Source organism: Cognatundibacterium jejuense (assembly GCF_014284255.1).
Lineage (GTDB): Bacteria > Pseudomonadota > Gammaproteobacteria > Burkholderiales > Burkholderiaceae_D > Undibacterium > Undibacterium jejuense.
In genome coordinates this window covers 1-110,630 of the sequence record NZ_JACOFV010000018.1, presented here as the reverse complement: position 1 = coordinate 110,630, position 110,630 = coordinate 1, and the positions used below count along the sequence as shown (strand labels likewise).

General features: G+C 46.1%; 93 protein-coding genes. 41 read left to right on the top strand and 52 right to left on the bottom strand.

The features are described from left to right. Positions 1 to 149: ExbD/TolR family protein (locus H8K32_RS20475; RefSeq protein ID WP_425507617.1), on the top strand; the 149-nt coding region annotated here is incomplete at its 5' end. Positions 150 to 226: 77 nt separating this feature from the next. Here the strand turns inward: H8K32_RS20475 and H8K32_RS17435 are convergent. The 6 genes from H8K32_RS17435 to H8K32_RS17410 form a co-directional block, all read right to left on the bottom strand. Then, positions 227 to 1,069, bottom strand: coding sequence for a DUF6348 family protein (locus H8K32_RS17435; protein ID WP_186913836.1), 843 nt, complete (start codon positions 1,067 to 1,069; stop codon positions 227 to 229). 298 nt (positions 1,070 to 1,367) lie between these two features. Next, a complete protein-coding gene (locus H8K32_RS17430; RefSeq protein ID WP_186913835.1) occupies positions 1,368 to 3,260 on the bottom strand; it encodes a glucokinase in 1,893 nt (630 codons plus the stop codon). 310 nt (positions 3,261 to 3,570) lie between these two features. Then, positions 3,571 to 5,997, bottom strand: a complete 2,427-nt coding sequence (locus tag H8K32_RS17425; RefSeq protein WP_246447449.1) for a glycoside hydrolase family 31 protein — start codon at positions 5,995 to 5,997, stop codon at positions 3,571 to 3,573. Between the two features lie 2 nt (positions 5,998 to 5,999). Then, on the bottom strand, positions 6,000 to 7,700 hold the full coding sequence (locus tag H8K32_RS17420) for an alpha-amylase family glycosyl hydrolase (protein WP_186913834.1): 1,701 nt from the start codon (positions 7,698 to 7,700) through the stop codon (positions 6,000 to 6,002). A gap of 94 nt (positions 7,701 to 7,794) precedes the next feature. Continuing rightward, positions 7,795 to 9,069 (bottom strand): MFS transporter, encoded by a 1,275-nt coding sequence (locus H8K32_RS17415; RefSeq protein WP_246447447.1) that lies wholly within the window; start codon positions 9,067 to 9,069, stop codon positions 7,795 to 7,797. A gap of 222 nt (positions 9,070 to 9,291) precedes the next feature. After that, complete coding sequence (locus H8K32_RS17410) at positions 9,292 to 12,006, bottom strand: TonB-dependent receptor (protein WP_246447445.1); 2,715 nt, start codon at positions 12,004 to 12,006, stop codon at positions 9,292 to 9,294. Positions 12,007 to 12,691: 685 nt separating this feature from the next. Between H8K32_RS17410 and H8K32_RS17405 the strand changes: the two genes are divergently transcribed. Beyond that, positions 12,692 to 13,063, top strand: a complete 372-nt coding sequence (locus H8K32_RS17405; protein ID WP_186913832.1) for a hypothetical protein — start codon at positions 12,692 to 12,694, stop codon at positions 13,061 to 13,063. Positions 13,064 to 13,207: 144 nt separating this feature from the next. Here the strand turns inward: H8K32_RS17405 and lnt are convergent, their stop codons facing one another. From lnt to H8K32_RS17370, 7 genes are all read right to left on the bottom strand, one after another. Then, positions 13,208 to 14,800 carry an apolipoprotein N-acyltransferase gene (gene lnt, locus H8K32_RS17400; protein WP_246447444.1) on the bottom strand — a complete coding sequence of 531 codons (1,593 nt, stop codon included), beginning with the start codon at positions 14,798 to 14,800 and terminating at the stop codon, positions 13,208 to 13,210. Further along, entirely contained in the window at positions 14,787 to 15,671 is an 885-nt protein-coding gene (locus tag H8K32_RS17395) for an HlyC/CorC family transporter (RefSeq protein ID WP_186913831.1), read from the bottom strand. The genes lnt and H8K32_RS17395 overlap by 14 nt, the downstream gene beginning before the upstream one ends. Before the next feature lie 132 nt (positions 15,672 to 15,803). Continuing rightward, positions 15,804 to 16,703 (bottom strand): ion channel, encoded by a 900-nt coding sequence (locus H8K32_RS17390; RefSeq protein ID WP_186913830.1) that lies wholly within the window; start codon positions 16,701 to 16,703, stop codon positions 15,804 to 15,806. A gap of 22 nt (positions 16,704 to 16,725) precedes the next feature. Beyond that, on the bottom strand, positions 16,726 to 17,190 hold the full coding sequence (gene ybeY / locus H8K32_RS17385) for an rRNA maturation RNase YbeY (protein WP_186913829.1): 465 nt from the start codon (positions 17,188 to 17,190) through the stop codon (positions 16,726 to 16,728). Continuing rightward, a complete protein-coding gene (locus H8K32_RS17380; RefSeq protein ID WP_186913828.1) occupies positions 17,174 to 18,289 on the bottom strand; it encodes a PhoH family protein in 1,116 nt (371 codons plus the stop codon). The genes ybeY and H8K32_RS17380 overlap by 17 nt, the downstream gene beginning before the upstream one ends. Next, positions 18,286 to 19,626, bottom strand: coding sequence for a tRNA (N6-isopentenyl adenosine(37)-C2)-methylthiotransferase MiaB (miaB, locus tag H8K32_RS17375; RefSeq protein ID WP_186913827.1), 1,341 nt, complete (start codon positions 19,624 to 19,626; stop codon positions 18,286 to 18,288). The genes H8K32_RS17380 and miaB overlap by 4 nt, the downstream gene beginning before the upstream one ends. A gap of 65 nt (positions 19,627 to 19,691) precedes the next feature. Beyond that, complete coding sequence (locus H8K32_RS17370) at positions 19,692 to 20,063, bottom strand: hypothetical protein (protein ID WP_186913826.1); 372 nt, start codon at positions 20,061 to 20,063, stop codon at positions 19,692 to 19,694. 181 nt (positions 20,064 to 20,244) lie between these two features. Here H8K32_RS17370 and H8K32_RS17365 point away from each other — a divergent pair, with 181 nt between their 5' ends. After that, on the top strand, positions 20,245 to 20,754 hold the full coding sequence (locus tag H8K32_RS17365) for a flavin reductase family protein (RefSeq protein ID WP_186913840.1): 510 nt from the start codon (positions 20,245 to 20,247) through the stop codon (positions 20,752 to 20,754). Between the two features lie 5 nt (positions 20,755 to 20,759). Next, on the top strand, positions 20,760 to 21,014 hold the full coding sequence (locus H8K32_RS17360) for a SemiSWEET transporter (RefSeq protein WP_186913825.1): 255 nt from the start codon (positions 20,760 to 20,762) through the stop codon (positions 21,012 to 21,014). Positions 21,015 to 21,063: 49 nt separating this feature from the next. Here the strand turns inward: H8K32_RS17360 and H8K32_RS17355 are convergent, their stop codons facing one another. The 9 genes from H8K32_RS17355 to H8K32_RS17315 all read right to left on the bottom strand — a co-directional run bounded on the left by H8K32_RS17355 (position 21,064) and on the right by H8K32_RS17315 (position 30,645). Continuing rightward, positions 21,064 to 22,110, bottom strand: a complete 1,047-nt coding sequence (locus H8K32_RS17355) for an L-threonylcarbamoyladenylate synthase (protein ID WP_186913824.1) — start codon at positions 22,108 to 22,110, stop codon at positions 21,064 to 21,066. Next, the gene (locus H8K32_RS17350) at positions 22,107 to 23,327 is read right to left on the bottom strand and encodes a 5-(carboxyamino)imidazole ribonucleotide synthase (protein WP_186913823.1); all 1,221 of its coding nucleotides are present in this window, start codon (positions 23,325 to 23,327) and stop codon (positions 22,107 to 22,109) included. Before H8K32_RS17350 ends, H8K32_RS17355 begins: the two co-directional genes overlap by 4 nt. Before the next feature lie 274 nt (positions 23,328 to 23,601). Next, the gene (gene purE / locus H8K32_RS17345) at positions 23,602 to 24,099 is read right to left on the bottom strand and encodes a 5-(carboxyamino)imidazole ribonucleotide mutase (protein ID WP_186913822.1); all 498 of its coding nucleotides are present in this window, start codon (positions 24,097 to 24,099) and stop codon (positions 23,602 to 23,604) included. A gap of 2 nt (positions 24,100 to 24,101) precedes the next feature. Beyond that, a complete protein-coding gene (locus H8K32_RS17340; protein WP_186913821.1) occupies positions 24,102 to 24,998 on the bottom strand; it encodes a phosphoribosylaminoimidazolesuccinocarboxamide synthase in 897 nt (298 codons plus the stop codon). A 109-nt stretch (positions 24,999 to 25,107) separates the two neighbouring features. Then, entirely contained in the window at positions 25,108 to 26,172 is a 1,065-nt protein-coding gene (fba, locus tag H8K32_RS17335) for a class II fructose-bisphosphate aldolase (protein ID WP_186913820.1), read from the bottom strand. A gap of 116 nt (positions 26,173 to 26,288) precedes the next feature. Continuing rightward, positions 26,289 to 27,728: a pyruvate kinase gene (gene pyk, locus H8K32_RS17330; protein ID WP_186913819.1), complete on the bottom strand. Its 1,440-nt coding sequence runs from the start codon at positions 27,726 to 27,728 to the stop codon at positions 26,289 to 26,291. A gap of 95 nt (positions 27,729 to 27,823) precedes the next feature. After that, positions 27,824 to 29,017 carry a phosphoglycerate kinase gene (locus tag H8K32_RS17325; protein WP_186913818.1) on the bottom strand — a complete coding sequence of 398 codons (1,194 nt, stop codon included), beginning with the start codon at positions 29,015 to 29,017 and terminating at the stop codon, positions 27,824 to 27,826. A gap of 348 nt (positions 29,018 to 29,365) precedes the next feature. Further along, complete coding sequence (locus H8K32_RS17320) at positions 29,366 to 29,695, bottom strand: AzlD domain-containing protein (RefSeq protein ID WP_186913817.1); 330 nt, start codon at positions 29,693 to 29,695, stop codon at positions 29,366 to 29,368. After that, the gene (locus H8K32_RS17315) at positions 29,692 to 30,645 is read right to left on the bottom strand and encodes an AzlC family ABC transporter permease (RefSeq protein WP_343068056.1); all 954 of its coding nucleotides are present in this window, start codon (positions 30,643 to 30,645) and stop codon (positions 29,692 to 29,694) included. The genes H8K32_RS17320 and H8K32_RS17315 overlap by 4 nt, the downstream gene beginning before the upstream one ends. A gap of 43 nt (positions 30,646 to 30,688) precedes the next feature. On the opposite strand from H8K32_RS17315, the gene H8K32_RS17310 reads away from it, so the two are divergent. From H8K32_RS17310 to H8K32_RS17295, 4 genes are all read left to right on the top strand, one after another. Further along, positions 30,689 to 30,898, top strand: a complete 210-nt coding sequence (locus H8K32_RS17310; protein WP_186913816.1) for a zinc-finger domain-containing protein — start codon at positions 30,689 to 30,691, stop codon at positions 30,896 to 30,898. Between the two features lie 65 nt (positions 30,899 to 30,963). Beyond that, positions 30,964 to 31,395: a YybH family protein gene (locus H8K32_RS17305; protein WP_186913815.1), complete on the top strand. Its 432-nt coding sequence runs from the start codon at positions 30,964 to 30,966 to the stop codon at positions 31,393 to 31,395. Between the two features lie 106 nt (positions 31,396 to 31,501). Further along, the gene (locus H8K32_RS17300) at positions 31,502 to 32,458 is read left to right on the top strand and encodes a YheT family hydrolase (protein ID WP_186913814.1); all 957 of its coding nucleotides are present in this window, start codon (positions 31,502 to 31,504) and stop codon (positions 32,456 to 32,458) included. Further along, entirely contained in the window at positions 32,458 to 33,072 is a 615-nt protein-coding gene (locus H8K32_RS17295; RefSeq protein WP_186913813.1) for a DUF2946 family protein, read from the top strand. The genes H8K32_RS17300 and H8K32_RS17295 overlap by 1 nt, the downstream gene beginning before the upstream one ends. Before the next feature lie 60 nt (positions 33,073 to 33,132). Here H8K32_RS17295 and H8K32_RS17290 read toward each other — a convergent pair whose 3' ends face one another. After that, positions 33,133 to 34,764, bottom strand: coding sequence for a beta-barrel assembly-enhancing protease (locus tag H8K32_RS17290; RefSeq protein WP_186913812.1), 1,632 nt, complete (start codon positions 34,762 to 34,764; stop codon positions 33,133 to 33,135). Here H8K32_RS17290 and moaC point away from each other — a divergent pair. Then, entirely contained in the window at positions 34,763 to 35,287 is a 525-nt protein-coding gene (moaC, locus tag H8K32_RS17285) for a cyclic pyranopterin monophosphate synthase MoaC (RefSeq protein WP_186913811.1), read from the top strand. The genes H8K32_RS17290 and moaC overlap by 2 nt on opposite strands. Positions 35,288 to 35,320: 33 nt before the next feature. Here the strand turns inward: moaC and H8K32_RS17280 are convergent, their stop codons facing one another. The 4 genes from H8K32_RS17280 to H8K32_RS20615 all read right to left on the bottom strand — a co-directional run bounded on the left by H8K32_RS17280 (position 35,321) and on the right by H8K32_RS20615 (position 40,523). Beyond that, a complete protein-coding gene (locus tag H8K32_RS17280; protein ID WP_186913810.1) occupies positions 35,321 to 37,069 on the bottom strand; it encodes a PglL family O-oligosaccharyltransferase in 1,749 nt (582 codons plus the stop codon). A gap of 195 nt (positions 37,070 to 37,264) precedes the next feature. Next, the gene (locus H8K32_RS17275) at positions 37,265 to 38,890 is read right to left on the bottom strand and encodes a tetratricopeptide repeat protein (RefSeq protein ID WP_222613173.1); all 1,626 of its coding nucleotides are present in this window, start codon (positions 38,888 to 38,890) and stop codon (positions 37,265 to 37,267) included. Between the two features lie 223 nt (positions 38,891 to 39,113). Further along, positions 39,114 to 39,890 carry a hypothetical protein gene (locus tag H8K32_RS17270; protein ID WP_186913808.1) on the bottom strand — a complete coding sequence of 259 codons (777 nt, stop codon included), beginning with the start codon at positions 39,888 to 39,890 and terminating at the stop codon, positions 39,114 to 39,116. Between the two features lie 174 nt (positions 39,891 to 40,064). Beyond that, positions 40,065 to 40,523: a pilin gene (locus tag H8K32_RS20615; protein ID WP_186913807.1), complete on the bottom strand. Its 459-nt coding sequence runs from the start codon at positions 40,521 to 40,523 to the stop codon at positions 40,065 to 40,067. A gap of 485 nt (positions 40,524 to 41,008) precedes the next feature. On the opposite strand from H8K32_RS20615, the gene H8K32_RS17260 reads away from it, so the two are divergent. Together H8K32_RS17260 and H8K32_RS17255 are read left to right on the top strand one after the other, a co-directional pair. Continuing rightward, the gene (locus tag H8K32_RS17260; RefSeq protein ID WP_186913806.1) at positions 41,009 to 41,407 is read left to right on the top strand and encodes a tetratricopeptide repeat protein; all 399 of its coding nucleotides are present in this window, start codon (positions 41,009 to 41,011) and stop codon (positions 41,405 to 41,407) included. Positions 41,408 to 41,643: 236 nt separating this feature from the next. After that, entirely contained in the window at positions 41,644 to 45,369 is a 3,726-nt protein-coding gene (locus H8K32_RS17255; protein WP_186913805.1) for a fused MFS/spermidine synthase, read from the top strand. Between the two features lie 164 nt (positions 45,370 to 45,533). Here H8K32_RS17255 and H8K32_RS17250 read toward each other — a convergent pair whose 3' ends face one another. The 7 genes from H8K32_RS17250 to recA form a co-directional block, all read right to left on the bottom strand. Continuing rightward, a complete protein-coding gene (locus H8K32_RS17250; protein ID WP_186913804.1) occupies positions 45,534 to 46,130 on the bottom strand; it encodes an FHA domain-containing protein in 597 nt (198 codons plus the stop codon). Between the two features lie 31 nt (positions 46,131 to 46,161). Further along, positions 46,162 to 46,968: a Stp1/IreP family PP2C-type Ser/Thr phosphatase gene (locus H8K32_RS17245; protein WP_186913803.1), complete on the bottom strand. Its 807-nt coding sequence runs from the start codon at positions 46,966 to 46,968 to the stop codon at positions 46,162 to 46,164. Positions 46,969 to 47,299: 331 nt separating this feature from the next. Next, positions 47,300 to 48,181: a succinate--CoA ligase subunit alpha gene (gene sucD, locus H8K32_RS17240; protein ID WP_186913802.1), complete on the bottom strand. Its 882-nt coding sequence runs from the start codon at positions 48,179 to 48,181 to the stop codon at positions 47,300 to 47,302. An 18-nt stretch (positions 48,182 to 48,199) separates the two neighbouring features. Then, positions 48,200 to 49,384: an ADP-forming succinate--CoA ligase subunit beta gene (gene sucC / locus H8K32_RS17235; RefSeq protein WP_281388600.1), complete on the bottom strand. Its 1,185-nt coding sequence runs from the start codon at positions 49,382 to 49,384 to the stop codon at positions 48,200 to 48,202. Positions 49,385 to 49,415: 31 nt separating this feature from the next. Then, positions 49,416 to 50,009, bottom strand: a complete 594-nt coding sequence (locus H8K32_RS17230; RefSeq protein ID WP_186913800.1) for a DUF2889 domain-containing protein — start codon at positions 50,007 to 50,009, stop codon at positions 49,416 to 49,418. A gap of 455 nt (positions 50,010 to 50,464) precedes the next feature. Continuing rightward, positions 50,465 to 50,923 carry a recombination regulator RecX gene (recX, locus tag H8K32_RS17225; RefSeq protein WP_186913799.1) on the bottom strand — a complete coding sequence of 153 codons (459 nt, stop codon included), beginning with the start codon at positions 50,921 to 50,923 and terminating at the stop codon, positions 50,465 to 50,467. A 128-nt stretch (positions 50,924 to 51,051) separates the two neighbouring features. After that, the gene (gene recA, locus H8K32_RS17220) at positions 51,052 to 52,101 is read right to left on the bottom strand and encodes a recombinase RecA (protein ID WP_186913798.1); all 1,050 of its coding nucleotides are present in this window, start codon (positions 52,099 to 52,101) and stop codon (positions 51,052 to 51,054) included. A gap of 251 nt (positions 52,102 to 52,352) precedes the next feature. Here recA and H8K32_RS17215 point away from each other — a divergent pair, with 251 nt between their 5' ends. The 5 genes from H8K32_RS17215 to H8K32_RS17200 all read left to right on the top strand — a co-directional run bounded on the left by H8K32_RS17215 (position 52,353) and on the right by H8K32_RS17200 (position 56,611). Beyond that, positions 52,353 to 52,742 carry a DUF2946 domain-containing protein gene (locus H8K32_RS17215; RefSeq protein WP_186913797.1) on the top strand — a complete coding sequence of 130 codons (390 nt, stop codon included), beginning with the start codon at positions 52,353 to 52,355 and terminating at the stop codon, positions 52,740 to 52,742. A gap of 246 nt (positions 52,743 to 52,988) precedes the next feature. Further along, positions 52,989 to 53,399 (top strand): DUF2946 family protein, encoded by a 411-nt coding sequence (locus tag H8K32_RS20770; protein WP_390312799.1) that lies wholly within the window; start codon positions 52,989 to 52,991, stop codon positions 53,397 to 53,399. A 135-nt stretch (positions 53,400 to 53,534) separates the two neighbouring features. Further along, complete coding sequence (locus H8K32_RS17210; RefSeq protein WP_222613172.1) at positions 53,535 to 54,476, top strand: hypothetical protein; 942 nt, start codon at positions 53,535 to 53,537, stop codon at positions 54,474 to 54,476. Between the two features lie 21 nt (positions 54,477 to 54,497). Beyond that, positions 54,498 to 55,439, top strand: coding sequence for an MbnP family copper-binding protein (locus H8K32_RS17205; RefSeq protein WP_186913795.1), 942 nt, complete (start codon positions 54,498 to 54,500; stop codon positions 55,437 to 55,439). Beyond that, a complete protein-coding gene (locus H8K32_RS17200) occupies positions 55,436 to 56,611 on the top strand; it encodes a methanobactin export MATE transporter MbnM (RefSeq protein WP_222613171.1) in 1,176 nt (391 codons plus the stop codon). Before H8K32_RS17205 ends, H8K32_RS17200 begins: the two co-directional genes overlap by 4 nt. A 187-nt stretch (positions 56,612 to 56,798) precedes the next feature. On the opposite strand, the gene H8K32_RS17195 is transcribed toward H8K32_RS17200, so the two are convergent. Both H8K32_RS17195 and H8K32_RS17190 read right to left on the bottom strand, forming a co-directional pair. After that, positions 56,799 to 57,143 (bottom strand): CPBP family glutamic-type intramembrane protease, encoded by a 345-nt coding sequence (locus tag H8K32_RS17195; protein WP_186913794.1) that lies wholly within the window; start codon positions 57,141 to 57,143, stop codon positions 56,799 to 56,801. Next, complete coding sequence (locus H8K32_RS17190) at positions 57,140 to 57,640, bottom strand: hypothetical protein (RefSeq protein ID WP_186913793.1); 501 nt, start codon at positions 57,638 to 57,640, stop codon at positions 57,140 to 57,142. Before H8K32_RS17190 ends, H8K32_RS17195 begins: the two co-directional genes overlap by 4 nt. Before the next feature lie 574 nt (positions 57,641 to 58,214). Here H8K32_RS17190 and H8K32_RS17185 point away from each other — a divergent pair. After that, positions 58,215 to 61,031 carry an ATP-binding protein gene (locus H8K32_RS17185; RefSeq protein WP_186913792.1) on the top strand — a complete coding sequence of 939 codons (2,817 nt, stop codon included), beginning with the start codon at positions 58,215 to 58,217 and terminating at the stop codon, positions 61,029 to 61,031. A 30-nt stretch (positions 61,032 to 61,061) separates the two neighbouring features. On the opposite strand, the gene H8K32_RS17180 is transcribed toward H8K32_RS17185, so the two are convergent. Genes H8K32_RS17180 through H8K32_RS17170 form a run of 3 tightly spaced genes read right to left on the bottom strand, consistent with a single transcriptional unit; the run spans position 61,062 to position 65,716 of the window. Further along, complete coding sequence (locus H8K32_RS17180) at positions 61,062 to 61,586, bottom strand: GNAT family N-acetyltransferase (protein WP_186913791.1); 525 nt, start codon at positions 61,584 to 61,586, stop codon at positions 61,062 to 61,064. A 15-nt stretch (positions 61,587 to 61,601) separates the two neighbouring features. Next, positions 61,602 to 62,342, bottom strand: a complete 741-nt coding sequence (locus H8K32_RS17175; protein ID WP_186913790.1) for a hypothetical protein — start codon at positions 62,340 to 62,342, stop codon at positions 61,602 to 61,604. Between the two features lie 8 nt (positions 62,343 to 62,350). Then, positions 62,351 to 65,716 (bottom strand): TIM-barrel domain-containing protein, encoded by a 3,366-nt coding sequence (locus H8K32_RS17170; RefSeq protein ID WP_186913789.1) that lies wholly within the window; start codon positions 65,714 to 65,716, stop codon positions 62,351 to 62,353. Between the two features lie 495 nt (positions 65,717 to 66,211). Here H8K32_RS17170 and H8K32_RS17165 point away from each other — a divergent pair, with 495 nt between their 5' ends. From H8K32_RS17165 to H8K32_RS17130, 8 genes are all read left to right on the top strand, one after another. Continuing rightward, the gene (locus tag H8K32_RS17165) at positions 66,212 to 66,940 is read left to right on the top strand and encodes a response regulator transcription factor (protein ID WP_186913788.1); all 729 of its coding nucleotides are present in this window, start codon (positions 66,212 to 66,214) and stop codon (positions 66,938 to 66,940) included. Further along, complete coding sequence (locus H8K32_RS17160; protein WP_390312794.1) at positions 66,937 to 68,499, top strand: sensor histidine kinase; 1,563 nt, start codon at positions 66,937 to 66,939, stop codon at positions 68,497 to 68,499. The genes H8K32_RS17165 and H8K32_RS17160 overlap by 4 nt, the downstream gene beginning before the upstream one ends. Positions 68,500 to 68,510: 11 nt before the next feature. Next, a complete protein-coding gene (locus tag H8K32_RS17155) occupies positions 68,511 to 68,774 on the top strand; it encodes a DUF4212 domain-containing protein (RefSeq protein WP_186913787.1) in 264 nt (87 codons plus the stop codon). Further along, on the top strand, positions 68,774 to 70,810 hold the full coding sequence (locus H8K32_RS17150) for a sodium:solute symporter family protein (RefSeq protein ID WP_186913786.1): 2,037 nt from the start codon (positions 68,774 to 68,776) through the stop codon (positions 70,808 to 70,810). The genes H8K32_RS17155 and H8K32_RS17150 overlap by 1 nt, the downstream gene beginning before the upstream one ends. Before the next feature lie 77 nt (positions 70,811 to 70,887). After that, positions 70,888 to 72,321 (top strand): circularly permuted type 2 ATP-grasp protein, encoded by a 1,434-nt coding sequence (locus H8K32_RS17145; protein ID WP_186913785.1) that lies wholly within the window; start codon positions 70,888 to 70,890, stop codon positions 72,319 to 72,321. A gap of 53 nt (positions 72,322 to 72,374) precedes the next feature. After that, a complete protein-coding gene (locus H8K32_RS17140; protein WP_186913784.1) occupies positions 72,375 to 73,325 on the top strand; it encodes an alpha-E domain-containing protein in 951 nt (316 codons plus the stop codon). A gap of 6 nt (positions 73,326 to 73,331) precedes the next feature. After that, positions 73,332 to 74,138 carry a transglutaminase family protein gene (locus H8K32_RS17135; protein ID WP_186913783.1) on the top strand — a complete coding sequence of 269 codons (807 nt, stop codon included), beginning with the start codon at positions 73,332 to 73,334 and terminating at the stop codon, positions 74,136 to 74,138. 73 nt (positions 74,139 to 74,211) lie between these two features. Beyond that, positions 74,212 to 75,117, top strand: a complete 906-nt coding sequence (locus H8K32_RS17130; protein WP_186913782.1) for a proteasome-type protease — start codon at positions 74,212 to 74,214, stop codon at positions 75,115 to 75,117. A 29-nt stretch (positions 75,118 to 75,146) separates the two neighbouring features. Here H8K32_RS17130 and H8K32_RS17125 read toward each other — a convergent pair whose 3' ends face one another. Further along, complete coding sequence (locus H8K32_RS17125; RefSeq protein ID WP_186913781.1) at positions 75,147 to 75,701, bottom strand: DNA-3-methyladenine glycosylase I; 555 nt, start codon at positions 75,699 to 75,701, stop codon at positions 75,147 to 75,149. Between the two features lie 359 nt (positions 75,702 to 76,060). On the opposite strand from H8K32_RS17125, the gene H8K32_RS17120 reads away from it, so the two are divergent. Both H8K32_RS17120 and H8K32_RS17115 read left to right on the top strand, forming a co-directional pair. Continuing rightward, complete coding sequence (locus H8K32_RS17120) at positions 76,061 to 77,680, top strand: ShlB/FhaC/HecB family hemolysin secretion/activation protein (protein WP_186913780.1); 1,620 nt, start codon at positions 76,061 to 76,063, stop codon at positions 77,678 to 77,680. Positions 77,681 to 77,765: 85 nt separating this feature from the next. Further along, on the top strand, positions 77,766 to 82,205 hold the full coding sequence (locus tag H8K32_RS17115) for a two-partner secretion domain-containing protein (protein ID WP_186913779.1): 4,440 nt from the start codon (positions 77,766 to 77,768) through the stop codon (positions 82,203 to 82,205). A gap of 75 nt (positions 82,206 to 82,280) precedes the next feature. Here the strand turns inward: H8K32_RS17115 and H8K32_RS17110 are convergent, their stop codons facing one another. The 4 genes from H8K32_RS17110 to purM form a co-directional block, all read right to left on the bottom strand. Then, complete coding sequence (locus tag H8K32_RS17110; RefSeq protein WP_186913778.1) at positions 82,281 to 83,318, bottom strand: helix-turn-helix domain-containing protein; 1,038 nt, start codon at positions 83,316 to 83,318, stop codon at positions 82,281 to 82,283. Between the two features lie 240 nt (positions 83,319 to 83,558). Further along, positions 83,559 to 83,939: a lipid-binding SYLF domain-containing protein gene (locus H8K32_RS17105; protein ID WP_186913777.1), complete on the bottom strand. Its 381-nt coding sequence runs from the start codon at positions 83,937 to 83,939 to the stop codon at positions 83,559 to 83,561. Then, a complete protein-coding gene (locus tag H8K32_RS17100; protein WP_186913776.1) occupies positions 83,936 to 85,366 on the bottom strand; it encodes a S41 family peptidase in 1,431 nt (476 codons plus the stop codon). The genes H8K32_RS17105 and H8K32_RS17100 overlap by 4 nt, the downstream gene beginning before the upstream one ends. A gap of 363 nt (positions 85,367 to 85,729) precedes the next feature. After that, the gene (purM, locus tag H8K32_RS17095; protein WP_186913775.1) at positions 85,730 to 86,773 is read right to left on the bottom strand and encodes a phosphoribosylformylglycinamidine cyclo-ligase; all 1,044 of its coding nucleotides are present in this window, start codon (positions 86,771 to 86,773) and stop codon (positions 85,730 to 85,732) included. A gap of 159 nt (positions 86,774 to 86,932) precedes the next feature. Between purM and H8K32_RS17090 the strand changes: the two genes are divergently transcribed. The 7 genes from H8K32_RS17090 to H8K32_RS17060 all read left to right on the top strand — a co-directional run bounded on the left by H8K32_RS17090 (position 86,933) and on the right by H8K32_RS17060 (position 93,291). Continuing rightward, the gene (locus tag H8K32_RS17090; RefSeq protein ID WP_186913774.1) at positions 86,933 to 88,018 is read left to right on the top strand and encodes an AI-2E family transporter; all 1,086 of its coding nucleotides are present in this window, start codon (positions 86,933 to 86,935) and stop codon (positions 88,016 to 88,018) included. Next, positions 88,015 to 88,686, top strand: a complete 672-nt coding sequence (gene hda, locus H8K32_RS17085) for a DnaA regulatory inactivator Hda (protein WP_186913773.1) — start codon at positions 88,015 to 88,017, stop codon at positions 88,684 to 88,686. The genes H8K32_RS17090 and hda overlap by 4 nt, the downstream gene beginning before the upstream one ends. A gap of 30 nt (positions 88,687 to 88,716) precedes the next feature. Continuing rightward, positions 88,717 to 89,394 carry a histidinol-phosphatase gene (locus H8K32_RS17080; RefSeq protein ID WP_186913772.1) on the top strand — a complete coding sequence of 226 codons (678 nt, stop codon included), beginning with the start codon at positions 88,717 to 88,719 and terminating at the stop codon, positions 89,392 to 89,394. Positions 89,395 to 89,404: 10 nt separating this feature from the next. After that, positions 89,405 to 90,760, top strand: coding sequence for a polynucleotide adenylyltransferase PcnB (gene pcnB, locus H8K32_RS17075; protein WP_186913771.1), 1,356 nt, complete (start codon positions 89,405 to 89,407; stop codon positions 90,758 to 90,760). Then, complete coding sequence (gene folK / locus H8K32_RS17070) at positions 90,757 to 91,251, top strand: 2-amino-4-hydroxy-6-hydroxymethyldihydropteridine diphosphokinase (protein ID WP_186913770.1); 495 nt, start codon at positions 90,757 to 90,759, stop codon at positions 91,249 to 91,251. The genes pcnB and folK overlap by 4 nt, the downstream gene beginning before the upstream one ends. Positions 91,252 to 91,407: 156 nt before the next feature. Continuing rightward, positions 91,408 to 92,220 (top strand): 3-methyl-2-oxobutanoate hydroxymethyltransferase, encoded by an 813-nt coding sequence (gene panB / locus H8K32_RS17065; protein WP_186913769.1) that lies wholly within the window; start codon positions 91,408 to 91,410, stop codon positions 92,218 to 92,220. A 300-nt stretch (positions 92,221 to 92,520) separates the two neighbouring features. Continuing rightward, the gene (locus tag H8K32_RS17060; RefSeq protein ID WP_186913768.1) at positions 92,521 to 93,291 is read left to right on the top strand and encodes a TorF family putative porin; all 771 of its coding nucleotides are present in this window, start codon (positions 92,521 to 92,523) and stop codon (positions 93,289 to 93,291) included. A gap of 366 nt (positions 93,292 to 93,657) precedes the next feature. Here the strand turns inward: H8K32_RS17060 and H8K32_RS17055 are convergent, their stop codons facing one another. Further along, on the bottom strand, positions 93,658 to 94,029 hold the full coding sequence (locus H8K32_RS17055; protein ID WP_222613170.1) for a hypothetical protein: 372 nt from the start codon (positions 94,027 to 94,029) through the stop codon (positions 93,658 to 93,660). 735 nt (positions 94,030 to 94,764) lie between these two features. Between H8K32_RS17055 and kdpF the strand changes: the two genes are divergently transcribed. The 6 genes from kdpF to kdpE all read left to right on the top strand — a co-directional run bounded on the left by kdpF (position 94,765) and on the right by kdpE (position 102,863). Continuing rightward, positions 94,765 to 94,854, top strand: coding sequence for a K(+)-transporting ATPase subunit F (kdpF, locus tag H8K32_RS17050; RefSeq protein WP_186913766.1), 90 nt, complete (start codon positions 94,765 to 94,767; stop codon positions 94,852 to 94,854). After that, positions 94,854 to 96,671 carry a potassium-transporting ATPase subunit KdpA gene (kdpA, locus tag H8K32_RS17045; RefSeq protein ID WP_186913765.1) on the top strand — a complete coding sequence of 606 codons (1,818 nt, stop codon included), beginning with the start codon at positions 94,854 to 94,856 and terminating at the stop codon, positions 96,669 to 96,671. The genes kdpF and kdpA overlap by 1 nt, the downstream gene beginning before the upstream one ends. A 13-nt stretch (positions 96,672 to 96,684) precedes the next feature. Continuing rightward, positions 96,685 to 98,766: a potassium-transporting ATPase subunit KdpB gene (gene kdpB / locus H8K32_RS17040; RefSeq protein ID WP_186913764.1), complete on the top strand. Its 2,082-nt coding sequence runs from the start codon at positions 96,685 to 96,687 to the stop codon at positions 98,764 to 98,766. Between the two features lie 24 nt (positions 98,767 to 98,790). Continuing rightward, positions 98,791 to 99,360 carry a potassium-transporting ATPase subunit KdpC gene (kdpC, locus tag H8K32_RS17035; protein ID WP_186913763.1) on the top strand — a complete coding sequence of 190 codons (570 nt, stop codon included), beginning with the start codon at positions 98,791 to 98,793 and terminating at the stop codon, positions 99,358 to 99,360. A gap of 99 nt (positions 99,361 to 99,459) precedes the next feature. After that, positions 99,460 to 102,174 (top strand): DUF4118 domain-containing protein, encoded by a 2,715-nt coding sequence (locus H8K32_RS17030; protein WP_186913762.1) that lies wholly within the window; start codon positions 99,460 to 99,462, stop codon positions 102,172 to 102,174. Further along, positions 102,171 to 102,863 carry a two-component system response regulator KdpE gene (gene kdpE, locus H8K32_RS17025; protein ID WP_186913761.1) on the top strand — a complete coding sequence of 231 codons (693 nt, stop codon included), beginning with the start codon at positions 102,171 to 102,173 and terminating at the stop codon, positions 102,861 to 102,863. Before H8K32_RS17030 ends, kdpE begins: the two co-directional genes overlap by 4 nt. 23 nt (positions 102,864 to 102,886) lie before the next feature. On the opposite strand, the gene H8K32_RS17020 is transcribed toward kdpE, so the two are convergent. The 7 genes from H8K32_RS17020 to grpE form a co-directional block, all read right to left on the bottom strand. Next, positions 102,887 to 103,588, bottom strand: a complete 702-nt coding sequence (locus H8K32_RS17020; RefSeq protein WP_186913760.1) for an SDR family NAD(P)-dependent oxidoreductase — start codon at positions 103,586 to 103,588, stop codon at positions 102,887 to 102,889. Further along, positions 103,585 to 103,806, bottom strand: a complete 222-nt coding sequence (locus H8K32_RS17015) for a TIGR02450 family Trp-rich protein (protein ID WP_186913759.1) — start codon at positions 103,804 to 103,806, stop codon at positions 103,585 to 103,587. Before H8K32_RS17015 ends, H8K32_RS17020 begins: the two co-directional genes overlap by 4 nt. A gap of 132 nt (positions 103,807 to 103,938) precedes the next feature. Next, positions 103,939 to 104,613, bottom strand: coding sequence for a carbonate dehydratase (gene can / locus H8K32_RS17010; RefSeq protein ID WP_186913758.1), 675 nt, complete (start codon positions 104,611 to 104,613; stop codon positions 103,939 to 103,941). 329 nt (positions 104,614 to 104,942) lie between these two features. Then, the gene (locus H8K32_RS17005; protein ID WP_186913757.1) at positions 104,943 to 105,551 is read right to left on the bottom strand and encodes a chalcone isomerase family protein; all 609 of its coding nucleotides are present in this window, start codon (positions 105,549 to 105,551) and stop codon (positions 104,943 to 104,945) included. A gap of 262 nt (positions 105,552 to 105,813) precedes the next feature. Next, a complete protein-coding gene (gene dnaJ, locus H8K32_RS17000) occupies positions 105,814 to 106,938 on the bottom strand; it encodes a molecular chaperone DnaJ (protein WP_186913756.1) in 1,125 nt (374 codons plus the stop codon). 173 nt (positions 106,939 to 107,111) lie between these two features. Further along, the gene (gene dnaK, locus H8K32_RS16995; RefSeq protein ID WP_186913755.1) at positions 107,112 to 109,052 is read right to left on the bottom strand and encodes a molecular chaperone DnaK; all 1,941 of its coding nucleotides are present in this window, start codon (positions 109,050 to 109,052) and stop codon (positions 107,112 to 107,114) included. Between the two features lie 188 nt (positions 109,053 to 109,240). Beyond that, positions 109,241 to 109,834 (bottom strand): nucleotide exchange factor GrpE, encoded by a 594-nt coding sequence (gene grpE / locus H8K32_RS16990; RefSeq protein ID WP_186913754.1) that lies wholly within the window; start codon positions 109,832 to 109,834, stop codon positions 109,241 to 109,243. 616 nt (positions 109,835 to 110,450) lie between these two features. Between grpE and H8K32_RS16985 the strand changes: the two genes are divergently transcribed. Continuing rightward, on the top strand, positions 110,451 to 110,630 hold a 180-nt coding region (locus H8K32_RS16985), incomplete at its 3' end, for a GDP-mannose 4,6-dehydratase (RefSeq protein WP_186913753.1).

Genomic DNA, 110,630 nt, shown 5'->3' with positions numbered 1-110,630 from the left:
AAGTGGCAAGCAATCCAAATCAGCCAGAAGTTCACCTGCGTCCGAACGCAGTCGTACCGTACAAATCGGTCGCTGCTGTAATGGCTGCAGCTCAACGTCTGGGTGTGACCAAAATCGGTATGGTCGGTAACGAGCAGTTCTTGAAATAACTCTGGAACTTAGCTCAAACAAAAATGGCAGGGTTTTCCCTGCCATTTTTTCGTTCAAAATCATTATCAATCAACATTTATTCTGGTAGCGGCATTGCCATCTTGCTCGCCGTGTCCAAACTACGGCTGACGCTACGGATCACGATATATTGCTTACGGAACTCCAGCCCACGCTGCGGCCAGCTTTCTGCATAATGCACCAAAGGCGTAACTGCCGCCTGAAAATCCTCGCCATTTACCCGGCAATCTGCTGCCAACACCCCGTGGTTATCGCGCGATGCAAATAAACGCACTCCAATAAACTGATCACTCTGCAGTAGATCGTGAAATGCCGTCATGCTTTCAGTAAACAAGCAGCAAGGGCAAAATGGATGATCTTCTTTTTTCTTAGGTGCAGGCTGGCTTGCTAAATGTGCTACCGGTCCTAAGATTACCTGACGATAATGTGCTGTCGCGTTTACTTCATCCGCCGCCGTATTCATCTCTATCACAGTGCAGTTGACCGGTACATCGCGGGTCGCATCCAACAAGACCTGCAAATCGATGTTCATCCATTGCGTAAAACCATCAATGAATGCCGCCTCTTCTGTTGCTGCTAACGCATGTTGAAACTCAAAAATACCTTGCGGAAAATAAGTCGGATGCCAGGCATAAATTTTAGTACACGTCCGTACCCGTCCCTCCCCTAGCACTACACTTTCAACTTGTTGTACGGCAAACACCAGACCTTCTGGCGTCAACAGCTGCGATTCAGTCTGTTCAACCGTCAGCGATGTCTGCTTCAGCGTATTGCTCAGCAATGCCAATAACATAGGATCACTCACGAGCAATGCCGGTGTTGTAGTAACGACCGGGTTTTCTGACGCTGTAGCGTTTTTGAATTTGCCAGCGAGCGCTTTAAAAGCTTGAATCAGAGACATAAAAAACCAATAAAAATGAGAGTGTGCCGATCACAACATATGTACAACTTATAGAAACATACTGCGAACTGGCAATAAACCAGCATTGTACGTTTTTACGGCATGCTGTGGCGTTTCTGTGAGGGATTTTGCGGCTCACCGAATCGCCACATGACATCCTTCAAATTCGCCTCGCAGGCGGGTTGCACCCAGATTGGCTCTGAAGCGAGCGATCGTTTTACATATTAAATTAGGATAGCCTTGGATAACAGTATCTACACGTTGATCCCCGTTTAAAAGTTTAAACAGAGAAATCAGATCAACTATCCAAATGCGAAATCAATAAATGACTAAAATGCGATAACTCTTTTTGTTTGCTGCCTTCGTCGTGCGTTGCATCTACCGACAGTCCAACGGTTAAAATATCGATCAGTAATAATTGCAATATGCGTGAAATCATCGATAAGAACGTCGCATTGTCCTCGGTATGATTGACCGCCAGACAGACGGTCGCTTTTTTCGCCAGCGGCGACTGGTGTGGTGCGATTGCAATGACATCAGCGCCCGCATGCAAAGCAGAATCCACGGCTTTTAAAAGTTCGGGCAACTTACCAGAATTGCTGACAACAATCACCACGTCACCGGGATTAAGCAATTCTGCTGCCATTGAAAACAAATGCGCATCGCCATAAATGGCGGTCGGGATGCGGAAGCGGAAGAATTTATGTTGACCATCCAAAGCCACGGCGCGTGAATTACCCATTGCATAAAACTCGACTTTATTCGCTTTACGCAGCAAGGCAATCGCCTGATCAATCGCATGTACTTCCATCTGATCGCGGAAACTCAAAATCGCCGACACGGTATTATCGATGACCTTAGCACTTAAATCATGGGTACTATCGCTTCTTCTCACCTGACTATGACGGACCGGAATCGTACCGGTCAGGCTGCTGGCAAATTTAAGTTTAAAATCGGCCAGACCTGTAAATCCCATCGAGCGGCAAAAACGGATGACCGTTGGTTGACTGACATCAGCGAGGCGGGCGATTTCCACGATTGCCTCATTGAGCACAGTGCGAGGATTTTCCAACACCAAGGTCGCGACACGGCGCTCCGCCGGTGTCAGCTCGGCTTGTATAGCCTGTATCCTGTCCATCAGTGAACTATCGCCACTGCGGCCCCGCAAGTGTTCCGAAAGGATCGCAGAAACGCCGTAAAACGCCGGATTGGGCGTCGTGATCACATAAGTGGGGATTTGTGCAAGATAACTACTAAAACGCCCCTTGGCCTCAAAACGGCTACGGAAAGCGGATTGATGAAAACGCTCGCCCATCAACGGCACAATTCCGCCACCGATATAAATGCCGCCAAAAGCCCCCAGAGTCACAGCAAGATTGGCGCTGAAGCTCCCCAGCATACCGCAAAAGCAATCAATACTTTCCAGACACAAAGGATCTGCTTCCTGCAATGCGCCGTGCATAATTTCTTGTGCGGCCAGCGGTTTAACGGTTTGCTTATTTCTATCGGCTAAAGCGCGATAAATCAATTCCAGTCCGGGTCCGGAAATAAGCCGTTCGGTCGAAACGTGCGGCCATTCTTTCCATGCAAATTGCAAAATCGCATATTCGCGCTCATCACAAGGTGCAAAGTTAACATGACCGCCCTCAGAACCAAGGGTCACAAAACCATCAGAGGTCGGAATCAGACCGGAAACACCAAGTCCAGTGCCAGGCCCCAGAACACCAATGACAGACTTAGCAACTGACTTTCCGCCACCCACTTGCATTAAATCATCTGGCTGCAATCCCGGTAAAGACATCGCCAGAGCAGTGAAGTCATTGACGATCAGCAGCGTATATAAGCCAAATTCACGCCGTACGTCTTCGATAGAAAATTCCCAGGCACGATTGGTCATGCGGACATAATCGCCATCGATAGGATTGGCCAGGGCAAATGCAGCATGATGTATGCGTTTTGCTTGATGTTGATCCAGGTAGGCCTTCAACAAATCAATGATACCGGCATACTCGTCACATTTAAATACTTTCACCGCTTCAAAAACACCATGCGAGGTTTCAAGGGTGAAGCGCGCATGCGTAGCGCCGATGTCGGCAAGTAATCTGGGGCCGCCGGAAAACCCGGCGCCATTATTCTGCTGAGAATATGTCTGCTCAGTGTAAGCGTGCTCTTTCAATCCGTTTTCAGTCATGGTTCTCGGTTTCAATGTAATACGGCATACGCAAATTTTTTGCCAATAGAGAATTCTTCCACCAGATGAACGCGCTGGCAAAGACCGCAAGCGTCAATCTAATGTACGAGCGCGATTTTTCGTCTCGTTTTCCAAATCTATTTTAGTACTTACGCAAAATTGTTCCAGCAATGCATGGCGATGACAGTACACGGGTACGGCTAGGAGCTATAACCCCGCTGGGGCGGTTTTGCGTAAGTCCTATATTTTTTCGCATTATAAAAACATCAGCAATTTACCACAGCCAAATTGATCGAGCTCATTTTAACAACTATGACATAATAATTTTCACAACATTTAAATGGTCAGATTTTTTGTGCCACCGCAATGCCAACATCAGGTTTTGGTTTTGCTGATCCCATTTAAAGTCAACCTGCTTGCCACCAATCAAAACCTGCTTCGGGCTTGCATTGATATTGTGAACTACCAAGTCTAGCAATCGGTCTGCCTGTGCGTAATGCGCGCCTGCTTCAGTACGCAATTTCAGCGTCAATGTCTTATTTTGATAGTTGCTATTGAAGTGTAATAACGCAAATGCCGCTTTTTCAAATGCCTGCGCGGTCACACCATCGTCGTCATACAAGTAGCCATGCGACTGAGTTACGCTTTGATCGTGATAATAATGTAGCTCCAATTCTGTGGTCGAATATTGCGTCGTATTTTGAATTTGGCGCTTCGCAGGAACCAATGGAATAAACGCGCCCGCTCTGACAAACAGCGGAATATGATCGGTACTGACATTCACGGCTTGCGTACTGCCTGCGGGATATTCTTGATTGGTATAAAAATCGAACCATTTGCTCTGTGCCGGGAAATAAACGCTGGCTTGCTTCAGGCCTGCCTGCAAAATAGGATGCACCAACAAATCATTCCCCCACAAGTAGCTATCCGCATTGGCATATAGACGCGGATTGTCGGGTTCAGCATAGAACAGTGGGCGCATCAAAGGTAATCCGCGCTGGTTATTTTCAAATGCTAACGTGTAGTTATACGGCAGCATGCGATAACGCAATTGGATTGCCGACTTCGCCAGGGACTTTGCCTCAGGCGAGCGTAAAACCGGTTCGGAAGCGACTTCTTCTTGGGCATGCGGACGGAAGACAGGCTGAAAAACGCCATATTGCAACCAGCGTGTGTACAACTCATCATCCAAATTCGCGCCAGCAAAACCACCGAGATCAGAATGCATATACGCCATTCCTTGCATTCCCATTTGCAAGGCGATCTCTGGTTGTGAACGTAATCCCCCCCAGGTGCGGTTGACATCTCCAGACCATGGAATCATGCCAAATCGTTGCGATCCGGAATATCCGGCGCGCATCAAAATAAATGGCCGTTCATCTGGAAAGTCTTTTTGGTAACCGTCTGCAATCAGTTTAGCCCATTCATGACCGTAGATATTATGAACTTCATCAGCAGTGCCGGTTTTATGTAGTAAACCAGAAGGATGGACCTCTGGTTCTCCAAGATCCCCCCACCAACCAGCGACACCATACGCTTTTAAATTTTTGTAAATATTCCAGAACCAGCTTTGCGCGTGGGGATCAAAAATATCAATGAGACCGGTATTTCCAAAGTAAAAATCATATTTGTACGGCAATCCATTTTTATCCGTCGCCAGTACATGCTGATCCACGGCTTCTTGCCACTTCCTAGAACTCGTCAACACAAAAGGCTCTGTGATCAAAATCGTCTTGACGCCTTGCGCAGAAAAATCTGCGATCATTTTCTGGGGTTGCGGGAAATTATCGGCATCAAAAGCCAGGTTACCCATGGTTCCTTTGATTTCTTTTCCGAACCAATACAAATCAAAAATAATCGCGTCGACCGGAATCTGATCTGCTTTGTATTTTTCTAAAATCTGACGCGCTTCGGCTTCGGTATGGTAACCAAAGCGGCTGGCAAAATTACCGAACGCCCAACGTGGCGGCAACGGTTGTCTGCCCGTCAGGCTGGTGTAATTCGCAATCACATCCGTCCACGAATCGCCGGCGATGATTTGATAGGTTTTTCTGCCGCTGATGGTCTCGTAAGCCAGTGTATTATTTTTCTTGCTGTCCAGATCCAACGTGCCAATTGCCGCGTTGTCAAAATGAATGCCATAGCGTTTGGAGGAAAAGAACAAAGGCATGGAAAAATTCATTTGTTCAGAATGATCTTCATAACCGTAATGCGCCTTGTTGTATAACGGCAAGCGATACCCGCGACGATTCATTCCCAGTGCACGCGCCCCTGCCCCATATAAGGCTTCATTATCATCGAGATTAAAGTCGAGTGACTCATTACCATCTTTTTTCTGATAACCATTTTTCTCAGAAATCAGCGGATTATTTTTATACGAATAGCTGATCTGAAATGGCGTTTTTTGTATGTGTACTCGCAAGTCTGCGGCGACATAATCAATCGCCGTTGCTGAGCTCGTTAATTGGGTATGAATATGTTCAGGGGTCAGCACGACCGCGTGCGATAGCAAAGTCTGTGCTTCACCTGCGGGGAGGAAGGTCGTCTCTAAAATGCTAGAGGAATAGGGCTTGAAAACGTAAGTCCCGTCGTTCGTCTTTACTTCGAGCGAGTCGGATTTTTTCTCCACATGCGTAATCATACGTTGCGCATTTTGTGCAGCAACAGGCAGGCTCATCAATAACCCCGATAAACCAAGCATATGAATGATGCTGACGTTCAGTGTATTGTTCTTCATTATTATTGTTCCAGCGCGATTAATGCCATTGCAGATTTGCTGTGAAAATTAACTTTTCCACCGATGACAGTGGCGACATTACCGGAATAATAGTCACGCAATTTCTGACCATTTTTAAATACACCTTGTACCGAAATAGTATTAAATTGCGACGTTGGCATATCCATCGCCACCACGACTTTGTCTGTCAGCCCGTGTCCCTGGTAAGTTCGCTTGAAAGTATAAGGATGATCACTTAATTTCTGATGCACACCCGCGCCTACCGCCACATGATCGTGCCGGAACATTCCCAACTTTCGCCAATGCGCCAGCACCTCAGTGATAACTATACCGCCGCGATGTGTATGATTTTCCAGTTCATCCCAATTCATCATGGAGCGTAATTTCGCGTCGCCTTCTGCGATGCTGACATTGATATCTCTGGCGGTCTCGTCACCATAATAAATTTGCGCGGCACCGGGGCTGAGTAAGAGTTTGGTTCCAGCTTCCAATGCTTTTTGTCGTTCCAGATCAAACGGCTGCAAATCATCGTGGGAACTCACATAATTAAGTATTGAATGGTTACGTAAAATACCATTGAGCTGATCCGAGTAATGGCTGAACAAACTCTCCGGATCTTTTTTGGCGTCATTTTTAAAACTAAAGTTAATCAGACTATCGAAACCATGATCGTAAAAATTGATTTTGCTGCCGCCATCCATGACAAAATCCAAGCCTTGATCCAAGCTATAACCGTACACTTCAGCTGTCATATAAAACGGCTCGTCGCCCAGCTTCTGGGTTGTATGTTCGCGCTTCCAATCTTCAAAAGCGGCGCTGGCAACTTGCTTAAATTCTTTCCAGACTTCGGGCTCAACATGCTTGACCGTGTCTGCACGGAAGCCGTCCAAACCATATTTCCTGACCCAATCAGCATGCCATTTCATCAGGTAATATCGCGGTGCGCGTGGATAACCGGTACGTTTAAAGAAAGCATCCAGTTCTTGCATTTCTTTTTCGTAGCGCCCTTCCGCCTTCCATTTGACGGCTAAAGATGGCGGTAGATCAACGTCTTCATTGCTCTCAGTACGAATGTCCGGCAAACCCTTGACCAAAGCGCAACTCACGGTCGACGGAATATCTTTGTAGGTACATACCGGTTCAGTTCTTACCCAGGTGTCTGGCCATAAGGCATCAATGTGCGTTTGGCGACCGACATGATTCATCACCACATCCAACAATACCCGAATGCCATGCGCGTGTGCAGTGTCGACCAGTTCACGCATGTCCGCAGCACTACCCAAATTGGCGTCGACCTGTGTAAAATCGGCCGCCCAATAGCCGTGAAATCCGTAGGAATTCCCCGCGCCTTCATTGGTCACACCATGTATTTGTTCAACTGGTGGCGTGATCCAAATCGCATTAACGCCAAGTTTGTTGAAATAACCTTGTTTGATTTTAGCGGTAATGCCCGCCAGATTACCGCCCATAAAACCACGCAATGGCGCAGCATCTTGCTGTCTGTCATAGGCCAGATGCGAAATCGAGTCAGCGTTATAAAAACGATCGGTCAGCAAAAAATAGACGGTGGCGTTTTCCCAAATAAATGGGGCTTTTGCTTTGATCTGAGGCTTTGCCTGAACATTTTCAGCAGCGACGGCAATCGGTGAAATTGCCGTGGCGAACAGAAGTACAAGCGCGAGTGATAACCTGGTCAACTTCATTCAGTAGGTCCAATCAAATACAAGCATTCAAATTTTGAAGATCAAAGCGCCGTTCCGGTATGTTGATCTTCAAGGACTAGTGATGCAACACAAGTTAGTTGTTGACTATCGCGTCATCTTTGACCATCAGCGTAAATAGGCCACCAACGACCATACATACACCACCTAACATCAAGACTTTGACGGATTGATTATCGAAAAAATGCTTCAACATCGCGCCCAGCACGATGCCAGCGATGATCTGGGGAATCACGACAAAGAAGTTGAACAAACCCATGTAATAACCCATACGATTTGCTGGCAATGCGCCAGCCAGAATTGCGTACGGCATTGTCAACACACTCGCCCAGGCAATACCAACGCCGACCATCGGTAACAGCAACATTTCTTTACTGCTGATCGCAAAGATACTGATCAGACTGACGCCGCCGATGACGAGGCACAACATGTGTACAAATTTCCGGCTGGTCATTTTTGCGAGGATAGGCAAAACAAACGCTGCAAGCGCAGATACTCCGCCATACACACCAAACATGATGCCTACCCAGTTGCCACCTTCCTGATAGGCAGCAGATTGCGCGTCCGTGCTATGGAATACGGTTTCGGCAATAGATGGTGTGGTATAGACCCACATCGCGAACAGTGCTACCCAGGAAAAAAACTGTACGACGGCAAGTTGCACCATGGTTTTTGGCATTTTGGCAAAGCCACCAAAAATTTCTTTGATTGCCTTGATCAAACCAAGGTTGTGCTTCTTTTCTTGATGGAATTGTTGTAAATCTTCAGGTGGAATTTCTTTGGTCGTAAATACCGTCCACAGTACCGATAAGGCAAAAACGGTACCACCGAAATAAAATGAATACCGTACGGTGTCAGGAATTGCACCATTCACCGGCACATTACTAACGCCCAGATAGTTTGTAAATAAGCTCGGCAACAAAGAGGCAATTACGCCACCACAACCAATCAGGAAAGTCTGCATTGCAAAGCCAGCCGTTTGCTGCGAAGGATTGAGCTTATCACCGACGAAAGCACGAAACGGTTCCATCGAAATATTGATCGCGCTATCCATCATCCACAACACTAAGATCGCCATCCAGATCAACGTAGAATTTGGCATCAGAAACATAGCAATCGACGCGAGCATCGCACCGATAAAGAAAAATGGCCGACGACGCCCCCACACCGGATGCCAGGTGTTGTCACTGAGGTAGCCGATGATTGGCTGTACCAGCATGCCGGTAATGGGTGCAGCCAGCCAGAATAAAGCGAAGTCATCAGGATTCGCACCAAGCGTGGCAAAAATGCGGCTGGTATTGGTATTTTGTAAGGCAAAGCCGAATTGAATACCAAAAAACCCGAAGCTCATATTCCACAACTGCCAAAACGAAAGCTGTGGTTTGTTGGTTGAAGTGTGCATCCTGATACGTCCCCAATTTTTAAATTTTATTTGTTATTACTTTATTTACGCCGGAACCAAACTGTATTGCCTAAGCCTTAAACAAAAACAGGCCTCATGCAAGAGACCTGTGAACATACCGCAGAAATTCCCGATAAGCAAAAGCCTTCGGGAATTTTTTCATAGATCAGCTTAGAACTTATAGTTCACACCGGCCAATACGGTACGACCATATTTTGCGTACTCCAAAGGTTGATTTGGTGTGCCTTGATATGTTTTATAGGCTGCATCTGTCAAATTACCGACCTGGAAGAACAGACCAAGGTCTTTATACGGACCAGACTGGAAAGTGTATTCCAACTGCGCATCAACGATGGTTTCAGGAGCAATAAAGCGTAAGTTACGATTGCCTGCAAAGTTTTCGATATCGCCAACAAACTCAGAACGATAGCGAGCACCGATACGTGCAGAGAAACCACCCATTTCATAGTAAGCGGTCAGACTTGCTACTGTCTTAGACATACCTGGCAATGGAATTGCTGCACCAACGTCGAAAGAGTTAGACTTCACAACAATAGCACTGTCATTGAAGCTGGCGCTGGCTTGTACGCCAAAGCCTTTCAAAGATGGCACTAACATATCCAATGGCAAAGATCCTGCTAATTCCAGACCTTTGATCGTGCCACCCTGACCGTTATATTGCGAAGAGTACAAACCGCTCGTTGTAATCGCCGTTGTACCAGGTGTCCATTGAGAAAAGTCATAGACATTGCTCTGGTCGTAGATGTAGCTGGTCAGCTTTTTGTAATACAGCGCTGCTGAAACATAAGCTTTTTTCGCAAAATACTTTTCATAAGACAGATCAATTGCGTTTGCACGCCATGGATCAAGCTTAGGATTACCGCCACTACCGCTTGGCAAACCAGTTGCGGTACTGACGTTGAAGTTGAAACCAGCATTCAGATTTTCAAGGCGAGGACGCGCAACTTGCTTTGCAGCTGCAAAACGCACAACCTGATCGTTTGGTAATTCAAATACCAGATTCAACTGTGGCAGCACGTCAGTATAAGTTTTACCAATAGTGATTGGTGTCACAGCGCCATTGAAGCCAACAACACCTGTTGACGACTGATCTGTATTTTGCACCTGGACACCAAAATTACCGCGCAATGTAACAGATGACGACAACTGATGATCCAAATTAGCTTTGACAAATGTTGTCGTTACTTTTTCAGTGACTCCCCATTGTGCAGCAACGTTTGAAGGATCAGCTGGGTTTGGCGCAAATGGCTTAAAGTACTTCGCCATAATGCCAGGTACATTAAAAGATGGAATCATCCCAGTACCAGAGAAACCAAGATCAACTGGCGAGTACAACAAATCAGGTGAAATAACCGTACCGTTAGCGGCGATCAAAGTCTGAGGACCTTGCAGATTGCTATGGTTTTTGCTGTGATCAGAATAATCTACGCCTACATTGAAATCTGACACCCAGTCACTGATCGACTTTGGCGCATCGACTGTTGCGACCAACTTGCCACCCTTCATAGTGTCATCGGTGTGCGGTGCGTGTCCCCATCCTTGGCCGTAGATCGTGTTATTGAGCAATAAGGTATTTGGATTGCTGTAATTTTGCGATCCTGTCATGGTTGGGAAACTACCTGTCGCCCAATTCAATTGAGTCGTATCAAATACTGCGCCGCCCGTACCGGAGACCAGTTGGGTATTCATTTCGTGATAATTTTCGTCACGTACTGCTTTGGAATAATTCACGTCCGCCAGCAATTTCCAGCCGTCGAATTTGAATGAGTTACCCCAGCCCAAAGATTTGATCGAGTCTGTTCGGTCATTATATTGACCACGCACCAATGGATAGGCACCAGTCAATGTACCGCCGTTCAATACACCACCAGATACATTGGCTGAACTAAATACAGGTGATGGATTACCTGGTCCGCCCCAACCTAGGTTTTCTTCCCATTGATTATTGGTTGTCTCTTCATGGAATTTTGAATAAAACAAGTCAATTTTGCTGGTGAAATCTTTATTAGGCTTCCATTCCAAAGTACTGACTAACCCATCGCGCTTGGTGGTGCCACTGACTGCCAGTGATTTGATTCCATTCATTTCAGATACACCTGCTGGCGTACCTGGCAACTGACTCACACCCCATGGCTCATATAAGCCCGTCTCATGATCATTGCGTGGGGATTGCAGATGCGCAATTCCGAATTGAAAACCAATTGTGCGATTGGCAAATTGATCGATGTAGTTAAAACTAAAACGGTTACCCTTGTCAGAAGCATTCGCCACCGAACCCAGGGAGTTTTTCTCACCGCGTACGTTCATGGAAATTGTACGACCTGGGAAAGCCAGAGGGTCGAACGTTTGCATATCAATCGTTCCGGACAAGCCTTGATCAATCAGAGCTGCATCAGGGGTCTTATAGACGACAACTGCGCCAAACAATTCTGCTGGATATTGGTCAAATTCAGCAGCACGGTTATCACCAGTACTTGCTTGTGAACGGCCATTTAATGTCGTGGATGCAAAATCAGGAGACAAACCGCGAATACTAATCGCCTGCGCACGACCAGCGACGCGTTGAGCGGCCAGACCAGGTAAGCGAGCGATTGATTCCGCAATGCTTTGATCAGGCAGTTGACCGATATCTTCAGCAGAAATGGCTTCTACCAATGAAGTCGAATCACGTTTCAGAGAAATAGCATTCTCAATACCACTACGAATACCAGTCACGACGACCGTATTGGCCTGTGTTTCTTCCGCTTGCGCAAAATCAGCTAAACCAAAAACCAACACCGCGCAACCAGCCGCAACTGGACTCAATTTAAAACTACGACGTTTTTGAGTCTGACTCTGAACGCCCTTCTGCATAGATTGTTTCATTAATGTCCCCTCACCCTTTTTTATTTAAGCTTCACCCTTGGAGCAATACCACTTCTTCTTAAATCTTTTCTTTAAATTTTAAGGCCCCGATAAATATTTTGTACTAAAACTAGATTACGTGTCAAACAAAGACTACATAGAACTACATAAATAAATGCACTACATAGGGGACAAATTAAGCTTATTGCACTTTAACGTTGCGTTTCGCCCACAAATGGACATAACTATTATGTAGTTAGACTACTTTTTGTAGCTGAACTACTTTTTTGTAAATTTGTTTTTGAGTGAATATTTGTCTTACTTTTGAATCCCAGGGCAACTTCCCCCAAATCACAGTAATGATAGAAAATGCGTCTTACCGCAACTTCAGCAGGCAAAATGAAGGAAAGTGGGCAGGGCTATGATATATTCAGGGCAAAAATAGGTTCAAAAACGCGCTCTGCAATCAAACATTGGCGCATTCAGCTTCGCAAGCACTGTCAGCACAATCAACAGCGATGAGTTACACAGATAAAATAAGTGACATGCCTGTTTTTTTGAGGCGCTGACTCACTCACCTGCAAACGCTGATGTTTTTTCCTATATTTACATCGGCATCAGGTAAATCGGCATATCCGCCGTTTTGGTACAGAATTTTATCAAGAAGCGACATAGTCAAATTCGCACATCCTCAATGAAAGTAACAATGAACCACAAATTAAGTATCGATGAATATGACGCACTAGAGCAGATCAGTAAGCTGCCAAAAAACGTCAAGCCAAACGCCTGCATAGGTCGCAATACAAAACGCTTGTCCGGGATTAAATTGGTGACCTACCGCAAAGACGGCAGTCTGGAATTAACTGAAATGGGACGCCAGGTTCTATTTATTAAACAGTGCATTGATGGTTTGCGCGCGATCTCCAAGGATTCTGACGCGCCATTATCTGGACCAGTGGCAACGTTTTTAGGCAAAAAAGGTCACATCGAAGTTAATTCTGAAACTGGAAAAACAGAAATCAGCGTTCGCGGACGTGAGTGCCTGGCAGATATTGATGCGAATACCAAGAGTAACTAAGTACTTTAGCAATATTGGAAGATAGCTAGATGAGCCGGTTGCTGAGTTTGGTGGGTTTTAGCAGCCCCACTCTACTACCGGCTCATAAGGACAGGAGCAATGCGCCACACACTCGGGCGCTGCCAGATCACACCACGATCCTGATTAGTTATGCGATTTGCGCGCTGCGCGCTGCGAAAGCCCGCAAGTGGTCAGTAATATAAAAAAAACCAACCCCAGAATGCCACGGTTTCCCCAGAAAATATAAGGGGTTGTGCCGCTATATCCCTGCACACTAGATTCCAGCGTCGCCCGCGTCAGATGCGGCACTTGGGCCTTCAGACTGGAGTCCGCATTGATGACAACGGTGGAACCTGTATTTGTGACACCTAGCCAAGGACGTCCCGTTTCCAGCACTCGCATTTGGGCAAATTGTAAATGCTGCGGCATCGCGAAAGAATTTCCATACCAAGCCAGATTAGATGCATTCAAGAGAATCGTTGCCACTGGAAGATGCGAAGCGATCTGATGCGATAGTTGGGCTGCAATCTCTTCACCAAACAAACTTTCATAGCAAATGTCAGGCATGACAAACTGATCACGTACCGCCATCGGGGACTGCATTTGATCTGGCACCGATAATTCGCTTAAGGGAATATTCATCATGTGCACAAACCAGCGAAAACCAAATGGCACAAATTCACCAAACGGCACAAGATGATGTTTATCGTAGCGATAAGCGCGATCTGCATGTAATGGTGAAAACCCCAACAAGCTATTGGTATATCGCGCCTCGCCATCTTGCACTACGACGCCGAGCATTAATGCACTATGAGTTTCCTGAGCGTAAGCATTTAATCTTGGTAAGAAATCTTGCGGCAGCATTGAAGTCAACAAGGGAAATGCTGTTTCCGGCGTCACAATCAGATCTGCCGGTGCCGCCGTTAACATTTTCCGGTACAACTCCAATGACGCATTCAAATAAGCGGGGTCGAACTTCATATCCTGCTCAACATTCCCCTGCAAAAGTCGAACGCTGATTGGCTTACCAGTAGCTTGTGTCCAATGCACGTTTGTCAGCAATGCGCCAGCACCGAAGATAGCCACAAAAGCGCTACTCCCCACCACTAATCGCTGCTTTTTGAACCGAGAAATGATAATCCAGGAGAAAATGCCAGAAAGTACTGCTGACAAAAAACTCAACCCATACACACCAAGAATCGGCGCAAAAGCTGCCAACATCGTATTACTTAGAGCATAGCCTGAGATTGACCATGGAAATCCGGTCAAGACCCAACCACGCAGCCATTCATTGAGCATCCAAAGCGCAGGAAGAATAATCAGGACCAGCTTATCATTGGAAATTCGCCAACGTCGCTGCAGCCATAAAGCGAACCAGACTGAGAGCGCGGCATACATCGCCAATCCAGCACTCAACAATGCCAATGCTGCGACCGCGAGTGGAATTGGCAAATCTCCATAGCGGACCATGGCAATCAATAGCCAGCTAGTACAAGAAAAAATCCAGGATAAACTATACGCCCAAGCCAACCAGGCTGCGCGTCGCGGCACAGAGTTCACCTGGTGTTGCGATAGAAGCGCAAACAATAAAGCCATGCCCGCGATTTGCACCGGCCACATTCCAATAGGTGCAAATGAAAATATATTCAAAGCACCAACACAAAGCATCAAACATAGTGCCTGTCGGAATGATAATTGCGACCACCAGCCGCTTACAAAGCGACTAAGCTTGCTCATCCACCGTTGTCCATGGACGTTGCTCTACTTGCAAAATCTGTACTTCTCGCGCATCTGCACGCAAAACTTCAAAATGCAAAGTGCCAATCTGGAACTCATCGCCTTTATGTGGAACCTTCCCTAAGTGACGCGACACAAAATCGCCAATAGACTCGACGTCACTACCGGGTAAATTAGTCCCCAAAACCTCATTAAATTGATCGAGATCGGTCAGACCTTTGACGCGCCAGCGTTTACCGTTCCCTTTGTTTTCCAGAGCAAAAATGTTGTCTTCTTCTTCGTCAAAATCGTATTCATCGTCGATATCACCGACAATTTGTTCAAGTACGTCTTCTATCGTAATCAAACCTGCAATACCACCATATTCATCCACGACCATGGCAATATGATTGCGATTAGCTCGAAAGTCGCGCAGCAACACATTCAATCGTTTCGATTCCGGAATATAAACGACGGGGCGCAACATGTCCCTGACATCAAAAGCTTCTTCAGCGTAATACCGCAACAAATCTTTGGCCAACAAAATACCTACCACTCTGTCCTGATCGCCGTCGATAGCCGGAAAACGTGAGTGTGCCGTCGACAATACCTGCGGCATCCATTCTTCTATCGGAGTAGAAATATCTACAACGTCCATTTGTGAACGTGGAATCATAATGTCACGCGCAGACAGGTCTGACACCTGGAACACACCCTCGATCATTGCCAGTGCATCGGCATCAATCAGGTTACGCTCTTGGGCATCCGTCAAAACCTCTAAGAGTTCTGCACGATTTTCGGGTTCGGGAGAGATGAAGGCGGTCAGTCGTTCAAATAAAGACCTGTGGGGTTTAAGGTCAGTCGGTCTGACCTTACTAGAGTGCTCTTGCATAGGAGGCGTGGCGCCGTTGTTTCAATCCTACAGAATACAACAAATCAGTGACTTTCCCAAATTTTAGGGAATTCATGCTGTTGCAATCACATCAACCGCATGAATTCTTCACATTGCCGTCATATTTCAGATTTAGATATCCTTCATAACTTCTACGGGAACTTCTTCTGAATCATGAAATTTCGTGTAATGCAAATGCGGAACAGAGCCCTGCTGATTCAACATGTCGACGTAACGATGATTCCAGCGTATCAAATCTGATGGGTAATGTTTTATTCCGCGTTGATTCTGGTTAGTCGTATCATCCACTCCCTCAATTGTCACTATCAAGGTCGTATTGCCAGACATTTGCTCAGGCGTTAGCCCAAATAAAGGACTGGTTTCATCAATGATATGAATCAAAGTCCATCCCAATACAAATAAAGGATGGTGGTCGCGCTCCAACTTTAGATCGTAGATTTTACGGAATTGCCCCATTGTCGACGTCTGCTCTTGTCGCATCACATGCATTTTTGCAGATGCTTCGCTAATCAAATTCAAACGCGCATTCGCCATTCTGACCATTAATAGCCGTTTGCCATCAGCCACATGACTGACTGGATGTTCGGCAAAAATAATACTGGAACGCGGTCTGGAAAAGCGCGCAAAAATCATCCCCGTCGTTACCGCAACACTCGCCATACCAACAAAAATTTCTATACTCGCGATTGCGTGTCCATACACCGTCATCGGATGCATATCACCGTAACCGACTGTCGCCAAAGTCTCGACACTAAAGAAATAGGCGCCCAAAAAATTATTTGGCTGCATATTGGCAATCGAATTTGGTACCAACATGAACAAGCCGGCAAAGACGAGATTAAACAAAACAAAAGTAACAGCAATCGCGCCGAAGAACATGGGCCAACTGCATGACATCGCATAGTAATAAATGTCTTGCCAGATATGACTATCTAATCCGTAGGTCACTACTTCGCGACCCGCCATAGAAATACGACGAGCGCGTTGAGGGAGCTTGGAGAATAATTTCATCGACGAATAAAGATTTTAAAAATTATTGATAAGGGTTATCTAAACCTAAGCCTGCCAGAATTTCAATTTCCAGCCCCTCCATTTCATCGGCCTCTTCATCGGTTTCATGATCATAGCCTTGTGCGTGCAAAACGCCATGTACGATCAAATGTTGGGCATGCTCTAGTACCGATTTTTTTTGCTCATCCGCTTCCTTCTGGAGGACATCTGTACACAAAATAATATCAGCCTGTGTTACTTCAGCATCTTCATCTTCCGTGTAGGCGAACGTCAATACATTGGTCGCATAATCTTTGCCACGATAGTCGCGGTTTAGCTCTTGTCCTTCTGCAGCATCAACAAAACGCAGCGTCAATTCTGCCGGAAAATACAAAGCTGCTTGAATTGTTTTACGAATTAAAGGACGCGGCAAAATGTCCTGCAAACGTGGATCTGCATACTGCACAGACAAAGTTAATTTATGCTTAGGATTACTTTTTGCGACCATGATGATGAGCTGAATTGAATGGGGTGGCGTTTTTTAACAGACCAATTGCCGCGCTATGCGCATGCGCACTGGCGTTAGCTGATTCATAGGCGTCTACAATACGGCCAACCAGAGGATGTCGTACCACGTCAACACTGGTGAACTGGGAGAAAGCAATTCCGCGAACACCGCTTAACACCTGGCACGCATCAATCAAACCGCTTTTTTGTCCGCGCTGCAAATCGACTTGTGTAACATCGCCGGTAATGACCGCTTTGCTGCCAAAACCTATACGTGTCAGGAACATTTTCATTTGTTCCGGCGTGGTATTTTGTGCTTCATCCAGAATGACAAAAGCATGGTTCAAGGTACGCCCGCGCATGTACGCCAGCGGCGCAATTTCGATGACCTGCTTCTCAAACATTTTTTGGGTACGATCAAAACCGAGCAAATCATACAAAGCGTCGTACAAAGGCCGCAGATACGGATCAACCTTTTGCGCCAGATCGCCAGGTAAAAAGCCAAGTCGCTCACCCGCCTCCACTGCCGGACGGGTAAGAATAATACGTTTAACAGCATCGCGCTCTAATGCATCCACCGCACAAGCAACGGCCAAATAGGTTTTACCTGTACCAGCTGGGCCGATACCAAAAGTAATATCGTGTTCAACAATAGAGTTGAGATAGTGATTCTGATGCGGTGTGCGACCACGCAAATCGCTGCGACGTGTTTTGAGCACCGGACTTTCAATCGATGAAACGGTGACTGGTTCCGCGTCAACAGTTTCTTCAGTCGAAACCGCGTCCGCACTGTGTGCGATTTCTAAGGTAGGATTTTTTAAGCTTTGTTTGGCTTTTTGTTCGACTAAAGCCAATTGCACTTCATCAATCGAAATCGCTTTTTTGGCGAGTGGATAAAAATGCTCTAACAATTCCAAAGCTTGTTCAGCATTGTGACCACTGACAATAAATTTCTCTCCACGGCGAAAAATCGTCACATCCAATGCCGCCGACATCTGACGTAAATTTTCATCCAATGGGCCGCACAAATTTGCCAGACGCGTATTGTCCAGCGGTTGCGGAATAAAGTAAGAAACTGGCACAGGAGTTTTAGCCATCATGCAGTCACAGTTTCTTCGACTAATTCGCCGCGCAAGGAATAATTATAGGATTCAGTAATCACTGTATTGACCAATGTGCCGATTAATTCTTTTCCGCCCGCGAAGTTCACAACGCGATTATTTTCGGTGCGGCCCTGTAATTCATTTGGATCTTTCACTGAAGGGCCATCCACCAGTATGCGTTGGACTGTGCCTATCATGGCATTGCTATATTTTTTTGTATTGGAATCAATCACTGCCTGCAAAGTTTGCAAGCGACGTAATTTCAATTCTTGCGGTGTGTCATCTTCCAGATTCGCCGCTGGTGTTCCGGGGCGCGGACTGAAAATAAAGCTGAAGCTATTATCAAAACCAACATCATCGATCAACTTCATCAGCGCATCGAAATCTTCATCAGTTTCCCCAGGAAATCCGACGATAAAATCAGAAGACACTGACATATCAGGACGCACTTTTTTAAGGCGGCGTATCACCGATTTATACTCAATCGCGGTGTAACCACGTTTCATGGCAGACAAAATACGGTCTGAGCCATGTTGCGCTGGCAAATACAAATGGTTGACCAGCTTCGGCACTTTGGCGTAGCAGTCAATCAAGCGCTGAGTAAATTCTTTCGGGTGACTGGTCACAAAACGGATGCGCTCGATTTCCGGGAACTCAGCAACATACTCAATCAACAAAGCGAAGTCGGCAATCTCGCCATCCTCCATCACACCACGATAGGCGTTCACGTTTTGACCAAGCAAACTAATTTCTTTAACACCTTGCGCCGCTAAACCTGCCACCTCAGCCAACACATCTTCAAATGGACGCGAGACTTCTTCACCGCGGGTGTATGGCACCACGCAGTAACTGCAATACTTACTGCAACCTTCCATGATAGACACGTAGGCAGTCGCACCATCTACCTTAGCCGGTGGCATGTGGTCGAATTTTTCGATTTCAGGAAAACTGATATCGACTTGCGAACGGCCGGACGAACGGCGTGCATCAATCAATTGCGGCAAACGATGCAAAGTCTGCGGGCCAAACACCACGTCAACATACGGCGCGCGTTTGATAATGGCTTCACCTTCTTGCGAAGCGACACAACCACCAACGCCAATTAACATGTCAGGACGCTTACGCTTTAATTCACGCAGACGACCGAGGTCGGAAAACACTTTTTCAGACGCTTTTTCGCGCACGCTACAGGTATTGAGCAGAACGATGTCGGCGTCTTCTGGCGTATCGGTTTTAATCAGACCTTCGGAAACATTGAGTACATCGGCCATTTTGTCTGAGTCATACTCATTCATCTGGCAGCCAAAGGTTTTAATAAAGACTTTTTTTTGCATCATTTTTTCTAAAGTAACAGCTGTTACAGCTTTCAATAACTATATGTTCATTCGGGTCGAATCAATCAATTCGTCATCGGCATGTTCGCCTGCGCATTGGGATCAGGCAATCCTTTGGCGATTTCTGATTTTGTAAGTATCCAGACCTTATCAATATCCCGAAAACTATTTTCTGTGTAATGAACAACAATATTACTACCAGACAATGTTGCTGGCATGACGATCAAATTGTTGACCGCAAAAATACGTGATGAAGGCGCCAAGCGTCGCGGATACCCATCCATCGTGATATTTGGATAATTTGACATATCCAGAATGCCGCGCTTAGCATTCGGGGGGAATTGTCGATCAGCGGCCACCTGTGCGAAACTTGAGGCCGTCAGACCAGCCAACACCAGCCATATACTCAGACAACGAAAAATTCTCGCGATAGACATCGCTTACCTCACCATTTCGAATATCAAAAAAATCAAAGAAATCAATTACTTAAAGTCGACAAACAGAACCCGCGAAGGGCATAAGTTTAACACAGACAGCTACGCGCTTCAGGAATTTGCCCGCAATTCAACGAAAACCAGGAAATCTGGGATAATGGCGAAAAAAATTGATGGAACCCCGATGCACACTCGTTCTCCACGCGCAGAAAAGCGCGATTTTGACAGCCGTTACTTCAGAAATGCCCTGTCCCAATTCGCGACGGGCGTCACCGTCATTACCACTCGCCTGGCAGATGGACAATTTCTTGGTTTAACAGCAAGTTCATTCAATTCTGTTTCTCTGGAACCGCCTTTGGTGCTATGGAGCCTTGGTAATTCTGCTAACAGCATGCCTGTATTAACTGGCAATTCACATTATGTTGTCAATGTTTTATCCGCTGAGCAGGCGTGGTTGGCGGAACAGTTCGCAAGTCGCAAAACGAATCGTTTTGAAGGTGTTGAATACACCTTATCACGCACCGGACATCCTATCTTAACCGGTGCCTCAGCCTGGTTCGAATGTCACAATCGCAGCCGCTACCCTGAGGGCGATCATGTGATTTTCGTCGGTGAAGTTGAACATTGTGAATTTACAGCGCAGGCACCTCTGGTCTATCATGGCGGTCAATTCATTGAAACCTCGCCAAAATAATTTTCATGCTCACTTCTGATTTGGTCGGCTATTGCGCCGCCAGCCTGACCACCGCCGCATTTATCCCTCAAGCCTGGATGACCTGGCGCTTTAAACGCGCTGAGGGCGTATCGCTGAGTATGTACGTGATCTTTATTGCTGGCATCCTGATGTGGATGACTTATGGCATCTTGTTGCAGGCGTGGCCAGTCATCATTGCCAATATTGTGACCTTGGTGCTGGCGTCTTTCATTTTGGCGATGAAGTTGATTTACAAGTAAGTTGATGGGATCCGATTGTAGGACGAGTGCAGCCCGCCCTACTTTTAACTCAATTCCCCAACATCTTTTCCAACACATCCCTCGAATCAAATGCGGCGCGGCGCAGGCGGTCGTTGACGCCTTGCCAGATTTTTTCTTGCGGCAAGGCTTCGACCAGAATCACATCGGCATGCGCATGATCGAGTTCGCGCAAGCCAGCATACAAATCATGGGCATAACCAACCGGATCATTTGGCAAATGTCGCCAGGCATCGGCATGAATGGCAGGATGCGCGAGGTAGCTCATTAAGGCCAATGTCCTGCCTTTGGCTTGTAATTGTTGAACCACATCATCAAGTTCTCCAACGGCGACCTGCACCACCGGCGTGTGCGGCGCATAGTGGGCATCCAACGTGCCTGATGCACGCGGTGCGGCGGCGTCGGGACTGGCAGGCATAACGCCCAGCACTGCAGCCAATTGTTCTGCACTGATATGCCCAGGTCTGAGCAAAACTGGGCCATGGGTGGCTAAACGACTTAAATCGACAATCGTTGATTCGATGCCAACCTCACTCTGACCACCGTCCAACACCTGTGCAATCAAACCACCTGGCTGCACTTCTTGTTCAAACTCTTCGATCACATGAGATGCCATGGTTGGGCTGACATGGCCAAATTTATTGGCTGACGGCGCAGCAACGCCACCTTTACCACCTTTAAACGCACTCAATAGCGCGATCGCCACTGGATGCGACGGGCAGCGTATGCCAACCGTATCCTGACCACCGGACACCGCAGCCGGAATGTGATCGGCCCGCTTTAAAATAAAAGTCAGCGGACCGGGCCAAAATGCTGCGATGAGTTTTTCTGCTTCGGCCGGAATCTCTTTCGCCCAGTAACTGATGTCGGCGCCTGGTGCGATGTGCACAATCACAGGATGATTGGAAGGACGTCCTTTGGCGGCATAGATATTGGCAACCGCCTGCGGGTTTTCTGCATCCGCACCAAGACCATAGACCGTTTCTGTCGGAAAAGCGACCAGCTTGCCAGCTTCTAAAGCTTGTGCCGCCGCGATAATTTCAAGCGGTACATTTGTCTTGCTGACTACTGACCTCATGCTTGCTCCGGCGCGGCAATCCCGAGAATGACGCAGGCTCTGGCTAATGCTGCCTGCGCTTCTGGCATGCTGGTAGCGACAAAAGTGACATGTCCCATCTTACGTGCGCGACGTGCTTCGGCTTTGCCGTATAAGTGAACATGCGCACCTGGAATCGCCATGACCTGATCCCAGGCTGGTTCGTGCTGGGTATCTGTGCTGGCATTCTCATACCAGACGTCGCCCAAAATATTCAACATGGCGGCGGCTGAATGTTGACGCACATCGCCCAGCGGCAATTGCGCCAAAGCGCGTACTTGTTGCTCAAACTGGCTGGTGATGCAAGCATCAATAGTGTAATGACCACTGTTGTGCGGACGCGGTGCCATCTCATTGACGGCCATCGTTCCATCTTGCAGCACAAAAAATTCGATGCACAACACGCCGACATAACCGAGTTCTGCGATGATATCCAAAGCGGCAGCTTGTGCCTTTTTGGCGATGTCTGGTGACACATTCGGGCTTGGTGCTAGCGTCGTAAATAAGATGCCGTCACGATGGACATTTTCAGCGATCGGATAGACCACGGCTTCGCCGTCAACACCGCGAGCAACGAGGACGGATATTTCGTAAGCCAGCGGCAGCATTTTTTCTAAAATGCAGTGTTGGCCATTCATGCCAGCAAACGCCGCTTCCAATTCTGCGCGGGTGCGAACTCTGACCTGACCTTTACCGTCATAACCCATGCGTACGGTTTTCAAAATACCAGGCAGCAAATCATCCGGTGCGCTTAGCACATCTGCGTGCGTTGCGATGCCCCAATGCGGCGCTGGGTAAACGCCATTATTCAATGCGCAGCGGGTAAAGAAATGCTTTTCGGCGAGCCTGTCCTGCGCAATAGAAACACAAGCGCCAGCTGGTGCTACAAAGCCACCACGAGCAAAATAATCGAGGCTATCAGCAGGAACGTTTTCAAATTCAGTCGTGACGCTGGTAGCGAACTTGTGTAATTCGCTCAAACCTGTCGCGTCATCATAATTGGCCTGTACATGGTGTTCTGCCACCTGCGCGGCAGGACAGCCTGCTTCCGGCTCCAGCACGGCAACCTTGTAGCCGAGTGCCTGAGCTGCGTGCGCAAACATGCGACCTAACTGACCACCGCCTAAGATGCCAAGGCAGCTTTTGTCGGTATTCGGCAATAATGGTCGTCTTGGATGTACTTGCTTGTCGATAGTCATGATGTCAAATTCTATGTGAGGCGTTCAAAAACAGCCTGCGATTCAGTGAGGGAATAAAGATACTCCCCCCCTTTATTTAGAAAAACACGTCATTTGTCATTGAGACAGAATGGACGTTTTAAAATACTCACTAGGAGTATGCAAACTCTTTCAAATTCATATTGCTGACACACACGCAAAAAGCTGTCTGTCTTTCGTCGTTTTTAAGATTCAAAACAGGCAACGGCGCTGCTAAGGGTTGAATTCAACATCACCGCTGCACATTGTTAAGCAATCAAACTGGCAGCACCATATCGCGTGCAACTTGCGTTTGCTTTTCTCTGAACGTCAGCAATTGCGCAGCCAAGGCATCATCCGTGGTTGCCAGCATCGCGATCGCCGCCAGCGCAGCGTTGGCGGCACCGGCTTCACCAATCGCAAACGTCGCCACGGGTATCCCTTTTGGCATTTGCACGATAGACAGCAAAGAATCTTCACCACGCAAATATTTAGAGGGTACTGGCACACCAAACACCGGAACAATGGTTTTAGCGGCGATCATGCCTGGCAGATGTGCAGCGCCACCAGCACCAGCGATAATCGCGCGGATGCCGCGTTCACGGGCGGTTTCTGCAAACGTGAACATTTCATCCGGCATACGATGAGCAGAGACGACCTTGGCTTCAAAACCAATGCCGAACTCTTTTAAGATTGCAACCGCATGCTGCATCACGTCCCAATCAGAGGATGAGCCCATAACTACACCAACGACAATTTTTTGCTCTTGCGTCATGATTATGCCTTCAGTTTTTCACCAGTCAGACGCTCCAGCGCTTCCTGATATTTAGCAGAGGTTTTTAAAATCACGTCTTCTGGCAATGTCGGGGCAGGTACTGTTTTGTTCCAGCTGGTAATGGTTTCCAGATAGTCGCGCACAAATTGCTTATCGAACGATGGAGGAGAAATACCAGTTGCATAGGAATCAGCAGGCCAGAAACGAGAAGAATCGGCCGTCAACACTTCGTCCATCAAATGCAGTACGCCATTGTCATCGAGACCGAATTCAAACTTGGTATCAGCGATGATGATGCCGCGTGTGGCTGCGTATTCTGACGCTTCGGTGTAAAGCTGAATACTGATATCACGCATCTTGGCAGCGAGTTCTGCGCCTATGCGTTGTTCCATGTCGGCAAAGCTGATGTTCTCGTCGTGCTCACCCATTTCGGCTTTTGCTGCTGGTGTGAAAATAGGTTCAGCTAACTTGGCTGCCTGTGGCAAACCGGCAGGCAAAGTAATACCGCAAATGGCGCCAGTCGCTTGATAATCTTTCCATCCAGAGCCGATGATATAGCCACGAACGACAGCTTCGACCATGATAGGTTTGAGACGTTTAGCAACCACCGCGCGACCACGCACTTGTTCTACTTCATCTGCGGCTACGACGCTCTCAGGAGCAATACCAGTCAGATGATTCGGCACAATGTGGCCTAATTTTTCGAACCAGAAATTGGCCATTTGATTCAGCACGCGGCCTTTTTCCGGGATAGGCTCGGACATGATGACGTCGAACGCAGATAAGCGATCGCTGGTCACAATGAGCAATTTATCGTCGCCAACAGCGTAGTTATCGCGTACTTTGCCACGGCCTAACAAAGGCAAAGAGTGAAGTGTGGAGCTAATTTGGGTAGTCATGATTTTTCAATACTCTAAAATACTGCACATTAACTGCAAATTTATAATGTAAATGAATGCTGCAAAAATGCTCAGGGCGCATTTTCTGCGCCCTGAGCTTACACATTACTTAGTTGACGATCTGCGACAACGCGCCTTTTTTGTACTGCTCGGCGACTTTTTCCAGCGACATCGGTTTTATCTTCGCTGCCTGACCTTCGCAACCGAACGACAGGTAACGTGCCTTGCAGACCAGTTTCGCTGCTTCACGTGCTGGCTTTAAGTAATCACGTGGGTCAAACTTGCCTGGATTTTCAAACATGTAACGACGGATCGCGCCAGTCATTGCCAGACGGATATCAGTGTCGATGTTGATTTTACGTACACCATTTTGGATACCAATCACGATTTCTTCCACTGGCACGCCGTAGGTTTCTTTCATGTCACCGCCGAATTGACGAATCTCTTCGAGCAATTCTTGCGGCACGGAAGAAGAACCGTGCATCACCAAGTGAGTATTTGGAATGCGAGCATGGATTTCTTTGATGCGGTCGATTGCCAGAATATCGCCGGTAGGCTTGCGAGAGAACTTGTATGCACCGTGGGACGTACCGATCGCAATCGCCAGTGCGTCACATTGAGTTTGTTTAACGAAATCAGCAGCTTGCTGCACGTCAGTCAACAACTGTTCACGCGTCATTTTGCCGTCAGCACCGTGACCGTCTTCTTTGTCGCCCATCATGGTTTCCAAAGAACCGAGCACGCCGAGTTCTGCTTCGACAGTCACACCGATGGAGTGCGAAAATTTAACGACTTCACGTGATACTTCAACGTTGTACTCGTAGCTGGCAACGCTCTTGCCATCTTCCATCAAAGAACCGTCCATCATCACCGAAGTAAAACCGGATTTAATCGCTGCCATACAAACCGCAGGCGATTGGCCGTGATCCTGATGCATCACTACCGGAATATGTGGGTAAGCTTCGACCGCAGCTTCGATCAGATGACGCAAGAATGCTTCACCAGCATACTTACGGGCACCAGCAGAGGCTTGCATAATCACAGGCGCGCCAACTTCATTGGCAGCTTCCATGATGGCAGTGACTTGTTCCAGATTATTGACATTAAACGCTGGCAAACCATAGCCGTTTTCAGCAGCATGATCCAGCAATTGACGCATCGATACGAGAGGCATATTAAACTCCAGAAGTACTATTAAAAATCTTTACTTTCAAATCTGATACTGCATTAAAAATTGCAGATCAGTTCAACAAATCTTTTTCTATCAGGCCATAAAAGCTACCGGGTTACTTAGGACTGAAATTCACCAACCTTCACGATCTTCAGCGCATTCGTGCCGCCTACTTGCCCCATAGGTTCACCCCAGGTCACAACGATCATGTCGCCTTTGCTGACGACGCCATTTTCCAGCAATACCGTCTCCGCCGATCTCAACACGGCATCACGATCTGCCGCATACGGCAAAGTAAAAGTCCGGACGTTGCGATACAGGGCTGCTTTGCGTTGCGTTGCGATACTCGGTGTCAAAGCAAACAAAGGCACATCAATACTGTGACGACTCATCCACAATGCGGTTGAACCAGATTCAGTCAAAGCCACAATCGCTTTCACACCAAGATGATGCGCGGTAAATAATGCACCGTAAGCAATCGACTGATCGATGCGGGTAAACGCCAGATTCAGGAAATCAGCATCGAGCTTATATTCCTGGAATTTTTCTGCTTCCAGGCAAATCGCCGACATTGCTTCTACCGTCTCGATAGGATATTTACCCGACGCAGTTTCGGCAGACGTCATCACCGCATCAGTACCATCCAACACCGCATTGGCGACGTCGGATACTTCAGCACGTGTTGGCACTGCATTGACGATCATCGACTCCATCATTTGCGTTGCGGTAATTGCTAATTTGTTCGACGCCCGCGCCATTTTGATCATGCGCTTTTGCAATGCCGGAACTGCCGCATTGCCAACTTCGACTGCCAGATCACCACGCGCGACCATAATGCCATCGGATGCATCCAGAATTTCTTGCAAGACCGGAATCGCTTCAGCACGTTCGATCTTGGCAATCATCATTGGCTTGTGGTTATAAGGCTCACCAGCAATATTGGCCAATTGACGCGCCATTTCCATGTCAGTCGCATTTTTCGGGAATGAGACCGCAACATAATCTGCCTGGAATGACATCGCTGTTTTGATGTCTTCCATATCTTTTGCTGTCAAAGCAGGTGCAGTCAAACCACCACCCTGACGATTAATACCTTTATTGTTCGACAGCTCACCACCGATTTTGACGACCGTATGGATTTCATTACCGATAATGCGTTCAACAATCAATACGATCAAACCATCATTGAGCAATAAAACGTCGCCCACTTTGACATCACGTGGCAAGGCTTTGTAATCGAGACCAACACGTTCCTGGTTACCCATCGTGCAATCCGCGTCGAGAATAAACTTATCGCCATTCTCAATTTGAATACGGGTATTTTCAAACTTGCCAATACGGATTTTTGGACCTTGCAAATCCGCCATAATTGCCACTTCGCGTCCGCATGCTGTTGCCGCCTGACGTACCATGTCGGCGCGATCGATGTGATCTTGCGCCTTGCCATGAGAAAAGTTCAGACGCACCACATTGACGCCCGCGTTAATCATCCGTTTGAGTGTTTCCACATCATTGGAAGCGGGGCCTATGGTGGCAACAATCTTAGTAGCACGTAACATCTGGTCTCCTGAATTATTATTAATGGTTTGATGCGGTGATGAACTAATTTCTTTGAACTAATTTCTTTGAACTAATTTCTTTGAATTTAACTTATTTACTGTGCCGCGCGTTGCAATAAAATTTCTACCGCGGGCAAAGTTTTCCCTTCCAAAAATTCCAGGAAAGCGCCACCGCCAGTCGAGATATAACCAACGCGATCAGCGATTTGGTATTTAGCAATCGCTGCCAGCGTATCACCGCCACCTGCAATCGAGAAGCCAGCAGAATCAGCAATCGCCTGCGCCAACACTTTGGTGCCATTGCCAAACTGATCAAACTCAAATACGCCAACCGGGCCGTTCCAGACGATCGTGCCAGCAGTTTTGATTTGCTCTGCCAATAAAGCAGAAGTGACTGGGCCAATATCGAGAATCATGTCGTCATCGGCAACATCCGCCACGGCTTTAACCGTTGCCACAGCCGTCGGTGAAAATTCTTTCGCGCATACGACATCAGTAGGAATAGGTACGGATGCGCCACGTTTTGCCATCATATCGATGATCGCTTTTGCTTCATCCACCAGATCCGCTTCTGCCAATGATTTACCGATTTTCAAGCCAGAAGCCAGCATGAACGTATTCGCAATACCACCGCCAACGATCAAGTTATCAACTTTGTCTGCGAGGGATTTCAGGATAGTCAGTTTGCTTGATACTTTAGAACCCGCGACAATCGCCACCAAAGGACGCGCTGGTAGGCCGAGTGCTTTGCCAAGAGCATCTAGTTCAGCAGACAATAATGGACCAGCTGCAACCACTGGCGCGTATTTTGCGATGCCGTGGGTAGTCGCTTCGGCGCGGTGCGCAGTACCAAATGCATCGTTCACATACACATCGCACAGGGCAGCCATTTTTTGTGCGAGCGCGTCGTCATTCTTTTTCTCGCCTTTATTCACACGGCAGTTTTCCAACAATACCACTTGACCAGCGGCGACTTCAACGCCGTCAACCCAGTTCTGTTTCAAACTGACAGGTACGCCAAGTAACTCGGATAAACGCACTGCAACTGGCGCCAGACTATCTTCTGCTTTGAATTCACCTTCTGTCGGACGCCCCAGATGCGACGTCACCATCACAGCAGCACCCGCCTTCAACGCTTGCTGAATCGCCGGAACTGACGCACGAATACGCGTATCTTCGGTAATATTGCCGTGGTCGTCTTGAGGAACATTGAGGTCGGCACGAATGAAAACACGTTTGCCTTGAAGCTGGTTACCTGCGATCAGGTCGCTGAGTCGATTAAATTTCATCGCGATGTGGAATGAGAATTGGCTAGGTTGAAGGAAAAAGCGATCTGACTCCGAATCAAACAAATATTAATTCCGCAGCAATTTCGTTATAAACAACATTGCCGAGCAAGATTCAAAAGTAAGACAAATGCGCTAAAACCGCTATTTTACCAAAGCCCCCAGCCCACGCCACAGAGTTTTGCATCTGATTTTGGCGCCAGCTCACCTAAATTGTCTGCATACCAGTGTAAAAATGTTAATGTATTAATATTTTCTAGTTTCCGCAGGGCGGATAAAGCCCGCGCGGTAGCTCCGGTAAATGAAAACGGCGGGTCGTCCCGCCGTTCGTATCTATTCCTATCTGACCAACTAAAGCAGACGCAAACCGGTGAACACTAACATGCCGAAAATGATCGTATGCAACATGTTTTTACGCACTTGAAAAAACACCGTCGCTGCGATACCGGCCATCAACTTAGGATTTTGCCAACTAAAATCCCATTCACTACCTCCATGCGGATTAAGCAAAAAATCAGGCACAATAATTGCCGCCAACGCGCAGGCAGGTGCATAGCGCAGGGCTTCCTGAACGCGTTGCGGCAAATTAATCCGGTTTCCAGCCAACCAAAAGCCACTACGAGCAATAAAAGTTGCCAACCATAAAGAAAAAATAACGATCCAGATCTCAAGATCACTCATGCTTGCTCACTCCCATCCGGTATTTTTTTACTCTTGAGCATGTGCTCTTCCAACAACATCGCGGTTGCCATACCCAATATCACTGCAAGTAAGAGACCGAGTTTATAAGGGAAATGAAAGCACAACAGCGCCACAACGCCAGCGACGACCACTCCAGCCAAAGCCGCACGGTTGATAATCAAAGGCAGCATCACGCACAAAATCGCCAGCGTGCCTGCTACACCCAGCCCCCAATTGGCGGGAACCTGGCTTCCTAACAAAATACCAATAACAGAGCCGATTTGCCATGCAGCCCAATTCGGAAAGATGAGGCCCTTCAAAAACGCTAGCTTGCCTTTCATGTCTTGCAAGTCAGGAAAGCGCTGAATAAATAAGCCCACCGCCACATCTCCAGTCAGAAACCCCAACCAGGCGCGATGACGCAAAGGCAAATGCGAGAAATGCGGCGCTAATATTGCTGAAAAGATAACAAATCGCAAATTGACCGCCAGTGCCGTCGCGAAGATCACCCACACTGGCGCATGCGCCCCGATCAGCGGCAAAGACGCCAATTGCGCGGATCCACCAAAAACAATAAAGGTCATCCCAAACGCTTGCGGCAGACTCAAGCCCGCTTTGATCATGGCTATGCCAACCACCAATCCCCAGGCACCTATACCAAACCAGGTGGGCGCTCCCAGACGCAGCGCCTCTTTGGTGGCAGCTTGATCAGATTCAAAAGACATGGCAACTTTTCTCAACAAATAGCCGTGCATTTTAGCCTTGATCAGAAAAGCTCGCCAATCAGCGATACAATCAACGATACAATCAGCGATAGAATCAGCAATAGTTAACGACAGCAAGTAGCTGGAATCCGTTAAAATCACCGCTTGAATTTGAGAACCGATGCAAATAGCAACCATGGCGTGTCCAAGCCGCAAAATGCTTCGCATGCCAAGCTGCTTTTGCATCCAATATTGCACCTAATTAGCAAACATTTTTACCGGAGTCTTTATGTCCACCAATAACAGCGCCACATCAGCGAACAATGTCGTCGAACTGCAAGGCAAAGATTTGCCTGCACACTGCCCAAATCCAGCAATGCCATTGTGGTCTTCCCATCCACGCGTTTTTCTTGATTTGTCCCACGGCGGCTCGGCAACTTGCTCTTACTGTGGTACGCAATACAAACTGGCTCCAGGTACCGTGATCAAAGGCCACTAAGATTTTCCATCGCTACGTATCGCTTTCGCGGTCGTAGCACCAGCAAAAAATCAGGTAAGCTCATCATGCCCGCAAAAAAGCAATTTAATGGCAGTGCTGACGAAGTCGAAGCTGCATTCTATGATGCCATCAGTCGCGCTGATCTCGATGTATTCATGGATTTGTGGGCGGATGACGAAGAAATTGTCTGCATTCATCCAGGCTCTAACCGTCAAGTAGGTCATGCTGCCATCCGGGCGTCGTGGGAAGCAATCTTTGAACGGGGCAATGTCCACATTCAGGCAACGCAATTACACGCGACGCACAATCTGTTGACCGCCGTGCATAGCGTCATCGAGCAAATTCACCGTCCGAATGAAACCTTGCCGGATGTCCATATTCTTGCGACCAACGTTTATCTGAAAACACCGCAAGGATGGCGTATTGCTATGCATCACGCCTCGGTCGCAGCAGGCAAAGCCCCCTTGGATTTATTCAAAGCCAGTGTTTTACATTAAAGGTAATTAGTTTAAAACGGCAATGAGGCGTGTATTTCCGGACGGAATAGCGCACAGTACCGGATATCAGAAACACCCACCCCGTCACATTCACTATGATGCAAGAATGAAATATCAGTCTCCCCGCTGGCTTCCCGGTGGTCATTTACAAACCATCTACCCTGCTTTATGGATACCTCGCCCCGAAGTGAGCTTCCGGCGTGAACGTTGGGTGACACCGGACGACGACTTTATCGATATCGATTTTGTGGATGGCAAACCTGGACAGCCTATGGTTGTGCTATTTCATGGATTAGAAGGTTCCAGCGACAGTCACTATGCGCGGGCTTTGATGGCGGCAATCCAGGCGCGAGGCTGGTCGGGCGCGATTCCGCATTTTCGTGGTTGCTCCGGTGAATTGAATCAGGCACCGCGCTTTTATCATTCCGGCGATGCACAGGAAATTGACTGGATATTACGTCGCATTCAATCTCAACATCAAAAGCAACACGGCGATGCTGTTTTTTTTGCCGCAGGTGTTTCCCTCGGTGGTAACGCCCTGCTACGCTGGCTTGGTGAATCGCAACACCAGGCTGAATTTGTCAAAGCTGCTTGCGCGATCTCGGCACCACTCGATCTGGCACAAGGCGGCGCGTCTTTGTCGAGCGGCTTCAACATGCTCTACACCCGCATGTTTCTCAAAACTTTAAAGCCAAAGTGCCTGCAAAAACTGAACCAGTTTCCCGGACTTTTCGACAGAAATCGTTTACTAGAAGCCAAAAATCTCTACGAATTCGATAATGTCGTGACGGCACCTTTGCACGGCTATCTGGATACCGACGATTATTGGAACCGCGCCAGCGCACGTCACGTGCTGCCCGACATCACACTACCGACCTTGGTCTTGAATGCGCAAAATGATCCGTTTTTACCCGGTCAATATTTACCTCAAAAAGCCGCGCCCTCGGTGATTCTGGACTATCCTAAACATGGCGGCCACGTTGGTTTTGCCGCTGGCAACGTACCCGGTAGCCTGCATTGGTTACCAGAAAAAATTTTGCACTTTTTTGACAAGGCAAGCTAATGGACGAGATCGTCAAAGCCGCCATTGCAAAATGGCCCAATGTACCGCATTGCTACGGCTGGTTAGCCCTGGATGCGCGCGGCCAATGGCGCATGCGCGATGAACGCTGCCAAGCCCTAAAACTCCCCGGCGACATCATCCGCCATCCCGCTTTGATCGACTTCATCAACCGCAATTACCAATGCGACGATCAAGGCTGCTGGTATTTTCAAAACGGTCCGCAGCGCGTGTATGTTGATTTAGAGGCCACCCCATTTATTGTCCATACTGCGCCGGACGGGTTGCAACTTCATACTGGTCAGGTGATGCCACTATTAACAGCGGCATTCATGGATGAGTCTGGACGGATCATTTTAGTCGCAGATAAGCTCATTGCCCTTGTTGATGATCGCGACTTAAGTGAAATCATGCGTTATTTACGTATTCAGGATCAAATTCCCGACGACGATCAGATCCTGACCTGGATGGCAACAGGCGGAGCAAGTGCGAGTTTGAGTTTGAGTTTGATGTCGATGCCGTATGCCTCGCAGGAGATCACGCTCCTGGCCAGCAGTCTGCATGAGATTCTGGCCGCTGCGGATTTAAAGGCACGACCAAGAGAATCAAGTAAGTAAAATCTCTTGCTTCATCAGCTACCGAAGCTACCGAATTTCCGGCAAGATATCAAAGCGCGGTCAGCGCCGTTTGCGCTCCTCTGCCAGTTCTTGCTTGTGATTCTCTTTCCAATCGCGTTCATTGGCATCGATCACTGACAATTCGTAAAAACCGGCATCTTTTTCTAATCTTGCCAGATCCAGCTGCTGCAAAGCGGCCGTCCAACTATTTTGAATTGCAAATGCTTCTGCCAGTGCGATATGCTGCAAAGCTTGTCTGCCTTGTGCAGCATAGACTTTGGCTAATAAATTCTGCAACTTCGCATCCTGCCGGTACAACATAATTTGATCGCGCAAAAAGATTCCTGCTGTTTCTTCTTTTTTGGCATCTAACAGCGCTTCTACATATTGGTAGACCAAGCCGCGAGATAAGGGCAAACGTTGGATGGCCTCTTTTGCTGCGCTACTGGCAAGATCGAATTGTTTGCTACCCAACAGAATGTCGATAAACAAACTATCGAAGGCACTACTCAAATCAAGAAGATATTTTTGTCGGGATGAACGTGCCGTTTGTTCCCTCGCCTGATCCAGTAACTTCCGTGCCTTGATAAAATCCGTCTGCTTACAGGCAACGTAGGCTAAACCATACTTCGCGGCAATCTGATCTTCTTCTCTTTCCGATTTCAGCTGGATTTCAAATAACTGCTTTGCATCGATCAACCCCTGAACGGTAGGGTCTTGCAATACCCGCACGCGAGATTTCATCAAAAAGAATTCGAGACCGTCCGCTCGCTGCTTATAGCGCAGGCCTTGCGCTCGCGCCTGGATGTCTGCAATGCGTTCACTGGTCAGCGGATGGCTGCGCAAAAATTCAGGTGCATTGTCCGTATAGTTACGGGTAGAAGCCTGAAGACGCCCAAAGAAAGTGACCATGCCAGTCGGATCAAAACCGCCATCTTGCAATATCTGAAAGCCTATCCGGTCTGCTTCACGTTCAGCATCTCTGCTAAAGTTTAGCTGCTTCTGAATTGCCAGTCCTTGCCCACCAGACGCGACGGCGATCGCGGCATCGGGACTTGAGCGGGCAGCTAACACCGCTAAAGCCAGTGCCACTAAAGGAATATATGAATCATACTTTTGGCTAGTCAGCATGCGCGCGATATGCCGTTGTGCAACGTGGCCGATCTCATGGCCGATGACAGATGCTAACTCCGACTCCGTTTGTGCGGTCAGTATGAGAGCAGTATGTAAACCGATAAAACCACCCGGGAACGCAAATGCATTGAGGACGGGATCGCGCACGGCAAAGAATTCAAAGTTATAAGCCGCCTCACCTCTGGCATCGGGGTGCGCATCTAATAGCTGGTTTCCAAGTCGGTTCAGATATTCAGCAACGGGGCCATCATCGATATAATCAGGATCCCGCCGGACCACGTTCATGATTTGCTCGCCAAGCTTGCGTTCAGCCAGCGGCGACAGGTCTTCTCGTGACGTGTCGCCTAAGGTTGGCAGATTTTGCGTCGCGGAGGTCGTTTGAGCATAGTTGCTTGAGGCGCACAAACTCGTCGCGAGAATAGCTGCACTCAGCAGTTGTCGCAGGCATGTCTGATTTGATCGCAGGAAGGAGATATTTTTTCTTTTCACGGTGCTATGATGTTCCTTGACGGCATTCGTTCCGAAATTGTTCAACTTTCCTCTAGATTTCACATCCATGACTACTCATTTCCAGCAATCCGATCTGACCCATTTTGACAGCGATGGTCAGGCACATATGGTTGATGTCGCAGAAAAACAAGATAGCCATCGCATCGCCATTGCCTGTGGCAATATCCGCATGAAACCAGAAACCCTGAGTATCATCACCGAAGGCACTGCAAAAAAAGGCGATGTGATAGGTGTCGCCCGCATTGCCGCCATCATGGCAGCCAAACGCACCAGCGATCTGATCCCACTCTGCCACCCGTTGGCTATCACGCGCGTTCATGTCAATTTTAGCATCAGTACTGACACGAACTCCATACAATGCCAGACTCAAGTAGAAACCATAGGCAAAACCGGTGTCGAAATGGAAGCCCTCACCGCTGTACAAGTCGGCTTACTCACCATCTACGACATGTGCAAAGCCGTTGACCGTGGCATGGTGATGAGCGACATACGGATATTAGAAAAGCATGGTGGCAAATCGGGGGACTGGGTTAGCCTGATTGATCAAGCACAGACTGATGTGGCAGGCTAACTTAAGTACAGCGAAAATAGCAAACACTCAGGTTCAAGGTGCATCGCGCTTGGGTATCTGGGCAACCGCCGCTTTATAGCGCGGGTCAAGCGCACCTTTCGCTTGCCAATAGTCAAAGTATTCAGGGTAATCGTAGGGATGAAGGCGCTGTAGTGTTTGCATCAGTCTCACCGCTTTATCCGGTTCACCGTTGAGCAAATCAATTTCTGCCATCTTATTGAGAATATGCACAAAGCCAAAGCGGGGAGTCCATTTTTCGACATAAGCAATTTCTTCCGCCGCCATGCCTTCACGGGGTTCTATGCGCATCAATTTGAAGTAATCAAAGAATTCAGGAAACAACGTAAACGCCGGCTTTTCTAACTTTTGCAGGCTGACTGCCGAAGGCATCTGCTCCCAACGAAAAACATTAAAGCCACGCACGACGCGCTGATAATCCCAAATGATCAAACTCATGCCCATCAAGCCGATTATCACCAGGGTTTTGACGAGCGCTGTCGTAGTTGTCATCACTCGCGCTTCCCAGCGCAGATGATCTGACATACCAATCAACATGCCGATCGGGAACAAGATATAGCCATACCATAGCGGAAATTCAACCATACTATGCACACCTGCCGCGATGAAGCATAAAGACGCATAAAGGCTTACGCTATTTGACTTAGCCAGCACACAAGTTTGCACTATCCACCAGCTCACACCCAACATGATCGCCAAGGTGACAGGCCATCCCATTTCAGCAGCAAAATTAAGCACGATGTTATGTGCGTGTTCGGCATACGTGGTGGAATTAAAATCCGCAGCAATTCTGACTTGTTCGGCACCATAACCGAACCAACCCACACCAGCCCACGGATGCGTTGCGGCCATATGCCAGGCTTGCTGCCATAAACCCATGCGCTCCGAACGGCCACCGACATGCTCAATAACAGACCCGCCAACATAGCCCATTGCTGAGGAAGCAAACGGCAGAAAAAATACCATACCAAAATAAACCAACAGCAAGGCCATTACAACAAGTCGATTAACCTTTTTTTCGCCATTCTGCGTCGTCATGAGTAAGACAGCAAATAGAGGAGAAATAATCCAGCCAATACGCGATTGCGTCAGCACCACACCAGTCAAAATGAAACCTGCAATTGATAAAGCCCATTGCGCAGGTAATTTATTTATTTGATACAAATACCAGGTCGAAGCCATGCCAAAGCACAACAGCAATGCTAATTGATTTGGTTGCGCAATATTGGCGTAGGCTCTCACCAAATAATTTCCATGCCCGATCGACATCATCAACGGAGAACCGTCAACACCAGCTATTTGCATATATTCTATGCTGACCGAAAGAACAGCCAGCGCAACGTTCACCATAGAAAAGACCAGGCAAAAATACGCTCTCTGCTGTTGGTTCACAGTGATGTTCGCACCCAATATGATCGCAAATAAAAATAAAAGGAGATAGATCAGCGGAAAAATCAGTTCCGACCACACCGAACTCGTCCGAAAAACCAGATTTAACACCAGCACCACAATCAAACCCAACGGCAAGATACTCGCCTTAGGAATGAGCAAGTCCATCATCGATCCGCGTGGCTGCCAGGCCAATACGAAAAACGCAAAAAATAACCCGATAATGATCGCCAGTTCGTTGTACAGGGATCGAAATGGATGCACATGAAAAGGGATTAAGCAAGCAATGAACAGCCCTGCACAGACAACGACGGACGCAAAATGACTGCGGGAATTTTGATTAATAAAAAAAGAATTTTCACTCGTTGAATTCATGGATCATTTTTAAAATTGAAGCTAGCTATCATCATTCGCACACCCTCGCTTTAGTCCAAACGAAAAGACCCAAGCCAGATTGATTACGCAAGCTGGCGCAGAACTATAAATCAGGAAACTAAACCGTTGTACGAGATTTTTTATCGTGCCGTATTCTATCAATACAGCACGAGGATAAGTAATTAAGTCGCTTTTTCAGCGAAGACTGCCAAGTGTAGCCTTCAGCTCTTTGAACTTTTGGCAGCCTTGCGCAATGCCCATAGAACAAAGCTTCAAGTAATCCGCAGCAGCGCCATCCCAATTTTTCGTATCTTCGTAGACACGCGCCCGACCGAAATACGAATTCGGGTAATCCGCCTTTAAAGCAATAGCAATATTAAAATCGCTCAAGGCTTTGGGGTATTGTTTTAGTTCAAGATAAACTGCACCGCGGTTATTGTAGGCATAGCTATATTTGGGATAAATCGTCAGCGCTTTACTGTAGTCCTGGATCGCTTCGGGGTAGTGCTTTAAATTAAAAAGTGCAATGCCACGATTATAAAAAATCCGCTCAACACCAGGAATATCCGTTTTTTTCTCAACCAAGATCGCAGCATCATCCCATAACAAATAGGGGTGACTAAATGATTGCAAACGGTTCCAGCTTAGCGGCACCATCAATAACAATAAACAAACTACCGCAGCAGCGGTACGTTTTGCTGGCATTTTTAGCATGAAATAAGGAAAGATCGCAACACCTCCCGCCATCCATAAATAGCTACGGTACAAAACAAAGGGCTCTTGAATCCTGACTGTAGAAAACTCCGTAGCAAACAAAAACCAGGGGCACAACATCCCAAAGCCAAGCAAACCGTAAAGCCCGCGCCTGAATAAAAAACGAACAGCAATAATGAAATAAAAAATAAACCCGAGCAAACTGAGAACATAAGGCCATGACCATAAACGCATGGCAAAATCTTCATACATATCGATAGACATCCAGGCTGGATCAGGTAGCAACCATAACAGCAGGTATTTGAAGAATAAAAAAGTCTGAGTCAAGATTGACAAAGGATAAGCCAGTGAAACGGGAAATCCGTTATCCATGAAGGACAGCCTACTCAACAATTCCGAACCATTATTCTGGTAAGCCTGTGCGAGCACATTTTGCGATTTAACTTGAAAAAACGTAAATAAAGCAATAAAAAAATAGAGCAAAAAACTCATTCCAATTTGCTTAAATAGTTCTTTGGATGGCTTTTTCAATAAAAACACCAAAGAAACTGCGACGGCTGGCGCCATGACAGCATGCTCTTTGGACGTCACGGCGAAAGAATAGGCAAATGCTGACGCAAACAAATAAGATTGTTTTTTTCTATCTATGCCTTCGATGACCAATCTCAACATAATGATGGTAAAAAAAGTCGCCATCAAAGTTGAACGCTGCGTCAGATATGTCACTGCATAGACCGCAGCTGGATGCAGCGAAAAGATCAAAACGCAAAAAAATGCTACCCATGAATTAGATAATTTAGTCGCTGTCTCATCAAGATTTGCACAACGTTCATCTTTCCGTAGTACCAGGTCGAATAGTCGTTGCAAAAAAAACAACAATGCAAGCGCATTTGCTATGTGCAAGATCAAGTTACCAAGATGAAACCAAATGAGATCCAAACCTAAAAGGCTGTGAGTCCACTCCATCGTAGCATAAGGGAGCCAACGTAACTCGGAGCCAAATCCATTGTTCAGGTAATTGGCATGGAACGTACCGTCAAAAAAATACTGGTCATCAAAAACGACTGGATTCCATAGGAAGTTACCATAGATACCAATAATGAGCATACCTATGAGCAAGCACTGCACTCTGTGTAAATTGAGAATTATCCAAAATTTATCGAACGACTTTGATTGAAGCATAGGTGTCCCGAAAAAGGATTTTCGTGCAAAGCACGAGATAACGAGGTGACGCCAACGATAGTGCAAATTACGCTGCAAACATTACAACATACTTAGCCAGCTAAATAAATTAAGCTAAGTATGTGTTCTAAGGCAACTACATGGGCATTTATTGAGAAAGTGGCCGTCCATAGGGATCAATTGGCAATACACTCACCACACTGGCGTCACTACGTCGTATGAGCACAACCAAGCTACTACTCTGCTCAGACATAGGAACATAGGCGAGCCGGTCATATGGTAAGCCTGTAGAAGCAACGGCTTTATCAAGCATCGCTTTGGCCTTGGGTAATTGCTCAGGTTTTTGCTTTGCCAGTAATTCTTCGAGCGCAAACATGCTCAATTTAACCTCTTTTACCATGTCAGAATAAGGCACGTGGTATTGCACCAAACGAGGTAAATCAACGTGATATCTCACCAATACGGCATTGATGTATTTTTTTCGCTCGGCTTTATCCGCTGGTATGCGTGCACCGACCAATTTCGGGCCATTCATCGGTAAGCTCGGATTGTGCAAATCTTCCAGGACTTCAGAGGGAATTTGGTAGGCAGATACCAAAGAAAAATGATTTTCACTAAAGACGATGTAAACAGGGCGCCCTAAAAATAAGGTTGTCGCACCATAAGTCAATGCAGCTAACTGCACGACGGCGATAAACACTAAATCAAATTTCAAGCCCTTCTTACCCGGCACGAAAATCAGAAAAGTAATCAACGGGCCCAGCCCAACGTCAACACAGGCCAGTACCAATAGGAGTTTTCCTGCACCTAAAGCCGTAAAATAAGGTTCAGGGTAACAAATCAATAAAACAAACGCCATGACACTTGAGACCAGTACCAGGCTAATCAATAAGTGCAATAAACCAGCGCGAATTCTATGTTTCATAATATTGAATCTAATACAACCAGTATATTGTTTGTTCGCAATAATAGGAAATACACGTCATCCATTTGAAGCTAAATTTTTGATGATTTAACTTCAAAAGAAAAAAAGAAGCCCCATAGGCTTCTTTTTTCAAATCAATGCAACATTCAAGCAATGATTAATTCCAAACATCAATTATGGGCAATCGCCTTGACCTGGTTTCATGCCGCGAGTTGAGTCACAAATTGTGCCAGTCATACTCCACAAAATTGCGGCACTACCAATTGATGGAGTATCAACGAAACTCATAGCCGCACCACTTGAGTTCGTCGCCGCGCTAGTACCTGTCATTACACCTGCTGTACTGATAGATAAAGTTGGCACATTAGTTGAAGTCGTTACTGCAGGTACGCCACCAGTACCAGCCGCACAACCAGCAATAGTTACCCCTGGTGCTAAACCTGATTGGTTCACGCAGTCAGCAACGCCAGTTTTGTAGGCAGCTAATTCACCGATTGTGGAAGATGCTTTTGCACGATTTGTGTAGTTAGCATACTGAGGAATAGCGACTGCAGCCAGAATACCGATAATCGCAACAACGATCATCAATTCGATCAGTGTAAAACCTGACTTATTAGTTTGAGTGGATTTCATAATGTAGCTCCTGATATTAAAGAGAGGGAAGAAAGCCGTGGTATCAATTTTCCACGTACAACAAGTGTAGCAAATTTTGTGCCATTCACTTTTAAGCCATCAAACCTCTATGACGGCACAGAAAAATATTGCGCCACTAAAAAAAATGGCACATACATTGTTGATTTAAAAATGTTGGCACAGTTTTTTAATGCGCCAAATACAGCACTATGTCAAAATAAGCGCATAATTTCTAAATTAAGTAGCGCGTGGACAAAATTATGTCTTCTAGCCATGAAGAAATCGTTGCACCAAATCGTTCAGCTCGGAAGCTTGGGACTACGGGGGCGATTTTGCCTAAGCTAAATTCAATAAATTAGACCTGGATAATTTCTACTCAAATTCTACTCAATTCAATAATGCCAACTATAATCAGCCTTGCCAGTGCTGTGACATTAACAAATTTAAGCAAACGCACTTTGTGGCGCCGTATCTCGGATGGTAGCTTGAGTCGCTGTGACGATAATCTCATCAGCGATAAAGCAAAGGTGAACCTTGAATCAATCCAACCTTTATTGGGTGTGAGTTTACGGGATGAAGAACTAGCATTATTAGAACCTGCTGATAATGGGGATGTAGGCGCCCAAACAGAACTTGCCATTATTTTTTTATCTCAAGAACAACCTAATAATGCGACTTATTGGTTGAAATTAGCTGCAAAAAAAAATAGCACCGCGATGTATCTTCTTGGTCGCTGCTATGTTGACGGCATAGGGATAGAGCAAAATGACGACCTCGGCCTCATGTGGATTGCGAGAGCAGCAGCAAATGGCTGCTTCATCGCTCAGATTCAAATGCAAGCGATAAAATCTAAAATATGCCATCACGACGCACCGATTATTTAGCTTCCCAAACAAGCATGCTGATTGAATTTGGGTTTGGCGAAGCTTTTTAAAAATACGAGTCAATGATCTTTAATGATTTAATCAATCGAGTGTCTCGCTCTGGTAATATCTCTAACTGTTGCCTTCAGAGCAAAACTGACCAATCAAAGAACATTTAATAAAACGGTAAGCCGAAATATAATTCGCCACGCTCAGATAGTTCCATACAACGTCCCGATCTTTTAACCTGATAATAAATGAACATATCAACTCAGCAAAATGGAGCGGCCGACTATCGCTTCGCTAAAAATTTTACATTAATAATAACGATTATCTTTTTAATTGGCGCGGCATGTGGGATCAATTCCTGGCCTTACCAAGCTATTATCCACAATAGTAATCAATCAATTATCTCAATAATTTTTGGCACTTTTACTAATTTCTCCATTAGTTTTCTTCTACTTTTTTTTGCTTCAAAAGCTTCAATAAAATGGCGCCTAGCATTATTAGTTAGTGGTTCGCTAATAAGCTTTCTTTGCGCCTTCTATTTTGAAATACATCATCCAATTGATTGGCTGCTTAACCAAGGCGCAAAAGGCGTCATGAATCTCATTGGTTTTTATAGTATTCCAGCATGCATTTATTTGTTATTGCGAGTCACCAAGATTATTCCTTCAACAGGAAATACTATTTTCAACCAAAATTTCACCAATCTATTTTGGGTTGCCGTACTATTTACTTCTTTTCCATTTATTGCCTTAGAAATCGGGATATTTTTTAATCCTCAAGTTTATGATTCTTATGCGATGCACTGGGACGGCATATCAAAGCTCAACCTTGATATTCATTTCTATCAATTTATCTCAGATCACTACTGGTTACGTTTCCTAGTTGGCTCTGCATACGGGCTAACGCCTATTGGTTTTTTAGCTGCATCAATAAAACAATTAAACGGCTACCCAAAACATGTGGCTTCTGCTGCTAGAACCTGGCTTATCCTTTCAGGTTGTGCACTTATTGCTTATTCATTTTTTCCTATTACTGGACCAAGTTATATTTTTACCAAAGAACACTACGCTCCATCTTTAGTTGCCTGGGCAAAATATCCAATTGATCTGATCGCGGGTACTACAGCGCCACGCAACGGAATGCCGTCTATGCATTTTGCTTGGATTCTGACCTCAACCATACTTTGGTGGCGCAGTGGTAGCGCCTGGTGGTCACGAACTTTATTTATCATCACTACTTGCTTGACGGCTACTGCAACCATTTTTTTGGGTGAGCACTATGTCGTTGATCTGATTGTTGCGGTTCCATTTGCGCTCGCCGCCATTGCTCTTTGTACCAATACAGTGAACTGGTCACATCCCGAAAGAAAATGGACTGTCTTAGGTGGTTTTTTGACTTGGTTTGTCTGGGTTCTGGTCCTGCGAAATCTGGTGCCATTTGCACAAAGTCATCCGTGGTTTTGCTGGGTAATGAATGGCATGACCGCACTAGTGGTTATTCTGCAGTGTGTAGCGATGAAACGATTTACCTCTCTTGCGGAAACGCCAATTGAAGATATTAATGTAGAGTCAGGTGCTAAATCAGGGTTCTTTACGACGTTCGAAAATAAAATTGGTGCCATGTTTTTTGCCTCTGGCGCGGCGACGTTGATCTATCACGTTTTATTTGTAAAAAAACTCGCGTTGATTTTTGGAAACACTTCAAGTACCACATTGAGTGTGCTAGCCATTTTTTTAGGTGGAATAGCAATTGGTACTTTTGTTGGTGGAAGATTTGCGAGCCAAACTAAACGCCCGCTTTTCTCTTACGCCGTCTTACATGGCTTGATTGCGGTCTATTACATCGCAACGCCGACAATTTTAAATTTAACACAAACAATTTACGTTAGTCTGGTAAGTGGCCTACTTCCAGAAAGCCCGATTTTATATTTATTCCAGTTATGTTTAGGGACAATGGTATTAGTAGTTCCGACGGTACTCATTGGAGCAACATTGCCAATGCTGACGCAAGTACTTCAAAACGAAAAACAAAGATTAGGAAGTCAAATTGCCCTTCTGTATCTGGTCAATACTGCCGGTGCAGCAATTGGTGCACTGTTATGCAATTACTTGCTCGTAGCTAGTATTGGTGTCGCTAGCACCACTTTAATTGCCGCAATGATAAATTTATTTGTGGCGTTGGGTGGGTTGGAATTAAATAAAAAATTTACTTTCAGCCAGGCTAACTCTCCAGCAATTGATGCCTTGTCAGTATCAAATTTAAACAAGCTATTCATCCCAGTTGGACTGACCACATTATTTCTTGGTGGTGCCTTATCAATGGGAATTATAGTAATTTATGCGCACATGCTTTCTATTGTTGCCGGTAATAGTACATACACTTATGGGTCGATCTTAGCCACATCTTTGGCAGGACTTTCAATTGGCAGCCTAATTTCGAAAAAAATACTAGCTAATGCCAAGGATAATCACCTTTGCTGGTTAGCTTATTGCTTCCTAGGTTTGGCTATCTGCAGCTTTGTCAGCATTTATTTCTGGAATACCGTTCCTGGCTATTTTGCTAGTTTTGTACGACATACCATTGCTCAGGACTTTAATGTTCGTGAAGCAATTCGCATCGTCGTCTGTGCTCTCATCATGGTTCCGCCGACAATCTTTATTGGCGTAACTTACGTTATTGGCTTGGACCTCATCACGCAGAGAGCGACTCTCAATCAAATACGAATGCTTGGTTTGGGTGCCTCATTGATTGCTATAGGCAATATGATTGGGGTTATGCTATTTGGCTTCTGTCTTTTGTCTGCTGTTGGTGGTCTCTCATCGATATATGTTATTGCGGCTCTCTCTTTGATATTGGCATCGTCGATTATTTTCCTAAACCGAAAAGAAGGTATGAAGATTGACGTATTAGCGATTATCCTTACGGCTAGTATTGGTCTACTGTTTTACCGCATGCCACTCCATTACGAAGCAATAAGCTCGGGTGCCAACGTCGATTTCAAACCGCACTTCTTTGGCAAAGCGATTGATCATATCGAGAATTTTGGCAGCGGTATGACATCAGTGACACAAATGGACGAAAGCGGAGTGAAAACCTTATTGGCGAATGGAGAAGCACTCGGAAATAACGTCTGGGACGGTAAAATAACGTCACAACTCGGTTTCGCTATTACCTCTTTACTGCATCAAGAAAAACGTGGTCGTGCTCTCGTGGTAGGCTATAACACTGGGCTTACTAGCAGGATGTACAAGGAAGCCGGATTTAAGGACCTAGATATCGCTGAACCAAATAAAGATATTGTATTGTTAGCGAATAACTACTTTGGGGATGTCACTCGTCAGGTTACATCAATGCAAAATGTCACCCTGCATACAACAGATGGCCGAAATATGCTGTTGTTATCGCCTCAAAATCAACTATACGACGTTATCAACGTTGAGCTAAATTCAATTGGTGAGGCCGGTGTAGCATCTCTTTACAATCAGGAATTTTATCAACTTGCCAAAGCGCATATGCAAGCTGACGGCATATTGCAACAACGATTGCAACTGCATTACCTTAATCCCACTGATATCCTTGGGATCATTGCGACCTTGAGATCAGAATTTAACTATGTATCTCTATATAGAATCAACGACGAAGGAGTTTTGATTGCAACAAATGATATCCGTCACAAAGATGCGAACGCATTAGCGATAAGCGCAGTCAATCAAAACAGCTCCTTGGTTGCAACATTGCGCCACGGGAAACAATCACCTGAGGTTATTCAGAAAAGCATATTACTAGACAACCAAAGCATAGACAGGTATGTCGCAAAATTCGAGACTGAACCAGGTACCTGGATTTCGAATGATGACAATTTACGTCTTGAGTATTCAACACCCAAAGGAAATGCGAATGAGGCTACCGCAAGCTACGCAAAAAACATACACCTCCTCGAACAATTTCAGTCACCTAAAATAGCCACGCCATAATCGTCCGTTGGCCTTATAAAAACACTGAACCTTTAACTACAATTCAGAAAATCAACAGGGTTTCATATCAAAATCCTGTTGATTCACAGATATAAGCAAGTTTAGGCTTACATAATTGATATTGAGCCGATTCCAGTTAGCTAAATTAACTTCATCGTTGATTTTCACACAAACAAAAACTGCATCTTCGTCGACATCAGATCGATGATATCGCCACTTGCCAAAGGTGCTGATTTTTCGACATCGACACCATTGACCTTGGGTTTTTGCGAGCCATCAACATGCGCCAGTGAATAATGTTTTTCGTGTTTAGTGATTGCCACGACTTGCACGCCGGGACTTCCGATGGTTGTTATTGGTTTGGTCAGTGTCATTTCTTTACCGGCATTATTGCCATTAAGTACCTTGATTTTGGCAATCTTGGGAATCGCGGTCGCAGAAGCGGATGATGAAATAGCTGTCACCTGCTCATTCTTTTCCATCTGGAACCGCAACTTGTATTTACCGATGTCAATCACATCATCATGTTGTAATAGATGTTTCTTGATCGGCTGACCATTGACCATGGTACCGTTGGTACTGCCCAAATCGAGCACGAAAGAACCGTTGGATGTCGTATCAATTGCAGCATGCTGACCACTGACAGTCAGGTGATCGATGACTATATCATTGCCGGGGCGCCGGCCTATGGTCATCCGTGATTTTGAAATGCTAACTTCTTGCTGTATCAGACCATTAAAGGTGACGATGATTTTCGCCATAACTCTCTCATCAATTCATTGTGACCAAAAACTACCTACCCAACAGACGTCGCAACCAGGAAAGATTGCGCACTGCATGTACTTTAAATAACACCACAGAAGAGTTGTCGTTTCCCCCGGCAGCATTCGCGCTATCAATTAATAATTTACAACATGAAGGCAGGTCGCCAGTGTACTGCTGCAATATGACTTGAATTTCATCATGACTCAGCATATCGGTCAATCCATCTGAGCATAACATGTATAAATCTTGTTCTTGTAACGGATGTGCATGTATCTCAACGTCGACATTTTCTTGGGTGCCAACTGCTCTGGTAATCAAATTCTTAATATTAGAAAACCGTGCTTGTGCCTTAGTGACGAGTCCGGCATCTAGCTGTTCCTGAAGGACGGAATGATCGTGTGTGAGGAGAGTCAGTTGACCATCTCTGAGGCGATAGGCTCTAGAATCTCCAACATGTGCCAGCAAGAGCTTATCTTGTGAGCAACATGCCACCACCACCGTCGTACCCATGCCAAAGCATTCGGCATTGGTTTGTGAAGCATATAAAACATGGCGATTCGCCAATTCGATAGATTCAGTCATCCAGCGTGACAATTTGACCGCTTGTAAACCCAAGCGAGCAAACCAGGTTGTATCGAGCTTGGCACATAAATAATCGGCTATAACCTGCGTCGCCATAGCACTGGCTACTTCTCCGGCTTTATAACCACCCATGCCATCGGCCAAAATGGCACACCCATAATCCCCGCACACAACGATAGCGTCTTCATTGTGATCTCTGACGCGACCTGTGTCTGAGAGAGCGGCGAATTCTAGTACGTGCTGATATGCCATCGATAATATATTTGCTGGATAAATGGAAAAACTGTTGATATGGATAAGAAATATGGAAGCTTGCGAGCCGAGGCAGTTCACACTCCTCCGAACAGCAATACACCTTGTATTTGCATGCTCATCAGCTGGGACAATGCAATACGGGACTACGCTATTCTTACGACCATCATTTGTTTTTTTTCGTTATGGGCTCAAGCTTAACATTAAGAAAATCAATTTGCACAGATATCAAGTCAAACCGTCGCGAGATCCATAGAAAAAGCCGCGATAAACGCGGCTTTTTTGTACTACCACTGAACTGATGCCGTGAAGGCACCGTTTTTACGTCAGATTACAGCATCGCTTTCAACAAACGCGCCATTTCTGACGGGTTCTTGGTTGCTTTGATACCGCATTCTTCCATGATGTCCAGTTTAGCTTGTGCAGTATCTGCACCACCGGAGATCAAGGCACCTGCGTGGCCCATACGTTTGCCTGGAGGCGCAGTAACACCAGCGATGAAACCAACAACTGGCTTCTTCATGTTGTCACGTACCCAGTAAGAAGCATTCGCTTCATCTGGACCGCCGATTTCGCCGATCATGATCACTGCGTCTGTATCTGGATCATCATTGAACATCTTCATGATGTCGATGTGTTTCAGACCATTAATCGGATCACCACCGATACCAACAGCGGAAGATTGACCCAGACCCAGTGCAGTCAATTGACCTACTGCTTCATAAGTCAATGTACCGGAACGGGAAACCACGCCGATACGACCTTTGCGGTGGATATGGCCAGGCATAATACCGATTTTGATTTCGTCTGGCGTGATCAGACCTGGGCAGTTAGGTCCGAGCAATTTTGTTTTGCTACCAGATTTAGCCATGCGGTCTTTCAACATCATCATGTCACGAACTGGAATGCCTTCAGTGATGCAGATGGCCAGATCGAGGTCCGCTTCTACAGCTTCCCAGATCGCTGCTGCTGCGCCTGCTGGCGGAACATAAATCACGGAAACAGTCGCGCCGGTTGCAGCTTTAGCTTCAGAAACGTTAGCAAAAATAGGAATGCCTTCGAAATCTTCGCCAGCTTTCTTTGGATTCACGCCAGCAACGAAACATTCTTTGCCGTTCGCGTAATCGCGGCACATACGTGTATGGAACTGGCCAGTTTTGCCAGTGATACCTTGGGTAATGACTTTAGTGTCTTTATTAATCAGGATGGACATATTGATTCCTTGCGATAATTAAGCGTGAGCAGCAGCAGCGGCAACAACTTTCTGAGCTGCTTCTTCCATCGTGTCTGCAGAGATGATAGGCAGACCAGAGTCAGCCAACATTTTCTTGCCGATGTCTTCGTTAGTACCCTTCATACGTACAACCAGAGGCACTTTCAAAGATACTGCTTTAGATGCAGTGATCACGCCTTCAGCGATCACGTCACAACGCATGATGCCGCCGAAAATGTTGACCAGGATGGCTTTCAAGCCTGGATTTTTCAACATAATCTTGAACGCTTCAGTTACTTTTTCTGCAGTAGCACCGCCGCCAACGTCCAGGAAGTTAGCTGGTTCGCCGCCGAACAGTTTGATCGTATCCATTGTTGCCATCGCCAGACCAGCACCGTTCACCAGGCAACCGATGTTACCGTCGAGGGAGATATAAGCCAGGTCAAATTTGGATGCTTCGATTTCTGCTGGATCTTCTTCATCCAGATCACGGTAAGCAACGATTTCTGGTTGACGGAACAAGGCGTTCGCGTCGAAGTTGAATTTTGCATCCAGAGCGATAACTTTGCCGGAGCCTGTCAGAATCAATGGATTGATTTCTGCCAGGGAGCAATCTGTTTCCATGAAGGCTTTGAACAAACCTTGCAATTGAACGCGCGCATCAACGATAGAGCCTTCTGGCACACCGATTTTGCGGGAGATATCATCTGCTTCTGCATCTTGCAGGCCAGCACTTGGATCGATCGCGATGGAGTGAATCAGTTCTGGATGTTTTTCCGCAACTTCTTCAATATCCATACCGCCTTCAGAAGATGCCATCAACACAACGCGCTGGCTGATACGGTCAGTCACCATACTAACGTACAGTTCTTTAGCGATATCGGCACCTTCTTCGATCAACAAACGACGAACTTTTTGACCTTCTGGGCTAGTTTGGTGTGTTACCAATTGCATACCCAAGATCGCATCAGCGTATTCACGCACTTGCTCCAAGGATTTTGCAACTTTAACACCGCCGCCTTTACCGCGACCACCCGCGTGGATTTGCGCTTTGACGACCCAGACTGGTCCGCCCAAGGTTTCAGCCGCTTTCACTGCTTCATCAACGGACAAGCATGGTATACCGCGCGGTACGGTCACTCCGAATTTACGGAGGATTTCTTTACCCTGATACTCATGGATTTTCATACGACTTCCCTTCAGACACTGAGGTATAAATAATTAAACAAACAAACTAGCTGGGTGATTTTGCGTCAGGCGAAGGTTTCGCCCAACGCGGGTAATACTGAACAACGGCCGGCCCATCCAGACGCAATGCATGGCAACGGTCAAGCTGGAAGGGTTGTTGAGTTTGGTTAGCATTGCCAGCGGTATCACTGGCACTATCGCGGGTATCGATCACATCACCGGCAAAGGCCTGGATCGCCGCGGTTGGCAAAATTTGTGCGAGTTCGGTTAAATGCGTGCAGCCATGTATTCCTGCCAGACGTTCTTTCACGCCCTGACGGAACTGCTTCATCAAATTTAAACCGACCAGTTTTTTGTAATCCGGTGTGATCGCTTCGCAATAACCGGGATAAGGAACAGCGTCAGAACTTGCATCAACAGCGATCACCTCAAGTTTTCGATCAACTGTGACGCGCAGATGCAGGTCGTGCAGCGCCTGTCCTTCTGGCCGTACGCCAGAGGCAAGCTTGATGTCACGTGTCTTGTGATCGGTAATATGGGCGTCAAAATCCCACAAGCCATCTTCGCGTTCGTACGCGGATATGCTGATGGCACGCGTATGCTTCAACGTGCGTGGGATTGTCGGAGATGATAAGGGCATCATGCCTTGCTGGCGGCTAATTCTATATAAAAGAGCCACAATTGCGCGTCGTTACCGCAGCTTCTACGATAACAGCCGCTCCTGCGGCGCTGCAAAAAACCTTCGAATTTTAGCACAGCTAAAACCTGAACTCACCAAATGCGCTCATTTTTTGCACTTGCATAGAACAAAACTGCTCGAATTAATCAGTGAATTTGCATTTTTATTGTAATTTTGATTGCGCTTTTGATGGTTTGTAATAGTAATCGCATACATCGAAAGCAAAGATTTAGCTTCTACCTCCCCTCACCCGCGAGCGGGTAAGGAGCTGGGGTGAGGGGCGTTGCAAAATGCCAGGTCGGTCGATTACAAAGTGCATCTTTTCTCTGACATTTTGTTTTCCTGCCCTCTCATCCAGCCCAGTCATTACTTCCTTCTGCTTGCGGGCGAAGGGGATTCAAAACCAATAGAAATATTTATTGATCTTCATCTTCCCGCGGTTCGCGCATCGCTTGCTGAATCGCCTTCCCTGAAAAGCCTCGTTGCTGCAAAAATCGACTTTGTTTCAAACGTTGATCATGATCTACCGGAGGATGAGGAAACTTCCGGTGCAAAACCTCGATGGCCCTTGCGCTTTCGGTTTCAGATAAATTCGCTTTCACTCGCTGAATTTCAACGTCATCCATCTGATGACTTTGTAGCTCAGCCAAAATTCTTTGATTGCCAAAACGCGCAGAACGTCGATTCACTAATGAATCAGAAAACCGTTCTGCTGACATAAAGTTCGATGCTTCCAACCACGTCAGCACCGTCTCAATATCATCGCCCTCTTCAGCATAAACGGACAATTTCCTGGTAAGTTCTATTCGACTATGTTCACGCATAGACAGATAACGGAGTGCTCGCCCTTTGAGGCTTAATTTTTGTTTCATCATGAAAAGTGACTTTATTGAGCAGCAACATCAAGCATCAAAAACAAAAGCCGACAACTTCAGCATTTTTCTAGCTGGAAATTATCGGCTTCAGTTAATGTAAGTAAGAACGACTACTTAAATCAAATCAATCATGCAGCTGCGGCGTCAACATTTAATGCCGGCAATGCTGGAACACCCAGATGCTCACGTACTTTGTTTTCAATTTCATACGCCAGTTGTGGACGCTCTTTTAAGAAATTACGTGCATTATCTTTACCCTGACCAATGCGTTCGCCGTTATAACTATACCAGGCACCCGCTTTTTCAATGATCTTAGCGTCAGCACCCAGATCAAGGATTTCACCTTCACGGGAAGTGCCTTCTCCATAGAGAATATCGAAATGCGCTTCTTTAAATGGTGGCGCTACTTTGTTTTTTACAACTTTAACTTTGGTTTCGTTACCAATAACTTCATCGCCAGCTTTGATAGAGCCAGTACGACGGATGTCCAAACGAACCGAAGCGTAGAACTTCAATGCATTACCGCCAGTAGTTGTTTCCGGGCTACCAAACATGACGCCAATTTTCATACGAATCTGGTTAATAAAGATCACCAACGTATTTGTACGTTTGATACTGCCAGTCAACTTACGCAATGCCTGCGACATCAAACGCGCTTGCAAACCAGGTAAAGAATCACCCATATCGCCTTCGATTTCAGCACGTGGTGTCAATGCAGCCACCGAGTCAATAACCACCAGATCAACGCTACCAGAGCGCACCAACGCATCAGTAATTTCCAGCGCCTGCTCACCTGTGTCAGGCTGAGAAATCAGTAAATCATTGAGATTAACGCCTAGCTTCTGAGCATATCCAACATCAAGGGCGTGTTCCGCATCAATAAACGCGCAGGTGCCACCGAGCTTTTGCATTTCTGCAATCGCTTGCAGCGTAAGCGTCGTTTTACCTGAAGATTCTGGACCGTAGATTTCAACCACACGGCCACGTGGCAAGCCACCAACGCCCAGTGCAATATCCAGACCTAATGAGCCTGTGGAAACAACTTGAATCTCTTCCACCACAGCGCCATCGGCCATACGCATGACCGAACCTTTACCAAATTGCTTTTCGATTTGTGCCAGCGCCGCAGCGAGCGCCTTGCTCTTTTCTGAGCTGTTGTCAGATTTCTTATCGTCCATACATTCTTTCATTCAATAAGCAGCCGGTGGAAAATAAACGCCTGAGTTAAATCCGCGTTTTGCAGTACTGTATAAAAAAACAGTGATTTATGCAAGCGACTTTTTCATTGTTATTGAAATTGTTGTACAAGTAAGCTCAGGTTGTTTTTCGAAACGGCTCGTGAACTATCCATTTGTCGAACATCAAAAAATACTTCGATTACTTTTGTTTAATTTGACATTGTTGTCAATCTACTTCTATACTCCGCGCCATGAAATTCTCGGCAGCGATCAATAAACTCACAGCGTGTATTGCGATTTTTGCGATACTCCTGCTGTCGCTCGCGCCTTCCATTTCATCTGCGTTGAACAGAAACAATCAAGCGATGAAATTTGGAACTGAAATTTGCACTGCTCAGGGTAGCATTATCAAACTGGTGCAAATTGCGAATTCCAAGACTGACAGCGATATAGGTTCGCACGTGCAAACCTGCGCGTATTGCACCTTGCATGCGGCCAAACATGCGACATTGTCAACGTTCGCAGTCAATGTCTCCGCAGCACTACAGTCAGAAACATTCCCACATCTATTTTATCTCGCACCAAATCCGCTATTTGCATGGTTAAGCTCCCAGCCTCGCGCTCCTCCTGCGCTCTCCTGAGCGAATGACATCGTTTTTCATTGACTGGTGAACCAGCTATCCCAATAGCAGCTGGTCTCTGCCAAAACACGCAATACTGACTGAAAAAGATTTGAACAGGCACACGGCTCGTTCATTTCATTCGTTCCGCCTGTCAAAAAATCGATGTTACCTCTTTAGTTTGCCGAATTATATGAAGAAATTTCTTCAATGCATTCGCTTCCCGTGCTCTGCACATATGGCGTCAGGTCGTGATTACGCGATTACATGAATTTAAAAAAAATACAAATGCCTTTTCACCGACTGGTAGTTTGTCTGCTTTGTCTGTGTATGTTCGCGAGTGCGCTATTGCCGTTCGCGACAGCCGTGTTTTTTTCCCAGAATGAAAAGTCATGGCCAGGAAGTGAGATTTGCACTTCGCGCACCGGAGCAAGTAAGGGTTTAGCTACCCTAATCGTTTCCAAAAACCGGAAAGCGACTTCAGGTAAAACCTCCGCATCGCATTGGCGTCACTGTGCCACCTGCCTTTCATTTCACATTGACCTCGGTCTGCTGCCCAATCAACAACAGGGATTATTGCGAACTATCAAGCAGTTATCAGGCATTGATCAGTGCGAGACATCTCATCCAGGTCGTCATACAAGAAACTTCTATCTCGCCCGAGCTCCACCAGCTTAATCGCTTCGTCTGCACTTCATCGTCAACCGATTAATTTGGCTTAATCCACCAGGATTCTGAGCCGTGAGCTATTGCATTTCGCAATAGGAAAGAGAATGAATGATTTCAAATAAACGAATACGAACGCTACCTCGAATGAAGACTGTCATTGTTATGCTATCGGGCTTCGTCTTGTCTGCTCCTGCCAGCGCCTCATGCGGTGCCAGCTTTTGCCTGGTTAATACTGATTGGGCAATTCAAGGCGCCTGGCTAGACCATGGTGTGCACCTCGATCTGCGCTACGAGCAAGTCGGGCAAGACCAACTCATGCGCGGTTCAGATAAGATCAATGCAAACCAAATCGATATCGGTAACCGCGAAGTTGAAACGCGAAGTCACCGCTGGTTGGCAAATCTGGATTATGGCCTGAATGAGCATTGGGGGTTATCTGGCTCATTGCCATTTTTAGATCGTAGCCATGAACACACAGAAAACGGGAAGCCAGTCACCTGGAATTTCAGACAAATCGGTGACGTGCGGATTATGGCCCGATACCAGACTGCCTTGTTTGAAGATGCCCAAGGTGGCGCTGCAGTCAGTGGTTTCAATTTAGGACTCAAACTACCGACCGGAAAAACAACTATTGCCAACGATACAGGCACCAAGGCAGAAAGAAGTTTGCAACCTGGAACAGGTAGTACGGATCTGCTGGCAGGAATCTACTACCGGAAAATTCTCCCAAACTTGCGTAGTAGTTGGTTTGTTCAGGCAAATATCGAGTCACCGCTGACTGAAAAAGACGGCTTCCGACCTGGTTCTAAATACGGTTTTGATCTTGGTATTCGCACCGATCTCAATGACAAGATCGCACCCATGCTGCAATTAAATTTGCAACGCAAAAGCAAAGACAGCGGCAGCAATGCGGAACCGGATAACTCAGGAGGCAGCAGTGTTTCTATAAGTCCGGGCATCAGTATCAAACTCAGCGGGCAAACCAGTGCTTACGGCTTTGTCCAAATCCCGCTCCGGCAATCAGTTAACGGTACACAACTCGTCGCGAACTGGGCTGCGACATTGGGCCTTCAATCTACATTCTGAAAGAACATGATGCAAAAAAAAATGAACCATATTATTTCCTCAACTTTAATCCTGACCACCACCAGTTTTCTGCTATCCGCTTGCGGTGGCGGTTCTGGTAGTTCTGCCAACGTCGCACCGGTTTCAACGACCATACCGGTAAGCATTAACTTCGATCTGCTGGCAAATGGTACTAGCGCAAAATGCGGTACCAGCATTACTGGCCTGGGTACAAAAAATACCACCGTAGATTTAAAAGACGCGCGCTTTTACGTCAACAATGTCAATCTGGTCGACGCGAGTGGGCAAAACGTACCAGTGACACTCACACCAAATGACTGGCAAAGTGATCAGGTGGCGTTGATTAACATGATCGATGGAAATGGCGCAGTCTGCGGCGGCGTCCCTTTATTAACAAACACGGTAATTACTGGAACTGTTCCAAGCGGAACGTACACTGGAATTCAATACGAGATTGGTGTTCCTGAAGCACTTAATCACAGCGATTATGCGACTGCACCTAAACCTTTAGGTGTTGCAGGTATGGCGTGGAGCTGGACATCCGGTCGAAAATTTCTGAAATTAGAAGTCAATCCGATCGGTGGAGTTAACGTCATCCGCACTAACACTGCGACCACACCAGCAACCACAACGACATCGAATGGTAGCACTTGGTACACCCATCTTGGCGCGACCGGATGCAGCACCAATGCGACTACTGGGGCATATAGCTGTACCAACAGCAACCGCATGTTAGTGAAGTTGTCCGCCTTCGATTCCAGCAAGCAAAAAATTTCATTGGATTTGAATGCTTTTTATGCGGGAGCTGATTTAACAACCGATCTTGCTGGTGCAACAGGTTGTATGTCTGGCAGCACCGATACCGAATGCGTAGCAATTTTCAACAATATGAAAATCGATCTGAACTCGGGTAAAACAACCAGCAATGGTGCGCAATCTATTTTTGTTGCGCGTGCCAAATGAAAAAACGCTACAGCTGTCACATACTCCCTCTGGCATTGCTCGCGGCTAGTAGTCTGATGCTTATCGCTTGCGGTTCCGGTGGAAGTGGCGGAGGTGGCCCCTCTGCAACCCATAGCCATACACCACCTTCGATACCGGCTCAAAATGGCTTTCCGGCAACGGTAAATTCTGCCAGTAACCCTGCAACCGAGGACAAGTTCGTGCTTGGACGTGCCCTCTTCTACGAGCCAAAATTATCCGGTAATGGAACGCAGTCTTGTGCATCTTGCCACCAACAGGACAAGGCATTCACTGACGGGCGACCATTGGCCATAGGCTCAACGGGTGAAACACATCCGCGAAATGCACAAGGTCTCGCCAATGTCGTTTATCACGCCACCCTCACTTGGGCTAATCCGGTGATGACGGAATTAGAGCGACAGATGGAGGTGCCAATGTTTGGCGAAAACCCAGTGGAAATGGGAATCAACGATAGCAACAAAGTTGAGGTATTGAATCGCATCCGCCAGGACACTCAATATGCAATCTTGTTCAAAAAAGCGTTCCCCCAGGATGTTGATGCAATCAGCTTTGTCAATATCATTGCTGCCATATCGACGTTCGAACGCGGTCTGATTTCTAGCGATTCCCGCTACGATCAGTATTTGCGAAAGAAAACAACTTTGAACGATTCCGAGTTGCGTGGAATGAATCTGTTTATGGGAGAGAAAGCGGAATGTTTTCACTGCCATGGCAGTTTCAATTTCAATGATCAGGTACGTTACGCCGGGCTTAGTCAGATTGATACCCCATTTCATAACACTGGCTTATATAACATCGATGGCAAGGGCGGATTTCCGTTTCCCAACCGTGGCTTGTTTGAATTTACCAGCAAGGTGCAAGATATGGGCGCTTTTCGCGCCCCTAGCCTGCGCAACGTAGCGGTGACTGCGCCGTATATGCATGATGGTTCGATCAAAACACTGGCGGAGGTCATCGACTTTTATGCTGCGGGTGGACGGGTCATTAGTAGTGGCATTTATTCTGGTGACGGACGTCAAAATCCGTACAAAAGTGATCTGGTCAATCGTATTAGCTTAAGCGAGCAAGATAAAATTGATTTGATTAATTTCTTAGGTACCTTGACGGATCAAAAATTCTTAAGCAATCCGCGTTTTGCTAATCCGCATTAGTCATTAGTATTTGACTTGACACTTCTGAATCGGATGAATTTCGTCAAGCTTTGGAACGTCAATTTTAAGTTAGCAAAGCAAAAGGGATATCAGTGATTGCCCCACGCATAGCGGCTCCGTAGCGGAAGCCGCTATGCAATTCAATTGAAATGCTCAATGAAAATTGAAAATTAAAAATAAGTAACACCTAAGCAATCGCCGGATAAACAAAAAACACAAAATGCAGAGCGTTAAAAACGAAGTGCATCAGAATGACACTCACTATGCTTCTGCTACGCTGATATAGGCATGCATAGCCAAGACCAGCAATAGTGGCCAACATGGCATACTTCGCACCACCGCCAAGATGGCTTAATCCAAATAGCAATGCTGAAACGCCAACTGCCAGCCAAGGCAATTTGGGATACAGTTGGATGATGCCTTGCTGAATTCCACCTCTGAAGAATGCTTCTTCAGCAATGCAGGTAAAAAATAAATTTACCAATAAGAACGTCGGTGTATAACTTGTCCATTGCGGTTGCCAGCGAGTCACACCGATGAATATGGCAATACTGAACGAGAGAAAAAAGTAACTGCGACAATATGCCAGGCGTCCATATCCTTCCACCTTTTGTCGCGCAACAATGGCATTGACCGGCAGAATGCTGCGACCATGAATACGCCAGCAATTCCTTTATCCAGATTTACATATTGTGAAAACAAAGTCCCATTTGCTGAGATCTGTGCGTTTTTTATTAATGCTAAGTTATTGAAGCCAGGGAGTAGATGCAAAGCCATAATCAGACCGAGAGCCCCCAATGCAAGGTTGAGAGTGCGCTTAGCTAGTAAATTTGTCCCACTATATTTCTTTGCTACTATTAACCCAGCCATGGCAGCTATGCAAACGACGCCGGGAAACGTAATGAGATTTTCAATGTAAGCACAACTCATCGTGAGAACTAAGAGCACGATCCAAATCGCGGCCCGATAAATAAATAAAACGGATAACGCAGTCGCTACAAACAGATAGGCAGACAATGGAAGATGCATACTCAGTCGCGGAGAGATTTTTACTTAACAAAACAATACCAACGAAAAACAATAGCAGAAGTTTGACATTGATTGCTATTTTGAAATAAATATTTCATCGATAGTTGTTACGGTGAACTCAATATAGGCTCAATTAATTATAAATATAATAATTATATTAAAACTTTTCTTATCCCAATTATTTGTCGAATGAATACGTGCCCGAAACCAAAATTAACACTTAAGCACTTAACAAATATTCCATTAAGAAGTACATATGTAGGTAATGATTAGATTAACCCGCAATTTTCAGATCCAATATTAAAAAAGGTGAACACGATCGACAGGAGCAGATCTTTTGTCGCTTATGTTGAAGTTGCAAATAGTATCGGCGTTCATAGCTAAAACAAACTAACATGAGAAAAACAATGCATCGTTCGACATACTCGAATCGAATACATCATGGCAATTTACTAGTTTAAGTAACAAGTGGTTCATTAGAAATATGTTGGTTTTAGGACGCACCAAAGCAATTTGGCTAGTCAAAAATGAATCGCGGTACCTGATAGTGCAGCGATGACCGGAGACGCTTGTTATGGAGTTGTTTGCCAGCAATGAAACGGTTTCAACCCTGGAACAAGCCCTCAGCGATCGGACTGATGTGGCTTCTATCGCTATGCAGCTTGAGTTGGCATGGTATCTACGTCAGCGCGACGGGCAACGCGCACTTCGCATGTGCGAAGTGATAGAACAACTGCTGGCGACATATCAACTCAATGCCGGAGAGCAAAAAAAAATACAAGCACGTTTGCAGTTAATACGTGCCGAAAATTATTGGTTAACGACCAACTTCGACAATGCGCGTCAGCAAATCGATATGGCTCTTCAATTATTTTCCGACATTGCAGACCATCCGGGTTTAGCAGACACGCATTGGCTAGCAGCGCAAATTGAAGCCGATGCCGGCGAAATTCAACTTCAGCAACAGCAACTTGCTTTATGTATGGTACAGGCAGAATTGGCTCAAGATAAGATCAGGTATGAAATTGCTAATGCCTGCATTGCCCGTCAAAATGTACTGCGGATGCACCATCCCGACGAAGAACAATGGGTGCGTCACTTTGAAAGTTTGAGCATATATCAAAATCAGGGATTACTGACGTGGGTATTTGACTTCCTCGGTGTACAGGCCGGTCAATACAGTGATTTTGCAACTGCTACAACCCAGTTGATACTAGCGACAGAGGCAGCAGCTAACAGTGGTCAGATTACCCGAGCGATTGTTATCTCTGCCAACATTTGTTATAGCCTTGCAGGTCTGCGGGATACTGAGGGATCGCTAAAATGGGGTCAACACGCTCTCCAACTGGCACGCCAAAAAGATTGGCCTATTTCTTTAGGGATTAGCCTCACGCAAACAGCTGACGCATTTCGAAAAATCGACCAGTTGGATTCCGCGAAAGAATTATTGAATGAGGCTTTGCAAACGCTGCACAATGTAACCGAATCACGCAGTTATGTGATTGCATTGCGCTCCCTGGCTGACATCGCGCTAGCACAATTGGAATTTCACAACGCCTACAACTATTTTAAACGCTTAGAAAATCACCCGGTCGCCAAGCTACAACAGGATTTTCAGTGTATTGCACTACGTGGTCAGGCACAGGCCTTATTACACTTAAACCAGATTGACGCTGCGTTAGAGGCGGCCCAAACAGCTCTCACAATTGCCAATGCAAATAATTACCCAGACTATCAAATTGCATCGCTTTGGGCGCTGGCGGATATTTTTTCGGCTCATCCTGAACTCTGCTCCGCCAAATTAAACCAAGGTGTATCGAGTCTGCATTTTTTATTGCAAGCAGTTGAAATTGGAGAAAAAATTCAAGATTACGCCATCTCAGACAAACTGTACGCAAGAATCGCTGCTGAGTATGCAACACTAGCAGACTTTTCAAATGCCTATGCCTACTCATTACTGGCATTTTCCTCACGCGAAAAAAGTCTCAATATCGATGTTAAAAACAGTGCAATTGCATTGCAATTAAGGTTGCAAACAGAAAAAGCGATCAGCGAAAGTGAACACCATAAAGCGATCGTCGAAGAACAGCAACGCCGCGCAACGATTCTCGAACAAGCCAACGAGACGCTTTGTGTCCTTGGCACCATCGGGCAGGAAATCACGACGCAGCTGCAGCTCGATAACATTTATCAAGTGATATCACATCACGTTAACGCATTGTTAGATGTAACGCATTTTTCTATTTTTCTTCTGGACAGCACAGGTTCAATACTGACCCTCACTTATGGAATGGAAGCGGGAAAGCGATTACCTCAACATCAATTTTCGGTTGACGACCAAATTTATTACTCATCACGTTGTATCCGTGAACGTCGTGAAATTTTGGTCGACAATTTTGAAACCATCAATGCCGCAGCGCAATTGCCTGACACACTGAAAATGGAGAGCCTCTTATTCTCTCCTCTGATTGTAGCCAACCGTATTATCGGTGTGATGACCATGCAGTCAAGAAGGAAACGCGCATACGGAGAAAGGGAGCAACTCATTTTCCGTACGCTTTGCTCGTATAGTGCGATCGCACTAGACAATGCACACGCTTACAGTCAGTTAATGGATGCAAGAAATCAATTAGTCGATCAGGAAAAAATGGCGGCACTCGGTTCTCTGGTTGCAGGCGTTGCTCATGAGATGAATACACCAATTGGTAATAGCTTACTCATCGCTAGTACAATTTCTGAACGGACAAAAACCCTTAGCAGTCTGATTGAAAATCAAAGCTTGAAGCGGACAGAACTACTGGATTACCTGGATAATGTCAAAGAAGGATCTAAACTCATACTCAATGGCTTGACTACCGCGGCGACAATGTTAAGTAGTTTTAAACAGGTGGCGGTTGACCGGAATACTGAACATAAGCGCCAGTTTAATTTACGCACGACTTGTCAGGATATTGCCGCTTCGATTCGCAACAGAATCACAAATTCAGGCCACGAGTTACAACTCCTTATTCCAGATGATATTGAGATGAAAAGCTATCCCGGTCCACTGGGGCAAGTGGTAACCAATATGATAGAAAACGCCCTTCTCCATGCCTTTGCGGATCGCAGTCATGGTCACATGATTATCGCCGCGGAGCGCTATGGGACCGATCAGATACGCCTGCAATTCAGCGATGACGGAAATGGTATCAGTGAAAAAAACATTGGCCATATTTTCGAACCTTTTTTTAGCACGCGCTTCGGGCAAGGAGGTAGCGGTTTAGGTCTGAGCATTAGCTACAACATCATCACATCGATTTTGCACGGACAATTAAACGTCAAAAGCAAAGAAGGTGAAGGCACTTGTTTTACGATGTTGTTGCCTATCGAAGCGCCAGATATGAAAGACTAAACACTTTTTACGATTGCTGATTGAGTAAAATTAATTAGCCAGCTCTCGCATCATCACAACCGATGTTTGCTGAAATCCTTCACGTTCAAAAAAGTCGTGTGCTTTATGATTAGTGATACCACTCTCCAAAAATAATCTGTGCACGTCACTGACCTTCAGATTCTCAATAATAAAATCTAAAAATCGTTTGCCAACGCGCATCCCTCTTGCATCGGGTGAAATAATAATGTCTTCCAGAACCGCAAAGCGTTTGGTGTTAAAGACACCGTTCGTATCTCCACTCAAGCTGAGGAAAGCAACACCAAGCAGGCGATGCTGAAGATATACGCAATAAATCTTTGCCGTGCATGAAGCATCCCCCTGCGCTTTTAATATCGCATTTGCCTGATCAAAAATAAGTCGGCGTAAATCCGGATTCCATACGCCTGGCGCAAGAGCACGTCCGCCTTGCAATTCTGAGTGCGAAATATAGTCAGCATTTGCATTTGCACAAAAAAAATCAGCGATATCGTCCGCCGTCGCCAGTCTTGAAAAGTTTAATTCATCTTGAGTCATAAGAGAGTTCAGGTTTTATGGAAAAGCTCTGGTAAGGCGAGCCAACATGGTTGCATTGAGTTCACGGTTATGACGATTCCAACGACTGATCGTCTGATCGAGATCGGTTTTCAGTTTCAATGCAGTCTCTTTATCACCACGACTTATTGCCCATATCGCATATTCCGCGCGGGTATCAAAATTGCCGAATTTTTGTAATGCAAATTCAAACTCGGTACGTGCTTCATCCGTATGTCCTGCGCCAGCTAAAGCTTTTGCCATCAGTACTGACACCACTTCCGGCGCATTATTCGGGGCACTTTCTTTTAAAATTCTCAAATGCGAGATACAGGCTTCATAACGTTGGCACGCAAAATTAGCACGGGCGGCGCCCAGACGAATTGCAGGGTCACTTGCGAACGGGCCTTGCAAACAGGTTTCGTAATTTTTTGCAGCATCCTCTGCCTGATCTGCCGCCAATAACGCCGCTGCAAGACGCATCTGATTTTGCGCCGTCGGCGTGTAATCAAAAGCAGCATGCGCTTCACGTAACTCACGATTCGGGTCTAATATTTTGCCTGCGGCAGACATGACTTTTTTAGCACCATGCTGTATGCGGGTACTTGGTAAATAAATCGCGATGCCATAGACCAAGCTACCTAACAACGGAAACATAAATAAAATCGCCAGCCAGTACATATTCTGACCACTACGAATCACATGAATCGCGAAAAAAACAGCGATAAATACATGAATACCAATACCAAAGAAATACATTATTTTTCCTAAAATTTATTGTTAACGCTGTCACCAGCAAAGCCGGTCAGTGTCGCATTCGCCCAATTGGCGCAAACCGCTTGCTGATGCTCATTTTTTACACCTGTCGTTTTCAGCTTCAGTACCTGAATGCCACGTACATCAATTTCTGGTTTTACTACTGCGGGTGCTTGTATCAAACCGCTGTCAAACAAGAGTTTATCATCACCCAACACCTGAAATTGCAAACCACCGTGGCTACGGCATAGATCATCAATACCAACATCGGCACGGAAAATTTGCCAATCGCCATGCAATTCATAACTGATCTGGTGTTCACCTGATGTTCCGATACCTTTATGAAATTGCAGACCATTCATCTGCATCATCTTTTTATCTTTCTTCGCTTGCGGCATTGCCACTTGGTCAAGGTAGAAATCGCTCGCAACCTTGGATTGAAGTCCAACATCCGATAAGAACAACTGTTGCTTTTTCAGATGCGGTAATGGTTTTTCTAAAATGCTAAATTCAGAAATTGTGATCGGCGTTACCACCACCGGGTTCAAAGAATTGTAAGCTTTAGTGTTATTTTTAGTTTCATTCACCGTCAACACCATTGCGTCTTGAGCATCGCCATTATCATTCTGATCATACGTACTCAGAATACGGAAGCGGAATAAGCGACCTGGCTTTGCAGAGAATTCGATTTTTTGCTTTTCTTGCTGACGTTTGAGACGCCCTGCAAACACTGGCTTACCCCACTCGCCATTATTGTCCGCCAGATAAACCTCAACATCTTTTGCTTGTCCGTATTCCCAATTTTTATCATTGCGCGGCGCAATTTCAAAGCCGCTTACCATGCGGCGTTCGCCCAAAGTCAATGAAAATTCATGTGCACCATTTTTTTGAGCCTGATCACGCACAGTTCTGAACCAGGTGTCAGGTTTGCCATCAAACGCATTTTCTAAAGGGTATCCGGGTTCTTCAGGTGGTCGGTTCAGCACGCTGATACTGTCAGGCGGTACCGTATTGCCCAAATCTGGTGCTGAAGGATAGCCAGCAGTAACGGCCAACACTTTATCGGCAGCGATCTTGATCACAAAGTCGTGTGCCTGATTAACTACCAGCGCAGCTGTTTTAACATAGACAACTCCGTACTTATCTTGCGTATCGAAATACCAACCGGCAGTCGCTTTTTCAAATTCAGCTTTGGTAGAAAAAGAAGTGATTTTATGTCCGGCGAATGTAACGCTATCCGGCTGCACTCGTGTATGTACCTGGAGTTGCAAAGCACGTTGCGTTAGCATGCCTGCATACTGCCCCTGTACTGGAGCGATATGTATCTTTACATCTCCGGCGACAAGTTCCGGGGCATCAACCTCAAAGGTTTGGGTACTGAATTGTCCGGCTTGATACTGACGCGTTTCACCATCATCTTCGTAGAGCGTAAAGTGTGATTTACCATACGGATAGATATCGAGGGTCAACACGTCCTTTGGCACTTGACCGTCATACAGCGCAACCGGATACATAGGCAAGATAGCGCCAGCCTTGACCATCACCGGCAAACGCTGCAGCGTTACTTGTTGATCGATGGAAAGTCCTTCAGAACCAGCCTTGACGACGCGACCATCCCAATAATCTATCCATACGCCTTGCGGCAAATAAATATCTTTGCGCCAGCCTCGGCTAGCCGCCTGACTACGAAATACCGGTGCAATCAAAAAGTCTTTGCCCAATATAAATTGATTTTGATAGCGCTCATCGTTGGCATGCGGATCTTGCGCGTGATCCCACATCAGCCCGCGCACCAATGGTGCGCCAGTTTGTGCGGCTTCATGCGCATACGTGTACATATACGGCATCAAGCGCATTTTTAATTTCAGGTAATCGCGGTTGATGCTGCGGTAAGGCTCATCAAACCACCACGGGTGTTTGCGCTCTGCCTTGGACCAGCCGGACATGCCCATCAAGACGGGGGTAAAAGTCTTCCATTGCAAATCACGGGTATAAGTCTCTGGACTTCCACCAAAAATACCATCGACGTCACCGGTCGCGTAAGCCTGCCCCGACAAACCGGAACCGATCAGCGTTGGAATGTGCCACCGTATGTAATCCCAACTACCCGATTGATCGCCGGTCCAGGTCACTGCATAACGCTGCGTGCCAGCCCAGCCCATGACAGTCCAGACAAAAGGACGCGCATCGGAGTGCTCTAAAATTCCTTGGGCGGCGGCCATATTGGCGTCTAAAGAAAACTGATAGCCTTTGCCAGTCCACGCAACGTCAAGCTTCTGCGCACGGGTTCCGGCAGTGCCGACTTCCCACTTAATTTTATCGACGCCACTTTCTGTCCACAAACCAGTTTTAAAACCATATTTTTTAAGACCAGCCACGACTTCTGGCAATTGGCTATAACCACAGCCATAGCCGTCATTCGGTAAAATCCAGCCACCTGGCATATCGTATTCACGATATTTCGCGGCAACGGAAAGAATCACGTCCGGAGTTTTGCCGGTCGGTCCATCGCTCCAACCTGCTGGAACGGTGCCTGGTTTTTTAATGTTATCGCCATCGTTATAACAATCGGCGTCGCCAAACTCATAGGCCCAGCGTGGCAACAATTGTGCTCTTCCAGTCAGTTCGGTATAAGCAGCAAGAACCTCATGGATAGACGGTCCAACAAAATAGTAGGCATCAAAGCGTGCTTCCTGATGCTTCGTGGTCAAAAAGTCGTTCGCCCGAAAATCATAGCTGCCGTTGCTCCAGGTATTACGCAACACCCCATAGCCCTTGCTGCTCATGTAAAACGGTGCCGGGCTGGGACGATCACCCTCCTCCCAACCACCAGAGTAAGACACTTCGAGATTCTTACCTTTGAACACCACGCTACCATTTTGTTGGCCACCACCGTACAACATTTCATCCGCTGCACTGCTGAGGGTCTGAAAGCTGGCTTTATCTCCAATCTCTAATGGCTGACGTTCTTGCCAGATCGGAGTTTGGTTATCAGCGCGGTACAAAGCCAGACGCAAAGGCTTTTTGTAGATCCGCAAAGCCATGGCTGAAGTTTGCAACAATTCATAGTCAACGTGATCCGTCAATGCATAGCTTACCTGCGGGTAATCAGTTTTGATCAAGATAGACGCGGCCTGATTGCCAGCATCGCTCAATTGTCCGTGCAACCCCGCCTGTATCCTGAACATATCCGGACGTAGCAGGCTGATACGCATCAGGCTGCCATTGTCGGTGTTGAGGTCTATCTGCGTTTGCGCAGCATTAGCTAAGGATTGCGGACTGCCGGATAAATTCCCTATAGATACTGCCGAAACAGGCGCTACAAAGGTCAAGCTGATGGCGCTGGCGATGAAGATCTTACGTAACCACGTCTGCATTGTTTTTTCTCCGGGTAACTTAGCAATTGTTACTTATTCACTATTATTGTTTCTCAGGGTTGGGATTTCGATCAAAAATATCCGTTGCTGCGACCCGAGTTATTGATTCCGATGCAATAGGAAACTTTATATTGCGAGAAGTTCATATCATTTCGTCGAAATTTTATTTATTCATAGGTAATTTTCTGTGCTTTACCAAAAAATCGCAAGAAAACACCAGTGCATGAAGAAATATCAAGGTTTGCTTCTATTTCCTATGACAATATGTATAAATCTATCTACGAATTTGGTATAAAGTTGAGTCAGGATGAAAGCTGATTTTTAGAGCGATAAAAATGATCCCAGTGCCGGTATTTTTTAAAAAATTAATGACTGGCAATAAAAAAATAAGCGCAAAAAAGACGCCGAGCAGCCCGGAGACCTATTTTTTAAGATATAACGCCCGTGAGCTGATGGTTTCTTTTTTATGAGACAAATTCACCTTATAGCCCCATCATGCGTATCTTGCTTGCAGAAGACGATAGTGTTCTGGCCGACGGCCTGACCCGTTCATTACGCCAATCTGGTTATGCCACCGATTGCGTGCACAATGGACAAGAGGCAGACACTGCCTTAACCACACAAGATTTTGACTTACTGATACTAGATCTCGGTCTGCCGAAAATGAGCGGACTCGAAGTGTTGCGTCGCCTGCGCGCTCGCAACTCCCATTTGCCAGTACTAATTTTGACCGCAGCAGACTCAATTGAACAAAGGGTCAAAGGTCTGGATCTGGGCGCAGATGATTACATGGCAAAACCGTTCGCCTTATCCGAGCTCGAAGCACGCGTCCGCGCACTAACCAGACGCGGTGCCGGAGGTGGCCCGACCATCATCAAACACGGGCCGCTCAGCTATGATCAGGTCGGACGCATTGCCTATATCCATGAGCAAATGCTGGATCTGTCAGCGCGTGAATTAGGTTTGTTGGAAGTTTTACTTCAGAGAACCGGGCGTCTGGTATCTAAAGATCAATTAGTCGATCATCTATGCGAATGGGGTGAAGAAGTCAGTAATAATGCGATTGAAGTCTACGTCCATCGCTTACGCAAAAAAATTGAAATCGATGGCGTCAGGATTGCGACGGTACGCGGTTTGGGATATTGCTTAGAAAAATTCTTTGTTGCACCTTCTGCTAAAACAGTGACTGATGCAACCACGGTCACCCACAGCGAAACACAATGAATACAGAAAGCAGTGTAAAACCAATGGCAGCGCAGCCATCTTCCGAGAATACACTGCTTAATCTATCCGAGGAAGTCAACCAACGCTCCTTGTTTGGTGAGATTCTGGATTGGATGCTGGCACCGTTGCTACTGCTTTGGCCTATGAGTATTGCAATCACTTATCTGGTCGCGAAGTCAATTGCCAACCAACCATTTGACCATACGCTTGAAAATAAGCTCACAGTATTGTCTCAACAAATCAAACAAGTTGATGGCAAGCTGGTGTCGCAAATGACCCAGCAAGCCCGCGATATGTTGCGCGCTGATGATCTGGATACGCTATATTTTCAGGTAAAGTCAATGAACGGTATGGTGATTGAAGGCGATCCCAATCTTCCCCCGCCCGACGAAGATGAAAAGCCTGCAGCGGGTAACACACAGTTTCGAACAAGCAGCTTACGTGGCGTCGACTTGCGCATCGCTTATGCCTACATAGAAGTCCCCAATACATCTTTGACTAACGCAGGCACTGCAGAGGTGGCAACACAAAGTTCGAAAAGCAATCGTCAACTAATTCTGGTTCAGTTAGCAGAAAGTCTCGAAAAACGCTCCAACCTCGCTAACGAAATCATCAAAGGTGTGATTCTCCCACAATTCATCATTCTGCCGATTGCGCTGGCACTCGTGTGGTTTGCACTTAGTCGTGGTCTATCACCGCTCGCCGAGTTGCAGCAAAGAATACGCGCGCGTCGTCCGGATGATCTGAGCCCGATTGATCCGCGTCAGGTGCCAGAAGAAATTACCCCACTGGTTAACTCGCTCAACGACATGTTAGGCCGACTGACAATGACCATCAATAGCCAAAAACGGTTTATCGCTGATGCTGCCCATCAAATGAAAACGCCGCTGGCGGGTATGCGCATGCAATCAGAGCTTGCCCTACGACAAACTGATCGGGAAGAAATCCATCGTTCCTTGTTGCAACTATCCACTAGCTCAGAAGCCGCGACCCGTCTGATTAATCAATTGTTGATGATGGCAAAAGCGGAAAATCAAACGCCATCTAACCGACCTTTAGAGCGCGTTAATTTAAATGACTTGGCGATGGATGTTGTACGTGAATGGATACCGTCTTCATTTTCTAAACACATAGATCTCGGTTTTGAACAAACAGATGAAGCGATCATCATTTTTGGCAATCCCATCATGTTGAAAGAGATGTTGAGCAACCTGATCGATAATGCGATTCGCTACACGCCCGCAGGGCATAGCGTTACCGTCAAAGTCAATGACAACCAGGCACAGCAACTTGCGATTTTAGAAGTGGAAGACAACGGACCTGGTATTCCACTTGCAGAACGTGAGCGTGTATTTGAGCGCTTTTACCGGATATTAGGAAGTAATGTGCAAGGCAGCGGTCTGGGGCTTGCCATCGTGCGTGAGATCGTTTTGCAGCATGACGCGCAAATTACCGTCAGCGAAAATCCACATCCGCAAGATAAGCAATTTCCGGGTTGTGTATTCCGTATTTATTTCAGATTAAATCCTTTTGATGACTTCATTCCTGAGTCCGACTGAGACCTATTCCAATGCAAAAAAAGACTGGCAAAATATCCTCTGACTATTGGCGCAATGCCAAGCGCTTAACCAGCATATTGCTACTTTTATGGTTCAGCCTGACATTCGGCTGTTTGTTTTTTGCCCGCGAGTTATCGACACTACATTTTTTTAGCTGGCCTTTGTCATTCTACATTGCCGCACAAGGATTAACTCTGAGCTTTGTCTTCATTTTGGCGACGTATTCGATTGGGATGCACTGGATCGGTCGAACAAAAAAAGAAGGTGACGATTAATGTCTCAAGCAAATTATTCCCGAAAATTAACCAAGTATTATCTCTGGTACACGGCACTGTTTTTTGTGTTCCTGATCAGCCTGGCGATACTTGAGCGCGAAGGTGTTCCACGGTCATGGATAGGCTATCTGTTTATGTTCGTGACCATCGTCATTTACGCCGGCATTGGCGTTTTATGCCGGACATCGGATATCACTGAATACTATGTTGCGGGACGCCGGGTCCCCGCCGTTTTTAACGGCATGGCCACTGCGGCAGACTGGATTTCTGCGGCCAGTTTTTTGAGTCTGGCAGGAGGATTATTTTTACAAGGATTTGACGGCTTTGCGTACATTGTTGGCTGGACCGGAGGATTCTGTCTGGTGGCAATGCTGGTCGCGCCATACATACGTAAGTTTGGGCAATACACGATCCCGGATTTTTTAGGCGCCCGTTTTTCTGGTCCGGCCGGAACCAACATGGTCAGATTGCTTGCCGTATTTGCGACGGTGTTTATTTCTTTCATTTACGTTGTTGCGCAAATCTATGGTGTCGGGCTGATTACCTCGCGCTTTACGGGTGTGGATTTTTCAGTGGGCATTTTTCTTGGACTAGCGAGTATTTTGGTATGTTCGTTTTTGGGTGGCATGCGCGCTATCACTTGGACGCAGGTGGCGCAATACATCATTATTTTGATTGCATTTATGATCCCTGCCATATGGTTATCGATCAAACATAGCGACAATCCCATTCCGCAAATATCTTATGGTACATTTTTACCGAAACTCAGTAGCCTGGAACATACGTTTGAAAATGATCCTAAAGAAAATGAAGTACGGGCAATTTACCAATTGCGCGCCAATGAGTTTCAGGAAAAAATTCAGCTCCTTCCGACTTCCTGGGAAAATGGGCGTGCGGAGTTAGCCAAAGACTTAGAAAAACTAAAATCTGAATCGGGTAATTTGATTGCCATCAAAAATGCCAGCCGTATTTTGGCGAATTACCCAGCCACACCCGAAGAGGCGCGTAATCGCTGGACCGAGGTCCGAAATACCTACCTCACCAAAGCGCAACCTGGTTTCTCACAATACTCACCGTATGCAGCAAAGACCACATCTGAATCTGACGTCAAGCGAAATAACTTTATCGCCCTGGTATTGTGCCTGATGATGGGTACAGCTGCACTACCACATGTATTGACACGCTACTACACCACACCGTCAGTGACAGCTAGCCGTGACTCGGTATTCTGGTCGCTTTTCTTTATCATGTTGCTCTACATTACAATCCCGGCGATTGCTATTTTGATCAAGTACGATATTTACACCTCATTAGTCGGCACAAAGTTTTCTAATTTGCCGTCGTGGGTGACGTATTGGGCAAATATTGACAAGCTCAACCCGCTCATCAGCATTATTGACGTAAATAAAGATGGCATCGTGCAGCTATCTGAAATCAATATTGACGGCGATATCATCGTCTTGGCAACACCAGAAATTGCCGGATTGCCGTATGTCATTTCTGGTTTAGTTGCTGCGGGCGGATTAGCTGCTGCGCTATCAACTGCAGATGGTTTGCTGTTGACTATTTCCAATTCTTTATCACACGATGTCTATTACAAGATTCTTGACCCATCAGCCTCAACGCAAAAGCGTGTGACGATTTCCAAATTGTTTTTGCTCGTTGTCGCTTTGTTCGCGGCGTATATTGCTTCATTGAAACCTGCTGATATTTTGTCCTTAGTTGGTGCAGCTTTTTCTGTTGCAGCCTCTACGTTATTTCCTGCACTGGTATTGGGCATATTCTGGAAACGGACGAACCATCAAGGTGCAATCGCTGGCATCATTACAGGCTTTTGTGTATGTGTGTTTTACATGCTTTACACGCATCCCTTGTTCGGCGGCAACATGCAAAATCAATGGTGGCATATCGCACCGATATCCGCCGGTGTATTTGGCGTACCTGCCGGGTTTATTACGATGGCGATTGTTAGCCTTTGTACGCCGAAACCAGATGCAAAGACCCTGGAACTAATTGATTACTTACGCGCCCCCTGAGATCGATGCAGACACCAGGTGTCAGGTGGCACGTTTCTTGATATAGTCAAAATCAACAGCACTCGCGGAACGATGACATGGCAAAATTTTTTAATGAAATGACTGCTGAAGATGCAACCAGCGCAAATGGTCTCAATATCACGCGCGAGCATTATCGCGATTTTGATCAGTGGCTAAAACAACAAACTGCCGAACGTCTTCAACGTAAACGGGCAGAAGCTGACTTGAGTTTCCGCCGCGTCGGCATCACTTTTGCTGTCTATGGTGATGATGCAGGCACAGAACGCCTGATCCCTTTCGACATCATTCCACGCATTATTCCGGCGCATGAGTGGCAACAATTGCAAACAGGCCTGGTGCAGCGCGTGCAAGCACTGAATATGTTCATTCATGATATTTATCACGATCAGAACATCATTAAAGCCGGCATTATTCCGCCCGAGCAAATTTATAAAAATGCGCAGTATCGACCTGAGATGCAAGGCATATCAGTCGCGTCTGATATCTATGCCCATATTGCCGGCGTCGATATCGTGCGCGCTGGCCAGGGTGAATTTTACGTTCTGGAAGACAATCTACGTGTCCCCTCTGGCGTGTCGTATATGCTGGAAGACCGCAAGATGATGATGCGCCTATTTCCAGAATTATTTAGCAGCAATAAAATCGCGCCAGTCGATCATTATCCAGATATGTTGCTCGACAACCTGCGTTCCGTCGCACCGATGGGCATTGACGATCCGACGGTCGTTGTGATGACACCGGGCATGTACAACTCAGCATATTTTGAGCATGCGTTTCTGGCACAGCAAATGGGTGTAGAACTGGTTGAAGGTAAAGACTTGTTCGTCAACGATAACGCTGTTTACATGCGCACCACCCGCGGGCCCAAACGGGTGGATGTGATCTATCGCCGCATCGATGATGATTTCTTAGATCCACTCGCATTCCGGCCGGACTCTTCCCTCGGCGTGCCGGGTTTGTTATCCGTTTATCGCTCTGGTCGCGTGACCCTCGCCAATGCGATAGGCACCGGTGTTGCTGATGACAAATCAATTTATCCTTACGTGCCGGATATGATTAAGTTTTATTTATCGGAACCGCCAATTTTAAATAATGTCCCGACTTATCAATGTCGCAAACCCGAGGATTTGGCTTATACCTTAGCCAATCTCGCCGATCTGGTTGTCAAAGAAGTACACGGTGCGGGTGGCTATGGTATGTTGGTGGGCCCGGCATCGACCAAACAACAAATTGAAGACTTCCGTCAGCGTGTGATTGCTAAGCCTGATGGCTACATCGCCCAACCAACTCTGGCGCTCTCATCCTGCCCCACCTTTGTTGAGAATGGCATTGCCCCAAGACATATTGATTTAAGACCGTTTGTGTTGTCAGGCAAGACTATTTCTATGGTGCCAGGTGGGCTGACCCGCGTTGCGTTGCAAGAAGGTTCATTGGTCGTCAATTCATCTCAAGGCGGTGGCACAAAAGATACCTGGGTCTTAGAAAAATAAACTTCAGATCACAAAAATAGTTCGTCGCACAACCATGCGTACAAGGAAACATCATGTTAAGTCGCACCGCTGATCATTTATTCTGGATGGCACGCTACACTGAACGTGCCGAAAATACCGCCCGCATGTTAGATGTGAACGTGCAAACCTCAATGCTGCCGCAATCCGCAGAAAATGCAGAACAAGGCTGGCGTGCCATGTTGGGAATTTCCGAACTGCAATCGGCGTATGATCATCACTACGGCTTACTGACCAAAAAAGATGTGTTGGACTTTATGGTGCGTGACCCCATGAATCCTTCCTCCATCGCATCCTGTTTGAAAGAAGCCCGCGAAAATGCACGTGCTGTGCGTGGCACACTGACGACGGAAGTATGGGAAACCCAAAACGCCACCTGGTTGGAAGTGCAAGAAAAGCTCGGCAGCGGCATGCTGGAACAAGACCCCGGGCAATTTTTCGAATGGGTCAAATTCCGCTCACACTTGTCGCGTGGTGTGACACTGGGAACAATGCTCAAAGATGAGGCTGTGCACTTCATACGCCTGGGTACCTTTTTAGAACGTGCCGATAACACCGCGCGGATATTGGATGTGAAATTTCATAGTGCAAAAGAAATTGAAAGCGGCAAACAACTCATGCAAAGAGATTTCTATTATTGGGGTGCGCTTTTGCGTTCAGTTTCAGGATTTGAAATCTATCGTAAAGTGTATCGCGATGTGATTACGCCAGAACGTGTCGCCGAACTGTTAATGTTACGCGGTGATATGCCACGCTCTTTACTGGCTTGCATGGATGAAGTAGTCGCCAACCTGGCCGAAGTACGTAATGATGTGTCGGCGGATACGGAAAGACTGGCCGGAAAACTGCATGCGGAATTTAAATTCGCCAGAATTGAAGATATTTTGCAGGCTGGCTTGCACGATACCCTGACAGAATTTTTGGAACGTATTTTTGAATTAGGCAATCGCATCAGCCGCGATTTTCTGGTTCCTTTAGCCGCTTAACGTTATATGCAACTCGTCATTCAGCATCAGACAACGTATCAGTATTCGCTGCCGTCAACCTATACCATTCAGCAATTACGGTTGACGCCACGTATAGAACAGCATCAACAAATCATCCATTGGGAAGTACAAACCGCGGGCAATAAAACGGCATTTATCGATGCTTATGGCAATCAGTCGCATACGTTGACGATTACCGGTGCTCACTCAGCAATTAGCATTCTGGCACAAGGTATCGTCGACATCAGCGCACCTGCCTACGGGCGCATTAGCGACGCAGAAAGTTTTTCGCCGTTGGTATTTACTGTACCGACGCGCCTGACTGAGGCAAGCCCGGCAGTTATGGCGTTTGCGCATCACGCATTACCGCGCAATCAGTCCGCCACAACGACCGAATTACTTGATCTGGCAAGCAAAATACAAATGACGGTAGCTTACCGCAGTGGCACCACAATCGTCACCAGTACGGCCGATGATGCGCTAAGTATGGGTCTGGGCGTTTGCCAGGATCACGCCCATTTGTTTCTGGCCTGCTGTCATGTGCGTGGCATACCGGCACGTTATGTTTCTGGCTATATTGATCCTGAAACCAGCGGTCATGCTGACAGCCATGCCTGGGTCGACGTCTGGGCGCAAGACGCCGATTACGAAGGCTGGGTTAGCATCGATGTAACACATGCTCGTTTGATGGATGATACATATTGCCGTCTGGCGATAGGACGAGATTATGACTCGGCGGCGCCAGTACGTGGCGTACGACGCGGCGGTGGCACAGAAACCTTACAAGTGAGTGTACGGGTCACACCACGATAATCTCGATTCAGACCATCCTGCCATTCGCTTGAGGTAAAATTCAGACTTTGCTTCTATTTGCTTGATTGAAATTATGACTTACTGTGTTGGCATGCGCCTCGACGCCGGGCTGGTTTTTTTGTCGGATTCCCGTACCAACGCTGGCGTCGATCAAGTCGGCACCTTCCGCAAAATGTCGGTATTTGAAAATCCCGGCGACCGTTTAATGGTCTTGATGACCGCTGGTAATTTATCTATTTCACAATCCATCCGCGAACTCCTGTCTGATTTCAAAGACAGCAACGGCAATAGCATCTGGAATGCACCTAACATGTACGAAGCCGCCCGTATTCTGGGTGAAACTGTACGCACAGTGCATCAGCGTGACGCCAAAGCATTGGCTGATTTTGGCATCGACTTTAACGTTAGTTTGATGTTTGGTGGCCAGATCGGTGAAGAGCGTTGTCGTTTATTTCAGATTTATGCGGCAGGAAATTTTATCGAGGCGCATAACGAAAATACTTATTTCCAAATCGGTGAAGCCAAATATGGCAAGCCGATTTTAGACCGCGTTATCAATCCATCAACGAGCTTAGACGATGCCGCAAAATGCGCGCTGATTTCAATGGATTCCACCTTGCGTTCCAATGTTTCTGTCGGATTACCTTTGGATTTGTTGGTGTATGAAAATAATCGGCTTGCAGTTACACGCTTTGTTACCATCGATGAAAAAAACCACTATTTCCAGATGATACGCAGTAGCTGGGGTCAGCAATTGAAAGCAGTGTTTGAAGGCATCGATGCACCAATCTGGGATGCTGACAACACGGTCAATACAAACAGTCCCGCCGGACATGCGACGAACTCTACTGTGTTATCCCATGCCAGTTCGCGCAACACACCAGTGATGGTCGCGCATCCACGCAACCAGGATAACAAAACTTCTTCAGGCGAAATTCAATCGTTTGCCGAACAAAATGGCTCCGGCAAACAACATTAAATTTATCGTTGCCTTGAGTACGCTTTGATCTAAACAGGACGATGCCAGTCGCAATCGGCAGCATGGTCATGTACCATGCCAATTGCCTGCATATAAGCGTAAATAATGGTTGAACCAACGAATTTAAAACCGCGCTTACGCAGATCTTTGGATATCTGATCTGACAGCGGTGTGGTGACAATGCGCTCGCCATTATTGTATATCGGTGTGCCATTCACATAGGTCCACAGATACGCGTCCAGGCTGCCTTTTTCTTCGCACAAACGCAAGTAGGCTTTGGCATTATTGATCGTCGCCGCGACTTTGAGACGGTTGCGAACGATGCCTGGATTAGCCAATAAACTCGCCACCTTAGCGTCGTCGTAGGTTGCAATTTTATGGGCATCCCAATTATCAAACGCCAGCCTGTAATTTTCGCGCTTATTCAAAATTGTTTCCCAACTCAAGCCCGCCTGAGCACCTTCCAGATTCAACATCTCAAATAAGCGACGCTCGTCATGGCAGGGGACGCCCCACTCATGATCATGATAGTGAAGATACAACGGATTGGCGGGATTAGCCCAGGCACAACGTATTTTTTGCATAAAAATGTGTAGTTAATCAGATAACGGATTTTCTCATTTTACATCCAAAAAGACGAACTTTTCGTTTAAAAATATATCGCCTCAATAGCCCTTGTTGATGGCGTGATCAAAACCAAGCACGCACCTGACTCTCAATAATTGCGAATTACACACCATACCAGTTTGGCAGTTGATGAAGACAACTTGTCACCTTTCGAGGTGTTTGATTGAAATCATGCGCCATAAACTGTTTACGCGATGTTTCAAAACTACATAGAAAGCCTGTCAGAACATCGGCGTAACAAGCCCTACCGTATCGCATCAGAAATCGAAATATCTTGTGAACTTCATTCAATTTTTAGAATTGAAAAGGAATTTTCATGCCAAATACTGCAAATAGAATGTGGGACATTTTTGTCAATATCGCCTTGGCTGGCGTCTTCATTTGTATCTGCAATACATCCCCCGCCTTGGCCGCAACAGGAGACTTAGGCGTTTCCATAATTGAGCCTACCTCGAATAATTCATCTTTGGAAGTTGCGGTCGACAAACAGCAGAAAAAAACCACTGACAATTGCAGCGACCACAGAACACTCACCATCAGTGGTCTGGAACTACTTTCAAAACAATCCCGCACGCAAATACTGAATAACTTACCAAGTTGCATAGAACAAGAAGAGCTCAATCAATTTTCAAGACTTGTAACTGAAATCTTTATACAAGCCGGATACTTCAAAATTCAAATAAGCAATCAATCGCCATTCGGCAGCCAACAAATTCACCTACATATTGAACCTGTTCGAATCGACAATATTCTCGGCGCCAGTAAGACCATCAATCCCAATTTTATTTTCCCAAACTATAAAGATCATCCTTATCTCAATGTCCAGGATCTTGATCAGGCTTTAGAACAAATCAATCGACTCAGCAGTAACCAGGCAGAAATAGAGATTTATCCAAGCTCAGAAAATGGCGTCACGATCAGCGTGAAGAACCAGGATAAAAGTCGTTTTCACGGCAGCCTGATGATAGACAACACCGGCCAGAGTGGAACTGGGAAAATTGTGAAGCGAGCGAATTTCTCTCTGGATAGTCCGCTGGGCTTTTCCGACTTGATGATGTTTGGCGGTAGCAAATCGTCGAGTAGCCAAAGCGCCTATTTTTCATACAATATTCCGTTGGGGTATTGGCTAATCAGTGCCAATATCAGCCAATCCAACTATCAATCAATATTACAACTCACCAACAGTACCGCCCAACAAAGTGGTCAAACACCACAAGACTCAATCCGATTAGAACGAGTCATTCAACGTAACACAAACACTATTAGTAACGTTTTTGGACAATTATCTCGCACTAATACACGCAGCGAACTCTTAGATAGTGTGATTGATGTGCAAAGTCCGGTCATCACAAAATCACAACTTGGATTCAGTTGGACAAGTCTGTTCCCGTCTTCTAGTTTGAATACCAGTTTCGAATGGCAAAGAGGGTTGGGAATGTTCAAGTCGACAAAGGATGTCTCTGACATTTCTGTCGATTATCCACATGCACGATTCGATAAATTTTTGCTGTCTGCGAACTGGAGCGGCAATACCCTTATTCAGAATCAAGCTCTGATCTATGAACATCAATTCTTTACTCAGTATTCAAAACAGCGCTTATACGCAATTGAACAAATGAGTGCCACGGACAGATCCAGTGTTCGTGGTCTGTCTGACTGGGGCGCTGCTGGTGATAATGGCTTCACATTGCGCAATACATATTCCCTTCCTATCAATCAATACAGCGTCTTTTTCCGCCCAAGACTCGGTCTTGATATTGGAGAAGTATGGAACTCCGGAACAAATCATCAGAAGCAAAAAGCTGTCAGTGCAAGCATAGGTCTGACTCTTCAACTAAAAACAGCGACCTTAGATATGGAATACGCGAGAGGAAAGACATCGCTGATGCCAACCTCGTTAAATAAATTTTCGGCCACTAGCTCATGGTCGTTCTGAAGTCACAGGCGTGAAATCGCTTATGACTTGTTGAAGTAGTTGAGCCTTTATTGTTTCTATGTTTTACACTCAGGGAGTAAAAAAAATGAAAACTAAATCTAAGTATCAGTGGAAATTATCACAAACTAGTCGGGTCGCTGTTCTGATTGGTCTTGCCTGCCTCAGTATGCGCCCGGTAACCGCGCAAATTGTGACTACTGGTAGCACCTCAGTCAGAAATCAAAATGGCGTAGACATTGTCAATATTGTCGCACCAAATAGCCAGGGACTATCACATAACAAGTACACACAATACAACGTTGGTAAGCAAGGTGTGGTATTGAACAATGCAGTGCAATCCGGCCAATCACAGTTAGCAGGCCAATTAGGGGCAAACAGTAATTTCAACGGTAGTGCAGCCAAGGTGATTCTCAATGAAGTGATTAGTCAAAATCCCTCTCTGCTGCTTGGTAAGCAAGAAGTATTTGGCGTAGTCGCCGATTATGTACTCGCTAACCCTAATGGGATCACCTGCAATGGCTGCGGTTTTATCAATACACCGAGGGCATCCTTGATCGTAGGATCAGCCAACGTCAACAACGGTTCATTAACTGATTTTTCTGTTGGAGCGGGTGCAAATAAAAATGCGGTACTCAATGTGCAGGGTAACGTATCAGCCGGAAAAATTTTGGATCTGATCGCACCGAAAATTCAAATTTCGGCCAATATTAATACGGACCAAACTATTAATGTTTTCGCTGGTCGTAACAATATTGCTCTAAATGGGGATGATACTTTATCAATCAGAACTTTAACGGAACCACCACCTCCTCCCCCACCACCGGGACCAACCAAGGTTACCGTCTGTTTATTGGGAATCATATGTTGGGACGAAATTATTCCTGCACCGACCCCAGAGCCAAGCCCAACCCCACCCCAAAATCCAACAGCACAAGTGTTAGATGCTAGTATTTTTGGCAGTATGCAAACGGGAAAGATTCGTTTGTTTAATACAGATAACTCGGCGACTACAAAAATACAAGCACAATTAATTGGCAAAGAATTCATCAATACAGATATCGCAGGAAAACTTTCAATATCAGGCAGTCAATTACGGGCCGCAAATGCCGACATTAAGGCAGGTGATATTTTAATCGGCGCAATAGTCAACTCTGATAGCAAACAGACACAGGACCATAAAGATGGATTTCATGATCTGCTGACTTATTGGTCGCATGACACGAAGGATACAAGCACAACACAATCGGCAATTGGTACTGACATCGGGATTTCTGGCAATCTCAATATCCAGGCTAGAAATGGAAAATTAGAAGTGGACGCCACTAGTATGCAAGCTAATAATATTTCTTTGGGTGGCTCTCAAGGCGTGCGTATTGCAGGCGTGACTACAACTAACAGCACTTCGCACGAAGAAAAGTTCTGGTATGAGGGGTCAGATAACAGCACTGGCTTCAATAATATTTATCACTCCGAAGACAGCTATCATGGCTCCACGATCAATGCGAACAACATCAACATTAACTCCTACGGCACTGTTGAATTGGCTGGCGCGAAAGTTGCTGCTAATAATGGCATATTAATTAATGCAGATAGAGTAAATCTACTCAGCGAACTCACAAAAAAATCAGATAGTAGCGATAAAAAAGTCGATGCTATGATGCTCGTAGTGGTAAATAAAGAACAAGAAGACAGTAACTTTTACAAAGAAGTAAATCAACATGGTAGCACTGTGAGTGCCGGAGGGAATTTATATATCAACGGCAATAGCGGCATCGCTTCTGTTGGTACAAAAATGACCGGTAGTGCAGTTCAATTATCGGGGGCAAACTTATCCTTTGATCAGGCGATAAGCAGTGTGCAATCGGGTGATGCACATCATACCAATGGCATTTTGAATTCTCCTCAATATGCCCACTCAACAAGTAAGCTCGACGAAAAATCTCTGTTCTCTGAAATTACTGCCACGCAAGGTGATTTAAACGTAAACGGTTCAACTATTTCTCTCGTCGCCACGAATATGAAAGCAACAGGCAAAGCGACAGTCAATGCGAGTAACAGCCTGAAAATGAGTGGTGCAGATGAGGTCCATTCCACATTGGTTTCGGAATGGACTCCGTCGTTCGATTCCTATCTCATCCCCGATGGTGCGACACCACAAGTGTCGACAGATCTACCCAAAACCTTCGCTGAATTCGCCAATTTAATTTTAAACAATGATGGTGGTTGGCAATGGCGTATAGGTGCCAGATTTAATGGCAACACGCATGATCTCATCAACAAAACGATCAATCGTAATGGCAGCAGAATTGCCAGTAACGGTGACATCAATATCAATGGTGGCAATCAACTGATTGTCGCTGGTAGCAGTATCAGCTCAGTAACTGGCAATGCCAACGTGAAAGCACAAAATATTTCTCTAAGTGCAGAACATAACGCCGTCATTCATGAAGACAATAAAAAGACTGACGGTATCGGCCCTTATTTCACGTTTGGACTAGACCGGATTGGTGCAGGTGTCGATCTCGTCACCTTCCAAAATAACGTCAAAGATGAAACTGACAAAGCGCAAATTTCATCTATTCAAAGTAAAGGAAACACCATTATCAACGCGGCCCAAAGCCTGAATAATCAGGGGGGTGCACTGATCGCGGGAAATCATCTGACGGTCAATGCCAACGATATTGCCAACAGTAATGCCAGTGATTTCAACATCCATACCGTGGTATTAGCTGACCTTGGAATTGAAGCAGAGGTATTTGCTAATCTTAATCCCCAGGTCGGTGCACGTGTCGCCGTATTTGGCGATCTGGAAGTCAAACGAGACATCAATGGAAAATCAGTTGCAAGTCGCATGGAAGGGACTGATATTGCAATTTCAGCAAATAATTCCATCATGGACATAGGTACGAGCTACAAGACGCCAGGTAACATCAATATCAACTCCAGCGGGACCTATCTAAGTAAAGAGGCAGAGAATCTGCAAATGCATATAGACGACAAAGCGCGAGGAAAATTTGAAGTACAAGTCTATACCACAACGTTTGACGATATCGCGATCAAAGGTATTGTGTCAGGCCAATTGAACCATACTGATACGGGCACAACACAAGCGGTCAAAACAAATTTTAATGCGGCTAATTTAAATATCAATGCATCAAATAGCCTCACGAGTTCTGCCGATGTTGCAGTGACAAATAACGTCAACTTTTCTTCTAACAACCTGACCAACATCAGTTTTGCCAATGATCGCTCCTGGGAAAATGACGGGGGTTTCAATGCAACTGTCGGCGTCGGCGTTGATCTGATCTTTGATGGGCCAGGTGGCGTTATTCCTGTACCAATGATTAATCTGGCAGGTGGATTTAACTATAAAAAAATAGCCGATACCAAATCAGTTGCAGCCAACATTAGCGGCGGCAATATCTTTATCAATGGTGGCAACAAAGCGTGGGTACAAGGTGCAAACATCACGACACCGGGTGACCTTACAATCAAAGGGCCATTGGCATGGTATGACCGTGCTTACGATACACATCATGCTGAAGGTGTGGCAATCGATGGCAGTTTTGACTTTCAATTTCAAATTGGAAAAAACTTTAAGTTCGGCGTCACTGCTGATCTTGATTTTATTGATGAAAGCGGCACTGTTGGTCATGGTGGAACAGTCAATGCGAAGTCGATGAACGTCCTTGCGAATGCCAAAGATACAGGGGCTCTGTTAGCGGGAACCAAGATCGATGCTGATAGCGTTACCGTTATTAATAGGATCGGGGACGTCAACTTAATCGCTGCACAAGGAGACTCTTATGTCGCCGACTTTGGTGGTGGTTTTGAGTTTGGGATTGGCGTGGGAAAAGGATTGGAGAGTCTGAAAGCAGGTGGTAGAGTTGATCTCACTTTTGACAATCAACACACCAACGATATCGGTGCAATTTCAGCAAAAAATATCAATTTAACGGCGGGTAACAACCTGACTCTACAAGGCACAAGTATCACTGCGAACACTTTGTCTGGCAGCGTTGGTAAAGACTTAACCATAACCTCCGCTGTTGATCGTGAAAATAAGTTCCGTTTATTAGTCGACGTTGCTCTCGGTGGCTCACCTAAACCTATTAAAACTGCTCAGGATGGAGCAAATGCGGTACGAGACAATCTTCTCAATGGTGATATTTTTGGCTTTGCTGGTCACGCGATATTTGATGGTCAGTTCATCGACTACTTACATACCAATAAGAGCTTGATTAACATTGCCAAGCTTGATTTGCCAGTGGGTGGTAACGTAATGGTTCAAGCTGCGTCGGTCAATTCAGGCGGCGGCAGCAACTTTGCTTCTGCGCCTGTCAGTACGGGAAGCAATTTCGATAAAGATCACCGTTTAGCACTGGCATTTGATGTCAATAGCAATATTTTCAAAATGGTGCAGCAGGGAATCAAGGATATCAACGCCGGAAAAACGCCGTGGATACAAGCTTCTGCTACCTGGACTGATGATGTAGTTACAAGCTACATCAATCTCAAACAGTAATTCTTCTTCATAACCATGATACTGCATTCATACGTCAGGAATTTTTGAATGCCGTGTTTGATTTATAAAACGCGTTCAGGATTGATTCCGCCGTCGGTATTCACTTGGTGTATCGGTATACCATCGGCGGAAGGTGCGACTAAAATTGGTAGGATCTTGATACCCAAGACGCATTGCAATGACTTCAACCGATTCATCCGTATTTCGCAAGTACCAACAAGCCAACTGTTTGTGGTTAGCGTCAAGCAACTCCTTAAAACTCGTTCCCTCTTCTTTTAACTTACGCATTAAGGTACGACTTGATACGCACAAATGGCTCGCAACATGTGACAGATCAGGCATACGATCAGTCGTCAGATCAACTCGTTTGAGAAGATCCGCAACACGCAATGCAAATGACTGCTTACGTCCTGATAAACTTTGATTCTTGCGTTCGCATTCGTACAAAGACATATTCAGGACTTCAGTATCGGAAGTAATGCAAACCTGAGTTAACATTTCTATCGGAAAATGAAAGGCAAGATTATCGTAACCAAAACGTACCTGGCAAGGACTAAACTGACGATAAACATCGGACCACATTTTTTCTGAAAAAGGCATATCAACAACTATTTTATTTAAATTTGTAGCGATGACCGATTGAAAACCTCGTACTAAAGTAGCAAATATCGATTCGAAAAAAAATTGACTCGCATCACCTAAATGAATTCGTTCAGAGATGATTAACTTGCCTTCCATCTCATTTTCAACATAGCGAAATATAAACGCGTCTGCACGCAAATGACCATATTGTGCAATTACTGTTAAAGCTTCTCTGAGGTTTTCGCAGGCAGCTGCAGCATGTCCTACCGCACCGTGCGAGGCAGAGTCGCCTTCCTGCCCAAATTCCAGGCCTAACCACGGACAAAAAAGTAATCGTTTAGCTTCTTTAATAAACCTTGCGTAGAATTTGATATCAATCATACCGTCCGCAATGCTGATCTGCTCAAGAGTCAGTCCAGACACACTCAGTACCTTGAGAGCGTCAACATCACGGGCCAAAAGTTGGGAATAAGTGCGTCGTACATAAGACGAATGCACGTAATAAATTTCCAATTTTTGGTGCACTGTCATTGTTGACTCCACTAAATTTCTTTAAGGAATTTTAAATGACTCTATTTGCACCAATCAACTGTGGAAACAAAATACAACGTAAAGTAACAAAAAATATCAATATGATAGATAATTTTCCACTTCATCAGTGATACTGGTGGAATTTTGACTTTGTAATGTTGGCGCATGATCGACACTTTTAATAAAAAAAACCTCTGTAAATTCGATACAGAGGTTCTTTTGGAATTGCCATTTGCCAATCTATTTCACATGACATTGCACCTGGTGCAGAGACTCACTGCGCCCAGTGTTCAGATCAATTAGGAGGCATTGATTTGCTCGCTTAAGTAAACGAACCCTGTGCGGCATCTCAATATCTCGCCCTTGTATCAGATCGCCTTGCGGATTGCGTTGATGACGGCGTTCCAATACAACGTCGCTGTCTTGCATCCAGTCCTTCTCGGACAACAGAACATCGCTAAAACCACTGACCTTGGCTGTAACCTCTTGCAGCTCCTGCAAGGCGAGCTGGCTAGCATTGCTTAACAAAGCTGGCCGCTCTTCCGGCGTTGCACCACCTGACTGGCACGCTGTTAAGGCAATGACAGTCAATGTGTGTAACAAGACCCGGTGTGTTCTCATATACCAGGTTTAGGTGTAACGATTCGCATTTCCTGACTTTGCGGACGAATTAAATTGAATTTAAGTGCATCGAATCCAGTTACAGTTGTACTGGTCACATTCGCCGGGCAAACATTGGTCAGACGATAGTTGAGCGCTGTTTTTAACATGGTCTCAGAAGGATCGCCACGCAAATGAGTGAAATCGTCCGGAGCATTGCATGTTGGTGCAAAGCCATCCGCATAATCACCATAGCCGATGTTATTTTGACCTTTGAACTGAATTGAAAAATAAGTGTAAGAACAGTTATCCTGCGGCACAAAACCATATGGCTTACCACGTGTTGTCGCACCGATTAAATCAACTTTTACACCAACGCCACGTAAGCTGTTAATGATAGATTCACTTGCAGATGCCGTTCCTCCCGTCACCAACAAAGTAACATGATTCAACCCCAGAGTTGGCAAGGCTTGATTCGTCGTACTTGATGAATAAAATGGGTAGATTTGATTTTTCGATGTTAACTTATCGTTGTAAGTGAGTTGTTCGAAAATTTTGTTAGAAGTGATCGTCGGACCAGCAATCATGTACGCCAACTCACTGGCAATATATAGCAGACCGCCACCGTTATAACGAAGATCGATGACGAGATCAGTAACACCCGCGGCTTTCAATTGGCTAATCGCACTCATTAATTCGGCTTCGGATTTTTGAATGTGTGTATCGAAAGCAAAGTAGCCAACAGCACCATTTGCAGTTTGAATCGTGCTCACGTTTTTGACAGTAGCAACAGTATAAGTTGCAGGTGTCATGGTGACTGGTGATTTTCCGCTGAATCCTATGGTATGCGCAGCCAATTTGCTTGGAAATAAACCTTCGTTAAGAATGTTGATACCGGCCTGAGTATTATCATTGACCAAATCAACTCCATCCACCGTCAATACTTTGTCGCCACGTTTTACGCCAGCAAGTGCTGCAGGTGATCCACTGGCAACTTCAGCTGCAATAAATACTCTTGGAGGCACCAGTGATTGTGCTGCCCACTGAACGCCATAGTCCTGCGAAATACCAGAAGAAGCCGCATTCCAGGATGCCGTCGTTTGAGACCAGTGAAATTGATCAACAGGTTTGCCAGATGCAGTGGTTAAAGGGGTTTTAAGCGCATCAAAATATGTTTGTGGCGTCGCATAACTAGCTGGAACCAGATTGGCCGGAACATCTTTATACCAAAGATAAGTTTCATCCACAAAAGAGCGCAAATAAGCTTTTTCTGTATCGGCTGAACCTTGAACATCGGATGTATTAGGGCGCGGAGCAGCGCATTGATTCGCCAGGCTAGAGGAAGGCGGTAATACGTTTGAAGCTACGGAACCTCCTGAACTGCTACCACCGCCTCCGCCACATGCAGCAAGGATACTGACCAAACTTAAAGAAAGAATTTTTTTCATTTTAATTTTTCAAAAACAAGTTTCACAATAGCAGCAAAATGCTTTCTGCCTATCCATCAACCTCATCCAACTGAACGATCAGGTAGTTTATTTTAATACAACACTTAATTATTATTTATTTTATTTTTTCGCTTAGAGGATTAACCCTAGCTACCACAATATAAATTGCGGTCAGGCAGGACATAACTGCAGTAGGTGTCGAAAAAAGCCACGAAAATCACCAGCCCTCTGAAAGATCAGAAATAACATCAGTGCCAATCAATGCTATCAGCCATTTTTTATTTGTAGAAGACATTTTTGGGCGCAAAAAAAACGCTGCACTTTAATCAAAAAGTGCAGCGTCTCGAATGACAAAAATAAAAATCAGACGACGATCGTTGGGTGCTCGTTACCTTCACGTGCACGGATTTCACCGATACGTGAAACCGTCTCACCCGAGGCTGCCAGATGGGCAATTGCAGCATCCGCATTGTCGGCAGAAACAATCACAACCATCCCGATACCGCAGTTAAATACACGGTGCATTTCTGCGTCAGCAACGCCGCCGTGTTGTTGCAGCCAGGTGAAAAGTGGTGGCATGACCCAACCATCTTTGTGCAAGACGGCTGTTAATTTATCGCCCAAAACGCGTGGTACGTTTTCAACCAAACCGCCGCCAGTAATATGAGCCATACCTTTGATTTCGATCGCTTCCATCAGCGCCAGCAACGGTTTAACGTAAATGCGGGTTGGTGCCATCAATGCATCACCCAGCGTACGGCCATGGAAATCAGCGTTCAGATCGGGCTGAGCAACTTCGATGATTTTGCGTACAAGAGAGAAACCGTTTGAATGGATACCTGAAGAAGCCAGACCGAGGATGACGTCGCCTGGTTGGATTTTGCTGCCATCGATAATTTTAGATTTTTCTACCGCGCCGACCGCAAAACCAGCCAGATCATACTCGCCATCTGGGTACATAGATGGCATTTCGGCAGTTTCACCACCAATCAATGCGCATCCAGCTTGTTCGCAACCAGCGGCAACGCCTTTGATGACGTCAGTTGCTGTAGCAACATCCAACTTACCGCAGGCAAAATAATCAAGGAAGAACAAAGGTTCTGCACCTTGTACCAGAATATCATTGACACTCATCGCAACCAGATCGATACCAACGGTGTCATGTTTATTCAGATGAAAAGCCAGCTTCAATTTAGTACCGACACCGTCCGTACCAGAAACCAACACTGGTTCTTTGTATTTTTTGCTGACTTCGAACATTGCACCGAAGCCACCAATACCTGCCATCACGCCTTCGCGCATGGTTCGTTTAGCAAAAGGTTTGATGGCATCGACGAGGGCGTCGCCAGCAACCATATCGACACCAGCGTCGGCGTAAGAGAGAGAAACAGAGGTAGGAGTGCTCATGATAGTCGTCAGTAGGGGCTTGAGGCGGTAAAATAGAGGAATTGCCAGAAAACTCCGGCAAAAACGCTATTTTAACAAAATGACCGCGGCTTGACCTATATTTGGACAAGACCTCATCAACACATCAGCAAATAATTTTATAAGCGAACAGTCAATACGATGTCACTCTCTATTACAACCGAGCAAAAACAAACCCTGCTATGGCTGGCGACAGGATGCGCACTATTGGTCTTGTTCTCTATGCTGGGTCCGGTTCTGATGCCGTTTATTGTGTCGGCGACAATTGCCTATGTGCTCAATCCCTGGCTTGATCGTCTGTGTGCGCTACGTATCGGGCGCTTGCGCTTGCCGCGCTCGGTAGCGGCAACATTATTGATCGTGTTGTTTATTGCGCTGGTACTGGGCTTAATTTTCGTCATCGTCCCGATATTAAAACGGGAGATACCGCAATTACAAGATGAAATTCCGCTGTTTTTGGACAGATTAGACCAGTTTCTCGGGCCAAAGCTGGCAGAATACGGCTACAACATCAAACTCGACAGCACCGGCATTAAAGCATTATTAAGTGAACAATTTGCCGGAAGCAGTGATGTTATCGGTAAAGCCATCTTGTCTTCTATCCGCGTTGGCGGTACGGCAGTCATCGGCATGGTTGCAAATCTGTTGTTAATTCCCATCGTTTTATTTTATTTATTGCTGGACTGGCACGCTTTGATTGAACGCTCGGCACAATTTATTCCACGTCGCTGGACGCATCGAGCGACCACCGCGTTATTAGAAGTAGACGATATCCTTGCGCAATATTTGCGCGGACAACTGTTAGTGATGCTGGTATTGGCAATTTACTATTCCGCTGCATTGAGTATCGCGCGCTTTGACTTGGCATTACCAGTGGGCATTATTACCGGATTTTTGGTCTTTATTCCATATCTGGGTTTTGGTCTGGGTCTGGTGCTGGCATTAATCGGGGCTGTATTACAATTTGATGGCGCGCATGGATTGATTGCAGTCGCGATCATTTACGGTATCGGTCAGACACTGGAATCTTTTTTCCTGACGCCGCGCTTAGTCGGCGAACGCATAGGTTTGCACCCTCTAACTGTCATTTTTGCCTTAATGGCATTTGGACAATTATTTGGCTTTATCGGCATACTGGTTGCCCTACCCGCATCAGCGGTCGTATCGGTAGCAGTCAAACATCTGCGCGCCTCGTATTTTAATAGTCCTTTTTATCGACAGTCATGAGGCAATTACTTTTAGATCTGGATGCACAAAAACTGCCATCCCTGACTACCTTCGTGGTTGGTCAAAATGCCGAACTGGCGCAATTATTGGGATTATTTTCTCAACGCATCGCTAGCCAGTACGGCGAACGTTCCGTCTATATCTGGGGTGAAGCCGGTGCTGGGAAAACGCATTTATTGCATGCACTGGCCGATCATAACGAATCACGTTACATTCCCGCTAACGCCCCTGAAAGCGCATTTGATTTTAGTGAAGCGGTAAGTTTGTATTTATTAGATGACTGCCACTTGCTGTCACCTTTGAATCAGATTGCGGCATTTAATCTCTTCAATGAAGCGCGTGCTCATGGTGGCTTTCTGGTCGCAACCGGCAATCATCCACCGATGATTTTGAATGTACGCGACGATTTGCGTACGCGCTTTGGTTGGGGCCTGATTTATCAGTTACACGGGCTGACAGACGAAGATAAAATTGATGCCTTAGAACGAGCAGCCAACGCCAGAGGGATTCAATTGTCCGCTGGCGTGTTACCCTATTTAATTACCCATTACCAACGCGACATGAGCTCGTTATCAGACATGCTGGACCAGCTCGACCATTATTCTCTGGTCACCAAGCGTCCGATCACCTTGCCGCTGTTGCGTGAACTCATGCTGCAGCAACCCTGACAATGAACCAGACTATTTTGCAGACTATTTATGCGTCAATTAGCTTTATTTGATCTCGACCACACGCTGATACCAATTGATTCAGATTATGAATGGGGTCAATTTTTATGCCGTATCGGCGCCGTCGATGCCGAAGCATTTGCCCACCGCAATGCCGATTTTTTTGCGCAATATCAGGCTGGCACTTTAGATCCTGTCGAATATCTGGAATTTGCCTTAAGAACGCTGTCGCAATTCAAACGCCCGCAGCTCGATGAGTTTCATGCGCAGTTTATGCAAGAGGTGATACAACCTGCCTTGCTACCTGCAGCATTTGATCTATTGAAAAAACATCAGGACCAGGGTGATCTGATTGCAATCATCACTGCTACCAACCGTTTTGTGACAACTCCCATTGCCGCCGCCTTAGGAGTAGAACATTTATTAGCAGCAGAGCCAGAGCTGGACACACATCTCAATGTCACTGGTAAATTGATTGGCGTACCTACTTCTGGCTCTGGCAAAGTCGTCCATCTGCATGATTGGTTGCGCCAGCGTGATCAACAACTCAGTGATTTTAGTCATAGCTATTTTTACAGCGACTCGCACAACGATATACCTCTGCTTGAGGTTGTAACCCATCCGGTCGCCACCAATCCAAACGCCAAACTCAGTGCTCATGCACAAGCGCGCGGATGGCCTCAAATTAACCTGTTTCATCAGCAATAATTCGCAAGCAATGATTAAGAAATTTATCCGCAAAATACTCGGTGTAAAAAATTCCGCCGAGTCTGGCAAAGCTAATCCTAAGCCATCCGTGTTGACCGCCAAAGAGCATGGCATCAACCCCAAATTGGTATCAGCCAACGCCATCCGCGTCACGCAGACTTTACAAGAGAACGGTTTTAAAGCCTTTATCGTTGGCGGCGCGGTGCGTGACTTGCTGACCGGCGTCAAGCCAAAAGATTTCGATATTGCGACCAATGCGACTCCAGAGCAGGTAAAGCGTTTGTTCCGTCGCGCCTTCATCATCGGTCGCCGCTTTCAGATCGTCCACGTCATGTTTGGTCAGGATTTGCTCGAAGTAACAACCTTCCGCGGGCCGTCTAATGACGCGGCCCCCAAAGATGAACATGGGCGCGTATTGCGCGACAATACGTTCGGTGAACAGCATGAAGACGCAGCGCGTCGCGATTTCACGATTAACGCGATGTACTACGATCCGGCTTCTCAAACGGTGTTCGACTATCACGGCGGCATTAAAGATATCCGTAAAAAAACATTGCGCATCATCGGCGTTCCTGAGGCACGTTATCGTGAAGATCCAGTACGCATGCTGCGCGTGGTTCGCTTTGCGGCAAAACTGCAATTTGAAATTGATGCCGCAACCCGTGCTCCTATCGCAGTAATGGCGCCGTTGATTAACAATGTGCCAGCCGCTCGCGTATTTGATGAAATGTTGAAACTGCTGACCAGCGGACACGCGATGGCATGTTTACAGCAACTGCGTAAAGAAGGCTTGCACCACGGCTTGATGCCGCTGTTGGACGTGGTGATGGAACAACCGTTGGGTGAGAAATTTGTCACACTTTCACTCGCCAATACCGACGAACGTGTACAACAAGGCAAACCAGTTTCGCCGAGCTTCTTATTTGCATCCTTGTTGTGGCATCAAGTGTTAGAAAAATGGGATGCTTACAAAGCCGCGGGTGAATTCCCTATCCCGGCCTTGCATCTGGCCGCCGATGATGTGTTGAATGCGCAAACAGATGCCTTGGCTATACAACGCAAAATCGGCGCGGATATGCGTGATATCTGGGCTATGCAACCACGTTTTGAAAAACGCGTCGGTAAAACACCCCACAAAATGCTGGAACATCAGCGTCTGCGCGCAGGCTATGATTTCTTGCTACTACGCTGCGCCAGCGGTGAAATTGATGCTGAAATCGGTGAATGGTGGACCGGTTTCATCAACGGCGATGCTGAACAGCGTGAAAAGCTCATCAACACTAAGCCTAAAGCGAGTGGCGCACCTGCCGCAAAAAAACGTAAGCCGCGCCGACGTGCGCCCAATAAGGCAAAAGCCGAAGAATGATTAAATCGTACATTGGCATCGGTGCCAATCTGGGTAATGCACGGGAAACCGTGCGAGAGGCAATTGACCAGCTTGCTCGCACAGCCGGATGCAGGCTCATGACTGCATCCTCCTTGTACAGCAGCGCACCAATCGATTCGAGCGGCGACGACTACGTTAATGCGGTCGTCGAGTTACAAACAAGTCTGAGTGCGCAAAGTCTGCTGGAGGCCTTGCAAGCGATAGAACTGATATTTGGTCGTGAACGCCCGTATCGTAACGCCCCACGCACACTGGATCTGGACGTATTACTCTACGGCACAGAAAAGATAGCCACCGAAACCCTGACCGTGCCGCATCCGCGCATGACCGAACGTGCGTTTGTGCTGCTACCTTTAGTGCAAATTGCACCAGATATTAGTATTCCAGAACACGGAAAAGCAGCTGATTTAATCGATAGCGTCAGGGATCAGGTGATTTTTCAATTAGCAGATAGCGAAGTAATGCCTTAATAGCAAAAATAGAATTTGAGTTAGACTGCGCAACACGAGTGCACGGCTTGACTCATGAATGTCAAGTCAATAATAAAATCGTAGTCTGAGGTTATGGTGGAGACCAAACCAGCTGTCACAAAAAATCAAATGGCAGCATCACCTTTGGAGAAAAGAATGGCTGAATATTTACAAGATCGTAAAGCTGTCAGTGTTCCTGGCTTACAGAACATGAGAGTTCAGGGCGAGAAAATCACCATGTTGACTTGTTATGACGCGAGTTTCGCAGCACTCATGGATCGCTGTGGTGTCGATATTTTATTGATAGGCGACTCCCTCGGTATGGTTTGCCAGGGCCACGATTCAACGTTGCCAGTGACGGTTACGGATATTGCCTACCACACAGCAGCAGTGGCGCGCGGCAATAAAAAGGCAGCGATCGTCGCGGACATGCCTTTTGGCAGCTATGGAACACCAGAGACAGCCTACCAAAACGCCGTCCAATTAATACAAGCCGGGGCGCAAATGGTCAAATTAGAAGGTGGTAACTGGCTAGCACCGACGATCAAATTTCTGACCGAACGCGCAATTCCGGTTTGCGCACATCTAGGCCTGACGCCACAGTCTGTCAATGTATTAGGTGGCTATAAAGTACAAGGGAAAACCGACGCCACCGCAGGTTTGCTCAAAATGGAAGCCTTGGCAGTACAAGCCGCAGGTGCCAGTTTGCTGGTTTTAGAAGCAATTCCAGCAACTTTGGGTAAAGAAGTGACTGATAGTTTAGATATACCTACTATCGGCATAGGCGCTGGTGTTGATTGTTCTGGTCAGGTGTTGGTCATGCACGACCTGCTTGGTGTTTTCCCGGGTCGTAAAGCACGCTTCGTGAAAAATTTCATGGAAGGTCAAACCAATATCGACGCCGCAGTATTGGCCTATGTTGCAGCAGTAAAAGACAAAACCTTCCCTGCACCTGAACACTGTTTTTAACACCCCAACTACTAACTGCGCCCAGAGCGCAATAAAAATTGCCCCACCCTGAAAATGAGGCCGGGGCAATTTTTTAATCTTTTCAACACTTAGTCAGCTAAAAAATATTTCCAAAATGAAATTTTTGGATCAGGAACCGACATTTTTGGCACAATTTCACTCGTTGATGCTTTTTTTACAAATCCAGGTTTACGCGATCTATACATTCACCTAGACTATCTTTGCACCGTTTTTACACCTTCACCGTTATTCTGACCACTATCAAGTCGCCATGTTGGCGGCGATAAAAAGGAAGATCACATGAAGAAAAATATCCTGTTTTTGAGCGTCATTGCTACTCTCATTTCCTCTGGCGCTGCATTTGCAGATGAAGTTAAACCAGATAACGAAGTTACTTTCAACGCCAGCCTGGCAAGCGACTATCGCTATCGTGGCATCTCTCAAACACGTTTAGACCCAGCATTACAAGGTGGGGCAGACTACACCAACAATCCAACTGGCTTGTACGCTGGTACCTGGTTGTCGACAATCAAATGGATTTCTGACACACCAGGTGCTGGCAGTACACCTGCAGAATGGGATATCTACGCTGGTAAACGCGGTGAAGTAACAAAAGACATCTCTTATGACGTCGGCGTACTGGGCTACGTCTATGTCAACAACAACATGACCAATGTTGGTGCTAAAGATGCGAATACTCTAGAAATCTACGGTCAACTTGGTTACGGTCCTGCGTATATCAAATACTCTCACGCAGTAACACCATTGTTCGGTATCGTTGACAGTAAAAACAGCGGCTACCTGGACGCAGGTGCAAATATCGAAATCAGCGAAGGTTTAACACTGAACCTGCACGTTGGTTACCAAAAAGTACAAGGCATGAACTCCAGCGCTGCAACTTACACTGACTACAAAGTCGGCGTCAGCAAAGAATTTAAACAATTGGGCGGCGTTGTCGTCAGCCTCGCTGCTGTCGGTACCAATGCAGACAAAACATTCTATGCTTCTCCTGCGAATGGCAAATTCATGGGTAAAAACAGCGCAGTATTGATGGCTACAAAAACCTTCTAATTGAGTCGCTCCAGGAATCAAAACAAGGTAGGGTTCTCATCCCTACCTTGTTTATTTTTTTAAAATTATTATCTGCTCACAATCCGTTCATCCCTGGTATGCCAATTTGCGTTCTCATCACTTTTGGCAACAAAGCTACCCCCTCGGGCTCGAGGTAAAACCTTAGCGCCACAACTCTCTCAGTTGTCTTTCATCAGATATGAGTTCGGGTTACCACGAACTACGAAAGCGCATAAAGAACGGACAATCAACATCATGAAAACGGTTCTTTATTCAGGCAATATTTACACGATCGTTTCAATTCGGTTTGGGTTCAAATCAACTGATTGCATTTCGGCGAACCAGTGAAAGTAATCCAATTTGAATTTATCGACGCAGGCTAGCCATGACGGGCAATCCATTCGCGCCCACTGCAATAAAAACCTCGCCGCTAGCAACGCCTTTGTCGTCGCGCTCAAGATGAATTTTGAGTTGTTTGTCCACCGATACAAAAGTGCTTTTTCCTGCAGTAACGAGACGATGACGCACCTCGTCTGTACCCAGACTCGCGTAAAACAACATTCCACGTTTGACGATTTTTAATGTATCTCCATTTGAGAGATCGTATACGCCCACATACTCCAATGCCATGGCCGGATCCATACGCAATGAAGGCACAGGTAATTCTATGGATTGCACAATAGCGCCTGCACTAACATTATCGGCAGCGGATGCAAGCTGCTGGGTCGATGCCAACACGATAGCGCTCAAAACAATAGTAATAAATTTGACATGATGTGTCCTTATCTCTGCGTAGAAAGAGTCAATTGATGAATCGAATTTTCGAAAAATAATTTTTCGGCCGTCATTCTTCAGCTATGAATAAGCGCCACATCGAATGACGACCGAAGCATAGGCAATTTACATTTTGAGTAATAGGTCAATGCGACAAACCGCAATTTTTGGTGGATGAAATGAACTTATCGCGGGCTGAATATGTAGTGATTCAGTTGGATTTTTTTGAAAACGATACAACAAGCTGAAACACGAGTACAAGCCTGAGTACGACCGCATTTTTATGGCTTTTTACGGATTGAATCTACCTGACACACCGCCATTCCGTGTGTTTTGAGCAGAGTCCCGCGTCTTTTTATGAGCACTGAACGAGTCTGATTTTTTGTCTTTTCTAAAATGAATAGCTGAAATCTGAACACGGTACGTATTTAGGTATTCGATGTAATTGCCAGGCAAAAAACATAGCAAACGTGCGTAAAAGTATGTTTATAACAATGAAATATGCGTCTGTTTACACTTTCTTTACACCACCCCTTTCAAGCTATACGACATCTTTACCCATTTTTACCTATTGTCTTACCAGTTGTTACAGAAGTTAACTGGAGGTCATATGGAATTTTTATATTTGGGATACATGCTGGTATTTGCAGTATGTACATTTGCCCTGATCAAGGGTTGCAGCCATCTTGGAGGCGGCTTATGAGCCTGTTTCAAATTATCGCAGCGGTAGTTTCCGCTTTGTTGTTGGTTTATCTGGTGTATGCCTTGTTGAAACCGGAGGCATTCTGATGAATCACTCCGCCTTTTTCCAAATCGCACTGTATATGGTGGTACTGACTGTACTTGCCGTGCCTTTGGGCTTGTATATCAATAAAGTCATGAGCGGCGAAAAAAATGTCCTTTCATGGTTGTTGCAACCTGTAGAAAAATTCTTCTACAAAATTTTTGGGGTTGATGCGGCTGAAGAAATGTCATGGAAGCACTATGCCGTAACGTTGATGGCATTTAACGTACTTGGCGTAATCGTGGTTTATGCCTTGCAACGTCTGCAACTCGTTTTACCATTGAATCCACAGGCTTTGCCTGGCGTTGGTACGGACTCATCGTTCAATACAGCGATTAGTTTTGTCACCAATACCAACTGGCAAAGTTATACGCCAGAAACCACCATGAGTTATTTGACTCAAATGACAGGTTTAAGCGTACAAAACTTTTTCTCCGCTGCGACAGGTCTGGCCGTCGCAGTTGCGTTGATTCGTGGTTTTGCACGTCATACAGTACAAAGTATCGGTAACTTTTGGGTCGATCTGACACGCGGCACTTTGTACATTCTGGTTCCATTGTCGTTTGTATTTGCTGTTGGCTTTTTGAGCCAAGGCGTGATCCAAAACTTTGACGCCTACAAAACTGCGCAATTAGTTGAAAAGCTCGACTACACCATTCCTAAAGTCGATGCTGCTGGAGCACCAATCAATGATGCAGCTGGTAAGCCAGTCATGGAAGCGCAAAGTACGACGACACAAACTTTGCCTATGGGTCCGGTCGCTTCACAAGAAGCGATCAAAATGGTCGGCACCAATGGGGGTGGTTTCTTCAATGCGAACTCCGCACATCCTTATGAAAACCCAACACCGTTTTCGAACTTTTTACAAATGATCGCGATCTTCATTATCCCAGCGGCATTGTGTATCACGTTCGGTAAAATGGTAGGTGATAAACGTCAGGGTTGGGCAATTTTTGCAGTCATGGCTATCTTGTTTGTGACGTTTGCCGGTATCGCTATCGTCGCTGAACAACAAGGTAATCCGATGTTCGCAAAATTAGGTCTCGATCAGGCGATGAACAGTGCGCCAGCAATGTCTCAGGCTGGCGGCAATATGGAAGGCAAAGAAACTCGTTTCGGTATCGCAGCTTCTGGCTTGTTCGCAACAATTACCACAGCAGCATCCTGCGGCGCCGTGAACTCTATGCATGATTCATTTACACCGATCGGCGGCATGGTACCTCTGGTATTGATGAAGCTAGGTGAAGTGGTGTTTGGTGGTGTCGGTGCAGGCATGTACGGCATGTTGATTTTCGCGATTATGGCAGTGTTTATTGCGGGCTTGATGATTGGTCGTACGCCAGAATATCTGGGCAAAAAAATCGAAGCATTTGAAATGAAAATGATCGCCATCACTATTCTGATTGGCCCCTTGTTGGTACTGGTTGGTACTGCGATCTCGGTCATGGTTGCAGATGGTAAAGCAGGCATATCTAATCCTGGTGCGCATGGCTTCACTGAAATTTTGTATGCGTTCGTCTCTGCAGCAAATAACAACGGCAGCGCATTTGCAGGTTTGAATGCAAACACACCGTTCTATAACACGATGTTAGCAATTGCAATGTGGTTTGGTCGTTTCTTCATCATCATTCCTATTCTGGCAGTTGCCGGTGCGATGGCACGTAAAAAACGTCTGGCAGCGACTGCAGGTACCTTGCCTACGCATGGCCCGCTGTTTGTCGCTCTGCTGCTCGGTACAGTGATTATTGTAGGTGCATTGACCTACATCCCTGCATTGGCGCTCGGTCCTATCGTTGAACACCTGACCATGATCGCCCAATAAAAGAAAGAAGAAAATGAGCCATAAAGTCGAATTATCGTTGCTGAATTCCAGCATAGTAAAACCAGCGATTGTCGATGCTTTCCGCAAATTGCAACCACAAATCCAGATGAAAAATCCGGTTATGTTTGTGGTGTATGTGGGTAGTATTCTGACCTCCGCATTAACCGTTCAAGCCTACGTCAGCAAAGGCGAAGCACCAGCAGGTTTCATTCTTGCCGTCAGTTTATGGTTGTGGTTTACCGTCCTGTTTGCCAACTTTGCAGAAGCATTGGCAGAGGGCCGTAGTAAAGCCCAGGCAGAATCCCTGCGTGGCGCTAAACAAGATGTACGCGCTAAAAAACTGGCGACAGCTAAACGCAACGCACCACAAATGTTAGTCAGTGGTTCGACCTTACGCAAAGGCGATATCATTCTGATCGAAGCCAATGACGTCGTACCAGCTGATGGTGAAGTCATTGAAGGCGTTGCTTCTGTCGATGAATCTGCGATTACCGGTGAATCTGCACCCGTCATCCGTGAATCCGGCGGTGACTTCAGTGCCGTCACTGGTGGTACCCGTGTATTGTCTGACTGGATCATCGTACGCGTGACTGTCAATCCAGGTGAAGCCTTCTTGGATCGTATGATCGCCATGGTTGAAGGTGCGAAACGTCAAAAAACACCAAATGAAATCGCCTTGACGATTTTGTTGGTCGCATTGACTATCGTGTTCCTGTTAGCGACTGTCACTTTGCTGCCATTCTCCCAATTCAGCGTTGAAGCTTCCGGTGCTGGTACACCAGTAACCATCACCGTATTGGTCGCATTGCTGGTGTGCTTGATACCAACGACCATTGGTGGCTTGTTGTCAGCGATTGGTGTGGCGGGTATGAGCCGTATGATGCAAGCCAACGTGATTGCAACTTCTGGTCGTGCGGTTGAAGCAGCTGGTGACGTTGACGTTTTGTTGCTGGACAAAACCGGTACGATTACTTTGGGTAATCGTCAGGCGTCCACGTTCTACCCTGCCCCAGGCGTAACTGAAGAACAATTGGCAGATGCAGCACAATTGTCTTCGCTGGCAGATGAAACACCAGAAGGTCGTAGTATCGTTATTCTGGCGAAGCAAAAATTCCAATTGCGTGAACGTGATATTCAAGCGCTGGGTGCAGAATTCATCCCCTTTACGGCACAAACCCGTATGAGTGGTGTTGATCTGAACCACGCCGGTGTCGTTCGCAAGATTCGTAAAGGCTCTGTCGATGCGACCCGCAAATACTTCACTGAAATGGGCCATAGTTTCCCACAAGCAGTGATAGACACCGTTGATCAGGTTGCACGCCAGGGTAGTACACCTTTGGTGGTCATTGATGACCAACGTGTCATGGGTGTGATTGAGCTCAAAGATATCGTGAAAGGTGGTATCAAAGAACGCTTCGCCGAATTGCGCAAAATGGGTATCAAAACCATTATGATCACCGGTGACAATCGCTTAACAGCTGCTGCTATCGCAGCGGAAGCAGGTGTGGATGATTTCCTGGCTGAAGCAACACCAGAAGATAAATTGAAACTGATCCGCTCCCATCAGGCAGAAGGCAAGTTGGTGGCGATGACTGGTGACGGTACCAACGATGCCCCAGCGCTGGCACAAGCTGACGTCGCGGTAGCGATGAACAGCGGTACTCAGGCAGCGAAAGAAGCCGGTAACATGGTCGATCTGGATTCCAATCCAACCAAATTGATCGAAATCGTTGAAATCGGTAAGCAAATGCTGATGACGCGCGGTTCTTTGACGACCTTCAGTATTGCCAATGACGTTGCGAAATACTTCGCAATTATTCCTGCGATGTTTGCTACGACTTACCCACAGCTGAATGCCTTAAATTTGATGCATTTGACCAGCCCGGCAAGTGCGATCATGTCGGCAGTTATTTTCAATGCATTGATCATCGTGTTCTTGATCCCATTGGCATTGAAAGGTGTTAAATATCGTGCCCTGGGCGCTGATGTTTTATTGCGTCGTAACTTACTGGTCTATGGTGTAGGTGGTTTGATCGTACCGTTCATTGGTATTAAATTGATCGACATCATCCTTACCATCTTTGGTCTGGTATAAAACGAAAAGAATCGAAAGCACATCATGAAAATTTTACGTCCCTTAGTCGCTTCCTTCGTTTTGTTGACCGCAGTGACCGGCATCGTTTATCCATTAGCGGTAACAGGTGTAGGCAAGGTCGCTTTTAACAATCAGGCGAATGGCAGTATTATCGAAAAAGATGGAAAAATTTTAGGCTCGAAATTAATTGGCCAAAATTTCTCTGATCCAAAGAATTTTTGGGGCAGACCATCCGGCGCTGGTACTTTTGCTTACAATGGTCTGGCATCTGGCGGTTCTAACCAAGGTCCAACCAATCCCGCATTGAAAGCCGCCATCGAAGATCGCATCAAGGCTTTGCACGATGCAGACCCAGAAAACAAAGCGGCAATTCCTGTTGATCTGGTCACCGCATCAGGTAGTGGTCTTGATCCTGAAATCAGTCCAGCGGCAGCAACTTATCAAGCACAACGTGTCGCAAAAGCACGTGGCTTGAAAGTCGAACAAGTCCGTGATTTAATCGCAAACAATACCAAAGAACCTCAATTTGGCCTGTTTGGTGAAGCACGCGTTAATGTACTTGAACTGAATCTGGCGCTTAATCAATTGCATTAAGTTGTTATAAATCAGAAATACATTGTGCATGCACTCGGCATGCACAATAATCCTGCCCGGTCTTGCATAGTCTTACCGGGCGATTTCACTATTGAGACAATGAATACCTCCCGCCCCGATCCAGATGCACTGCTAGATAAAATCCAGCGCGATGACCAGCGACAACAACGTGGTCGCTTGAAAATTTTTTTCGGTGCCTGTGCCGGAGTCGGTAAAACCTACGCGATGCTGAATGCCGCTCATGCGCAGAAAGCCAATGGCGTTGACGTATTAGTCGGTGTCGTCGAAACACATGGCCGACACGATACTATGCAAGTCAGTCAAAACCTCGAAGTGTTACCTCCGAAAAAAATTCAATACAAAGATCGCATCCTATCCGAGTTTGATATTGACGAAGCCTTGATGCGTCATCCCGATCTGATATTGATGGACGAATTAGCCCATTCCAACGTCGCCGGATCACGCCATGCCAAACGCTGGCAAGATATCGAAGAATTACTCGCAGCCGGAATCAACGTCTACACCACCGTCAATGTGCAACACTTAGAAACACTCAATGACGTCGTGGGGCAAATTACCGGCATTCGTGTTTGGGAAACGGTGCCAGACAAAGTGTTTGATCAAGCCGACGAAATTACGCTGGTTGATCTGCCGCCGGATGAATTACTACGCCGCCTCAAAGAAGGCAAAGTCTATCTGGAACAACAGGCCCAACGGGCTGCCAAGAATTTTTTCCGCAAAGGGAATCTGATCGCCTTGCGTGAACTGGCATTGCGCCGCACCGCCGATCAGGTTGACGTCCAAATGCGCGATTACCGCGCAGACCAGTCTATCAATACAGTCTGGCAAGCCAAAGAGCGTTTGCTGGTTTGCATAGGCCCCGATGAAAGCGCCAGCAAATTAGTACGCGGCGCAGCCCGCCTTGCTGCTAGCCTGCGGGCTGATTGGATCGCGGTTTATGTCGAAACGCCAAAGCTACAGAATCTTAACAACGACAAGCGCGAAGCGATTATGAAAACGCTCAAACTCGCGCAAGAGTTAGGCGCTGAGACCACAACCCTGGCAGGTGAAAGCTTACCAACGCTGCTATTGAGCTATGCACAAAGTCGCAATGTCTCAAAAATCGTCATTGGCAAATCTTTACGTCCTGCATGGGAACGTTTGCGTCGGAATAGTCTCGCTGATGAACTGGCAAACCGCACCAAAGATATCGATATTGTGATGGTGGGACATGATCTGGAAGCCAGCTCAGAAAAATCACGCGGCATCGTTGGTACTAGCCATTTGAACTCAGAACAAGAAAAGAAAACCAGCTCCAGCGATTACATCTGGACAGCAGTCGTTTGTATGGCTGCAACACTCATCAGCGCAGGTTTGATGCAAATTTTTGATCTGGCTAATGTGGTGATGTTGTATTTGTTGGCCGTTGTATTTATTGCGATTCGCTTTGGGAGAGGCGCATCTATACTTGCGTCTTTCCTGAGTGTGGCGAGTTTTGATTTTTTCTTCGTGCCCCCACGATTTTCTTTTAGCGTCAGCGATAGCCAGTATTTATTTACGTTTGCGATTATGTTGGCAGTGTCATTGATCATCAGTAATCTGATGGCGAATTTGCGCTTTCAGGCACGTATCGCGCACTACCGCGAACGCCGTGCCGATGCGCTCTATACCATGACAAAATCTTTGTCAGGCGCATTGATGATAGAACAAATTATCGAAATCAGTACCGAACATGTCGCACCAGTATTCCAGGCCAAAGTTGCAGTATTGCTGCCAGATAGCCACGAAAAAGTACGTCCACCAGTGTCTGGTGGCAATGAGAAATCAACCTTACAAGAGCTCGACACCGATGTCGCGCAATGGGTCTACGATAACGCACAAAAAGCTGGGCTAGGTACCAATACCCTGCCCTCCAATGCGGTGTTGTATATCCCTTTGCAAGCGCCCATGCGCACGCGCGGCGTGCTGGCGATTGCACCGCATGATCAGCAACAGATTTTCCAACCAGAGCAGCAGCAATTATTGGATACCTTTGCTTCGCAAATTGCACTCGCTTTAGAACGTGTACATTATGTCGACGTTGCACAAGATGCGCTGATTAACATGGAGGCAGAACGTCTGCGCAACTCACTACTCTCGGCTATTTCGCATGATTTACGCACACCATTGACCGCCATCGTTGGTTTAGCCAGCACCCTTGATGAACAAACTGATTTAACCGAAGAAAAACGTCACGAATTAAGTCATGCTATTCATGAAGAAGCCCTCAGGATGAGCGGTCTGGTGGCCAACTTGTTAGATATGGCACGCCTGCAATCCGGTAAAATCAATTTGAATTTGCAATGGCAACCATTGGAAGAAGTGGTTGGCAGTGCCCTGCGCGCATGCCACCACAGTTTGATCGGCCATCAATTAGAAACCAATATCCCAAAAGACCTGCCCTTGCTTTCTTTTGATGCGGTGTTGATTGAGCGAGTACTGTGTAATTTAATTGAGAATGCGGCCAAGTACGGCGAAGGAATGATTCACTTAGCTGCCGTCAAACACAAAGACCACGTCTGGGTCGTTATTACCGACAACGGCCCGGGCTTACCAATGGGAATCAATATTTTTGAAAAATTCACGCGGGGCAATGTTGAATCAGCGAGCCCTGGCGTGGGCCTTGGTCTGGCAATCTGTGAAGCCATTGTCAATGCACACGGTGGTAAAATCTGGGGAGAAACGCTGGAAGATGGGGGCGCACAATTTACCTTCTCTCTTCCTATTGGCAATGCGCCCGCAATGCCCCCTGTCATCGAGTCGGAAATAGCATGAGCGAAAGCAAAATACATATCGTCCTGATAGAAGACGAAAAACAAATCCGTCGGTTTCTTACTGCTGCATTTGAGGCAGAAGGCATGGAAGTTTATGAAAGTGAAACCGGAAAACAAGGCTTAATTACTTGTGCCACACGCAAACCTGACTTGTTGATCGTTGATCTTGGTTTGCCTGACATGAACGGTCTCGACGTCATACGTGACGTGCGTAGCTGGAGTGAAGTACCGATCATCGTTTTATCGGCGCGCACGCAAGAACAGGAAAAAGTCGCCGCACTCGATGCGGGTGCCGATGACTACCTGAGCAAACCCTTCGGAGCGGCTGAATTGATTGCACGTATCCGTGCGCACTTGCGCCGCCGTCAACCTGCAAATGCGCAGGCTGAATCGATTTTTCAGTTTGGCGAAGTCAACATTAACTTTGGCTTGCGCACCGTGACACGCGGCGAAGAAGCCGTCCACTTAAGCCCACTCGAATATCGTCTGTTATCGGTGTTGGCACGTAATGCCGGTAAAGTCATGACGCATCAGCAGTTACTCAAAGAAGTATGGGGGCCAAACCATTCTGAAAGTAGTCATTACCTCAGAATTTACATGGCGAATTTGCGTCAGAAACTAGAACGTGAACCTGCACAGCCTAAGCATTTTATTACTGAAACCGGCGTGGGCTACCGTTTAGTGACCTGAAGAATTGAAACAGACGAGAGCTGCTACCATGGTAGCTGCTGGTCATCGTAGGTATAAAAGTTACCCGATTGATCAGGTGTTTTTTGATTAATCACATTGAGCATATCTGTAACCGCATCATCCGCATTTCTGGCCAGACTTCCACCACGGAACGGTTGCGACAGTCCGGATTGCACGGTACCCGGATGCAAAGCCAATAAAACGGCATTTTTCTGACTACGTTTTAATTCTATCGCTGCCGTTTTAACCAACATATTCAGTGCCGCTTTTGAGGCCCGGTAGCTGTACCAACCACCTAAGCGGTTATCTTCTATGCTACCCACCTTTGCAGATAACAAGGTCATCACACCGCGCTCCCGGTCAAGTAAGGGCGTGAAGTAACGCATGACCAAAGCTGGTCCAAACGTATTGATTTCAAAGATATGTTTGAGGTGCTGGTATTCCAGGTCCGCCAATTTTTTCTCTGGCATAAAATTATCACCATGCAAAATACCTGTGGCGTTAATGATCAGATGAAACGGCCCTTGCGGCGCTAAAGCCTGTGATGCCTGCTCTATGCTTCGTTCGTTCGTAAAATCAATCGCTGGCGTCGAGTGTCGATGCAATTCAATCACCTGCGCATCAGCACGATGAGCACGTATGCCACGTACAAACGCAGCACCAATTGCGCCAGTAGAACCGATCACCAAAGCCCGTAAGTTTGGCGAAAAAGAATCCAGACTCATTTCCACCCCCGCTGCCATTGACTATCATCGCATAAGTCGCGCCAGGGAATCTGGCGCACTGCTTTACTATAAACCGCTTCAATTTCGATCAACTCTGGCGGCTGATCGGGGTCCATTGGCTCAACCAATTTGGTCACAATAAAATGCTTTTGTTTAGCAACGATTTCCATCGCAGTCCACTTGGATAAAAGCAGTTTTTTTGGCTGTATAAGATTCACTTTTTTACCCAGCAATGTGCTTAAGTTCAGTCAGCTTCATGTGTAAAAACAGTTAAGCATAAAAAAAGAGTTCAGCATACCATTAAAAGCCAAAGTAAATTGGGAGCAACTTCGCCCCCAATTTTTCGTCAATTAAATTGAACCAGAATAGCGCGCCAGACTTGCCTTCACATGGCCAGCCAGCGTCTCAGGCGAACTGACTGTCATGCCGAGCTCACTAAGCAAACCATCTTGCAAGCCATATACCCAACCATGCACCGTAACCTCTTGTCCGCGCTCCCACGCATCCTGAATCACCGTGGTCTTACAAACATTAACCACCTGTTCAATCACATTGAGTTCGCATAAACGATCGCCGCGTTCTTTCAGGTTCAGTGTTTCACCCATATAGCGTTCGTATTTTTGGTGCACGTCTTGCACGTGACGAAGCCAGTTATCAGCCAAACCGACGCGTCCACCCGTCATTGCTGCGTGTACGCCGGAACAACCATAATGGCCACAAATAATAATGTGCTTTACGCCCAAGACGTCAACCGCAAACTGCAACACAGACAAACAATTTAAGTCTGAATGAACGACAACATTGGCAATATTACGATGAACAAATAATTCACCGGGAAGCAAACCAAGTAATTCATTTGCCGGAACTCTGCTATCAGAACAACCTATCCACAAGTATTCCGGATTTTGTTGTGCAGCAAGTTTTTTAAAAAAATCAGCGTCTTTATCGTGTATCGCTTGCGCCCAACGGCGATTGTTTTCAAACAACTGCGCTGGGGTCAATTCTGTTCGGATTTGGTCTACCATCGTATTGCCTTGAATGTGAAACAGGCATGATTTTAACCGTTTCTCCGACATCCCTGTTATTCCTGCTCAGCTTGGATGAACGGCAATCAGTCAAGGATTCTATCAAATCATTGCCTATGCCCCCACACCAGAGAATCGATGATGGAAACCAGTGAGCTTGCAACATCAGGATAAATGGTGATAACGACCAGCCCACGCATTGAATAATGTTGATGTATGTACATTACCAGCATCTAGCGGGGTGACGAGAGGAAGATAACAAATTCAAATTTAAAAAAAAAGAGAAGGAACCTCTCCTTCTCTTTTTTATGAACGAAAACTAGAATAAGTTAGCGAAATGCGCTACGGTTCTCTGACGCACCTAGCATGGCCTTCTTCAGACCACTATCAACTGGGCTTTCACCCAACCAAATACGCAGTAGGGCATTGTAGAAAAGAATATCCGGATAAGGATCACCCATTTTTTTACCGTTGAGGGCAACCACGGTACCAACGCCAGGGATCCAGTCATTGGTCATCACATCGCCCTTTTTCAGCTCGGGAACGGATGCGAACAGTTCTCCAAAACGCAAAAACTGAGAAGTGAGTTTGGCTTTATCTCCTTTATCCGTATTTTTTTGTATGCCTTGCATAAATCCACGGCTAAAATCTTCACTGCTGAGATCACGCATCATCACAAGAGTTACACGACGTGGGCCGTCGGCATTCAGGACATCTTGCACCGTGGTCTTTTTTTCTTTCAAGTACAAACCAGCAACATATACTTTAAAAATTGCTTTGTAGCGTATACCAGCGCCATTTAACTTGAGTTCGGTATTGGCGAGCTGCAATGTATCATCCAACTTCACACCAGCGACTTCCGTTGCATTAACACCGGTAGCAACGCCCATCGCTAAACCACATACAGCTAACCAAAATTTCAATTTCATCAAACGCATTTTGTCTCCTCTGATCGATGATCTCATGTTGAGAGTAAAAATATTACTGTCCGAAGAAATCGAACGCTCAACAATGTCCCATTATATTTGTAAGCTTTTGTAAATGGTCGTTTAGCTTAACCTAAATCCTGCTAGTTCTCTTGTGCTTTTTTGGAGCATTTTTTCTAATTTGCACAATTTAAGGGCGCATTTGTGGGTAAAAAAAAGCCCTGCTGAAATTCAACAGGGCTATGCTTTATGCGACGAAGTGCTTAAAGCCGTTTTATTCAAAAAACTTTTTCACTTTATCCATCCAGGTCTTGCTTTGCGGATTGTGTTTTGAACCGCCTTCAACCGTCAATTGCTCAAACTCGCGTAGCAAGTCTTTTTGCTTCTCAGTCAGTTTTACCGGTGTCTCAATCACAACATGGCAGAACAAATCACCGGCGTATCCAGAGCGTACTCCTTTGACGCCTTTACTACGTAGGCGGAAAGTCTTACCGGATTGGGTACCTTCAGGGACAGTGAACGACGCTTTGCCGCTCAGTGTTGGCACTTCAATATCGCCACCGAGCGCTGCTTTGACAAAGGAAATCGGAATTTCGCAATGCAAATCATCGCCTTCGCGTTGGAACACTGGATGCTGCTTGATATGGATTTCAACATACAGATCACCCGGAGGCCCGCCATTGACGCCAGGCTCACCGTTTCCGGATGAACGAATACGCATGCCGTCATCAATACCGGCTGGAATCTTCACTTCCAGGGTTTTATTGCGTTTGATACGACCAACACCAGAGCAAGTCGGGCATGGATCGGGAATCATTTTGCCTGTACCGTGGCATTTAGGACAGGTTTGTTGAATACTGAACAAACCTTGTTGCATGCGTACCTGACCGTGTCCGGCGCAAGTGGTACATGTCACAGGAGAGGTTCCAGGTTTAGCGCCTGAGCCATGGCACGTATCGCATTCATCCCAGCTTGGAACACGAATTGTGGTATCAAAACCATTCGCTGCTTGCTCTAACGTAATCTCAAGGTTGTAACGCAAATCTGCGCCACGATAGACTTGAGGTCCGGCACTTCGGCGACCACCGCCACCACCAAAGATATCACCGAAAATGTCGCCAAACGCATCTGCAAATCCACCGGCACCACCACCGCCGCCGCCGCCCATATTTGGATCAACACCAGCATGGCCGTAACGGTCATACGCATCACGCTTTTGGCTATCAGAAAGCATCTCGTAAGCTTCTTTGGCTTCTTTGAATTTTTCTTCGGCAGCCTTGTTATCCGGATTACGATCCGGATGGTATTTCATCGCCAGCTTACGATAAGCCTTTTTGATTTCATCTTCTGAGGCGTTTTTACCGACTCCGAGAATTTCGTAAAAATCACGCTTCGCCATCTCGATTACACCTTGTTTTTATTGATTCACATTGTGCGACAGTCGCGTTCAATGTGTCATTTTAAAAGTTCAAAAACAGTTACTACAAAAGCGCAGAGACGCAGAGATCATTTGATTTTCTCTGCGGCCTCTGCGCCTCTGCGCTTATACGTCGCCGTTATTGGGTGACGGGATTACTTGTTATCTTTAACTTCTTTAAAGTCAGCATCAACAACGTCGTCATCCTTCGCATGTACTTCTGCGCCAGCCGCACCTGCACCGCCCGCAGCGCCAGCAGCAGCTTGTTGCGCTTGCATGTCGGCATACACTTTTTCACCGAGCTTTTGGGATGCTGTAGAGAGCGCGCCCAATTTAGTGTCGATCTCAGCTTTGTCACCGGATTTCAATACGTCTTCCAGATCTTTGATTGCGGCTTCGATTTTCTCTTTTTCGCCAGCTTCTAACTTGTCGCCGTGTTCAGACAAAGCTTTCTTAGTGGAGTGAACCAATGCATCACCTTGATTGCGGGACTCAGCCAATTCTTTGACTTTTTTGTCTTCTTCCGCATTCAATTCTGCGTCTTTCACCATTTTCTGGATTTCTTCTTCAGTCAGACCAGAGTTAGCTTTGATCGTGATTTTATTTTCTTTGCCAGTGGCTTTGTCTTTTGCACCTACGTGCAAAATACCGTTCGCATCGATGTCAAAAGTTACTTCGATCTGTGGTGTACCGCGTGCTGCTGGTGGAATACCTTCCAGATTGAATTCACCCAAGCCTTTATTACCGGCAGCAATTTCACGTTCACCTTGGTAAACTTTAATCGTTACCGCTGGCTGATTGTCGTCCGCTGTCGAGAACACTTGGCTAAATTTGGTTGGGATCGTTGTGTTCTTCTGGATCATCTTAGTCATTACACCGCCCAGAGTTTCGATACCCAGAGACAACGGTGTTACGTCCAGTAACAACAAATCTTTGCGATCGCCAGACAAGACCGATCCTTGAATCGCTGCACCAACGGCTACTGCTTCGTCAGGATTCACGTCTTTACGTGGTTCTTTACCGAAAAAGTCTTTGACCAGTTCTTGCACTTTAGGCATACGAGTCATACCACCAACCAGGATGATGTCGTCGATGTCTGATGTTTTAACGCCAGCATCTTTGATCGCCAGACGGCAAGGTTCCATGGTTTTTTGAATCAGTTCTTCAACCAATGCTTCCAATTTTGCACGTGTGATTTTCAAATTCAAATGCACTGGTGCGCCGTTCGCCATCGCGATGTACGGCTCATTAATTTCTGTCTGCTGTGCGCTCGACAACTCGATTTTTGCGCGTTCAGCAGAGGCTTTGATGCGTTGCAAAGCGATCGGATCTTTGGACAAATCCAGACCATTGATGTTTTTGAATTCAGTAATGATGTAGTCGATCACGCGTTGATCGAAATCTTCACCACCGAGGAAAGTATCGCCGTTAGTGGACAATACTTCGAATTGCATTTCGCCATCAACGTCAGCGATTTCAATGATCGATACGTCAAATGTACCACCACCCAAATCGTAGACTGCAATCTTGCGATCGCCTTTTTCTTTTTTGTCCAGACCAAAAGCCAATGCCGCTGCAGTTGGTTCGTTAATGATGCGTTTAACATCCAGACCAGCGATACGGCCTGCATCTTTCGTTGCCTGACGTTGTGCATCGTTAAAGTATGCTGGGACAGTAATAACCGCTTCAGTCACTTCTTCGCCGAGGTAATCTTCAGCGGTTTTTTTCATTTTACGCAAAACTTCTGCGGAAATTTGTGGTGGCGCCAAACGTTTGTCGCGCACAGAAACCCACGCATCGCCGTTGTCGGCCTTGGAAATCGTGTAAGGCATCAGACTGATGTCTTTTTGCACTTCTTTTTCTTCGAATTTACGACCGATCAAGCGTTTTACCGCGAACAGTGTATTTTTTGGGTTGGTGACAGCCTGGCGTTTCGCAGATGCGCCAACCAGAATTTCACCATCTTCTTGATAAGCAATGATAGACGGCGTGGTACGCGCGCCTTCAGCGTTTTCGATAACTTTAGGCTGGCCGCCTTCCATGATAGCAACGCAAGAGTTGGTTGTACCCAAATCAATACCAATCATTTTTCCCATGATTTTTCCTCAGAATTATTTAGATTTTATGTATTTGTCAATATTTTTGAGTTAATCTAAATTGTTGAACTTTTTGCGTTTTCACTCATCAAAAGCTTCAAGAACTTAATTGAATAACTCGTCTGTACCCGATATTAGGTAAAAAACCTGCTTTTCAAGCGTTTTTTGCTGGTTTTTTACGCTTTTTTTTATTTACCTTGTGCAACGGTTACTAAAGCCGGGCGTAACAAGCGATCAGCAATGTTATATCCCTTTTGCAAAACAGTAACGACGGTGTTTGCATCTTGTTCAGCAGGCACCATAGAAATGGCTTGATGTTTCATAGGATCAAGTTTTTCACCTTGGACTGGATTGATTTCCATAAGGCGATTTTTTTCAAAGGCCGCACTTAATTGCTTCAATGTCATTTCAACACCTTCTTTCAAGGAGTCAATTGACGGTGTTTCAACCTTTAATGCCATTTCCAGGCTGTCTTTGACTGGCACCATTGCTTCAGCGAAACCTTCAATGGCAAACTTGTGAGCCTTAGAAATATCTTCTTGCGCGCGACGGCGAATATTTTCACCATCTGCTTTAGCACGCATAAATGCGTCTTGCAATTCTGCAACTTTCGCTTCTAGTTCAGCGATGATTTGCCTATTTTTTGCTTCTGTATCAACCACTTCCTCAGAAATGGCCGCTTCGGCTTCTGCCACCGGTTCAGCCGCTGACTGAACAGTTTCAGCCGCCTGCTTCGCTGCCTGAGTTTCATTTTCTGTTTGCATATTTTCTTGGTGTTGCATTCTTAACCTCCAGTCAATTACATATTGCAGCCGTACTTGGTGATGGCATCTGTTTTTTCAAGCCCCAAATGACATTTTTTTGCTTACCATCAAAACTTTCACTCCCCTTTGTTGCTACGCAGCAATTTGGATTACATTTAGAAACAAGAAGGAAACAAATCCATACGAACAAAATGCATTTCAATATCTATCCTGAAAAACTGTTCAACACAGTTTCATTTTTCCGGCCTTAGGGGGCTCCCATGAAACTTACATTGGTCGCTACACTGGTCCTTGCCTACGCCATTATCACGACTATCTGGATTTGCTTGTCGCAAATAGACAGTAATTAATCGACTCCATTTAATAGACTTCATTATTTTTTACTAAATCTCTCACTTAACAAGATCGATATAAGGTTAACCCTAGGTGTGCAGTCTCGCCTTTGTCTATTTACAATTTCTCCGTGAACTTTGAAATGGCACCAAGAAGTCGCCAATTTAGGGGAATTTCCAGCTATTAAGCATGTAAAAATCAAATTAAATTCTCTTTTGACAACCTATATTTCTAGCTAATACCCCCTGAACTCTAATAAAATCGCGAGCTAATTTGAAGTTACTACTTTAGGGGTTTGAGAATGATATTTGTTACAGGCGGTGCTGGTTTTATCGGCGCCAATTTTGTCTTGAGCTGGCTGGCACAGTCCGATGAGTCGGTACTGAATTACGATAAATTGACTTATGCCGGTAATCTAAACAACCTGACCAGTTTGCGCAATGACGAACGCCACCTGTTTGTGCAAGGCGATATTTGTGAC

What these genes read in the sequence shown, in the direction of transcription:
- H8K32_RS17435 (WP_186913836.1), bottom strand. Translation starts at nt 1,069, where the DNA reads ATGTCTCTGATTCAAGCTTTTAAAGCGCTCGCTGGCAAATTCAAAAAC.
- H8K32_RS17430 (WP_186913835.1), bottom strand. Translation starts at nt 3,260, where the DNA reads ATGACTGAAAACGGATTGAAAGAGCACGCTTACACTGAGCAGACATAT.
- H8K32_RS17425 (WP_246447449.1), bottom strand. Translation starts at nt 5,997, where the DNA reads ATGAAGAACAATACACTGAACGTCAGCATCATTCATATGCTTGGTTTA.
- H8K32_RS17420 (WP_186913834.1), bottom strand. Translation starts at nt 7,700, where the DNA reads ATGAAGTTGACCAGGTTATCACTCGCGCTTGTACTTCTGTTCGCCACG.
- H8K32_RS17415 (WP_246447447.1), bottom strand. Translation starts at nt 9,069, where the DNA reads ATGAGCTTCGGGTTTTTTGGTATTCAATTCGGCTTTGCCTTACAAAAT.
- H8K32_RS17410 (WP_246447445.1), bottom strand. Translation starts at nt 12,006, where the DNA reads ATGAAACAATCTATGCAGAAGGGCGTTCAGAGTCAGACTCAAAAACGT.
- H8K32_RS17405 (WP_186913832.1), top strand. Translation starts at nt 12,692, where the DNA reads ATGAACCACAAATTAAGTATCGATGAATATGACGCACTAGAGCAGATC.
- lnt (WP_246447444.1), bottom strand. Translation starts at nt 14,800, where the DNA reads ATGAGCAAGCTTAGTCGCTTTGTAAGCGGCTGGTGGTCGCAATTATCA.
- H8K32_RS17395 (WP_186913831.1), bottom strand. Translation starts at nt 15,671, where the DNA reads ATGCAAGAGCACTCTAGTAAGGTCAGACCGACTGACCTTAAACCCCAC.
- H8K32_RS17390 (WP_186913830.1), bottom strand. Translation starts at nt 16,703, where the DNA reads ATGAAATTATTCTCCAAGCTCCCTCAACGCGCTCGTCGTATTTCTATG.
- ybeY (WP_186913829.1), bottom strand. Translation starts at nt 17,190, where the DNA reads ATGGTCGCAAAAAGTAATCCTAAGCATAAATTAACTTTGTCTGTGCAG.
- H8K32_RS17380 (WP_186913828.1), bottom strand. Translation starts at nt 18,289, where the DNA reads ATGATGGCTAAAACTCCTGTGCCAGTTTCTTACTTTATTCCGCAACCG.
- miaB (WP_186913827.1), bottom strand. Translation starts at nt 19,626, where the DNA reads ATGCAAAAAAAAGTCTTTATTAAAACCTTTGGCTGCCAGATGAATGAG.
- H8K32_RS17370 (WP_186913826.1), bottom strand. Translation starts at nt 20,063, where the DNA reads ATGTCTATCGCGAGAATTTTTCGTTGTCTGAGTATATGGCTGGTGTTG.
- H8K32_RS17365 (WP_186913840.1), top strand. Translation starts at nt 20,245, where the DNA reads ATGCACACTCGTTCTCCACGCGCAGAAAAGCGCGATTTTGACAGCCGT.
- H8K32_RS17360 (WP_186913825.1), top strand. Translation starts at nt 20,760, where the DNA reads ATGCTCACTTCTGATTTGGTCGGCTATTGCGCCGCCAGCCTGACCACC.
- H8K32_RS17355 (WP_186913824.1), bottom strand. Translation starts at nt 22,110, where the DNA reads ATGAGGTCAGTAGTCAGCAAGACAAATGTACCGCTTGAAATTATCGCG.
- H8K32_RS17350 (WP_186913823.1), bottom strand. Translation starts at nt 23,327, where the DNA reads ATGACTATCGACAAGCAAGTACATCCAAGACGACCATTATTGCCGAAT.
- purE (WP_186913822.1), bottom strand. Translation starts at nt 24,099, where the DNA reads ATGACGCAAGAGCAAAAAATTGTCGTTGGTGTAGTTATGGGCTCATCC.
- H8K32_RS17340 (WP_186913821.1), bottom strand. Translation starts at nt 24,998, where the DNA reads ATGACTACCCAAATTAGCTCCACACTTCACTCTTTGCCTTTGTTAGGC.
- fba (WP_186913820.1), bottom strand. Translation starts at nt 26,172, where the DNA reads ATGCCTCTCGTATCGATGCGTCAATTGCTGGATCATGCTGCTGAAAAC.
- pyk (WP_186913819.1), bottom strand. Translation starts at nt 27,728, where the DNA reads ATGTTACGTGCTACTAAGATTGTTGCCACCATAGGCCCCGCTTCCAAT.
- H8K32_RS17325 (WP_186913818.1), bottom strand. Translation starts at nt 29,017, where the DNA reads ATGAAATTTAATCGACTCAGCGACCTGATCGCAGGTAACCAGCTTCAA.
- H8K32_RS17320 (WP_186913817.1), bottom strand. Translation starts at nt 29,695, where the DNA reads ATGAGTGATCTTGAGATCTGGATCGTTATTTTTTCTTTATGGTTGGCA.
- H8K32_RS17315 (WP_343068056.1), bottom strand. Translation starts at nt 30,645, where the DNA reads ATGCAAAAGCAGCTTGGCATGCGAAGCATTTTGCGGCTTGGACACGCC.
- H8K32_RS17310 (WP_186913816.1), top strand. Translation starts at nt 30,689, where the DNA reads ATGTCCACCAATAACAGCGCCACATCAGCGAACAATGTCGTCGAACTG.
- H8K32_RS17305 (WP_186913815.1), top strand. Translation starts at nt 30,964, where the DNA reads ATGCCCGCAAAAAAGCAATTTAATGGCAGTGCTGACGAAGTCGAAGCT.
- H8K32_RS17300 (WP_186913814.1), top strand. Translation starts at nt 31,502, where the DNA reads ATGAAATATCAGTCTCCCCGCTGGCTTCCCGGTGGTCATTTACAAACC.
- H8K32_RS17295 (WP_186913813.1), top strand. Translation starts at nt 32,458, where the DNA reads ATGGACGAGATCGTCAAAGCCGCCATTGCAAAATGGCCCAATGTACCG.
- moaC (WP_186913811.1), top strand. Translation starts at nt 34,763, where the DNA reads ATGACTACTCATTTCCAGCAATCCGATCTGACCCATTTTGACAGCGAT.
- H8K32_RS17290 (WP_186913812.1), bottom strand. Translation starts at nt 34,764, where the DNA reads ATGGATGTGAAATCTAGAGGAAAGTTGAACAATTTCGGAACGAATGCC.
- H8K32_RS17280 (WP_186913810.1), bottom strand. Translation starts at nt 37,069, where the DNA reads ATGAATTCAACGAGTGAAAATTCTTTTTTTATTAATCAAAATTCCCGC.
- H8K32_RS17275 (WP_222613173.1), bottom strand. Translation starts at nt 38,890, where the DNA reads ATGCTCATTATTGGTATCTATGGTAACTTCCTATGGAATCCAGTCGTT.
- H8K32_RS17270 (WP_186913808.1), bottom strand. Translation starts at nt 39,890, where the DNA reads ATGAAACATAGAATTCGCGCTGGTTTATTGCACTTATTGATTAGCCTG.
- H8K32_RS20615 (WP_186913807.1), bottom strand. Translation starts at nt 40,523, where the DNA reads ATGAAATCCACTCAAACTAATAAGTCAGGTTTTACACTGATCGAATTG.
- H8K32_RS17255 (WP_186913805.1), top strand. Translation starts at nt 41,644, where the DNA reads ATGAACATATCAACTCAGCAAAATGGAGCGGCCGACTATCGCTTCGCT.
- H8K32_RS17250 (WP_186913804.1), bottom strand. Translation starts at nt 46,130, where the DNA reads ATGGCGAAAATCATCGTCACCTTTAATGGTCTGATACAGCAAGAAGTT.
- H8K32_RS17245 (WP_186913803.1), bottom strand. Translation starts at nt 46,968, where the DNA reads ATGGCATATCAGCACGTACTAGAATTCGCCGCTCTCTCAGACACAGGT.
- sucD (WP_186913802.1), bottom strand. Translation starts at nt 48,181, where the DNA reads ATGTCCATCCTGATTAATAAAGACACTAAAGTCATTACCCAAGGTATC.
- H8K32_RS17230 (WP_186913800.1), bottom strand. Translation starts at nt 50,009, where the DNA reads ATGCCCTTATCATCTCCGACAATCCCACGCACGTTGAAGCATACGCGT.
- recX (WP_186913799.1), bottom strand. Translation starts at nt 50,923, where the DNA reads ATGATGAAACAAAAATTAAGCCTCAAAGGGCGAGCACTCCGTTATCTG.
- recA (WP_186913798.1), bottom strand. Translation starts at nt 52,101, where the DNA reads ATGGACGATAAGAAATCTGACAACAGCTCAGAAAAGAGCAAGGCGCTC.
- H8K32_RS17215 (WP_186913797.1), top strand. Translation starts at nt 52,353, where the DNA reads ATGAAATTCTCGGCAGCGATCAATAAACTCACAGCGTGTATTGCGATT.
- H8K32_RS20770 (WP_390312799.1), top strand. Translation starts at nt 52,989, where the DNA reads ATGAATTTAAAAAAAATACAAATGCCTTTTCACCGACTGGTAGTTTGT.
- H8K32_RS17210 (WP_222613172.1), top strand. Translation starts at nt 53,535, where the DNA reads ATGAAGACTGTCATTGTTATGCTATCGGGCTTCGTCTTGTCTGCTCCT.
- H8K32_RS17205 (WP_186913795.1), top strand. Translation starts at nt 54,498, where the DNA reads ATGAACCATATTATTTCCTCAACTTTAATCCTGACCACCACCAGTTTT.
- H8K32_RS17200 (WP_222613171.1), top strand. Translation starts at nt 55,436, where the DNA reads ATGAAAAAACGCTACAGCTGTCACATACTCCCTCTGGCATTGCTCGCG.
- H8K32_RS17190 (WP_186913793.1), bottom strand. Translation starts at nt 57,640, where the DNA reads ATGCATCTTCCATTGTCTGCCTATCTGTTTGTAGCGACTGCGTTATCC.
- H8K32_RS17185 (WP_186913792.1), top strand. Translation starts at nt 58,215, where the DNA reads ATGGAGTTGTTTGCCAGCAATGAAACGGTTTCAACCCTGGAACAAGCC.
- H8K32_RS17180 (WP_186913791.1), bottom strand. Translation starts at nt 61,586, where the DNA reads ATGACTCAAGATGAATTAAACTTTTCAAGACTGGCGACGGCGGACGAT.
- H8K32_RS17175 (WP_186913790.1), bottom strand. Translation starts at nt 62,342, where the DNA reads ATGTATTTCTTTGGTATTGGTATTCATGTATTTATCGCTGTTTTTTTC.
- H8K32_RS17170 (WP_186913789.1), bottom strand. Translation starts at nt 65,716, where the DNA reads ATGCAGACGTGGTTACGTAAGATCTTCATCGCCAGCGCCATCAGCTTG.
- H8K32_RS17165 (WP_186913788.1), top strand. Translation starts at nt 66,212, where the DNA reads ATGCGTATCTTGCTTGCAGAAGACGATAGTGTTCTGGCCGACGGCCTG.
- H8K32_RS17160 (WP_390312794.1), top strand. Translation starts at nt 66,937, where the DNA reads ATGAATACAGAAAGCAGTGTAAAACCAATGGCAGCGCAGCCATCTTCC.
- H8K32_RS17155 (WP_186913787.1), top strand. Translation starts at nt 68,511, where the DNA reads ATGCAAAAAAAGACTGGCAAAATATCCTCTGACTATTGGCGCAATGCC.
- H8K32_RS17150 (WP_186913786.1), top strand. Translation starts at nt 68,774, where the DNA reads ATGTCTCAAGCAAATTATTCCCGAAAATTAACCAAGTATTATCTCTGG.
- H8K32_RS17145 (WP_186913785.1), top strand. Translation starts at nt 70,888, where the DNA reads ATGGCAAAATTTTTTAATGAAATGACTGCTGAAGATGCAACCAGCGCA.
- H8K32_RS17140 (WP_186913784.1), top strand. Translation starts at nt 72,375, where the DNA reads ATGTTAAGTCGCACCGCTGATCATTTATTCTGGATGGCACGCTACACT.
- H8K32_RS17135 (WP_186913783.1), top strand. Translation starts at nt 73,332, where the DNA reads ATGCAACTCGTCATTCAGCATCAGACAACGTATCAGTATTCGCTGCCG.
- H8K32_RS17130 (WP_186913782.1), top strand. Translation starts at nt 74,212, where the DNA reads ATGACTTACTGTGTTGGCATGCGCCTCGACGCCGGGCTGGTTTTTTTG.
- H8K32_RS17125 (WP_186913781.1), bottom strand. Translation starts at nt 75,701, where the DNA reads ATGCAAAAAATACGTTGTGCCTGGGCTAATCCCGCCAATCCGTTGTAT.
- H8K32_RS17120 (WP_186913780.1), top strand. Translation starts at nt 76,061, where the DNA reads ATGCCAAATACTGCAAATAGAATGTGGGACATTTTTGTCAATATCGCC.
- H8K32_RS17115 (WP_186913779.1), top strand. Translation starts at nt 77,766, where the DNA reads ATGAAAACTAAATCTAAGTATCAGTGGAAATTATCACAAACTAGTCGG.
- H8K32_RS17110 (WP_186913778.1), bottom strand. Translation starts at nt 83,318, where the DNA reads ATGACAGTGCACCAAAAATTGGAAATTTATTACGTGCATTCGTCTTAT.
- H8K32_RS17105 (WP_186913777.1), bottom strand. Translation starts at nt 83,939, where the DNA reads ATGAGAACACACCGGGTCTTGTTACACACATTGACTGTCATTGCCTTA.
- H8K32_RS17100 (WP_186913776.1), bottom strand. Translation starts at nt 85,366, where the DNA reads ATGAAAAAAATTCTTTCTTTAAGTTTGGTCAGTATCCTTGCTGCATGT.
- purM (WP_186913775.1), bottom strand. Translation starts at nt 86,773, where the DNA reads ATGAGCACTCCTACCTCTGTTTCTCTCTCTTACGCCGACGCTGGTGTC.
- H8K32_RS17090 (WP_186913774.1), top strand. Translation starts at nt 86,933, where the DNA reads ATGTCACTCTCTATTACAACCGAGCAAAAACAAACCCTGCTATGGCTG.
- hda (WP_186913773.1), top strand. Translation starts at nt 88,015, where the DNA reads ATGAGGCAATTACTTTTAGATCTGGATGCACAAAAACTGCCATCCCTG.
- H8K32_RS17080 (WP_186913772.1), top strand. Translation starts at nt 88,717, where the DNA reads ATGCGTCAATTAGCTTTATTTGATCTCGACCACACGCTGATACCAATT.
- pcnB (WP_186913771.1), top strand. Translation starts at nt 89,405, where the DNA reads ATGATTAAGAAATTTATCCGCAAAATACTCGGTGTAAAAAATTCCGCC.
- folK (WP_186913770.1), top strand. Translation starts at nt 90,757, where the DNA reads ATGATTAAATCGTACATTGGCATCGGTGCCAATCTGGGTAATGCACGG.
- panB (WP_186913769.1), top strand. Translation starts at nt 91,408, where the DNA reads ATGGCTGAATATTTACAAGATCGTAAAGCTGTCAGTGTTCCTGGCTTA.
- H8K32_RS17060 (WP_186913768.1), top strand. Translation starts at nt 92,521, where the DNA reads ATGAAGAAAAATATCCTGTTTTTGAGCGTCATTGCTACTCTCATTTCC.
- kdpF (WP_186913766.1), top strand. Translation starts at nt 94,765, where the DNA reads ATGAGCCTGTTTCAAATTATCGCAGCGGTAGTTTCCGCTTTGTTGTTG.
- kdpA (WP_186913765.1), top strand. Translation starts at nt 94,854, where the DNA reads ATGAATCACTCCGCCTTTTTCCAAATCGCACTGTATATGGTGGTACTG.
- kdpB (WP_186913764.1), top strand. Translation starts at nt 96,685, where the DNA reads ATGAGCCATAAAGTCGAATTATCGTTGCTGAATTCCAGCATAGTAAAA.
- kdpC (WP_186913763.1), top strand. Translation starts at nt 98,791, where the DNA reads ATGAAAATTTTACGTCCCTTAGTCGCTTCCTTCGTTTTGTTGACCGCA.
- H8K32_RS17030 (WP_186913762.1), top strand. Translation starts at nt 99,460, where the DNA reads ATGAATACCTCCCGCCCCGATCCAGATGCACTGCTAGATAAAATCCAG.
- kdpE (WP_186913761.1), top strand. Translation starts at nt 102,171, where the DNA reads ATGAGCGAAAGCAAAATACATATCGTCCTGATAGAAGACGAAAAACAA.
- H8K32_RS17020 (WP_186913760.1), bottom strand. Translation starts at nt 103,588, where the DNA reads ATGAGTCTGGATTCTTTTTCGCCAAACTTACGGGCTTTGGTGATCGGT.
- can (WP_186913758.1), bottom strand. Translation starts at nt 104,613, where the DNA reads ATGGTAGACCAAATCCGAACAGAATTGACCCCAGCGCAGTTGTTTGAA.
- H8K32_RS17005 (WP_186913757.1), bottom strand. Translation starts at nt 105,551, where the DNA reads ATGCGTTTGATGAAATTGAAATTTTGGTTAGCTGTATGTGGTTTAGCG.
- dnaJ (WP_186913756.1), bottom strand. Translation starts at nt 106,938, where the DNA reads ATGGCGAAGCGTGATTTTTACGAAATTCTCGGAGTCGGTAAAAACGCC.
- dnaK (WP_186913755.1), bottom strand. Translation starts at nt 109,052, where the DNA reads ATGGGAAAAATGATTGGTATTGATTTGGGTACAACCAACTCTTGCGTT.
- grpE (WP_186913754.1), bottom strand. Translation starts at nt 109,834, where the DNA reads ATGCAACACCAAGAAAATATGCAAACAGAAAATGAAACTCAGGCAGCG.